The sequence below is a fragment of the Vreelandella piezotolerans genome, assembly GCF_012427705.1.
GTDB lineage: Bacteria > Pseudomonadota > Gammaproteobacteria > Pseudomonadales > Halomonadaceae > Vreelandella > Vreelandella piezotolerans.
On the sequence record NZ_CP048602.1, the window covers coordinates 2298916 to 2414258 of the forward strand.

The 115343-nt window shown below is 58.9% G+C and carries 110 protein-coding genes, 1 other RNA gene and 1 riboswitch (1 of these 112 running past the window's edge); of the genes, 46 read left to right on the top strand and 65 right to left on the bottom strand.

The annotated features are described in order from the left end of the window. Positions 1–248: 248 nt before the first annotated feature. From GYM47_RS10575 to rsmI, 14 genes are all read right to left on the bottom strand, one after another. Complete coding sequence (locus GYM47_RS10575; RefSeq protein ID WP_139527199.1) at positions 249–977, bottom strand: cell division protein FtsQ/DivIB; 729 nt, start codon at positions 975–977, stop codon at positions 249–251. Positions 978–999: 22 nt separating this feature from the next. Further along, positions 1000–1938: a D-alanine--D-alanine ligase gene (locus GYM47_RS10580; RefSeq protein WP_153842881.1), complete on the bottom strand. Its 939-nt coding sequence runs from the start codon at positions 1936–1938 to the stop codon at positions 1000–1002. Beyond that, a complete protein-coding gene (gene murC / locus GYM47_RS10585) occupies positions 1935–3383 on the bottom strand; it encodes a UDP-N-acetylmuramate--L-alanine ligase (RefSeq protein ID WP_153842919.1) in 1449 nt (482 codons plus the stop codon). Before murC ends, GYM47_RS10580 begins: the two co-directional genes overlap by 4 nt. A gap of 17 nt (positions 3384–3400) precedes the next feature. Next, the gene (murG, locus tag GYM47_RS10590; RefSeq protein WP_153842880.1) at positions 3401–4495 is read right to left on the bottom strand and encodes an undecaprenyldiphospho-muramoylpentapeptide beta-N-acetylglucosaminyltransferase; all 1095 of its coding nucleotides are present in this window, start codon (positions 4493–4495) and stop codon (positions 3401–3403) included. A gap of 21 nt (positions 4496–4516) precedes the next feature. After that, on the bottom strand, positions 4517–5713 hold the full coding sequence (ftsW, locus tag GYM47_RS10595; protein WP_139527196.1) for a putative lipid II flippase FtsW: 1197 nt from the start codon (positions 5711–5713) through the stop codon (positions 4517–4519). Beyond that, positions 5710–7089: a UDP-N-acetylmuramoyl-L-alanine--D-glutamate ligase gene (murD, locus tag GYM47_RS10600; protein ID WP_153842879.1), complete on the bottom strand. Its 1380-nt coding sequence runs from the start codon at positions 7087–7089 to the stop codon at positions 5710–5712. Before murD ends, ftsW begins: the two co-directional genes overlap by 4 nt. A gap of 57 nt (positions 7090–7146) precedes the next feature. Then, positions 7147–8229 (bottom strand): phospho-N-acetylmuramoyl-pentapeptide-transferase, encoded by a 1083-nt coding sequence (gene mraY / locus GYM47_RS10605; RefSeq protein ID WP_139527194.1) that lies wholly within the window; start codon positions 8227–8229, stop codon positions 7147–7149. A 9-nt stretch (positions 8230–8238) separates the two neighbouring features. After that, complete coding sequence (locus GYM47_RS10610; protein ID WP_153842878.1) at positions 8239–9597, bottom strand: UDP-N-acetylmuramoyl-tripeptide--D-alanyl-D-alanine ligase; 1359 nt, start codon at positions 9595–9597, stop codon at positions 8239–8241. Then, positions 9594–11084: a UDP-N-acetylmuramoyl-L-alanyl-D-glutamate--2,6-diaminopimelate ligase gene (locus tag GYM47_RS10615; RefSeq protein ID WP_153842877.1), complete on the bottom strand. Its 1491-nt coding sequence runs from the start codon at positions 11082–11084 to the stop codon at positions 9594–9596. The genes GYM47_RS10610 and GYM47_RS10615 overlap by 4 nt, the downstream gene beginning before the upstream one ends. Before the next feature lie 16 nt (positions 11085–11100). After that, complete coding sequence (locus tag GYM47_RS10620) at positions 11101–12807, bottom strand: peptidoglycan D,D-transpeptidase FtsI family protein (RefSeq protein ID WP_139527191.1); 1707 nt, start codon at positions 12805–12807, stop codon at positions 11101–11103. Then, positions 12804–13139, bottom strand: coding sequence for a cell division protein FtsL (gene ftsL / locus GYM47_RS10625; protein WP_139527190.1), 336 nt, complete (start codon positions 13137–13139; stop codon positions 12804–12806). The genes GYM47_RS10620 and ftsL overlap by 4 nt, the downstream gene beginning before the upstream one ends. Before the next feature lie 2 nt (positions 13140–13141). Continuing rightward, positions 13142–14095 carry a 16S rRNA (cytosine(1402)-N(4))-methyltransferase RsmH gene (gene rsmH, locus GYM47_RS10630; protein ID WP_168444454.1) on the bottom strand — a complete coding sequence of 318 codons (954 nt, stop codon included), beginning with the start codon at positions 14093–14095 and terminating at the stop codon, positions 13142–13144. A 52-nt stretch (positions 14096–14147) separates the two neighbouring features. Then, positions 14148–14519, bottom strand: an RNA gene (gene rnpB, locus GYM47_RS10635) — RNase P RNA component class A. Between the two features lie 32 nt (positions 14520–14551). Continuing rightward, entirely contained in the window at positions 14552–15409 is an 858-nt protein-coding gene (gene rsmI, locus GYM47_RS10640) for a 16S rRNA (cytidine(1402)-2'-O)-methyltransferase (RefSeq protein ID WP_139527188.1), read from the bottom strand. Positions 15410–15522: 113 nt separating this feature from the next. On the opposite strand from rsmI, the gene GYM47_RS10645 reads away from it, so the two are divergent. Genes GYM47_RS10645 through GYM47_RS10660 form a run of 4 tightly spaced genes read left to right on the top strand, consistent with a single transcriptional unit; the run spans position 15523 to position 18625 of the window. After that, complete coding sequence (locus GYM47_RS10645; protein ID WP_139527187.1) at positions 15523–17031, top strand: penicillin-binding protein activator; 1509 nt, start codon at positions 15523–15525, stop codon at positions 17029–17031. Then, positions 17021–17392 (top strand): YraN family protein, encoded by a 372-nt coding sequence (locus tag GYM47_RS10650; RefSeq protein ID WP_153842876.1) that lies wholly within the window; start codon positions 17021–17023, stop codon positions 17390–17392. Before GYM47_RS10645 ends, GYM47_RS10650 begins: the two co-directional genes overlap by 11 nt. Before the next feature lie 22 nt (positions 17393–17414). After that, positions 17415–18008, top strand: coding sequence for a phosphoheptose isomerase (locus GYM47_RS10655; RefSeq protein ID WP_139527185.1), 594 nt, complete (start codon positions 17415–17417; stop codon positions 18006–18008). Positions 18009–18052: 44 nt separating this feature from the next. Beyond that, the gene (locus tag GYM47_RS10660) at positions 18053–18625 is read left to right on the top strand and encodes a BON domain-containing protein (RefSeq protein WP_139527184.1); all 573 of its coding nucleotides are present in this window, start codon (positions 18053–18055) and stop codon (positions 18623–18625) included. A 65-nt stretch (positions 18626–18690) separates the two neighbouring features. Here the strand turns inward: GYM47_RS10660 and GYM47_RS10665 are convergent, their stop codons facing one another. From GYM47_RS10665 to zapE, 8 genes are all read right to left on the bottom strand, one after another. Beyond that, on the bottom strand, positions 18691–19191 hold the full coding sequence (locus GYM47_RS10665) for a ClpXP protease specificity-enhancing factor (RefSeq protein ID WP_153842875.1): 501 nt from the start codon (positions 19189–19191) through the stop codon (positions 18691–18693). 54 nt (positions 19192–19245) lie between these two features. Beyond that, positions 19246–19872 carry a stringent starvation protein SspA gene (gene sspA, locus GYM47_RS10670; RefSeq protein ID WP_139527182.1) on the bottom strand — a complete coding sequence of 209 codons (627 nt, stop codon included), beginning with the start codon at positions 19870–19872 and terminating at the stop codon, positions 19246–19248. A gap of 150 nt (positions 19873–20022) precedes the next feature. Further along, complete coding sequence (locus GYM47_RS10675) at positions 20023–20790, bottom strand: cytochrome c1 (RefSeq protein WP_153842874.1); 768 nt, start codon at positions 20788–20790, stop codon at positions 20023–20025. Further along, positions 20790–22049 carry a cytochrome b gene (locus GYM47_RS10680; RefSeq protein WP_153842873.1) on the bottom strand — a complete coding sequence of 420 codons (1260 nt, stop codon included), beginning with the start codon at positions 22047–22049 and terminating at the stop codon, positions 20790–20792. The genes GYM47_RS10675 and GYM47_RS10680 overlap by 1 nt, the downstream gene beginning before the upstream one ends. After that, positions 22049–22648, bottom strand: coding sequence for a ubiquinol-cytochrome c reductase iron-sulfur subunit (petA, locus tag GYM47_RS10685; protein WP_044629967.1), 600 nt, complete (start codon positions 22646–22648; stop codon positions 22049–22051). The genes GYM47_RS10680 and petA overlap by 1 nt, the downstream gene beginning before the upstream one ends. 208 nt (positions 22649–22856) lie before the next feature. Then, positions 22857–23246, bottom strand: coding sequence for a 30S ribosomal protein S9 (gene rpsI, locus GYM47_RS10690; RefSeq protein ID WP_139527179.1), 390 nt, complete (start codon positions 23244–23246; stop codon positions 22857–22859). Positions 23247–23259: 13 nt separating this feature from the next. Continuing rightward, the gene (gene rplM, locus GYM47_RS10695) at positions 23260–23688 is read right to left on the bottom strand and encodes a 50S ribosomal protein L13 (protein ID WP_139527178.1); all 429 of its coding nucleotides are present in this window, start codon (positions 23686–23688) and stop codon (positions 23260–23262) included. Positions 23689–23860: 172 nt separating this feature from the next. After that, positions 23861–25042: a cell division protein ZapE gene (gene zapE, locus GYM47_RS10700; protein WP_153842872.1), complete on the bottom strand. Its 1182-nt coding sequence runs from the start codon at positions 25040–25042 to the stop codon at positions 23861–23863. 216 nt (positions 25043–25258) lie between these two features. Between zapE and GYM47_RS10705 the strand changes: the two genes are divergently transcribed. Next, positions 25259–25696, top strand: coding sequence for a ZapG family protein (locus GYM47_RS10705; protein ID WP_139527176.1), 438 nt, complete (start codon positions 25259–25261; stop codon positions 25694–25696). Positions 25697–25793: 97 nt separating this feature from the next. On the opposite strand, the gene GYM47_RS10710 is transcribed toward GYM47_RS10705, so the two are convergent. Then, the gene (locus tag GYM47_RS10710; protein ID WP_153842871.1) at positions 25794–26555 is read right to left on the bottom strand and encodes a Nif3-like dinuclear metal center hexameric protein; all 762 of its coding nucleotides are present in this window, start codon (positions 26553–26555) and stop codon (positions 25794–25796) included. A 140-nt stretch (positions 26556–26695) separates the two neighbouring features. On the opposite strand from GYM47_RS10710, the gene GYM47_RS10715 reads away from it, so the two are divergent. Next, entirely contained in the window at positions 26696–27961 is a 1266-nt protein-coding gene (locus tag GYM47_RS10715; protein WP_153842870.1) for a Do family serine endopeptidase, read from the top strand. Between the two features lie 24 nt (positions 27962–27985). Here the strand turns inward: GYM47_RS10715 and hisD are convergent, their stop codons facing one another. The 9 genes from hisD to GYM47_RS10760 form a co-directional block, all read right to left on the bottom strand. Further along, a complete protein-coding gene (gene hisD, locus GYM47_RS10720; protein ID WP_139527173.1) occupies positions 27986–29305 on the bottom strand; it encodes a histidinol dehydrogenase in 1320 nt (439 codons plus the stop codon). A gap of 13 nt (positions 29306–29318) precedes the next feature. Further along, positions 29319–29972 (bottom strand): ATP phosphoribosyltransferase, encoded by a 654-nt coding sequence (gene hisG / locus GYM47_RS10725; RefSeq protein WP_139527172.1) that lies wholly within the window; start codon positions 29970–29972, stop codon positions 29319–29321. Between the two features lie 28 nt (positions 29973–30000). Beyond that, a complete protein-coding gene (gene murA, locus GYM47_RS10730) occupies positions 30001–31263 on the bottom strand; it encodes a UDP-N-acetylglucosamine 1-carboxyvinyltransferase (RefSeq protein WP_153842869.1) in 1263 nt (420 codons plus the stop codon). An 11-nt stretch (positions 31264–31274) separates the two neighbouring features. Beyond that, entirely contained in the window at positions 31275–31526 is a 252-nt protein-coding gene (locus GYM47_RS10735; protein ID WP_139527170.1) for a BolA family protein, read from the bottom strand. Between the two features lie 130 nt (positions 31527–31656). Next, the gene (locus GYM47_RS10740) at positions 31657–31995 is read right to left on the bottom strand and encodes an STAS domain-containing protein (RefSeq protein WP_139527169.1); all 339 of its coding nucleotides are present in this window, start codon (positions 31993–31995) and stop codon (positions 31657–31659) included. Then, positions 31992–32651, bottom strand: a complete 660-nt coding sequence (locus tag GYM47_RS10745) for an MlaC/ttg2D family ABC transporter substrate-binding protein (RefSeq protein ID WP_139527168.1) — start codon at positions 32649–32651, stop codon at positions 31992–31994. Before GYM47_RS10745 ends, GYM47_RS10740 begins: the two co-directional genes overlap by 4 nt. Positions 32652–32694: 43 nt before the next feature. Next, positions 32695–33162, bottom strand: a complete 468-nt coding sequence (mlaD, locus tag GYM47_RS10750) for an outer membrane lipid asymmetry maintenance protein MlaD (protein WP_139527167.1) — start codon at positions 33160–33162, stop codon at positions 32695–32697. Between the two features lie 15 nt (positions 33163–33177). Next, positions 33178–33978, bottom strand: coding sequence for a lipid asymmetry maintenance ABC transporter permease subunit MlaE (mlaE, locus tag GYM47_RS10755; protein ID WP_139527166.1), 801 nt, complete (start codon positions 33976–33978; stop codon positions 33178–33180). Next, a complete protein-coding gene (locus GYM47_RS10760; protein WP_153842868.1) occupies positions 33979–34800 on the bottom strand; it encodes an ATP-binding cassette domain-containing protein in 822 nt (273 codons plus the stop codon). Positions 34801–35070: 270 nt separating this feature from the next. On the opposite strand from GYM47_RS10760, the gene GYM47_RS10765 reads away from it, so the two are divergent. From GYM47_RS10765 to GYM47_RS10810, 10 genes are all read left to right on the top strand, one after another. Beyond that, positions 35071–36057: a KpsF/GutQ family sugar-phosphate isomerase gene (locus tag GYM47_RS10765; RefSeq protein ID WP_139527164.1), complete on the top strand. Its 987-nt coding sequence runs from the start codon at positions 35071–35073 to the stop codon at positions 36055–36057. A 42-nt stretch (positions 36058–36099) separates the two neighbouring features. After that, the gene (locus tag GYM47_RS10770; protein WP_139527163.1) at positions 36100–36642 is read left to right on the top strand and encodes a KdsC family phosphatase; all 543 of its coding nucleotides are present in this window, start codon (positions 36100–36102) and stop codon (positions 36640–36642) included. After that, the gene (gene lptC, locus GYM47_RS10775; protein WP_139527162.1) at positions 36642–37214 is read left to right on the top strand and encodes an LPS export ABC transporter periplasmic protein LptC; all 573 of its coding nucleotides are present in this window, start codon (positions 36642–36644) and stop codon (positions 37212–37214) included. Before GYM47_RS10770 ends, lptC begins: the two co-directional genes overlap by 1 nt. Positions 37215–37222: 8 nt before the next feature. Further along, positions 37223–37717 (top strand): lipopolysaccharide transport periplasmic protein LptA, encoded by a 495-nt coding sequence (gene lptA, locus GYM47_RS10780; RefSeq protein WP_139527161.1) that lies wholly within the window; start codon positions 37223–37225, stop codon positions 37715–37717. Positions 37718–37728: 11 nt separating this feature from the next. Continuing rightward, entirely contained in the window at positions 37729–38487 is a 759-nt protein-coding gene (gene lptB, locus GYM47_RS10785; protein WP_139527160.1) for an LPS export ABC transporter ATP-binding protein, read from the top strand. A gap of 105 nt (positions 38488–38592) precedes the next feature. Beyond that, complete coding sequence (locus tag GYM47_RS10790) at positions 38593–40008, top strand: RNA polymerase factor sigma-54 (RefSeq protein WP_139527159.1); 1416 nt, start codon at positions 38593–38595, stop codon at positions 40006–40008. Positions 40009–40105: 97 nt separating this feature from the next. Beyond that, entirely contained in the window at positions 40106–40414 is a 309-nt protein-coding gene (gene hpf, locus GYM47_RS10795) for a ribosome hibernation-promoting factor, HPF/YfiA family (protein ID WP_027335376.1), read from the top strand. A 4-nt stretch (positions 40415–40418) separates the two neighbouring features. Beyond that, entirely contained in the window at positions 40419–40886 is a 468-nt protein-coding gene (gene ptsN / locus GYM47_RS10800; RefSeq protein WP_139527158.1) for a PTS IIA-like nitrogen regulatory protein PtsN, read from the top strand. Positions 40887–40944: 58 nt separating this feature from the next. Then, positions 40945–41862, top strand: a complete 918-nt coding sequence (gene rapZ / locus GYM47_RS10805) for an RNase adapter RapZ (RefSeq protein ID WP_139527157.1) — start codon at positions 40945–40947, stop codon at positions 41860–41862. A gap of 38 nt (positions 41863–41900) precedes the next feature. Next, positions 41901–42170, top strand: a complete 270-nt coding sequence (locus GYM47_RS10810) for an HPr family phosphocarrier protein (RefSeq protein ID WP_139527156.1) — start codon at positions 41901–41903, stop codon at positions 42168–42170. A gap of 18 nt (positions 42171–42188) precedes the next feature. Here GYM47_RS10810 and pmbA read toward each other — a convergent pair whose 3' ends face one another. Next, positions 42189–43529 (bottom strand): metalloprotease PmbA, encoded by a 1341-nt coding sequence (gene pmbA, locus GYM47_RS10815; RefSeq protein ID WP_153842867.1) that lies wholly within the window; start codon positions 43527–43529, stop codon positions 42189–42191. Between the two features lie 95 nt (positions 43530–43624). Between pmbA and yjgA the strand changes: the two genes are divergently transcribed. Then, positions 43625–44146 (top strand): ribosome biogenesis factor YjgA, encoded by a 522-nt coding sequence (gene yjgA, locus GYM47_RS10820; protein WP_153842866.1) that lies wholly within the window; start codon positions 43625–43627, stop codon positions 44144–44146. 5 nt (positions 44147–44151) lie between these two features. Here yjgA and tldD read toward each other — a convergent pair whose 3' ends face one another. The 7 genes from tldD to GYM47_RS10855 are packed head-to-tail and all read right to left on the bottom strand — an operon-like array spanning position 44152 to position 54065. Continuing rightward, positions 44152–45606 (bottom strand): metalloprotease TldD, encoded by a 1455-nt coding sequence (gene tldD / locus GYM47_RS10825; RefSeq protein ID WP_153842865.1) that lies wholly within the window; start codon positions 45604–45606, stop codon positions 44152–44154. Beyond that, positions 45603–49454 (bottom strand): YhdP family phospholipid transporter, encoded by a 3852-nt coding sequence (locus GYM47_RS10830; protein ID WP_153842864.1) that lies wholly within the window; start codon positions 49452–49454, stop codon positions 45603–45605. Before GYM47_RS10830 ends, tldD begins: the two co-directional genes overlap by 4 nt. Positions 49455–49456: 2 nt before the next feature. Then, positions 49457–50920, bottom strand: coding sequence for a ribonuclease G (gene rng, locus GYM47_RS10835; protein ID WP_139527151.1), 1464 nt, complete (start codon positions 50918–50920; stop codon positions 49457–49459). 59 nt (positions 50921–50979) lie between these two features. Continuing rightward, positions 50980–51582 (bottom strand): Maf family protein, encoded by a 603-nt coding sequence (locus tag GYM47_RS10840; protein ID WP_153842863.1) that lies wholly within the window; start codon positions 51580–51582, stop codon positions 50980–50982. Next, positions 51575–52063: a rod shape-determining protein MreD gene (mreD, locus tag GYM47_RS10845; RefSeq protein ID WP_139527149.1), complete on the bottom strand. Its 489-nt coding sequence runs from the start codon at positions 52061–52063 to the stop codon at positions 51575–51577. The genes GYM47_RS10840 and mreD overlap by 8 nt, the downstream gene beginning before the upstream one ends. Next, positions 52063–53004: a rod shape-determining protein MreC gene (mreC, locus tag GYM47_RS10850; RefSeq protein ID WP_153842862.1), complete on the bottom strand. Its 942-nt coding sequence runs from the start codon at positions 53002–53004 to the stop codon at positions 52063–52065. The genes mreD and mreC overlap by 1 nt, the downstream gene beginning before the upstream one ends. Before the next feature lie 23 nt (positions 53005–53027). Continuing rightward, positions 53028–54065, bottom strand: a complete 1038-nt coding sequence (locus GYM47_RS10855) for a rod shape-determining protein (RefSeq protein WP_018915723.1) — start codon at positions 54063–54065, stop codon at positions 53028–53030. Positions 54066–54294: 229 nt separating this feature from the next. Between GYM47_RS10855 and gatC the strand changes: the two genes are divergently transcribed. From gatC to gatB, 3 genes are read left to right on the top strand one after another with little or no spacing between them, the layout of a single operon-like run. Beyond that, complete coding sequence (gene gatC / locus GYM47_RS10860; RefSeq protein ID WP_139527147.1) at positions 54295–54582, top strand: Asp-tRNA(Asn)/Glu-tRNA(Gln) amidotransferase subunit GatC; 288 nt, start codon at positions 54295–54297, stop codon at positions 54580–54582. 59 nt (positions 54583–54641) lie between these two features. Then, positions 54642–56102 carry an Asp-tRNA(Asn)/Glu-tRNA(Gln) amidotransferase subunit GatA gene (gatA, locus tag GYM47_RS10865; RefSeq protein WP_153842861.1) on the top strand — a complete coding sequence of 487 codons (1461 nt, stop codon included), beginning with the start codon at positions 54642–54644 and terminating at the stop codon, positions 56100–56102. After that, complete coding sequence (gatB, locus tag GYM47_RS10870) at positions 56102–57556, top strand: Asp-tRNA(Asn)/Glu-tRNA(Gln) amidotransferase subunit GatB (protein WP_153842860.1); 1455 nt, start codon at positions 56102–56104, stop codon at positions 57554–57556. Before gatA ends, gatB begins: the two co-directional genes overlap by 1 nt. Before the next feature lie 74 nt (positions 57557–57630). On the opposite strand, the gene sixA is transcribed toward gatB, so the two are convergent. From sixA to GYM47_RS10890, 4 genes are all read right to left on the bottom strand, one after another. Continuing rightward, on the bottom strand, positions 57631–58137 hold the full coding sequence (gene sixA / locus GYM47_RS10875; RefSeq protein ID WP_139527144.1) for a phosphohistidine phosphatase SixA: 507 nt from the start codon (positions 58135–58137) through the stop codon (positions 57631–57633). Further along, positions 58130–59221, bottom strand: coding sequence for an NAD(P)H-dependent glycerol-3-phosphate dehydrogenase (locus GYM47_RS10880; RefSeq protein ID WP_153842859.1), 1092 nt, complete (start codon positions 59219–59221; stop codon positions 58130–58132). The genes sixA and GYM47_RS10880 overlap by 8 nt, the downstream gene beginning before the upstream one ends. 127 nt (positions 59222–59348) lie before the next feature. Beyond that, positions 59349–61253, bottom strand: coding sequence for a molecular chaperone HtpG (gene htpG / locus GYM47_RS10885; protein WP_153842858.1), 1905 nt, complete (start codon positions 61251–61253; stop codon positions 59349–59351). Positions 61254–61351: 98 nt separating this feature from the next. Beyond that, entirely contained in the window at positions 61352–61699 is a 348-nt protein-coding gene (locus GYM47_RS10890; RefSeq protein WP_139527141.1) for a YkvA family protein, read from the bottom strand. Positions 61700–61816: 117 nt separating this feature from the next. On the opposite strand from GYM47_RS10890, the gene GYM47_RS10895 reads away from it, so the two are divergent. Further along, positions 61817–63766, top strand: coding sequence for a transglycosylase SLT domain-containing protein (locus tag GYM47_RS10895; RefSeq protein WP_153842857.1), 1950 nt, complete (start codon positions 61817–61819; stop codon positions 63764–63766). Positions 63767–63805: 39 nt separating this feature from the next. Here GYM47_RS10895 and GYM47_RS10900 read toward each other — a convergent pair whose 3' ends face one another. Further along, positions 63806–64462 (bottom strand): LysE family translocator, encoded by a 657-nt coding sequence (locus GYM47_RS10900; RefSeq protein WP_153842856.1) that lies wholly within the window; start codon positions 64460–64462, stop codon positions 63806–63808. Positions 64463–64595: 133 nt separating this feature from the next. On the opposite strand from GYM47_RS10900, the gene GYM47_RS10905 reads away from it, so the two are divergent. Then, on the top strand, positions 64596–64799 hold the full coding sequence (locus GYM47_RS10905) for a cold-shock protein (RefSeq protein ID WP_044630763.1): 204 nt from the start codon (positions 64596–64598) through the stop codon (positions 64797–64799). Positions 64800–64861: 62 nt separating this feature from the next. On the opposite strand, the gene GYM47_RS10910 is transcribed toward GYM47_RS10905, so the two are convergent. From GYM47_RS10910 to GYM47_RS10925, 4 genes are all read right to left on the bottom strand, one after another. Further along, the gene (locus GYM47_RS10910) at positions 64862–65662 is read right to left on the bottom strand and encodes a hypothetical protein (RefSeq protein ID WP_153842855.1); all 801 of its coding nucleotides are present in this window, start codon (positions 65660–65662) and stop codon (positions 64862–64864) included. Positions 65663–65692: 30 nt separating this feature from the next. Then, on the bottom strand, positions 65693–66652 hold the full coding sequence (gene yegS, locus GYM47_RS10915; RefSeq protein WP_153842854.1) for a lipid kinase YegS: 960 nt from the start codon (positions 66650–66652) through the stop codon (positions 65693–65695). Positions 66653–66692: 40 nt separating this feature from the next. Then, complete coding sequence (gene pepN / locus GYM47_RS10920; protein ID WP_153842853.1) at positions 66693–69323, bottom strand: aminopeptidase N; 2631 nt, start codon at positions 69321–69323, stop codon at positions 66693–66695. Positions 69324–69402: 79 nt separating this feature from the next. Continuing rightward, positions 69403–69888, bottom strand: a complete 486-nt coding sequence (locus GYM47_RS10925) for a YajQ family cyclic di-GMP-binding protein (RefSeq protein ID WP_139527135.1) — start codon at positions 69886–69888, stop codon at positions 69403–69405. Positions 69889–70097: 209 nt separating this feature from the next. On the opposite strand from GYM47_RS10925, the gene cobO reads away from it, so the two are divergent. After that, positions 70098–70697, top strand: a complete 600-nt coding sequence (cobO, locus tag GYM47_RS10930) for a cob(I)yrinic acid a,c-diamide adenosyltransferase (protein WP_153842852.1) — start codon at positions 70098–70100, stop codon at positions 70695–70697. A gap of 54 nt (positions 70698–70751) precedes the next feature. Here the strand turns inward: cobO and GYM47_RS10935 are convergent, their stop codons facing one another. The 11 genes from GYM47_RS10935 to GYM47_RS10985 all read right to left on the bottom strand — a co-directional run bounded on the left by GYM47_RS10935 (position 70752) and on the right by GYM47_RS10985 (position 83874). Further along, positions 70752–72047 carry an adenylosuccinate synthase gene (locus GYM47_RS10935; RefSeq protein WP_139527133.1) on the bottom strand — a complete coding sequence of 432 codons (1296 nt, stop codon included), beginning with the start codon at positions 72045–72047 and terminating at the stop codon, positions 70752–70754. Then, positions 72047–73240, bottom strand: a complete 1194-nt coding sequence (locus GYM47_RS10940) for an ATP phosphoribosyltransferase regulatory subunit (RefSeq protein WP_153842851.1) — start codon at positions 73238–73240, stop codon at positions 72047–72049. The genes GYM47_RS10935 and GYM47_RS10940 overlap by 1 nt, the downstream gene beginning before the upstream one ends. 187 nt (positions 73241–73427) lie before the next feature. Beyond that, the gene (hflC, locus tag GYM47_RS10945; protein WP_139527131.1) at positions 73428–74312 is read right to left on the bottom strand and encodes a protease modulator HflC; all 885 of its coding nucleotides are present in this window, start codon (positions 74310–74312) and stop codon (positions 73428–73430) included. Then, positions 74313–75578, bottom strand: coding sequence for an FtsH protease activity modulator HflK (hflK, locus tag GYM47_RS10950; protein ID WP_139527130.1), 1266 nt, complete (start codon positions 75576–75578; stop codon positions 74313–74315). Positions 75579–75716: 138 nt separating this feature from the next. Further along, complete coding sequence (hflX, locus tag GYM47_RS10955) at positions 75717–77027, bottom strand: ribosome rescue GTPase HflX (RefSeq protein WP_139527129.1); 1311 nt, start codon at positions 77025–77027, stop codon at positions 75717–75719. A 36-nt stretch (positions 77028–77063) separates the two neighbouring features. Further along, complete coding sequence (gene hfq / locus GYM47_RS10960) at positions 77064–77312, bottom strand: RNA chaperone Hfq (RefSeq protein WP_139527128.1); 249 nt, start codon at positions 77310–77312, stop codon at positions 77064–77066. 151 nt (positions 77313–77463) lie between these two features. Further along, positions 77464–78402, bottom strand: coding sequence for a tRNA (adenosine(37)-N6)-dimethylallyltransferase MiaA (gene miaA / locus GYM47_RS10965; RefSeq protein ID WP_153842850.1), 939 nt, complete (start codon positions 78400–78402; stop codon positions 77464–77466). 33 nt (positions 78403–78435) lie between these two features. Next, a complete protein-coding gene (gene mutL, locus GYM47_RS10970; RefSeq protein WP_231128591.1) occupies positions 78436–80352 on the bottom strand; it encodes a DNA mismatch repair endonuclease MutL in 1917 nt (638 codons plus the stop codon). Positions 80353–80399: 47 nt separating this feature from the next. After that, complete coding sequence (locus tag GYM47_RS10975) at positions 80400–81881, bottom strand: N-acetylmuramoyl-L-alanine amidase (RefSeq protein ID WP_153842848.1); 1482 nt, start codon at positions 81879–81881, stop codon at positions 80400–80402. Next, complete coding sequence (gene tsaE, locus GYM47_RS10980; RefSeq protein WP_153842847.1) at positions 81872–82369, bottom strand: tRNA (adenosine(37)-N6)-threonylcarbamoyltransferase complex ATPase subunit type 1 TsaE; 498 nt, start codon at positions 82367–82369, stop codon at positions 81872–81874. Before tsaE ends, GYM47_RS10975 begins: the two co-directional genes overlap by 10 nt. 11 nt (positions 82370–82380) lie before the next feature. Then, on the bottom strand, positions 82381–83874 hold the full coding sequence (locus GYM47_RS10985; RefSeq protein WP_153842846.1) for an NAD(P)H-hydrate dehydratase: 1494 nt from the start codon (positions 83872–83874) through the stop codon (positions 82381–82383). A gap of 129 nt (positions 83875–84003) precedes the next feature. On the opposite strand from GYM47_RS10985, the gene queG reads away from it, so the two are divergent. Beyond that, entirely contained in the window at positions 84004–85128 is a 1125-nt protein-coding gene (gene queG, locus GYM47_RS10990; protein ID WP_153842845.1) for a tRNA epoxyqueuosine(34) reductase QueG, read from the top strand. Positions 85129–85131: 3 nt separating this feature from the next. Here the strand turns inward: queG and orn are convergent, their stop codons facing one another. Then, entirely contained in the window at positions 85132–85716 is a 585-nt protein-coding gene (gene orn / locus GYM47_RS10995) for an oligoribonuclease (protein WP_153842844.1), read from the bottom strand. A gap of 146 nt (positions 85717–85862) precedes the next feature. On the opposite strand from orn, the gene rsgA reads away from it, so the two are divergent. From rsgA to asd, 3 genes are all read left to right on the top strand, one after another. Then, positions 85863–86882: a small ribosomal subunit biogenesis GTPase RsgA gene (gene rsgA, locus GYM47_RS11000; protein WP_153842843.1), complete on the top strand. Its 1020-nt coding sequence runs from the start codon at positions 85863–85865 to the stop codon at positions 86880–86882. 77 nt (positions 86883–86959) lie between these two features. Beyond that, positions 86960–87802, top strand: coding sequence for a sulfurtransferase (locus GYM47_RS11005; RefSeq protein WP_153842842.1), 843 nt, complete (start codon positions 86960–86962; stop codon positions 87800–87802). Between the two features lie 10 nt (positions 87803–87812). Then, on the top strand, positions 87813–88655 hold the full coding sequence (gene asd, locus GYM47_RS11010) for an archaetidylserine decarboxylase (protein WP_153842841.1): 843 nt from the start codon (positions 87813–87815) through the stop codon (positions 88653–88655). A gap of 23 nt (positions 88656–88678) precedes the next feature. Here asd and epmA read toward each other — a convergent pair whose 3' ends face one another. Next, a complete protein-coding gene (gene epmA, locus GYM47_RS11015) occupies positions 88679–89659 on the bottom strand; it encodes an EF-P lysine aminoacylase EpmA (protein WP_153842840.1) in 981 nt (326 codons plus the stop codon). A gap of 99 nt (positions 89660–89758) precedes the next feature. Then, positions 89759–90325, bottom strand: a complete 567-nt coding sequence (efp, locus tag GYM47_RS11020) for an elongation factor P (RefSeq protein ID WP_139527117.1) — start codon at positions 90323–90325, stop codon at positions 89759–89761. A 116-nt stretch (positions 90326–90441) separates the two neighbouring features. Between efp and epmB the strand changes: the two genes are divergently transcribed. The 12 genes from epmB to GYM47_RS11080 all read left to right on the top strand — a co-directional run bounded on the left by epmB (position 90442) and on the right by GYM47_RS11080 (position 106049). Further along, positions 90442–91476, top strand: coding sequence for an EF-P beta-lysylation protein EpmB (epmB, locus tag GYM47_RS11025; protein ID WP_231125574.1), 1035 nt, complete (start codon positions 90442–90444; stop codon positions 91474–91476). A 211-nt stretch (positions 91477–91687) separates the two neighbouring features. Next, a riboswitch (guanidine-I (ykkC/yxkD leader) is annotated at positions 91688–91810 on the top strand. Between the two features lie 58 nt (positions 91811–91868). Beyond that, on the top strand, positions 91869–92945 hold the full coding sequence (locus GYM47_RS11030; protein WP_153842838.1) for a putative urea ABC transporter substrate-binding protein: 1077 nt from the start codon (positions 91869–91871) through the stop codon (positions 92943–92945). A 62-nt stretch (positions 92946–93007) separates the two neighbouring features. Further along, positions 93008–93835: an ABC transporter permease gene (locus GYM47_RS11035; RefSeq protein ID WP_153842837.1), complete on the top strand. Its 828-nt coding sequence runs from the start codon at positions 93008–93010 to the stop codon at positions 93833–93835. Then, complete coding sequence (locus tag GYM47_RS11040) at positions 93832–94638, top strand: ABC transporter ATP-binding protein (RefSeq protein WP_153842836.1); 807 nt, start codon at positions 93832–93834, stop codon at positions 94636–94638. The genes GYM47_RS11035 and GYM47_RS11040 overlap by 4 nt, the downstream gene beginning before the upstream one ends. A 12-nt stretch (positions 94639–94650) precedes the next feature. After that, positions 94651–95373, top strand: a complete 723-nt coding sequence (locus GYM47_RS11045) for an urea amidolyase associated protein UAAP1 (RefSeq protein WP_153842835.1) — start codon at positions 94651–94653, stop codon at positions 95371–95373. A gap of 11 nt (positions 95374–95384) precedes the next feature. After that, positions 95385–96023: an urea amidolyase associated protein UAAP2 gene (locus GYM47_RS11050; RefSeq protein ID WP_153842834.1), complete on the top strand. Its 639-nt coding sequence runs from the start codon at positions 95385–95387 to the stop codon at positions 96021–96023. A 75-nt stretch (positions 96024–96098) separates the two neighbouring features. Continuing rightward, positions 96099–99725: an urea carboxylase gene (gene uca / locus GYM47_RS11055; protein WP_153842833.1), complete on the top strand. Its 3627-nt coding sequence runs from the start codon at positions 96099–96101 to the stop codon at positions 99723–99725. Next, positions 99722–100801 (top strand): isopenicillin N synthase family dioxygenase, encoded by a 1080-nt coding sequence (locus tag GYM47_RS11060; protein ID WP_153842832.1) that lies wholly within the window; start codon positions 99722–99724, stop codon positions 100799–100801. The genes uca and GYM47_RS11060 overlap by 4 nt, the downstream gene beginning before the upstream one ends. Further along, the gene (locus tag GYM47_RS11065) at positions 100798–101523 is read left to right on the top strand and encodes a hypothetical protein (protein WP_194928573.1); all 726 of its coding nucleotides are present in this window, start codon (positions 100798–100800) and stop codon (positions 101521–101523) included. The genes GYM47_RS11060 and GYM47_RS11065 overlap by 4 nt, the downstream gene beginning before the upstream one ends. Beyond that, positions 101520–103340, top strand: a complete 1821-nt coding sequence (gene atzF / locus GYM47_RS11070; RefSeq protein ID WP_153842831.1) for an allophanate hydrolase — start codon at positions 101520–101522, stop codon at positions 103338–103340. The genes GYM47_RS11065 and atzF overlap by 4 nt, the downstream gene beginning before the upstream one ends. A gap of 296 nt (positions 103341–103636) precedes the next feature. Beyond that, entirely contained in the window at positions 103637–103993 is a 357-nt protein-coding gene (locus tag GYM47_RS11075; RefSeq protein ID WP_153842830.1) for a hypothetical protein, read from the top strand. 10 nt (positions 103994–104003) lie between these two features. Next, positions 104004–106049, top strand: coding sequence for a pyrroloquinoline quinone-dependent dehydrogenase (locus GYM47_RS11080; RefSeq protein WP_196781550.1), 2046 nt, complete (start codon positions 104004–104006; stop codon positions 106047–106049). Positions 106050–106160: 111 nt separating this feature from the next. Here GYM47_RS11080 and leuA read toward each other — a convergent pair whose 3' ends face one another. Together leuA and GYM47_RS11090 are read right to left on the bottom strand one after the other, a co-directional pair. Then, positions 106161–107867 (bottom strand): 2-isopropylmalate synthase, encoded by a 1707-nt coding sequence (leuA, locus tag GYM47_RS11085; RefSeq protein WP_153842829.1) that lies wholly within the window; start codon positions 107865–107867, stop codon positions 106161–106163. A 16-nt stretch (positions 107868–107883) separates the two neighbouring features. Continuing rightward, positions 107884–108756 (bottom strand): ion transporter, encoded by an 873-nt coding sequence (locus GYM47_RS11090; RefSeq protein WP_153842828.1) that lies wholly within the window; start codon positions 108754–108756, stop codon positions 107884–107886. A gap of 159 nt (positions 108757–108915) precedes the next feature. Here GYM47_RS11090 and GYM47_RS11095 point away from each other — a divergent pair, with 159 nt between their 5' ends. The 7 genes from GYM47_RS11095 to GYM47_RS11125 all read left to right on the top strand — a co-directional run. Then, positions 108916–111747, top strand: coding sequence for a monovalent cation/H+ antiporter subunit A (locus GYM47_RS11095; protein ID WP_153842827.1), 2832 nt, complete (start codon positions 108916–108918; stop codon positions 111745–111747). Next, the gene (locus GYM47_RS11100; RefSeq protein WP_139527099.1) at positions 111747–112079 is read left to right on the top strand and encodes a Na+/H+ antiporter subunit C; all 333 of its coding nucleotides are present in this window, start codon (positions 111747–111749) and stop codon (positions 112077–112079) included. The genes GYM47_RS11095 and GYM47_RS11100 overlap by 1 nt, the downstream gene beginning before the upstream one ends. Continuing rightward, entirely contained in the window at positions 112076–113587 is a 1512-nt protein-coding gene (locus tag GYM47_RS11105; protein WP_153842826.1) for a monovalent cation/H+ antiporter subunit D, read from the top strand. Before GYM47_RS11100 ends, GYM47_RS11105 begins: the two co-directional genes overlap by 4 nt. After that, a complete protein-coding gene (locus GYM47_RS11110; protein ID WP_153842825.1) occupies positions 113584–114081 on the top strand; it encodes a Na+/H+ antiporter subunit E in 498 nt (165 codons plus the stop codon). The genes GYM47_RS11105 and GYM47_RS11110 overlap by 4 nt, the downstream gene beginning before the upstream one ends. Next, entirely contained in the window at positions 114075–114344 is a 270-nt protein-coding gene (locus tag GYM47_RS11115) for a K+/H+ antiporter subunit F (protein WP_044629074.1), read from the top strand. Before GYM47_RS11110 ends, GYM47_RS11115 begins: the two co-directional genes overlap by 7 nt. Positions 114345–114366: 22 nt before the next feature. Continuing rightward, the gene (locus tag GYM47_RS11120) at positions 114367–114753 is read left to right on the top strand and encodes a Na+/H+ antiporter subunit G (RefSeq protein WP_139527096.1); all 387 of its coding nucleotides are present in this window, start codon (positions 114367–114369) and stop codon (positions 114751–114753) included. A gap of 225 nt (positions 114754–114978) precedes the next feature. Then, positions 114979–115343, top strand: the start of a protein-coding gene (locus tag GYM47_RS11125; protein ID WP_422822693.1) for a DUF6694 family lipoprotein. It continues 442 nt past the right edge of the window; 365 of the gene's 807 nt are visible here — the first part of the coding sequence; it begins with the start codon at positions 114979–114981; its stop codon lies off the right edge, out of view.

The window sequence follows — 115343 nt, forward strand, 5'->3', positions numbered from 1 at the left end:
AAGAGCTTCCGCCAAATTAAAATTAGTAACGTTAAACTTGAAACTCGCTGATGCGGGTTAACCGCTGACTGGATAATAAAAACAGACCCACAGCTCCGCTCGACACATAGTATAGAAACAATAGACGCTATACGACTAGTCCGTACCCACGATAATTGGCTTTAGCCGCAATTTAAACCCCATTTGCGGCTTTTTCAGCGTTGGCGATCACTCACCTTTACCCGCTTTTTGCACATTGTCATCGAACGTTACTCTGCACTGGGAGTGGACTCATTTTCCTGAAACTCTGTTTCTCCATGCCAAGCGACCGCTACTCCGTTAGGGTAACGCAAATCGATGTAACGAATATGATCACTGACATTCGCCAGCTCGCGCTGCCATGAGGCTGACAATCTCGCTAAACGCTCGCCGTGCTGGCGGCGACCCAGCATGACCCAGGCACCACTGGATAGCTGCAAACGCCAAGCTCCGCGCGGTTCTAACCGCAGCTGAGAGAGGGATAGCGATAACCCGGCAAAATGGGGTAACAAGCGCTGATAGTAAGCCAACACCTCTTCACTGCTGCCACTTGGTCCTGCCAAGTCGGGAAGCCCTGCCGGTACGGTTAGAGGCGCAAAAGCAAACGGCTCGCCTTCGGGATTCAAAAGAAAGTCATCGTTCCAGCGCGCCACTGGCGTCTGCTCTACCAGTTCGAACACCAACGCATTCGGCCACTCACGCGAGATTCGCACTTCATTGAGCCAGCCGATGGTGAGCGCACGGCGCCGAAGCTCCCCCAAGTCAGCCGATAGCCACGTTGCCTCTTGTACCAAGGGTGCTAACTGAGTGCGCAGATAGTCGGCGCTGACGTACTCCCATTCGCCTCGTATCGACACGCGCTCGATGGGGCGATCCAACCATAGCCATAGCGCTCGACCACCGGCACCCAGCAGCAGCGCCAATAGCACAACGCCCAACCATGCGTTGCGTTTTTTCATAACGTCCCTTTTACCGAGCCCATCATGATGCGCTGGCCGCTGAGAGGGCAGTCTGTAGGATCCGCAAGACCAACTCGTCGAAGCCAATACCTGCGTGGGCAGCCGCCTGCGGAACGAGACTATGATCGGTCATTCCCGGCACCGTATTGACCTCGATGAGCCAGAACTGACCTGACGTGTCACGCATGACGTCAATACGTCCCCACCCCTCGCCTCCTACAGCGGCAAACGCCTCTTTGCACAACGCTGCCAGGGACTGCTCATCCTCCCAGGATAGACCACAGGGTAAGTGATACTGCGTAGTGTTGGCGATGTACTTGGCTTCGTAGTCGTAGAAACCGCCTGGCACCTCGACGCGAATGGCAGGCAAGACATCATTTCCCAGCAGCGCTACGGTGTACTCATCGCCGACGACAAATCGTTCGGCCATTACACGCGCATCGAATTTGGCCGCCTCCGTATACGCCGCTCGAAGCTCTTCTTGGCTCTTGACGATACTGATGCCCAGGGTGGAGCCCTCATGCACCGGTTTGACCATCATCGGGAGCCCGAGCCGCTCGACCACAGCGACCCAGTCGGCGCGCTCGTCGAGCATGATGCACTCAGGCGTGGGCAGGCCTACGGCCTGCCACACCTGTTTGGTGCGCTGTTTATCCATTCCCAGCGCAGAGGCCAAGACGCCGCTTCCAGTGTAGGGTACGCCCAGCAGCTCTAGCGCCCCTTGAAAGGTACCATCCTCTCCACCGCGACCATGCAGCGCAACGAACACCGCGCTGGGATCCAAGCGCTCGAGCCCAGCGAGGCCGCCCTCTTTAGGGTCATAACCGATCGCGTCGACACCCTGTCGCCTCAGGGCAGCTAAAATCGCCGCGCCACTTTTGAGAGACACCTCTCGCTCGGCGGAAATGCCGCCATATACCACGACGACGCGCTCCAAGGAGCCGACTTGACTGCCGTTCATAACGCCACCTCATCCAACTCCAATCTGGCCTGCGCCAAACGTAGCGAAATACCGCCCACGTCCCCTGCCCCCTGAGTAATTAGGATATCTCCGGGACGTAACACGTTGGTCAGCAAAGCGGGCAGTTCATGCTTGTGCTCGACAAATAGCGGATCGACCTCGCCTCGCTGGCGAATAGAACCGGCTAGTGTGCGCCCTTCGGCTCCCGGCAGCACGGCTTCGCCCGCACTGTACACGTCCAAGAGCACCAGCGTATCTACTTGGGAAAGAACACGCACGAAGTCTTCGTAGAGATCCCGCGTTCGGCTGTAGCGATGGGGCTGGTAGAGCATCACCAACCGGCGGTCGGGCCAACCCGCTCGCACGGCTTGAATCACCATGTCGACCTCGCGGGGGTGGTGCCCGTAGTCGTCCACCAGCATGACCTCACCTCCCCCCGTGGGGGCAGGGAAGTGTCCATGCACTTGAAAACGACGTCCAACACCTGCAAACCCGGTAAGGCCCCGTTGAATCGCCTCATCGCTAACGCCTGCGTCCGTCGCCACTACGATCGCCGCCATAGCATTGAGCGCGTTATGCCGACCCGGCATGGCTAGTCGAATGGCCAACGGTGCAGCGCCACCTGGACGCAGCGCAGTGAACGACACTTCGCCACCTTGCTGTGCAAAATCGACGATACGGTAGTCGGCATCGTCATCGAAGCCATACGTCACGAACTGCCGTTTTACTTGCTCACATAAACCGCGCACATGCGGGTCATCTATGCACAGCACGGCCAATCCATAAAAAGGCAGATTATGTAGAAATTCGATGAAGGTGCTTTTGAGCCGCTCGAAGTCACCGCCATACGTCGCCATATGGTCGGCATCGATGTTGGTCACGATCGATACCATGGGCTGCAGGTGCAAAAACGACGCGTCGGACTCGTCGGCCTCGGCCACCAGATAATCGCCCTCGCCCAAACGGGCATTGGCGCCTGCACTCGTCAGCTTGCCACCGATGACGAACGTTGGGTCCAACCCTCCTTCTGCGAGTAGCGTGGCCGTCAAGCTAGTCGTGGTGGTTTTACCATGGGTACCCGCCACGGCAATGCCGTGGCGAAAACGCATCAACTCTGCCAGCATCTCGGCACGACGCACCACCGGCACCCGGTGCTCATGGGCCCAGCGTATCTCAGGGTTGGTTTCATCGATGGCGCTGGAGACGACGACCACGTCAGCCCCTCGAACATTTGCTTCTGCATGGCCGATCGCCACCGTGACACCGCACTGGCGCAGCCGCTCTACTACGGGGGATGCTTTCATATCGCTACCGCTGACTTGGTAGCCTTGGTTCGCCAATACCTCGGCGATTCCGCACATGCCTGCCCCACCGATACCCACGAAATGCAGCCGCTGAATACGACGCATACCGGGGCCCGACGGACGGACCCCTTGCGGCGGCATGTTAGTCACTGAATCGGTCACGCAGTTTCTCCTTGCTTCGCCAAGCCCAAACAGCCTGCTGCAAGACGCTCTGTAGCGTCGAGGTGCGCGGCCTGTCGCGCCTTCGACGCCATGTCTGCCAGCCTGTCAGGGTCTAATAATTCATCGAGTAATCGAGTCAAACGCTCCGGCGTGAGGGCCGATTGCACCACGCACTGCGCCGCTCCCGCCTTGACCAACACATCGGCATTGACACGCTGATGGTCATCGACAGCAAAGGGAAAAGGCACCAACAGGGCAGGCTTGGCGGCAGCCGCCAGCTCGGCCACTGTCAACGCCCCCGCACGGCAGACCACTAGATCAGCCCATGCGTAGGCTGCTGCCATATCATCAATAAAAGGGCTAACGTCCGCGACAATGCCCCGTTCCGCATAGGCTTGAGCCGTGGCGACATCACGCTCTTTACCGGCTTGATGACGAACATCGGGACGCCGCTCTGGCGGTAGCGCAGCCAGCGCTGCGGGAAGCCGCTCATTGAGCGCAACGGCACCCAGAGAGCCACCGACTACCAATAGCCTCAGCGGACGGCCCTCCAGCTCGGTCGTCTGTCTGGGGCACTCTCCCAACGCCGCGATATCTTCGCGCACCGGGTTACCGATGACCTCGGCGCGGTGGCCGAACGCATCGTCGAAAGCCGCATAGGTTCGAGTCGCCAGCCGAGACAGCACCTTATTGGTGAGACCCGCGACGGCATTCTGTTCATGAATGACCAGCGGCACCCGTGACAACCACGCCGCTAACCCGCCAGGACCACTGGCAAACCCCCCCAGACCCACGACGACATCGGGCTTGAAACGCTGAATAACACGTCGGGCCTGCAACACCGCCTTGAAAAGATTGAGAGGGGCTTTGCACCAGCCAGCGAGCCCTTTACCGCGCAGCCCTCCGATGGCAATGGTGTGTAGTAGAATACCTGCCTTGGGCACCAACTGATTTTCGATGCCGCGCGGGCTTCCTAGCCATTCCACGTCGACACCCTTGGCCTGTAACGCATGCGCCAACGAGAGCGCAGGAATGACGTGCCCGCCGGTTCCCCCGGCCATGATCAATATCCGTCGACGTGAGTTGGTCACTACAAACGGCTCCTTGAATAATTACGATAAACGCGGCTCTCGGCGAGCGCGGTAGGGCGTCGGCGTACGACGCGGGCGATGACGGGTCTCGGCATCGACCCGAAGCAGCAGCCCAATCATCATACCGGTCACCAGTAGGCTCGAACCGCCATAACTAATCAGCGGCAACGTTAGCCCTTTGGTAGGGAGCAATCCTGAGCTCACCGCCATATTGATGAACGCCTGAGCGGCCACGATGAATCCAATGCCATAGCTGACGTAGGCACCGAATAGATGACCTGCCAGCTCTGCCCGGCGGCCTACCCACATCGCGCGTACAATGAATAGGGTAAACAGCAGGACCACGGCAATAGCGCCTAACATGCCCAACTCTTCGGCCACCACGGCAAAAATGAAGTCCGTATGCGCTTCCGGCAGGTAGTGAAGTTTTTGCACGCTATTGCCAAGGCCAGTGCCGGTGACATGGCCACGACCAAAGGCAATCAATGCCTGGGTCAACTGATAACCGGTGGCGAACTGATCGGCCCAAGGATCGAGAAAGCTGGTCCAGCGCGCCAAGCGATAAGGCTCCATGACGACCATCATGACCGCGCCAAACCCCAACACCCCGCCGCTGCCCAGTAGTAGCGTCAACGAGGCACCACTCATCATCAGCATGCCGATGACACACACGGTATAGACCACCATACCGCCGAAATCTGGGGCGAGAAACAATAGGCTAGCGGGCACGGCCAGTACGGCCAACGGCCGCCACATGGTAAATGCCCGTTGACGCAATTCGTAAGTGAAGCGGGACATGAACGCCGCCATGTAGAAAATCAGCCCCACTTTTGCCAGCTCCGAGACCTGCAGGCTCGGTAGTGGCCCCGGCAGAGAAATCCAGCGCTTACTGCCGTTCACTTCTTGACCGACGATCAGTACCACCACGAGCATGAAAATACTGACGAGCAGGATGAGCGCCGCGTTCTGACGCCATAGCTCCAGCGGCACGCACAGCATGAATAGGCAAGCCGTAATGGCCAGCACGAGAAAAATGCCGTGCTGCCGGGAATAGTGGTAGCTATTTTCTAGCAGTCCTATGGATGCAGAGCTGACCATGATCCAGCCCAGCCCAGCCAACGCTACGACGGCAAGAATCAACCAGATATCACAGGGAAGATGCTGGGTCGTCAGAGCAGCGCGCAGGCGCTGTAGCCGGCTAAGTGACTCGTCGCTCATATCGTCAACTCATTGCGTTTATGTATCACCCACTGACGAAAGGCATCACCACGGGCTTGATAGTTAGCAAATTGATCCAAGCTGGCACAGGCGGGAGACAGCAGCACACAATCACCGGGCTCGGCCATGGCAAAGGCGACTTCCATGGCCTGCGTCAAGTGCTCGACCCGCTCCACGGGCAGTGCCCCTGCCAGCGTTTCCATCAAACGAGGCGCATCGGTGCCAAACACGATCGCCGCACGGGCACACTCAGCAAGTGGAGCCGTTAGGGGCGTAAAGTCAGCGCCCTTGCCCACGCCCCCCGCCAGCAGGATGAGCTTTCCATCGAGAGTGGGACCAATACCGTTGATGGCCGCCAGCGTGGCCCCAACGTTGGTTCCTTTGGAATCATTGACCCAGCGGACCCCGTTAATATCGGCGATCCATTCGCTTCGATGGGGCAAACCCGCGAATGCTCGCAGAGCACGGCACATGTCCGCGCGGCCAAAGCCTAGCGCGTTTCCCATCGCCAGTGCAGCCAGCGCATTGGCATAATGATGCCGACCCGCCAACTGAAGCTCGTCAGCCGCCAACCAAGGCGTCTGCCCATGCATCAACCACCAGCGCCCCTGGCGCTCGTCGAGCCCCCAGGACTGGCCGATGGGTGGCTCACTGCTGAAATACTCGACATGGTTTAGCATCGACTCTGGCCACGTCTGGTCGTCGTCTGCGTTCACCACGGCGTGATCGGCCCCCAGGAAGATGCGCTGCTTGGCCTGACGGTAACCCGCCAGGTCGCCGTGCCGATCCAGATGGTCGTCGCAAAGATTCAAGAACGCTACCGACGCAGCGCCTAGCCACGGGGTCGTTTCTAGCTGAAAGCTGGATAGCTCCAAAATGAAGAGCTCAGCGTCCGGCTGCTCCGCCAACAGATCGAGCGCGGGTGTCCCTAAATTGCCCCCCACCGCGGCCTTGATTCCCGAGGCAGCGGCCATCTCGCCGAGCAGTGTGGTAACGGTGGATTTGGCATTTGACCCGGTAATCGCGGCGATGGGTGCCTTGACGGCACGCTTGAACAGCGCAATTTCCCCCACGAGCATAGGCTCTCCGGTGGTCGGGTTATGACGCTCTAACAACCCCTCCAAACCTGCCGTATAGGGATCGACACCGGGACTGACGACGACCTCGTACGCATCGCGCATATCCAACAGTGTCAAGGCACCGCAGTGTACGTGAACAGCAGGGTGCGCTTGCTGAAAGGCTTCGAGTCCCGGCGGGGTCTCGCGGGTATCCGCCACCATGAACGGCCTACCCAACTGGGTAAGATGACGGCAAATGGCCTGGCCAGAAACTCCTAGCCCGACGACCACCGTAAATCCGTTGGGTACCTGCACCATGTGGCTCCTTCTGCCTTGCGCTAAAGGCGGCCCTAACGCCGCCTATCGGGTCTAAACTTATCGCAGTTTCAGCGTGGCGAGGCCGAGTAGTACCAGCACCACCGTAATAATCCAAAAGCGCACGATGACCCGCGGCTCCGGCCACCCTTTCAACTCATAATGGTGGTGTAACGGGGCCATGCGGAAGATACGGCGACCGGTGAGTTTGTAGGAGCCCACCTGTAAGATCACGGAGACGGTTTCCAACACGAAAATACCGCCCATGATGAACAGCACGATCTCTTGACGAACGATGACCGCCACCACGCCGAGCGCCGCGCCCAGCGCCAGGGCACCGACATCCCCCATGAACACTTGGGCGGGGTACGTGTTGAACCACAGAAAGCCAAGACCGGCGCCCGCGATGGTGGCGCAGAAGACCGCCAGCTCACCGGTACCGTGAATGAAAGGAATATGGAGATAGTTCGCGAATACCGCGTTGCCGCTGGCGTAGGCAAAGACCGAGAGCCCCATGGCCACAAGCACAGTCGGCATGATCGCCAAACCATCCAAGCCATCAGTGAGGTTGACGGCATTCGAGCTACCCACGATCACAAAGTAACTCAGCACGATGTAAAAGACGCCCAGCGGAAGCGCGACGTCCTTGAACATGGGAATGAGCAGGCTGGTTTCTGCAGGCGTGGTGGCCGTTGCGTAGAGCACCACGGCCGCTCCAATACCCACGACCGACTGCCAGAAGTATTTCCAACGCGCTGGCAGGCCTCGGGGATTCTTCTCGACCACTTTACGGTAATCATCGACCCAACCAATCGCCCCAAACCCCAGTGTCACCAGTAGCACGACCCACACATAGTGGTTGGTCAAATCGCCCCAGACCAGCGTACTAATGGCAATTGCCAATAGAATCATCGCGCCCCCCATGGTCGGGGTGCCCGCTTTCGAGAGATGCGACTGGGGGCCATCATCTCTCACTGCTTGGCCAATTTGGCCTTCTACCAGTCGGCGAATGACCCACGGTCCTAACCAAAGACACAGCATCAATGCCGTTAGCGCTGCCAAAATCACGCGTAACGTCAAATAGTTAAAAACTTGAAACGTAGACTGATATTGGGCTAAGAAATTCGCCAAATGAAGTAACATGAACGGCGCTTACCTTGTTTCATCCGCGCGCAATGCCGTAATGACCATTTCCATGCCAGCACTACGCGACCCTTTCACCAGCAATGTGGCGTGGGGTGGAAGAGAATGAATAATATGACGCACAAGCGTCTCGTGATCGTCAAAATGCTGCCCACGACCAAAGGCATCCGAGGCCGCACGGGCTGCTTCGCCGTAGGTCACCAGCATATCGATGCCCAGCGACGCAGCGTAGCGACCCACCTCGGCGTGAAGGGCTTGCGACTCGCCGCCTAACTCCCCCATCGCCCCCAACGCGCACCAGCGTGGCGCTGGAAAGCTGGCTAGCGCGTCTAGCGCGGCTTTCACTGCGCCGGGGTTGGCATTGTAGGTGTCATCGAGCAGCGTAGAATGACGTAGACCAGCCACTAGGCTTAGGCGACCTGACAGTGACGTCAATCCGCCCAACCCGGCCACCACGTCTTGCGATGACACGCCGAGCGCCAGTGCCGCTGCCGATGCAGCGAGTGCGTTGCTGACGTTATGCTTCCCAATCAGTGGCAGATTGACGTCACCGAGGCGCTGGCCGTGCGCAACAAGCGTGAAAGCATACCGCCCCTGAGGGTCGCAGGAAAGTGCCTGGGCGTGAACGTCGGCATCCTCATGTAAGCCGTAGCTGACACAACGCCTAGGGGCGGCACAAGCTGACCAAAAATCGTGGTAGCGATCGTCTCGGTTGATGACGGCCGTGCCATCGGACCCAAGCCCAGATAAGATCTCACTTTTTGCCTGAGCAATCTGCCCCATGCCGCCAAATTCGCCAACATGCGCCCCGGTCACGTTGGTTATGATCGCTACTTGCGGTGCGGTGAGCTGGCTCGTCCAAGCGATCTCGCCCAGATGATTAGCCCCCAGCTCGATCACGCCCGCTTGATGCTCGTGAGATAAACGCAACAGCGTCAGCGGCGCACCGATATCGTTATTCAAATTGCCCGAGGTCGCTAGTACGTCACCGAGCGGTGACAGCAAGGCAGCGGTGATCTCTTTTACCGTGGTCTTACCGCTATTACCGGTGACGGCGATGAGCGGGAGGTCGAACCGACGACGCCAAGCCTTGGCCAACAACCCCAGCCCAAGCCGCGTATCCGAACACACCAACTGCGGCAGAGCGCTTTCCACCGGACGCTCCACCAACGCGGCGACAGCCCCCTGCTCCCTTGCTTGCTCGACGAACGCGTGGCCATCGAAACGCGGTCCTTTTAACGCGACAAACAGGCATCCAGGAATGATTTTCCGCGTGTCGGTCACGACAGACGACACCCATTGAGCGCCGTTGATGGGCGACACGCCGACACCCAGTGCAGCGGCCACTTCTGTTAACGTCCACATCAGACGACACCTCGAGTCGCTAATGCATCTCGAACCTGCTCGTCATCTTGAAACGCATGACGCACGCCATCGATCTCTTGATAGGCTTCGTGACCTTTACCTGCCACGAGAACCACATCTTCCGGCGAGGCCTGATGTACCGCGTGGAGAATAGCTTGGCCACGATCACCGACCTCGTCGACCGTCGCACGTTCGGTAAAGCCAGTGAGAATTTGCTCACGAATACGCGCCGCCGACTCCCCGCGAGGGTTATCATCGGTCACCACGATGTGGTCGGCTAGCTGCTCAGCGACGCTGGCCATTTCGGCGCGCTTTCCCGTATCGCGCTCTCCCCCACAGCCAAACACACACCACAACTTGCCCCGGCTACCCAGATGGGCGCGCAGCGCGCCTAGCGCACTCTGTAGCGCATCTGGCGTGTGGGCGTAATCTACTACCACGCTGGGTGCACGATCACCACCGAAGCACGCCATACGTCCCGGCACTGGGGAAAGGCTAGCCGCTGCCGCGAACAGCGACTCCAATGACTCGCCCAATCCATACAGCACGGCGATAGCCAGCAACACGTTGTCCAGATTGAACCGCCCCATGAGACCTAGCTGCAGCGCTTTCTCACCTTCCGGGGTCGCAATCAGCGCCTGCTGTCCAAGGGCATGCGGCTGCCAATCCAACACCCGTAGCGTGACGGCGTCATCGCTGCCAGTCGCCAACACGCGCACGCGCTGGTCACACCCGGCCAGCATCAAGCGAGCCAAGGGGTCGTCACCGTTCACAACGGCCAATGTCAACTCGGCTCGACGGAAGAGTTTTGCCTTTGCCGCTGCGTAAGCGGCCATACTGCCGTGATAATCCAAATGATCCCGGGTCAGATTGGTAAATACCCCGACGTTCACATCCACCGCGTCCAAGCGCTGCTGATCCAGCGCGTGGGAAGAGGCCTCCAGCGCAACCCGCTTGACGCCCTGGCGCGCCAACTCACCCAGCGTCGATTGCAGGGCAAGGGGACCAGGCGTCGTCAACCCGCTTTCTAACAGCTGACCCGGTCGTCCTACGCCCAAGGTCCCAATCACACCGGCAGGTGTCCCCAAGCGTTCGCTGAGCTCGGCAATGTAGTGGGTCACCGAGCTCTTGCCGTTGGTTCCCGTGACTGCAATGATCTCAAGCCCACTCGGCACGTCAAACAACGCCCGACCCAGCTCCCCCAGACGCAGCGACAAATGCGGCAAAAACAGCACGCGTTCGTCCAGGCTCACGTCACTCTCTTTGGTATGCGCCAGCACGAGGGCGGCTCCACTTGCCAACGCTTGTTCGATATACGCTCGGCCATCACTCTGGCTGCCGGGCACGGCAACGAACACATCGCCTGCCTGGAGCTTGCGAGAATCGGTGATCAGATGAAGCTGCTGAGGTAGGTCAGGCAGCGCTGGCAGTTCGGCGCTCGGCCATACCAAGCGTAACGCTTTCCGTAACTGGTCTGGGCATAGAGTCATGCCATCTCCTTAAACACTAATCGACCTCGTAATCCGGCGGCACATCCAACAGCCGCAGAGCGTTGCCGGTGACACTCGAAAACACCGGAGCGGCTACGGCGCCACCATAGAACTCGCCCGCTTTAGGGTGATCGATCATGACCACCGTCACGATACGCGGGTCCGAAATCGGAGCAATGCCAGCAAACACGCTGCGATACGCATCGGTGGCATACCCTTGCTGCCCCGTTTTACGCACGGTGCCGGTTTTACCGCCCACGCGATACCCCTCTACCCGAGCTCGTCGACCGCCGGTGTAAGCGCCCACCGACGTCTCCAAGATATCGAGTAGGTCGTTGGCAACGCTAGGCTCGATGGCAGGAATACCTGGCGGGGGCTCTGACAACCTCAACAACGAAGGAGGTAGACGCTGACCGTCATTGGCTAACGCCGTGTAGGCACTGGCCAATTGGACCGCCGTCACCGAGAGCCCATACCCATAAGAGAGCGCGGCTCGCTCGCTGCGTGACCACTGAATCCGCGCCGGTAACGTTCCCGTAGACTCTCCAGGAAACCCTGTACCTGGGCTTTGACCTAGGCCCAGTTGGTTGTATTTTTCCCAGATGGCCGTATCGCTGAGCTGAAGCGCCAAACGTGACATACCAATATTCGAGGACTTTTCGAGAATACCCGCCAGATCCAATTCGCCATAGTTACGGAAATCGCGAATCGTGAACTGGTCGAGCCGCATCCACCCCGGCGAGGTATCTACGACCGCATCGCGCCCAACGATGCCGCTTTCCAGCACAGCGGCCATAGCAAGCGGCTTCATCACCGATCCCGGTTCAAACACATCGACCAGCGCTTGATTGCGTAAGCCGCGAGGGTCTAACCCGGCGCGATTGTTGGGGTTATAAGAGGGAAAGTTGGCCATCGCCAGTACTTCACCGGTACGGGCATCCATCATCACAAGCACGCCACCGTCTGCTTGGTGCTCGGCAACGGCGGCACGCAGCTCCCGATAGGCCATGTACTGAATACGTTGATCGATCGCCAGGGTTAATTCTCCACCCGGCTGCGCTTCACGAATCACACCCAACTCTCGCACCAAGCGGCCGCGCCGGTCTTTGATGACGCGACGCTGCCCCGGGTGACCCGCTAGGTAGGGCTGATAAGCGAGCTCTAAGCCCTCCTGACCGACGTCGTCTACGTTGGTGACGCCGAGTATTTGGGCCGCCACCTCTCCAGCCGGGTAGTAGCGCTTGTATTCACGCTGGGGATAGACACCCGGCGTGCGCAGATCGAGGATGCGCTGCGCAGCGTCTGGGGTCATCTGTCGGCGCAAATACATGAATTCGCGGCTACTGTAGCGCGCCACTCGGGACTCGAAGTCATCCAGTGACATCCCCAGCGCCTGCGCCAGCATGACACGCTGGATGGCGTCTGTAGGCAACTCTTGAGGGTTCGCCCAAAGCGTCACGACCGGCGTCGAAATCGCCAGCGGCTCCCCGTTACGATCAGTGATCATCCCGCGGTGGGCGGGAATGGTTTCGTGGCGCAGCGTGCGGGCATCACCCTGGCTCTGCAAGAAGGGGCGGTCGATGACCTGAAGCAGCGTAATCCGTCCAATCAGAATCGCCGATGCCAAGCCAATGGCCAATAAGATGAAGAAAAAGCGCCCACCGGCAAGCGGCGGCGCGATGGGATATTGGCGGGACGTCCCTCCCCGACCTTCACGCCTCATGGCCGAATCACCTCGACATCGTTTACGTCAGGAATGCGCATCTCTAGCCGTTCCGTGGCAATTTGTTCAATGCGGGCCGGCGTTGACCAGGCCCCCTCCTCCAGCAATAACTGCCCCCACTCGGTTTGCAACTGATTCTTTTCCTGCTCCAACCGCTGCAACTCGGCAAACTGCGTGCGCGTCATGTGAGTCGTCGTGACCACGGCCAAACCGGTCAGCAAACAGGCCATAAACAGCCCGATCATCGTCATGGGCCACCAACGAAGACGTAGTTTGAATGGCCACTCTGCCCTTAGCGTGGAAGCCCAGAGCCCTAACCGCTCCATACTCATGATTAGCCTCGCTTACGCGCCGCCCGCATGACGGCACTTCGCGCGCGGGGGTTGGCATCGACTTCCTCGTCACTTGGACGACTGCCTTTACCCAGCGCTTCCAGACGGCGGTTCAACTGATCGTCACGGATGGGAACCCCTCGGGGTAGATGGGTATCTCCACGCACGTGATGTCGAATAAAACGCTTCACACGACGGTCTTCCAACGAATGGAAGCTGATCACCACCAAATGACCACCGGGGGCAAGCGCTTCGAGCGCTGCTTCTAAGGCGGCATCGAGCTGGTCGAGTTCCCCATTGAGATAAATGCGCAGCCCTTGGAATGCCTTGGTGGCCGGATGGCGTCCTTTTTCCCACGCAGGGTGCGCGGCTTTCAGCACCTCAGCCAAGTCCACCGTATGCGTAAAGGGCTTCTCTACTCGACGCTTTATCACGGCATTCGCTAGACGTTTGGCGTAGCGCTCTTCCCCGTAGGCTTTGAAGACATGGGCAATATCGGCTTCATTGGCGCGGGCCAAAAACTCGGCGGCGCTCTCCCCTTGGGTAGGGTCCATGCGCATATCCAGCGGACCGTTACGCATGAAGCTAAACCCGCGTTCGGGGTCATCGAGCTGGGGGGATGAGACGCCCACATCTAGCAGAATGCCGGAAAGCTTGCCATAGAGCCCTTGCTCTTTGGCAAACTCCGCCAGCTGGGCGAACTCGCGCTGAGTGATAAGAAACCGAGAATCATCTATGTCAGCGGCCGCTGCGATGGCCTGTGGGTCGCGATCCATGGCCAGCAAGCGACCTTGATGACTCAAACGGGAAAGAATCAACCGGGAGTGACCACCACGACCAAAGGTGCCATCTAGGTAAACGCCTTCTGGATCATGCACCAGGGCATCTACCGCTCCTTCCAATAAAACGCTGGTATGACGAAAACGGGTGACCTGATCAGCGTCAGCAGAAGGCATGGTACTCTCACACAAAATTTGGGAAGGCGCGCTGGGCACGCCTTTCATGGAAATGGGGAGTCGGCCGATAAGCCGGGTTCTGTCGTGGACAGTCATTCCTCTAGGCGCTGCGTCACCGCAGCGCTCAAGCAACCTACCCGGACCCAGCGCGGGCCACGCCGTTGGGTCCCTATTTGGTCTTGCTCCGAGTGGGGTTTACCATGCCACGCACTGTTGCCAGGCGCGCGGTGCGCTCTTACCGCACCCTTTCACCCTTACCGGCCCCTAAGGTTGATGTCAGAGACTTAGGCGGTCTGCTCTCTGCTGCACTTTCCGTCGGCTTACGCCGCCCAGGCGTTACCTGGCACTCTGCCCTATGGAGCCCGGACTTTCCTCCCCCGGCGGCCCTAACGGGCACACCAGCGGCGACTGTCTGGCCAACTCCGGCGGCAAGCATACCAGTGCCCCGCGTTCGCCTCAATGCTGACCTTTCATTGCCTGCAACCGGGCATACCACTCCTGCTTGCGCCCGCCTAGCATTCGTGCCGCAACCGACGCCCCCTGCTTGACGCCAATACCTTCGGCCAGCAAAGCAGCGAGCAGTTCGTCGGCCGACATCGTCTGCTCATCGCTTGGCTCCATCTTGGGTGCACCCGAAATCATGATCACGAATTCGCCACGACTCTGGTTAGGATCATCCGCGAGCCGATCGCGCAGCGATGCCGGAGAGCCCTGCAGAAACGTCTCGTACGTTTTGGTCAGCTCACGGGCCAACACCACGGATCGATCGGGCATCTGGTCGCACAACGCTTCCAGCGTGTGAACAATGCGGTGGGGCGATTCATAGAACACAAGCGTTTCCTCACGACACTGCCACTGCTCGAGCGTTTGGCGGCGAGCGCTTGGCTTGGCAGGTAAAAAACCGCCAAACGTAAAACGATCAGTAGGCAGGCCCGCAGCGGATAGCGCCGTAATCAGCGCACAGGGACCGGGCAATGGCACGACGCTTCGGCCTCTAGCGCGTAGCTCACGCACCAACACGAATCCTGGGTCGCAAATCAGCGGCGTGCCCGCATCACTAATCAACGCAATGTTTTCGCCCGCCAACAAATAGCCATCCAGGGTATCTACTCGCTGGGCTTCGTTATGTTCGTGCAACGACATCATCGGCGTATTCACACCAAGATGGCCGAGCAGGCGCGCACTATGCCGAGTATCCTCAGCCGCAATACGTGATACGTCGGCCAAGACGCGAGCGGCGCGCGGGGTCAAATCGTCCAAATTCCCAATTGGCGTGGCAACCACGTACAATGTGCCCGGATGTTGGTGTGTCATCATGACTCCCGATTTGTTGATGGCTTGCCCTGACGGTGCGCTATGCTTGTGAAAAAGCCACGCTAACCAGCTGATAGACCGCGACAGCGCAAATGGAAACTAAGGAAGGATACATGAAACAGTCACTTCGTGGCCTATTGGCCACTGCCTTCATGGCACTTCTCATCACCGGGTGCGCCATGCAGCCCCCCAGCGTGGTTGATCGAGTGCCTGATCAGGATGCAGGACGCTTGCTCAGTCAGGCCGAGCAGCAAGCGCCGGAGCAAGCTGCCCGCACCCGCTTGGAAGCGGCCAACATTCTGGCCCGCCAAGGCCAGCGTGAAAACGCCTTCGATGCCGCCAATAGCATCGACGAGGCGCAGCTCAACGATACCGACCGTGTTCGCTGGGCCATGCTGTTCTCGGAACTTGCCCGCGGCCTGAACGATCCGCGTGCCGTCCTTCGCGCCACACAGGTATTGGATGACGAGCTGCCCATGCAGGCGAACCAGCAGCAGACGCTGGCCGAGCGTCGTCAGTGGGCACAACAGGCTCTAGACCAGCAGCCGGGCTCTGTTCAAGTCGCGCTTCCTGAACTGGACGGCACCGAGGTTCGACGTATCATTGTTGCACTGCCAGAGTCCGGCCCACTGAGCAGCGTTGCCAACACTATAGCCAGCGCCATGCGCCGCCATCACGAGATTAGCGCTGACGGCGTTCAGCTAAGCTTCATCGACGCTGCGCAATTCTCCCTCGACGAGCTCTATAGCCGGGCGCAACAGATCAACGCGCAACTCATGATCGGGCCGCTCGATAAAGACCAAGTCACTCAGCTCGAACAGCGTGACAGCGTGCCACTACCTACGTTGGCACTTAACTACGGTAGCAGCGCAAACAACCAGGCCCAGCGTCTGCTGCAATATGGCTTGTCGGCGGAAGACGAGGCGCGCCAAGCGGCACGCCGCGCCTACCAGGATGGACAACGCCAAATGTCGCTCATGGTGCCCGATAACGACTGGGGCCGCCGAGTCGGTGAAGCCTTCTGGAACGAGTATCAGCGCTTAGGTGGCGAAGTCACGAATGCCGTGCGCTACAACCCCAGCAGCCCGGTATCGAATGCGGTGCAAACGGCACTCAATGTCAGCGGAGAACGCGCTCGCCTTGGCAACATTGATGCCCTTTTCCTACTGGCGCTCCCGGACTATGCACGCCAAGTGCCGCCCACGCTGGATTACTACTACGCGCCGGACCTGCCCATCTACGCCACGTCACATCTCCATGAAGGCCGCTTACAAACGCGCCTGGACCAAGATCTCAATGACGTCATGTTCATGGATATCCCGTGGCAAATTCCAGATGCCGCGGTAGGCGGTGAAGAAGTACTGCCGTTCTACCCCACTTACCAAGCGCTACGCGATGAGGCGGACGCCTCCATGTTCCGCTTGATGGCCATGGGCGTGGACGCCTACGAACTGGCTAAACGCATGTCGGATCTGTCTGACCTGAACGGTTTGAACGGCAGCACCGGCACGCTATCGCTCTCCAATGATGGGCGCATTCACCGCGAACTCCCCTGGGCCAAGTTCCAGAACGGTACGCCTTCCCCCATTTTGATCCCCGGTTTGCGGGATAATGAGCAGTAACCCACAGACCGCTCGTTCACGCGGCGCAGCCATTGAGCAAATAGCGGCTCAATGGCTGCAGCAGCGTGGCCTCAAGCTAGTGACCAGCAATCACCATGTAAAGGGCGGCGAATTGGACTTGGTGATGTACGACCGCGACACGCTGGTCTTTGTCGAAGTAAAACATCGCGCCACGACACGTCATGGGCATCCACTCGAAATGGTCAACGCGCAAAAGCGCCGCCGGTTGATTCGTGCGGCAACGCTCTATCTTGCACGACATGATCTCGCATGCCCCTGTCGCTTTGATATCCTAGCCATCACAGGCAGACCGCCCGCTCTCGAGTTCCAATGGGAGCAAGCGGCTTTCGACGCGTATTAATACTCTTAACTAGGAAGCCCTGATGGACTTTCAATCTCGTATACTCAGCCATTTCAATGCCAGCATCGATACCAAAACCTACGCCAGCGAAGTCTTGCCTCCGTTCATCGAGGTCGCCAGTCAAATGATGGTGCAGTGCTTGGTCAACGAAGGGAAAATTCTCGCTTGTGGCAACGGTGGTAGCGCTGGCGATAGCCAGCACTTTTCGTCTGAGTTACTGAATCGTTTCGAGCGCGAGCGCCCCAGCCTACCTGCCTTGGCTCTAACGACCGATACATCGACACTCACCTCCATTGCCAACGACTACAGCTACAACGAAGTCTTTTCCAAACAGATCCGCGCACTGGGCCAGCCTGGCGACGTCTTGCTGGCAATCTCCACCAGCGGCAACTCGGCTAACGTCGTTCAAGCCATCCAGGCTGCTCACGACCGTGACATGACCGTGGTGGCGCTCACCGGACGTGACGGTGGCAACATGGCCTCGCTGCTAGGCCAAGATGACTGCGAAATTCGCGTACCCGCCACCTCCACCGCGCGCATTCAAGAGGTGCATTTGCTCGTCATTCACTGTCTTTGTGATTTAATTGACGAACAACTGTTTGGCGGCGCTGACTAATCACGCGCGTTTTGCGAATCCCTACTGATCAAGGAGTCATTCTCATGGCCCTGCGCTTCTCCTCCAAAACCTTACTGGCTGCAACGCTTTGTGGTGCGATCGCACTCAGTGGTTGCGCCAACAATAGCGCCTCCAACCCGTCCAACTACGGCCAACGCAGCAATGACGTAGAAGCCGTCGATGCCACCATCGAGCGAGAAGTAGAGCGCGCCCTAGCCCGCGCAGATGCCCGCCTTGGCGATGCCCGCATCCGCGCTCACAGCTACAATGGTGCCCTACTACTCGTCGGACAAGTACCCAGCGAAGAACTAAAAAACATGGCCGGTAGCGTGGCCTCCAACCTGCGTGGCGTGCAAAAAGTCCACAACGAACTGACCGTGGCGGCCAATCTACCCGCGACTCAGCGACTGACGGACACTTGGCTCACCACCAATGTCATCAGCCAGCTCGCCACCAATGACCGCATTGACTCTTCAAAGCTGAAGGTCACCACGGAAAATGCCAGCGTCTATTTGATGGGCATGGTGACGCGTGAAGAGGCTGACCGCATCGTCAATGCTGCCTCATCGGTAGGGGGCGTTCAGCGCATCGTGAAGGTGTTCGATTACCTCGACTAGTCCCCATAAACGGAAAAACCTCGCCAGATGCCTGGCGAGGTTTTTATGTATGACGCCCCAAGAAGTTACTTAACGACACGCAACGTGGGCTTCTTCTTGGGCTTTGCAGCGCTAGTGTCAGCCTCGGAAGAGTCGCTGGACGGCGTGTCCGGCGTGGACTCCGTTAGGGTCAGCTCAGGTTTCGAAGCCTCCGAACCCGCGCTTTCCGACTCGTCAGACGAATCATCATGCTCATCGAAGCCTTCTGCATCTAGCTCAGGCTCATGACCAAACACCATACCCGCACCATTCTCACGGGCATAAATAGCAATCAGCGCAGGCGTTGGGATCATCACCTGCATGGGCTGACCGCCGAAACGCGCATTGAAACCAATCGCCTGATTTTCCATGAACAGGTCGCGAACAGCCGTCGGCGCCACGTTGAGTACGATTTGTCCGTTTTGTACGAACTGCCTCGGCACCTCGACACCAGGCTGAGTAGCGTCCACCACGAGGTACGGTGTCAGCTCATTATCCAACAGCCACTCGTAAAGAGCTCGGGCGAGATAGGGACGACTCGACTTCATAAGGCTCCCTCCTCCTAACGTGAATGGCCTCTAACAGGAAGAGGCCGAATGAATTCAAGCGCGCATCTCTTTTTCACGCTCGTTCAGAGATGCTTTAAACGCTTCACGCTCGAATACCCGAGACATGTAACCCAGCAGCGGTTTGACCTGTTTTTCGGGCAGTTCGATGTTCAGCTCCGGTAAACGCCATAAAATCGGCGCCAAACAGCAATCCACCAGCGTGAATTCTTCGCTCATGAAGTAAGGCATGTCTTCGAAGATCGGTGAAATACCGATCAGACTCTCGCGCAGCTCTTTACGCGCTTTCTCGGCCTCTTTTTTACCGCCAGTGCGAATCTGCTCGAGCATCGGACACCACTCCCGCTCGATGCGATGCATCCATAGTCGGCTTTGTGCACGCGCTACCGGATAGACCGGCAGCAGCGGCGGATGAGGAAAGCGCTCATCCAAGTACTCCATCATGACCTTGGACTCGTAAAGCACCAGATCACGATCCAGCAGCGTCGGGACGCTGTTGTACGGGTTGAGGTCTGCTAACTCTTCAGGCGGCTGCTCTTCGGTGACATCAACGATGTCGACCGCCACTCCTTTTTCAGCCAAAACAATGCGCACTCGATGACTGAAATGATCATCACTACCTGAGTAAAAGATCATTGACGACCGCTTGGCCACAACACCCATGAAAGCATCCTCGCATCAAAACAATTTTCGATAATAACATGCCAGCACCCTCTTATGGGAAGGTAGCCAGCGATACAAAGCGATACTACAGACAAGCAAAAGGCGCACGGCTCTCGCCGTGCGCCCGAACGACCTATCAGACTTTATCGATCAGTGGACGTCTCGCCAGTACTCACGCTTGAGCAGGTAAGCAATCACACCAAAAATAAAGATGAAGATGAGCACTTTAGGTGCCAGGGCTTGCGCCTGCAGCTTGGAGGGCTCACCCACGTAGGCCAGGAAGTTGGTCAAGTCATATACCGCTTCCTCGAACTCGGCTGGCTCCATCGCCCCTGGTTGAGTCACTTGCAGCACATCACAAGACTGATACTTACCTGATAGCGGGTCGGGAGACTGCCCCGCCACCGGCTGATCGGTTTCGGCACACACCAATTCCTGAACGCCTTGGAGAGGCTCCAACACGTTAGGCATCGCCACCAAATCAAAGACCGTATTGTTGACACCGGTTGGGCGGCTAGGGTCTTTGTAAAACCCTAACAGATAGGAGTAGATCCAGTCGGTGCCACGTAAACGCGCCTCCAGCGTCAAGTCAGGCGGCGGAGCGCCAAACCAAGACTCTGCATCCCCACGGTCCATGGCAATGTGCATTTGGTCATTGAATGCCAGGTCCGAGGAGAAGATCAGGTTCTCTTCCACTAGATCTTGCGGAATACCCAAATCATCCGCAGCACGTGCAAAGCGTTGATACTCTAGTGAGTGACAGCCCATGCAGTAGTTGACGTAGAGCTTCATACCGTTTTGCAACGACGCCTGGTCGTGCAGGTCAGGCTCCATGCTGTGGGGCACGCTTGCGCCACCAGCCGCCATCGCGGTGACTGGCACGATTGCGAAGAGCAGTGCTAATAGTTGCTTTTTCATTAGCCAGTCACCCTTTCCGGAACGGGTTTGGTCTTCTCCAGCTTGGTGTAGAACGGCATCAGCAGGAAGAAGGCGAAGTAAATGGCTGTACACACTTGCGCCAAGATGGTGCGACCTGTCGTTGACGGCAACACACCTAGAACGCCCAAAATCACAAAGCTAATGCAGAACAGCAGTAGCATGACTTTGGACATCCAGCCTTTGTAGCGCATCGAGCGCACCGGGCTACGGTCGAGCCACGGCAGCACGAACAACACCGCGATGGCCGCACCCATGCAGACGACACCCAAGAACTTAGCGTCAAGACCAAACAGCGAGAAGGTAATCGCACGCAGAATGGCGTAGAACGGCGTGAAGTACCAGACCGGTGCAATGTAGTCAGGCGTTTTCAGCGGGTTAGCCGGCTCGAAGTTAGGCCGCTCGATGAAGTAGCCCCCCCCTTCCGGGAAGTAGAACACCACGACACTGAAGACAAACAAGAACACCGCAATACCCACCAAGTCCTTCACGGTGTAGTACGGGTGGAAAGCGATGCCGTCGAGCGGCTTGCCGGTCTCGTCTTTCTTCTGCTTGATGTCGATACCATCAGGGTTGTTAGAACCCACTTCATGCAGAGCAATGATGTGAAGCACGACCAATGCCAAAATCACGATGGGCAACGCAACGACGTGAAGCGCAAAGAAACGGTTCAACGTGATGCCTGAAATCAGGAAGTCACCGCGCACCCACTGCGCTAGATCAGGGCCAATACCCGGGATGGCCGAGAACAGCGAGATAATGACCTGCGCCCCCCAGTAAGACATTTGACCCCATGGGAGCAGATAGCCCATAAAGGCTTCGGCCATCAGCAGAAGATAGATGGCCATACCAAAAATCCACACCAGCTCACGTGGCGCTTTGTAGGAACCATAAAGCAAGCCGCGGAACATATGCAGATAGATGACCACGAAGAAGGCGGATGCCCCCGTCGTATGCATGTAGCGAATCAACCAGCCCCATTCGACATCACGCATGATGTACTCGACGGAGGCAAACGCGCCTTCGGCAGAGGGATTGAAACTCATGGTCAACCAAACGCCAGTCAGGATTTGGTTGACCAGCACCAGCAGCGCCAGCACACCAAATATATAGAAGAAGTTGAAGTTCTTCGGCGCGTAGTACTTCGTCAGATGGTCTTGCATCATTTGCGTGGCGGGGAATCGGTCGTCCACCCAGCGCATGATGCCACTCTCGGCCTTCGCCTTATTTGGATTAGCCATTAGGCACTCTCCTCATCTTCGCCGACCACGATGATGTCATCGCTTTCAAAGCGGTAGGGCGGCACTTCAAGGTTCGTCGGCGCAGGAACGTTGCTAAAGACGCGACCGGCCAAGTCAAAACGAGAGCCGTGGCATGGGCAGAAGAAACCACCCGGCCAGTTATCGACGCCCACCCCTTCCGCATCCGGCTCGGGCCGATACAAGGGAGAACAGCCCAAATGGGTACAGATGCCGATCAAGACACCAATCTCAGGCTTGATCGAGCGCAGACCACCCTGGATATAGGCAGGCTGCTGTGGCACTTCGGACTCTGGGTCCGCCAAGCTGTCAGCCCCTAGCGCTTCGGTCCGTTCGATCATCTCAGGCGTACGATTAATGATCCAAATCGGGCGACCACGCCACTCGACGGTCATACGCTGACCTGGCTCAAGCTTGGAAATATCCGCTTGAACCGGCGCGCCTGCCGCTCTTGCCTTGGCACTAGGCTGCCAAGATGCCACAAAGGGGACCGCAACCCCGACAGCGCCCACCGCCCCCACAACGGAGGTGGCGCCCACGAGGAAACGGCGCCGACCTTTGTTTACGCCGTTATCTGCCATTTCTGGTTTCTCCCATCAGCTTACCCGTTCCGTCGCAAAGGCGTCTTGCGACGACGAATATCAAATACAGTCTATGTTAAAAAAACAAAACGCTCTGCACAAGAACAACCGCCCCGGACCATGGTGGTAGGAGCGTTATAATTTTTTGATATTCCAATAAAAAACGCCCAGGTCTTTGACCTGGGCGTTTTTGCCGCATAGCGTAGAATTAACGCTTGGAGAACTGCGGACGACGACGTGCTTTACGCAGACCGACTTTCTTACGCTCGACCTGACGAGCATCACGGGTGACATAACCCGCTGCGCGCAGCGTAGGACGCAAGTCCTCGTTGTAATCCATCAGGGCACGTGTAATGCCGTGACGAATAGCGCCGGCTTGTGAAGAGCCGCCACCGCCTTCAACGGTGACGTACACATCGAACTGGTTCAGCGTCTCGGTCAGCTCGAGCGGCTGACGCACAACCATACGACCCGTCACACGACCGAAGTACTGGTCGAGTTCGCGGTTGTTGACGGTAATTTTGCCGGAACCCGGCTTCAGAAACACGCGAGCGGTGGAAGTCTTGCGGCGCCCGGTACCGTAATACTGCTGTGTCATGGCGAAGATTTCCTCAGATGTTCAGTTCAAGCGGCTGCTGGGCAGCGTGCGGATGCTCGGCACCGGCGTACACTTTCAACTTGGAGTACATGGCGCGACCCAGCGGACCTTTCGGCAGCATGCCTTTGACGGCAGACTCGATGATACGCTCGGGAGCGTGATCGATCATTTTGTCGAATGTCATGGAGCGCAGACCGCCCGGGTAACCTGTGTGGCGGTAGTAAGTCTTGGCTTTTGCCTTGTTACCCGTCACTTGGACTTTCTCTGCGTTAACGACAACAATGTAATCGCCGGTATCAACGTGCGGGGTAAACTCGGGCTTATGCTTGCCACGCAGGCGGCGAGCAATCTCGGTTGCCAGACGACCGAGCGTTTTGTCCGTAGCGTCGACAATGTACCAGTCGCGCTGGACGGACTGCGGCTTAGCACTGAACGTCTTCATGGATGAAATCACCAGATTAAGTGTGTTGGGTAACTCACACCGCCAAGCGGTGAAGCACCATCCCTATTTTTTTTGGTTGCCGACTAATGCCAGCAACGTGCAGCGAGGCGGCATTCTACAGCAACCATCTGCTCAAGTTAAGTGTCCCATGACTTTTTTTACATCCCCCACGCTAGGGCTTGTGCGCCAGCGCCAAGTATTCGCGCGACTGCATTTCCTGCAGCCGAGATAGCGTGCGCTGGAATTCGAAGGTCAGCTTCCCGTCACTATAGAGGGATTCCACCGGCACCTCTGCCGACATCAACAGCTTTACGCCACGATCATAAAACTCGTCCACCATATTGATGAAGCGTCGTGCTTGATCGTCTGTCTTGCCGTCCATACGCGGCACGTTGGCTACCAAAACGGTATGGAACTCGCGGGCTAGTTCGATATAGTCATTTTGGCTACGCGGCCCGTCACACAGCTCAGCAAACTCAAACCACACGACATCCTCATGCAAGCGACGCGTTTTAAGCACCCGGTGATTGACCTCCAATGGCGCGTTCTCCTCACCTGACTGACCAGCAATCTCTCGAAAGCTGCGCGCCAGCTCTCTTTCGGCAGCAGCGTCGAGAGGCGCATGAAAAATTTCAGCACGCTCCAGCGCCCGCAGACGATAATCGATACCCGAGTCGACATTGACCACCTCACAATGACGATTCAGCAATTCAATGGCAGGCACGAATCTCGCACGCTGCAATCCATCTTTATACAGCTCGTCGGGAACGATATTCGAGGTCGCCACTAACACCACGCCACGCTCGAAAAGCGCTTCAAGCAAGTTGGCGAGAATCATGGCGTCGGTGATGTCCTTGACGAAGAACTCATCGAAACAAATGACACGCGCTTCGGCGGCAAACTTACCCGCAATAAGTGTGAGTGGGTTTTTCTCGCCTTTATAATGGGTCAGCTCATTGTGAACTCGCTGCATGAAGCGATGAAAGTGCGTGCGCATCTTTTCAGGAAACGGCAGCGCTTCATAAAAGGTATCGACCAAGTAGGTCTTACCACGCCCCACGCCTCCCCAGAAGTAGAGCCCTTTTACTTGGGGCAACGGCGGTTTGGCAGGCGCATGCTTCTTACCCAGCAAACCTGCCATTTTGGCTTTGATTCCTTTGCTGGCCACCACAGCCTTGGGCACCGTCGTTGGCGTCGCCAACAGCTCATCATAGAGCCGCTGGAGATGCTTGACCGCCTGCTCTTGGGCCGGGTCATACTGAAAATCACTGCGCTGGAGGTCGTCTTGATAGCGCTCAAGCGGCGTGGGACGACGAGTGTGGCCGGAGGCCTGACGCTCAGATACTGATGGCATGAAGGTGCTCCCGCAACGCATGGCCCTTACCTTTTTGCAGGCACCGCTAGGGGCGCCTAACAAAACGGACTCGACAAAAATGGGAGTGATTATACGTCGCTTGAAGGCTAAGCGCATGAGCGGATTGACCCAACCGACTGAGACGCGCCTATAATGGGGCGGTTTTTAAAGTCACGCCCTGTACACAGCGGCGCGCATTACTTAGGGAGAAGGACTGTGGAAGCAAGCTCGCCATTTACTTTTGCACTTATCGGCTTGGCCGTAGGGTTCGTCATCGGCTTGGTATGCTATCGGCTCTTTAGCAAAGGTGCGCGAGACGTCGCTTCACTCAAGCAGACACTGCTTGAACGTGAACACCAGATCGCCGACTTGAAGAAAAACATGAGCAGCCACCTCACGGGCATACAGCAGCGCCTTGAGAACATTCGCCATGAGGCTGATCACCTCGAACAGCACATCGAAGACGAGGCCAAGCAGTGGAAATTACCCAGCGTCAAAACGCCTTCTGAGCCCATTGCGATGCCAGACAGCGACTCAAGCGTTGCCATGCCAAGAGATTACGCCGCTGGCAAAAACGGTACGCTATCGGAAGATTTCGGCTTGAAAGAGAGCAAAGCAACCGACGTCGACTCTCCTCAGCCGCCACGCTACTAACCTATTCATGAGCGCACTTTTGCGTAACTCAGACGCGACCAGGGCAACGTGTCAGTATCACCCTGGTCTGCACCTGTGCGACAGCTGAAGCCTTTCGCTAGGCGGGGTTATCAATGTCGACGAAGCGATGCTCAACATCGAACTCACTGGCCAGCCACTCGCCGAGCGCCTGCACACCGTAGCGCTCGGTCGCGTGATGGCCTGCTGCCAAGTAATGAATTCCCATTTCACGCGCTAAATGGGTCGTCCGTTCAGAGACCTCTCCTGAAACGAACACCTGCGCACCGGCCTCATAGGCTTCCGTAATCATGTCTTGCGCACCACCGGTACACCATGCGACTCGCTCGATTGGCTTCTGACACGGCGCCTCGACCAGCAGCGGCTCGCGGGCGAGAACACCCGCTACTTGGCGGGCCAACTCGCCAATTGATTGTGGAACCACCAACCGGCCCGACCAGAGCAGCCCCTCTCCCAACTCACCGTCTAGGCATCCCTCGACTTTCCAGCCCATTCGCTTGGCCAACTGCGCGTTATTGCCCATCTCTGTATGAGCATCAAGCGGCAAATGGTAAGCCAGCAAGCTGATATCGTTGGCCAGCAACGTTTTGATCCGACGCTGCTTCATACCGGTGATGGCAACAGGCTCGTTCTTCCAGAAATAGCCATGATGAACGAGCACCATATCGGCCTGCCATGCGACGGCCTCGTCGAGCAGCGCTTGGCAGGCCGTTACCCCCGACATGACGCGACGCACTTGCTCTCGTCCCTCGATTTGCAGGCCATTGACCGTGAAATCTTTGAATTGAGCAGAGCGTAACTGGTGGTCACAGGCAGCGACCAGTTGATCACGATGATTCACGTTCCCTCCTTTTCACAATTAAGTACAGCCCCGTGAGGCGCAGCGTCATTCGGTGTTACCATAGCGCCATTGTAAAACTCGCTTTACGTTATCGCGAACCTCGCGACCGTTTAGACTGCCACACGCTGAGGAACTTTCGCATGCACCGTTCAGTGCTGCCTTATCTCTGGCCCGTACTTACGGGGCTTCTGCTAGCGGCCGTTATCCTGCTCGCCTTTCCGGAGCAGCTACCCAACCCGTTCCGCCACACGCCCCCCGTGTCGGAGGCTCCGCCTGCTAACGTCGAGACTCCGCCCGCATTGGTGCCCACCACTAGCAGTGAATCAAGCGCGAATCGCCCGGCACCGGATATCAGGCAAGCGGCTCCGCTGACCCGACATCAAGGCCCAGCCAGTTACTCCAATGCCGTCAACCAAGCCGCTCCCGCCGTGGTGAACATTTACTCTTCACGCATCGTCGAGCGCGACCAGCACCCGCTAATGTCCGACCCGTTCTTCAACCAGTTTTTTAGCGGCGACGACGCCACCACCCACCAGCGTATGCTGTCGAGCCTCGGATCGGGCGTCATCGTTAGCAATGATGGCTATGTACTGACCAACCATCACGTCATCAACGGCGCCGACCAAATCCAGGTCGCGCTTCGCGACGGTCGCGAAACCCTGGCAGAGGTCATCGGCACCGATCCAGAGAGCGATTTGGCCGTGCTGCGGATCGGTCTAGAAGACTTGCCGGTCATCGAGCTTGCTGACTCGGAGGAGGTCGCCGTCGGCGATGTGGCGCTGGCCATTGGCAACCCCTTTGGCGTGGGGCAGACCGTCACCATGGGCATCATCAGCGCCACTGGACGAAGCCATTTGGGCCTGAACGCTTACGAAGACTTCATTCAGACCGATGCAGCCATTAACCCCGGTAATTCGGGCGGGGCACTGGTCAATCCAGAGGGCGCTCTGGTGGGTATCAATACCGCCATTTTCTCTCGCTCCGGGGGCTCTCAGGGAATTGGTTTTGCGATTCCCGCCAACCTCGCACACAGCATATTGGATGAGTTGGTGACGCGCGGAAGAGTCATTCGGGGATGGCTGGGCATCGAGGCCCAAGCGCTTTCGCGCGAGCTGGCCGCGTCGTTTGGGTTGCGTACGCCCCAGGGCGTCATCGTCGCAGGCGTGGTGAGTGGCGGACCTGCCGCCCAGGCAGGCTTACAGCCAGGCGACGTACTGCTCTCCATCGATGGACAGGTCATTCTGGATGCTAGGGCGACCATGAGCGATATCGCGTCGATCCCACCAGGGACGTCGCTGCCGCTGACGATCGTACGCGGCGGCGAACGCATGGAAATGACCGTTGAGGTAGGCGAGCGTCCCGTGCCGACCAATGCCACATCGGCCGACCGGCAGAGCGGCTCCTAGCACCGCCCTGCCCGACCGAACTGCTCATCGATTGCGAATGCGATACTCCGCTGAACGGGCATGAGCCGTAAGGTATTCGCCACGCGCCAGTACGGAGGCCACCTTACCCAGCTCGGATGCCCCTTCAGGTGAGCAATGGATGATCGAGGAGCGCTTCTGAAAGTCGTACACGCCTAGCGGGGAGGAGAACCGCGCAGTTCCCGACGTCGGCAGAACGTGGTTCGGGCCTGCACAGTAGTCGCCCAACGCTTCTGACGTGTGTCGCCCCATGAAGATCGCCCCTGCATGGCGAATATCATCCAGCCATGCGCCGGGCTCGGCCACTGACAGCTCGAGATGCTCTGGCGCAATACGATTGATCATCTCGACGGCTTCTGCCTGATCGCGACACAGAATCAATGCACCGCGGCGATTCAGCGACGCGCGTGCAATTGGCTCCCGCTCTAGCGTCGGCAGCAATCGTTCGATGGAACTCGCCACAGCATCCAAATGCTCGGCGTCCCAGCTCACGAGAATGGCTTGCGCATCTTCATCATGCTCTGCCTGAGAAAAGAGATCCATGGCGATCCAATCCGGGTCGGTTTTCCCGTCCGACACCACCATGATTTCCGAAGGCCCCGCAATCATATCGATACCGACCTGCCCAAATACGGCCCGTTTAGCCGTGGCGACGTAGATGTTACCCGGCCCCACGATCTTATCGACACGTGGAACGCTTTGTGTCCCGTAAGCCAGCGCGGCGACGGCTTGAGCGCCGCCAATGGTGAACACGTAGTCCACGCCCGCCAGATGCGCTGCCGCTAATACTAGATCATTCAACACGCCATCGGGCGTAGGTACCACCATGACGATTTCACGCACGCCCGCCACGTGGGCAGGGATGGCATTCATCAATACGGAGGACGGATAGGCAGCCTTCCCACCCGGCACATAAATACCGGCCCGATCGAGCGGCGTGACTTTCTGGCCGAGCACCGTCCCGTCAGCCTCTTCGTATTGCCAGGAGGTCGGTTTTTGCCGCTCGTGGTAGCGCTTGATGCGCTCGGCGGCAATCGCTAGCGCATCCCGTTGCTCGGCAGGCAATCCGTCATACGCTTTTTTTAACTGGTCAGGCGTGAGGCATAGCTGCTCCATGGCGTCGACGGACAAACGGTCAAAACGATTCGTTGCCTCGATGACCGCCTGATCGCCACGCTGTTTGACGTCTGCCAAGATTTCCTCAACACGAGCCTGCACCGCTTTATCAGACACGCCCTCCCAATCCAACAGCGCATCTAGGCGCTGATGAAAAGCCGCATCACGGGTCGATAGGCGGGCAATGGTGGCTGTGGTTGTATCGCTCATGATGAACCTCTTGTCATTCAATAGGCTGCGCCTGACGCGATTTTACGGCGCTTTCCAGACGCGCTAGCAGCGGCTTGATACGGTCGTGCTTCATGGTCATAGCGGCTTTGTTGACCACCAAACGCGTGCTGATGTGGGCAATGAGCTCGCGCGGCTCCATACCATTGGCGCGCAGCGTGTTACCGGTATCGACGATATCGACGATCTCATCGGCCAAATTCATCAGCGGTGCGAGCTCCATGGCACCATAAAGCTTGATGACTTCTGCTTGGATACCCTGCTCTGCGTAGTAGCGACGTGCCACGTTGACGAATTTGGTCGCTACTCGGCGTCGCGCTTTGGCGGGCGGCTGCCCCGTCACGCCTGCCGTCATCAGCTTGCACCGCGCAATATCCAGGTCGAGCGGCTCGTAAAGACCTTCCGCGCCGTGCTCCAGCAGCACGTCTTTACCGGCGATACCTACATCCGCCGCGCCTAGCTGCACGTAGGTTGGCACGTCAGTGGCACGAATAATCACCAGTTTGACGTCCGGCAAGTTGGTATCGAACAAAAGCTTGCGGCTTTTACTCAGATCCTCGGCAGGTGTAATGCCCGCATCTGCCAGTAGCGGAAGGGTTTCTTCCAAGATACGCCCTTTCGAAAGGGCCAAAATCAGTTGCTTACTCATGGTCAAAGGCCAGTGTTGTCCGCGTGGCTTAGCCGGGGATACGGCGAATCTTCGCCCCCAGCAGCTGTAATTTTTCCTCGATACACTCATAGCCGCGATCGATGTGATAGATCCGATCGACCAAGGTTTCCCCTTCGGCCATCATGGCAGCAATGACGAGAGACGCTGACGCACGAAGATCCGTCGCCATGACGGGAGCGCCCGAGAGTTTATCAACGCCATTGATCAACGCGGCGTTACCCTCCAGGACGATGTTGGCGCCCATGCGGTTCAGCTCTTGAACATGCATGAAGCGATTCTCGAAGATGGTCTCCACGACCCTTGAATGCCCCTCGGCAACGGCATTCATGGCAACGAACTGGGCCTGCATGTCAGTAGGAAATGCGGGATACGGCGCCGTACGAATATTGACGGCCTTCGGGCGTTTACCGTGCATATCCAATGATATCCAATCGTCGCCACTCTCGATCGTCGCGCCCGCCTCTTCCAATTTGGCAAGCACGGCTTCCAGGATATCGGCTCGCGTACGCTTCACTTTGACTCGCCCACCCGTCATGGCGGCGGCCACTAAAAACGTGCCAGTCTCGATACGATCGGGCATGACATCGTGCTCGCAGCCATGCAGCGACGCAACACCGTCGATGACGATGGTGTCGGTGCCGTGACCTCGAATCTGCGCGCCCATTTTGATCAGGCACTCGGCGAGATCGACGACCTCGGGCTCTCGGGCGGCGTTCTCGAGAACGGTCCGCCCGTCTGCCAGGGTCGCTGCCATCAGCAGGTTTTCCGTGCCGGTCACGGTCACGGTGTCGAAAAAGATCGTAGCGCCTTTTAAACGCCCATCAACACGGGCACGGATATAGCCTGCTTCGACATGGATCTCCGCCCCCATGGCCTCCAGGCCACGCAGGTGCAGATCCACCGGGCGCGAACCAATGGCGCAACCACCAGGCAGCGACACGTCCGCCTTACCGAAGTGCGCCAGCAGCGGCCCTAACACCAAAATGGAGGCGCGCATTTTTTTCACTAGCTCGTAGGGCGCATGGCACTGGGACACTTGGGAGCCATCAAGCTGAATGCTCAACTTCTCACCCATGATCGGCTCGACGCCCATCCGCCCAAGCAGCTCTAGCGTGGTCGTAATATCTTGAAGATGCGGCAAATTACCGATGACTACCGGCCCATCTGCCAAAAGGCTCGCACATAAAATGGGCAGCGCCGCGTTTTTGGCACCGCTTGCCCACACTTCTCCATCGACCGAGCCATTACCCGTAATAATGAGTTTATCCATGGGGGCGACCGTTACTGAGCGTTTTCCGACGCAGTTTGCCACTGCGTCGGTGTAAACGTTTTGATGCTGATCGCGTGTAGGGCACCCGATGCGATTTCGTCGCTGAGCGCGGCGTAAACGAGCTGCTGGCGCTTAACGGGAGAAAGACCTTCAAAGGCTTCACCAACCGCAATCACCTGAAAATTGCAGCCTTCACCCTGGATGTGAAACTCACACCCATCGATGCGGGATTCAAGCAGTGCTTTTACCTCGTTGGGTTGCATGAGACAGGAAACTCCTTTGGGGTCGTTGAAATAGTGAGTAATGGGCGAACATGATAAAGAAAAGCGGCTCACTTGGCGATGCCGAGCCGTGCCCACCATAAAGAGAGCAGCCCGGGGGCTGCTCTAGAGATCACGCGATGTCTGCAAAAACGTCTTGTGAAACCAAGGTATCGAGTTCTGCCAAAGACGCCAAACGCTGCAGCGGCGGCGACAGCACGATGGATCGCACCTTGACCTGGAGCGCCTGGCAGGCACGTAGCCACTCAAACAGCACGCTCAGCGCTGCGCTGCTCGCTTTATTGATTTTCGCAAAATCCAGACAGACCTCAGAATGATCGGACTGACGCAGCCACTGAACGCCGCGAGCGGCCACGTCGGCGGCGACACTCATGGTCAAGTCGCCTGCGACCATCAGCGAATCGCCCTGTGCTGACAGCGTCACCTCTGAGCGAGAGAGGAGCGATGTCACGCATCGCCTCCCTGCTCCAGCTCATCGACACCGATTTCAGGCGCCCAACCACGTATGACTGCATCGTAATCGCGGTTATTGTCACGCATGGCTTGATCGAACTGATTACGGAAAGTCAGCCCCAGGTTGATGCCGTTGACGATGACGTTCACTACACGCCACTCACCATCCGACAGACGAAGGCTATAGCTCACTGGGTAGACCTGACCATTGTTTGCCACGACTTCCATATCCACGCTGGCCTGGTCTTCGTAGCGCTGGCCGCGCTGCTGGTTCAGCACACGTAGCTCGTTGTAATCAAACGTCACCAACCCACGCGTGTAAGTATCGATCAGCGTTTGGCGGAACACGTCGGCAAACCGGCTCCGCTGCTCGGGCGTTGCATTGCGGAAATAGCTACCCATGACGCTAGCGCCGATGTAACGAAAATCCGCCACGTCATCGAGGCTCTCGTCGACCAATGCTTTTAGCTCATCGAGGTTATCGGCATAGTACGCTTTCTTACCATCGAGTTGGCTCATAAAGGATTCGACATTGTCACGAACCACTTCTTCGGGGGACTGCGTTTGCGCTTGCGCCATTAGCGGCGCCAGCATCAGCACAGCAGCCAACGCGAAGCGCTGAATAAAAGCAGAATAAAGGTTGAACATCTTCATGACCTCTTGCAGGAAAAAACCGATGGCAATGAGTGACTGACCATCATCCGTTGCTGACCATATTGGATACGAATTGCTGAATAAGTTCTTCCAACACTAGAGCGGACTGTGTGTCGCGAATCACGTCGCCCTCTTCCAACACCTCTGGCGCTCCGCCAACACTCAACCCAATGTACTGTTCACCCAGTAAGCCAGCCGTCAAGATGGCAGCCGTGGTGTCTTGAGACAGCTGCCCTTCGAGCGCACTATCCAGCGTCATCGTTACACGGGCGTCGTACCACTGGGTATCGAGTTCGATGGCCTCTACTCGGCCTACGGTCACACCCGCCATAGTGACCCGAGCACGCGGCTTCAACCCGCCGATGTTGGCAAAATTGGCCTCAAGGCGGAACGTATCGGAGGGAGCCGACAGCGTTAAGCCGCTGACCCGCAAGCCGAGAAATACCAGCCCGACGATGCCAGCCAACATAAATAGGCCAACACCGAACTCCATGGTTTTGCTGCGTTTCATGACATTACTCCACCCTTAAAGACCGCCGAACATCACGGCAGTTAAAACGAAATCCAATCCAAGCACGGCCAGCGAGGAATATACCACCGTGCGGGTGGTGGCTCGGGAGATCCCTTCGGAAGTCGGCACGAGGTCATAGCCTTGAAACACGGCGATCCAGGTTACGACGAGGGCAAACACCACGCTTTTGATCATACCGTTACCAACATCGTCGAGAAACGACACGCTGGCCTGCATGTTGCTCCAGTACGAGCCCTCGAACACGCCCAGCCACTCGACACCGACCAAGTAGCCGCCCCAAATGCCCACGACACTGAAGCCCACGGTCAACATCGGTAACGCCACGAAACCCGCCCACAGCCTAGGCGCCACCACACGCCGCAGCGGGTCGACGCCAATCATCTCCATACTAGTGAGCTGCTCGGTGGCTTTCATCAGTCCGATTTCGGCGGTCAAAGCAGACCCGGCTCGCCCCGCAAACAGCAGCGCAGCCACCACAGGGGCAAGCTCACGCAGCAGTGAGAGCGCCACCATTTGGCCCAGCGCCTGTTCGGCACCAAAATCCACCAAAATGGTATATCCCTGTAGCGCCAGCACCATGCCAATGAACAGCCCCGACACGAGGACGATGGCCAGCGACAGCACTCCGACGAAGTGCATTTGGCGCATCCAAAGCGACCACCCTTCCCGTGACGGCACGCCTATCGCCGACTGCGCTAGAAACACCGTCGCGCGCCCCAGCGCCTCGACGACATCGCAGCTTTTTCGCCCCAGACGGGCCACGCGCGACGCATATTGTGTCAATTTGCCCTGCATCTACCCTGCCTTTGTGACTGAATCGTGACCGAAGATATCCCGGTGAAGTGGGTCTGCGGGATAGTGAAACGGCACGGGACCGTCTGGCTTGCCGTGCATGAATTGGTTGACGCGAGGATCCTGGTTCGTTTCCAGCGTGCTGGGGGTCCCGTGAGCAACGACTTGACCATCGGCGATCAAGTAGAGGTAATCCGCGATGCTCAGCGTCTCTTTGATGTCATGCGACACTACCACCGAGGTGAGTGACAGCGCCTGATTGAGCCGTTTGATCAGTTGCACCAGCACGCCCATGGAAATAGGGTCCTGGCCGACGAATGGCTCGTCGTAGAGTATTAGCTCAGGGTCGAGTGCCACGGCACGCGCCAACGCCACCCGACGCGCCATCCCACCGGACAGCTCGGCGGGCGTTAGGTGCTTCGCGCCGCGCAGCCCTACCGCCTGAAGCTTCAATAGCACCAGATCGCGAATCATTGCGTCCGGCAGGTCCGTATGAACGCGCAGCGGAAACGCAACGTTTTCAAAAACGTCCAAATCCGAAAACAGGGCACCGCTTTGAAACAGCATGCCCATGCGTTTGCGCAGCGCGAATAGCGCTTTACGTGAGAGCCGATGCACGTCCTGCCCATCGATGAGGATACGTCCACGGTCGGGTGTGAGCTGGCCACCGATGAGCTTCAACAACGTCGTCTTACCGGTACCGCTTGGCCCCATGATGGCCGTCACTTGCCCGCGAGGTATGGTCATGCTGACACCGCGAAAAATTTCGCTCTCACCACGGGAAAAGTAGATGTCTTCGACCTGTATGAAGGATACATCCGTCATATGATGTTTGACCTTCCTCGTTGATGCCAGAACGCGTCAGTATAAACCGACAAGCCACAGGGCAGTTTAAAAAACAGTGTTTTCGAAATAGTATCGAACATCATGATCCAACGCTACTCTCAACAGCAGCGACGCTAACAGTGAGCGCACCATCGTTCATGCAATGGAGCCCTCCATACCATCGACGACCTTGTCGTGATTTAGCTAAATAGCGCCGCAAGATGTTATTCTTACCAGCTACCCATTCACATCATGAAAACGAGACATGCCATGGGCCAGCCACTCTCTACACCCAGCCAACTGCGTGAAAGTGCGCTGCGCACGCTGCAAATCGAGCAAGCAGCCATCGGCGGCCTCCAAGCCAAGCTAGACGACCAATTCGACCATGCCTGCCAGCTCATTCTCGCCTGCCAAGGCCGCGTGGTGGTGACCGGCATGGGCAAGTCGGGTCATATTGCAGGCAAACTGGCTGCCACGCTGGCAAGCACCGGTACGCCCGCCTTTTTCGTACACCCAGGTGAAGCCAGCCACGGCGATCTCGGTATGATCACCCGTACCGACGTAGTGTTGGCGCTCTCTAACTCCGGCGAAACAGCTGAAGTCACGGCGCTACTCCCTCTACTTAAAAGGCTTGGCACCCCGCTGGTGAGCATGACTGGACGTCCAGGCTCTACCCTGGCACGCCACGCCGATGCCCATTTGGACAGCGGCGTCGAGCGTGAAGCCTGCCCGCTGGATCTTGCCCCGACAAGCTCGACCACCGCCGCGCTAGCACTGGGGGACGCCCTTGCCGTGGCCTTGCTTGAAGCACGTGGCTTTACAGCGGAAGATTTTGCGCTCTCTCATCCGGGAGGAAGCCTCGGCAAGCGGCTGCTGCTGCGAGTTCGCGATCTCATGCACGACGGCACGCGGCTGCCTCAGGTTGCATTGGGTAGCCCGCTACGCGATGCGCTTTTAGAGATCACACGCCAAGGGCTTGGGTTCACCTGCGTCATCGATAGCGAAGGCCGTTTGGCAGGTGTATATACCGACGGTGACCTGAGACGCACATTGGACCAATTTCATGACTTGCGCGATGTGCGAGTCGACGACGTCATGACGCGCCCAGGCAAACGCATCGGTCCTGACGTGCTAGCAGCCGAAGCGGTACGTATTATGGAAGATAGCCGGATAACCGCGCTGGCCGTCGTCGACGAGCAACAGCGTCCCATCGGCGCGCTACATATGCATGACTTACTGGCCAGCGGTGTGATTTAACTGCGTGATAACGCTTTTTGCCATGGATGTTAAGGAGGCTATATGGCCCTACCCGATGCACTACTCGACCGGCTCCGCCGCGTAAAACTACTTGCGCTAGACGTAGATGGCGTTTTGACGGACGGCCGACTCTACTTTCAAGCCGACGGCATCGAGATCAAAGCGTTTCACACTCAGGATGGGCATGGCTTGAAACTGCTCAAACGCGTTGGCATTCATGTGGCGCTCATCACCGGCCGCGATTCGCCGATGGTCAGCCAGCGCGCTGCGGCACTAGGTATCAGCCATGTGCATCAAGGCTGCGAAGACAAACTCACGACCCTGAGAGCCCTCTGCCAGCGGCTGGATATTACGCTCGAACAAGTCGCTTACTGCGGGGACGACCTGCCAGACTTGGCACCCATCAAGCGCGCAGGCGTTGGCATCACGGTCCCCAATGCACCCGATTATATGCATACCCACGCCGATTGGATCACCGAACGGCTGGGCGGGCACGGCGCGGTGCGTGAAATTTGCGATACGCTGCTCACCTCCCAAGGGCATTGGGATGCCGTACTCGACACCTATCTTCACAGGCACTCATGATGGGCGTAAAGCTCAGAAAACGAGTTTGGGTAACGGCACTGGTCGTCGTCCTGGGCATGCTTTTGGTTTGGCTCGACCCGCGCAGCGCCCAAGAGCGAGATATCGACGAGCAAGCGCGCGCTCAGGAGCCAGGTCATGTATTAGAGAATGCCGAAATCACCCTATTTGGGGAATCGGGGGCGATTCAGCAGTCGCTGGTCACTCCCCGGCTAGTGCATACACCTCAAACGGCCATGACAGATGTCGTGTCGCCACGTGCTACGCTGTTCGATAGCGAACAGCGGGAGTGGTTGGCGACCGCGGATACCGGCACCCTGAATACCGATACTCAGGCCTTGACGCTGCGCGGGTCTGCCCGGCTGCTCGCGCCTGAAGAGGGTTGGCAGCTCGATACACAGCAACTCAACTACGATGGCGTGACCCGCCACGCCTGGAGCACTACGCCCGTGCTGTTGCAGCAGCCCCCTCAGCGTATGGAAGCTTCCCGCATGGACGTTTGGCTGGATGACAGCCAGGTCCGCCTGACCAACAACGTGCGCGGCGTGCATCCGCCGGCCACTCGTACCCCCTAGGAGTCGCGATGAATGCCTCTCTCCGCACCACCCTCTTTGCTTTAACGCTACCGCTGGCGACGGCTGCCATGGCGCAAAGCCAAGCACCCATCGAAGTAGAAGCCGACCGCCTGGACCTCGACCAGCGCGCGGGCACCGCAGTTTACTCAGGTAACGTGGATATTCGTCAAGGCGAAATGCAATTGCGCGGCGAACGCGTAGAGATTCAGCGCAATGATGCAGGGGAACTTTCTCAAGCCATTGCCACGGGTGAGCGTGCCTACTTGCGCAATCGTCTCGACGACCAGGAGACCCCCATGGAAGGTTGGGCGCGGCGCATCATCTATCACGTCGCCGAACGCCGCGTGGAGCTGATCGACCAAGCCGAACTGACCCAGCAAGGCGACCGCTTTCAAGGGGGCCGCCTGGAGTACTTCATCGACCAGGAAGTGGTGCAAGCTCGCTCCGACGTGAACGGTAGCGACAACCAGCGCATTCGCATGACCCTTCAGCCGGAACAATAGGGAGCGCCCACGTGGCAGCATCAACGTCTGCAGATTCCGCACCTGTCAAAACGCTCTACGCCCACCACCTAGCAAAGAGCTACAAACGCCGCCGCGTCGTCAAGGACATCAACCTGGAAATCGCCCAGGGCAGTGTCGTTGGACTGTTGGGCCCCAATGGAGCCGGTAAAACCACCTCGTTTTACATGATCGTCGGACTGGTCAAATCCGATGCGGGCAATGTGGGTATCGACGATCTGGATTTGACCCACGCGCCCATGCACGAACGCGCCATGGCAGGCATTGGGTATCTTCCCCAAGAGGCCTCGATTTTTCGCAAGCTCTCGGTAGCCGATAACATCATGGCCATCCTCGAGACGCGCAAAACGCTCGATCGCAGCGCCAGAGAAGCTCGCCTGGAGTCACTGCTCGAAGATTTTCATATCACCCATATTCGTGACAACCTAGGCATGAGCCTCTCAGGAGGCGAGCGCCGTCGAGTAGAGATCGCGCGGTCGCTGGCCACCGAGCCCGCGTTCATTCTACTCGACGAACCCTTTGCCGGGGTCGACCCTATTTCGGTCGGCGAAATCAAAACCATTATCCGTGCACTCAAAAAACGCCACATCGGCGTCTTGATCACCGACCACAACGTGCGTGAAACCCTGGATATTTGCGATATCGCCTACATCGTTGGCGATGGCCACATCATCGCCAGTGGGAACGCCCAGGAGATTCTCAATAACCAAAAGGTCCGCGACGTCTATCTGGGCGCTGATTTCCGGCTCTAAACCGAGGCCTGACCAAACTTTTCTTTTAGTGGCATGCTTATTGCACTTGCACGTAGCCATAACTCGCTCTAGGGTGGAGCTTTCTGATTAACGAGTGGTTCTCAGATGGTCATGAAAGCTTCTCTCCAATTGCGTATCGGCACACAGCTGACCATGACACCCCAGCTGCAACAGGCCATTGCCCTGCTGCAGCTCTCTACGCTGGACCTCCGTCAAGAAATTCAGCAAGCGCTTGACGCCAACCCTATGCTCGAGCAAGAGGACGAGTTTGGAGAGCAGGCAGTCAGCGAGCCGCAAGAGGCCGAGTGGTCTGACAGCATTCCCAACGAACTCTCCGTCGACAGCGACTGGTCGGACACCTACCAAGACATGGGCAGTCTGAGCGGTGGTAGCGAAGGACCCGACTTCGAGCGCCAAGCCGCTGGCCAAAGCCTTCATGGCCATTTGCTGTGGCAACTGGCCATGACCGATGTCAGCTCACGGGAATATGCAATTGCGGAGAGCCTGATCGATGCGCTGGACGCCAATGGTTATCTTACCCAGCCGCTCAACGACATTCGTGAAGGGCTCAAAGCACAAGGTCATGACGGCTTGAGCCAACGGGAAGTGGAAAATACCCTACTGCGCTTGCAGCAGTTCGAGCCGACCGGCGTATTCGCTCGCGACCTGCGCGAATGTCTGATGCTTCAACTTGCTGCGTTGCCGGAAGACACCCCGCTATTGATGCCAGCCAAACGGCTGGTACGACAGTTTTTGGAGGCGCTAGGCAAAGACGATATGCGCCTCCTCAAGCGCCGTTTGAGCCTGGACGATGAGCAGCTGGATGACGTCATTCGATTAATTCGCAGCCTCGATCCCCGACCCGGCAGCGCCTACGGCGTGACCGACGATAGCTACATCACTCCCGATCTGGTCGTGCGCCATGACAACGAAGGCTGGCATTTAGAGCTCAACCCGGACGCTCTTCCACGGCTACGCATCCAACCCGACTACGCCAGCTTGATCAAACGCGCCGACAAGAGCCAGGACAACCAGTTCTTGAAAGAGCACCTTCAAGAAGCGCGCTGGCTGATCAAAAGCCTCTCTAGCCGCAATGACACCTTGCTGCGCGTGGGGCGTGAAATCATCGCTCGCCAAATTGGCTTTCTAGAGCACGGCGAAGAGGCCATGAAGCCGCTGATCTTGGCCGACATCGCCGAAGCCGTAGAGATGCATGAGTCGACCATCTCACGCGTGACGACACAGAAGTTCATTCATACACCGCGTGGCGTGTTCGAGTTGAAATACTTTTTCTCCAGTCAAGTCAGTGGCCAAGACGGCGGCGACAGCCACTCGAGCACGGCCATTCGCGCACGTATCAAAAAGCTCATTCAAGAGGAGCCCTCAGGCAAACCGCTCTCCGATAGTCGCTTGGTGACGCTTCTCGAAGAGGGCGGAATAAGCGTGGCACGACGTACCGTCGCGAAATATCGCGAGTCGATGGGCATTCCCTCTTCGAGCGAGCGCCGCCGTTTACGCTAGTTAAACGCTTGGTCGTGACAAACTCACCGCAAGGGCTTTGCAATAGCGTAAAAAGGGTTACAATCGAAGTACAGCCCGATGGATAAGGAGCACGTCAATGCAAGTAAACATCACTGGTCATCACGTTGAACTGACTGACGCCTTGCGTGACTACGTTAACGAAAAGCTGGAACGCGTCGAACGACACTACGACAATATCACCACGGTACAAGTGACCTTATCTGTCGAAAAGGAGCGCCAGCAGGCAGCGTGCACGCTACATGCCGCTGGTGCTGACCTTCATGCCGAGGCACTCGATAACGATATGTATGCCGCCATCGATGCCCTTGCGGACAAAATCGATCGTCAACTCGTCAAACACAAGGAAAAAGCACAAGCTCGCGCTCAAGGCGCAGGTGTGCGTTAACTCAATGACGTTGGAAACCATTCTCCCCCCGGAGCGCGTGCTTTATGACGTACCCGGGGGCAGCAAAAAGCGGGTGCTGGAGTTTTTCAGCACCTTCATCGCCCAAAACACGCCCAGCCTTGACAGCCAAGAAGTGTTCAGTCGTTTGATTGGGCGCGAGCGTCTTGGCAGCACGGGGATTGGCAACGGTGTTGCCATTCCCCACGCAAGAAGCCCGCACTGCAGTGCCCCCATTGCTGGCTTTTTGAAACTGGCGGAACCCGTCGATTTCGATGCCATCGATGGGGACCCGGTCGATCTCGTGTTCGTTTTGCTGGTGCCTGAAGAAGCCGATGACACGCACCTTGCTTTGCTCGGACAAGTCGCGACGATCATGAACGACGCCGATACTCGCCAACAGCTGCGCAAAGCAGGCAGTCAAAAAGAACTGTTGACGCTGATAACGGCCAAGATACGCGAACAAGCTGCGTAACAGATCTACTCCTTCAATTTGTCTTTACTTCTTACGCTCAAACGCCAAGAGAGACGCTATGCAACTGGTGATCATTAGCGGCCGTTCAGGTTCCGGTAAGTCTATCGCCTTACAAGCGCTGGAAGATCTTGGCTATTACGCGATCGATAACTTGCCTGCCATGCTGTTGGGCTCGCTTATCGACGAGTTGCGCGCCCAGGGTGAGCGCACACGGATTGCCGTCAGTATCGACGCACGCAACTTACCTACTGCGCTGGAGCGTCTGCCAGCGCTACTTGAAGAATTGCGCCACCGGGAAATTCGTTTTCAGGTGATCTACCTGACAACCGATGCGCGTATTTTGCTGGAGCGTTACTCGGCCACTCGCCGTCGTCATCCCCTCACCCGTGATAGCGACATGACGCTGGAAGAAGCGATCAACAAAGAAGAAGAGACGCTGAATGACATTCGCGACCTCGCCGATTTATTGATCGATACGTCTCGACTCTCCGTACACGATCTGCGACGCCGCATTACCGACCAAGTAGCTCATCAGCGCCAGCATCAACTGACGCTCACCTTCGAGTCCTTTGGCTACAAACGCGGCGTTCCGCTGGATGCCGACCTCGTGTTCGACGTACGCTGCTTGCCCAATCCTTATTGGGACCCTACTCTGCGCCAATATACCGGTCGCGACGCCAACATCATCGACTTCTTGAGCGGCTACCCCGTGGTAGAGGCCATGGCAAGCGATATTGAAACGTGGCTGGAGAAGTGGCTACCGGCCTATCAAAATAGCCATCGCAGCTATATGACCGTGGCCATTGGCTGCACGGGCGGCCAACACCGGTCCGTTTATATGATCGAGCAGCTTGCACAGCGGCTGGTCAAACAAACAGGGGAAGTGCAGTTGAGGCATCGCGAGCTAGGGCTGCAGTACACGCTCAGCGAAACGCCGACAACCCAACATACGGCGGCGACGCCCAGTACTCCCTGAGCCCTCCCTAAAACCCCACTCGGCAAAAAGGAACCAGAGTGCCCGAAAGAACGTTGACCCTTACCAATCAGCGCGGCCTTCACGCCCGCGCAGCCACCAAACTGGTTCAGTGTGGCCAGCAGTTCTCTGCCCAGATTCATGTGTACAAGAAGCAGCAAAAAGCGGATGCTGCCAATATCATGTCACTGCTCATGCTCGCCGCGCCCTGCGGGACCGAGCTCACCGTCATTGCAGAAGGGGAAGACGCCGAACGAGCGCTCGATGCTATCGAGGCGCTATTCGACGCTCGGTTTGAAGAAGATCAGTAATCGATGCAGCGTGAACGCTTAGCTGCCCGCCACGGTCATCGCATCCACCAGCCAGCTCCCCGTGTGAATGCTGCCCCGTGTATCCGTGTCATCCCCTACGCCGCTCAGCCCGGCAAACATCTTGTCCAGGTTACTGGCGATCGTGAACTCCTCGATTGGGTACTGAACTTCACCGTTTTCAATCCAAAAGCCTGCCGCTCCCCGCGAGTAATCACCGGTCACACCGTTCACCCCCTGCCCCATGAGTTCGGTGACCCAAATACCTTGCCCCATCTGACTCAACAGCTCGGCTCGTGGCGTTAACGGAGCCAGCAGGCGTAAATTGCGCGCGCCACCTGCATTTCCAGTCGAGTGCATACCTAAACGCCGTGCGCTATAAGCAGAAAGCATGTAGCTGGCAACCTGCCCCCGATCGATGAATCGATTATTACGGGTTTGCACCCCCTCGGCATCGAACGGCGAGCTCGCCGTCGCCCCCACTTCCATGGGTCGCTCTTCCAAGCCAAACCACTCGGGGAAAAGCGGCGTTCCCAGACGGTCACACAGAAAAGAGGCTTCTCGGTATAGCGCACCGCCTGCCAAGGCGCTCATTAGATGACCGATCAGGCCGCTGGCTAGCGTAGGGTCGAACAGCACCGGAAAGGTACCGGTCGGTGGCCGACGCGCACCCAGTCGGCGAAGCGTGCGAGTTGCCGCTTCTCGACCGACCTCTTCCGGGCTGCGTAAATGGTGTGGATTACGTGCGGCGGTGTAATCATAGTCGCGCTGCATACCCTGATCGTCCTGGGCGATCAGCATGCATGAGAGCGAGTGATTGCTGCCTTTTTGAGTGCCCAAAAATCCGTGGCTGTTGGCATAAACACGGACACCCTCGCCGCTGGAGAGTGACGCACCCTCCGACTGATGAATCCCCTCCGCGCTGCGTCCAGCCTGCTCGCAGCGAAGGGCCAGGTCGATGGCCTCATCCGTGGTGAGCGTCCACGGGTGGTGGACTTTCAAATCGGGTAGCTCAGTGGCCATCAGCGACGCGTCTGCCAAACCGGCGGCAGGATCTTCTCCGGTATAGCGCGCGATCGCGAGCGCTTTCTCGACCGTTGCGCGAATCGACGCGCTGCTGGCATCGGTAGACGAGGCGCTCCCCTTTCTCTTGCCCACGTATAGCGTTACCGCAATTCCCTGATCGCGCGACAGCTCAACGGTTTCCACATCGCCTAAACGAACGCTGACGCCCATGCCTTGATCGACGCTGGCACCCACTTCAGCAGCATCTGCTCCTAGCTGCTTTGCTAGGGCAAGCGCTTCTTCAGCGCGCTGTGTCAGTAATGCCTGCTGCGCCGATGCATCAAATGCCTGTGCCATGTGGCCTCCTTTTCGCCTGAAACGCGTTGGCGGATCAATGTTGTGGTCACAGCCTGATATAATGCTGCGAACGAATCTAATCTGTGAGTAGCTATATGCCCAAGCAACGTCCCGAGCCAATTGACATCGACGAACAGGTAGAACGCCCCAGTAAATCGCAGCTAAAGCGAGAAATGCACGCCTTACAGGCGCTTGGCGAAACCCTGATTGCCATGAACCCCACCGAACGCTCACGCTTTCCGCTGTCTGACGATATGCTGCGCGCCATCGATGAAACCGCTCGCATTCGCTCCCATGAGGGCCGCCGACGTCATATGCAGTACGTTGGCAAGCTCATCCGCAAAGAGGATCTAACGGCCATTCAAGGCGTTTTCGACGCCATCGAACAAGAAAAAGAGCAGCGCGATCATGCTTTTCATCGCCTGGAAAAGTGGCGAGACCGCATGATCGACGAGGGCGACGATGCCGTCGATCTCTTCATGGTCGATTATCCCAATGCGGATCGGCAAGCGCTGCGCCAACTCGTGCGCAACACGCGTAAAGAACGCGAACAGGGCAAGCCCCCCACCAGCTCGCGCAAGCTGTTCAAACACCTGCGTGAGACGCTAGCGCTGTAAGCCAGTCATGAAGACTGCGTACCGCCGACGGTCAGCTCATCCAGCTTAAGCGTGGGCTGACCGACACCGACGGGCACGCCCTGCCCCTCTTTACCACACACGCCAATGCCGGTATCCATCGCCATGTCATGGCCAATCATCGACACTCTGCCCATGGCTTCGGGCCCGTTGCCTATCAGCGTCGCGCCCTTGACCGGCGCTGTGATCTTGCCATCTTCGATCATGTAAGCTTCGCTGGCCGAAAAGACGAACTTACCCGAGGTAATGTCTACTTGACCGCCGCCAAAGCTGACGGCATAGATACCCCGCTTGACGCTTTTGATGATGTCGTCAGGATCATCCTGCCCCGCCAGCATGACCGTGTTGGTCATACGTGGCATTGGCAAATGCGCAAACGACTCGCGACGCGCATTACCGGTGGGCGCCATTTTCATCAAGCGCGCATTCAGCTTATCCTGCATATAGCCTGTCAAAATACCGTCTTCGATCAACGGCGTGTACTGACCGGGCGTGCCTTCGTCGTCCACACTGAGCGCGCCACGGCTATCGGCCACCGTGGCATCGTCGACCACCGTGACGCCCTTGGCGGCGACCTGCTGTCCCATCCGCCCGGCAAACGCCGAGCTGCCTTTGCGGTTGAAATCGCCTTCCAATCCGTGCCCAACGGCTTCGTGCAGAAGAATACCAGGCCAACCCGCCCCTAACACCACCGGCATCTGCCCGGCCGGTGCGTCGACAGCCTCCAGGTTGACCAGCGCTTGACGCACCGCTTCTTTTGCGTAGCGCTCGGCCACGCCTTCATCACGCAGACGCGACATCGAGTAACGACCACCGCCGCCCGCGCCACCGCGCTCCCGGCGGCCGTTTTTGGCCGCAATCACACTGACGTTGAAACGCACGAGGGGGCGAATATCGGCGGCAAGGGTGCCGTCGCTGGCGCGTACCAACACGACTTCGTAGGTGCCAGAGAGCGACGCGCTCACTTGGCTGATACTGGGATCTGCGGCTCGCGCTATGCGATCGGCCTCTTTCAACATCGCGACCTTTTCTTCCGCTGATAACCCGGCAAGCGGATCGATTCCTGAATAACGCGCGGCGGCGCTGACCGGCGTTACTTTCTGACCGGGTAACTGTTTTCCGCTGCGAACGATACCAGCCGCCGTTCGCCCGGTGTCCATCAACGCATCGGCGGTGATTTGATTGGAGTACGCAAACCCCGTTTTCTCACCCGCCAGCGAGCGCACGCCCACGCCACCATCAATGTTATAGCTGGCCTCTTTGACCTCGCCATCCTCCAGCACCCACCCTTCTTGCCAAGTTCGCTGAAAATAGAGATCGGCATAATCGATGCCCGCTCCCAGGGCATAACCAAGGCCAGTATCCAGGGCGTCAAGATCGAGACCACCAGGGGTAAGCAAAATGGAAACGGCAGACTCGATATCGCTTGTTTGTGGGGTCATTGGGGGCCTTCTAAAGTCACTTGCGGCGAGGTCCAAGGACCTCGCACGCGATAATAGAGAGTGGTTGCTTGATCCAACGCATCGCCGAATAGCTGGTCGGCAATGAATAGCGCGCCGCCAACGATGGGCGCGCCGACCGCAATGGCGGCGATGGGTAAACTTTGGCTCACAGGCAGTGTGACGCCGAGACGCTGATCGAGTTCACGCTGTAAGAGGTTAACACTTCCTGTCAGCGTCAGCGTGGTCGCAGGGGCATCAATTTGTAGGGGGCCGCGCAGCAGCAGCTGCCCCTGGGCCACGTCAGCGGTACCGTGCACACGATCGAAGGCGGTGCCTTGACCCGTCAAATCGGAAAAATCGAAGCGCAAGCGGCGCAGAATGTTATCGAAATTGAGCAGTCCAACCAGGCGGGCTGGCGTCGATTCGAGCGTCACGAAACGCCCATCACGAAGATCCGCGCTCATCTCTCCACCGGCTCGGCTCAAATCCACCTGCCAGGGTGCGCCGGGCCACGTGAGGTTGGCGGATACATCCGTCGTACGGCTTCGCATGGCCACCGGCTGCCCTAGCCGCTCTAGCGCCGTACCGACATCGCCTCCCTGAATAGAAATATCGGCGCGGGTTCGACTGTTCACCGCATTGCCCTCCCACACCAGTTCGCCTCGCGCAGAGAGCTGACCGAGTGTCAGCCCCACCGGCGCAAGCGTAAAACGACGCTCATCGGCTTGCCAAAACGCGGTAAGCGGTCCGTAGCGGCGATTACCCACACTCACTTCCGCCAGTCGCAACCGGCCATTAGGCAGCGCCGCCAAGCCGTCTGGGATTGGCACGGGATCTGCGTACTGGGTATCGACCGCCTCGATCCAGGAGTCGGGAGCTGCGACGCTGGCATCGTGGGTGTTGGCGGGGAGATCGAACAATGGATCCAGCGTCAGCGTGGTGATGGCGATGTCCAGCGGACGCTCGCTGGCAGGTTGGTAGTCGACCCGGCCGTTCAGCACATCACCATTGAGGTTTAAGGCTGCACGCCGAGGTTCGATCGTTCCTGAGGCCGTCATCGCGCCCAGACAGGTCTCACGATACATCAGACACTCAGTGCGCAGCCGCACGTCGAAAGGCGAACGGTCACCACGGCTGGAAGCGTTTTCCAGATTTCCTGACATCAGCGGAGCAAGGGCTGCTTGCCACGCCAACGGGTCCAGTGTGTCAAGACCTGCATCCAAGCGCCAGCCCGGCTGTCGGGACCAGCCGGAGCGCGATACCGCGCTGCCTAGCGCTACTTGCCCTGCCTGTGCGCCACCCTCTAAAGAGTGTACCTTGGCCACGAGCTTATCGGCCAACTCAACGGAAGTACGCCCAGAGGCCAACTCAGCGCGTAACTGTAACGGCCAGGCCTCTTCGCTGCGCTTGGCAAACGGCTCGGGCAGCTCGCTCGTCACGCCGAGAAGGCGACTTTGCAACGTCACCACGGGGCTAGGCGTCAGCGTGACCTCCCCTTGCCACGGCGTGCTACCGTCGATGATTTGACGAGCTTGTTCGGCAGGCACGCTCGCCAGCGACCAGAGCGCTGAGGTCGCTACGCTCCCTTCAAGGGCGATGCGCTCATCGGCCAAGAATGTCGCCCGCAGATCCCCTCCCTGCCACTGACTACTCAAGTCGCCGGTCAGGGCATGCGCCTGCCCCACTTGTTGCCAGTGAAGTTCCCCCCCCAGTTCACGCAGCGTAATAGGCAGCGGCGCATAGCCGACAGCCGATAGCACCGGGCGGACATTGATCTCGAGCTGAAGCGTCTCTGGGGATTCGAGTGGCAGCTCCAGCGCGACGTCACCGTCAAGATGTCCCTGCGCCGACAGCGCGTCGAGGGGTAGCGTATCCATGTCGGGCATGGCGCGAAGGAAACTCAGCAACGCAGCGCCATGACTATGTACGTCTGCCGACAGCGTCAGTGGCTGCTTCTCTTCCATACGTACCACACCATTGGCGACTTCCACACCCTGACTCTGCGCATGCGCCACTTCGGCTTGCAATACGCCTCCTTGCCAGAGCAAGCGCCCCTCAAGATCCTCTAGTAGGGGCCAATCAGGCGCTATCGGTAGATAGCCCTGCTCGATCGCCAGTGCCAGCGTTGCCGATAGCTGATCCGATGACGCGCGCGGCCCCAGCGGCTGGCTGAGCTTCAAAGAGCCCTGAGGCACCATGCCCCCTATATCGCTGGCCAACCAATCGCGCAGCGCTGGGTCGAACGCTTTCATCGGCAGCCACTGCGAGAGCGGACGAGCGCGCGCATCCACGTCGGCAAAGGCGATGTCGAGACCGAACTGGCCGTTTTGCTGCCCAGTGATCAGGCCAAAGCCACCGCTGACACGAGCTCCCTCCCAATCGACGTTCAGATCGCGACCGCTGATCATGGTATTGGGGCCGTCGTAAACCCACTCGACGACCCCTTCTGCATGGCGAAGCTGCATCGGCGCATCAAACAGTTCAGGGAAGTAAAGCGCGCTATCGCCCGCGCTATTAAAGGTCACACGCCCACGCAAATCGCGCGCCTGAACCCAGGCATCCAGCGGCCCGCCGCCCGGTGCCTGCTGCCATGGCAAAACGGCAACGTTGGTCAGGGCTGCATCGACCCCCCAACGGCCGTCACGCTGGCCTAGACGTAAGCCCTGCACCTGCCCGCGGGGTGAAAGTGTTTGCAGAACCCGCGTCACCGACTCAGGCAATAGTGCATACTCACGCCACGCCGCCAAAGAGGCGAGCTCGAATGCGCTGGTGCGCAATTCCCACTGTCCGGGTTGATGCGATAGATACCAGTGACGTGGTAGTGCCGGGCCAGCGCTGCCCCCCTCGGGTTGTGCCCACTCGACGGTCTCGGCACTGCCGCTGAGCCATGCCTCCCCCCCATCGCCATCACGCAGCCACTGTCCGCTGGCCTGAATATTGCGAAGCACGGCGTATTCGACATCCTGACGCAGGGTGAGCTCAGGAACATCCAGTGCCAGCCGCGCATCGGCCAAGGCACCCTCTTGCCAACGACCCCAAAGCTGTACCTGGCCACCCACCTGCTCCAAAAAGGGCATCCAATCCGGACGAAACAGGGCGGCCAGTACCACCAAGTGGTCAAGCTGCATGTCCAGCTGAAGAGCCGCCGAAAAGTCGCTAAACCCCTGCTTTCCTGGCTGCATTTCGGCACGAAGGGTCATAGCCGGAAGCTCGGCATTCGCCGCATCAGGCGTATCGACGATGGTCAGTGCGCCCTCTAGACGCGTCCGTCGCCGATCACCGCTCAACAAGAGCGTGGGCGCGTGTAGCATCACGGTTTGCTCCTCGCCATGCAGGGTGACACGACTATCATCCACCCAGACGCGCTGGCGCAGTAACAGGCCCGCCCAAGCATCTAAGGCGTCGAGGTCGACGTCGGGCTGGGGCGTCACGCCCAGGGGGAGTTCGGCCGGAGAGGGCCACCCCCATCCGCTATCCTGCTGTTGGTAAAGATGAAAGCGCAGCCCAAACATACGCGCATCGCTGAAGATGGGTGCCAACCGACGCAAGCTCTCCCAGACATCGAGACGTAGCGACAGGCGGTCGACCTCCACCAAGGCCTGTCCCTCAGGGGTTTGCGCCTTAAGTTCATCGAGCGCTAGGTGCAGAACATTACGTTCTAACGAGAGTGCTAGCCGGTCGACGTGTACCGGCACCCCGATGCGCGCTTCGAGCATGGCTTCGATACGTGGGGTCAAGGCATCCGCCTGGCTGGCCAATAGACGAAACGCCAGCATCACCACAGCCAGCGTCGCCAGCACGGCAGCGACGCTGATCCAACAGCCACGAACGAGAGAGCGTGATGACATCATTACATCAGTACGATGTCGTACTGCTCTTGAGAGTAGTGCTGCTCGACCTGGAAACGGATCGTTTTATTGATGAAGGTCTCCAGATCGGCGACAGCGGCAGACTCTTCATCCAGCAGGCGATCCACCACCGGCTGCGACGCCAGCACCATATAGGTCTCTGCGCTATAGGCACGCTCTTCGCGGAGGATCTCCCGGAAGATTTCGTAACAGATGGTTTCTGGAGTTTTAAGGGTCCCGCGGCCGCCACAGGTCGGACATGCTTCGCAGAGAGTCTGCTCTAAGCTTTCCCGAGTACGCTTACGCGTTAACTGCACCAGTCCAAGCTCGGTAACACCGGTGCATTTGGTTTTGGCGTGATCACGCTCTAACGCTTTCTCTAACACGCGCAACACTTGACGCTGGTGCTCGACATCCACCATATCGATGAAGTCGATGATGATGATACCGCCAAGATTGCGTAAACGAAGCTGGCGCGCAATGGCAGTGGCGGCTTCCAAATTGGTCTTGAAAATCGTCTCTTCGAGATTGCGATGCCCCACGTAGCCACCGGTATTCACATCGATGGTCGTCATGGCCTCGGTCGGGTCGATGACCAAATACCCGCCCGATTTGAGTTGCACCTTGCGCCCCAGCGCTTTCTGAATCTCGTCTTCGACACTATAGAGATCGAAGATCGGACGCTCACCGGGATAGTACTCTATACGGTCGACCGCATCGGGCATGAACTCTTCTGCGAACTCCACGAGCTTGACGAAGTTTTCCCGGGAATCGATGCGCACCTTCTCGATGTCATCGCGCATCACGTCTCGGAGCGTGCGCATGAACAGCGGCAGGTCGTCATAAATGACGCTGGGCGGTGCAGCAGTGATTTTGCGCTCGCTGACTTTTCGCCAAATGCGCAACAGGAAGTACATATCGCTGGCCAGTTCTTCATCGCCCACGCCCTCTGCGGCAGTCCGCACGATGAAGCCGCCTGTCACCTCGAGGGTTTGCTCCTCGATGCTCTTGTCTAGCAGCATCTTCAAGCGTTCACGCTCACGCTCGTCCTCGATGCGCTGCGACACGCCGTGGTGTGGCGAGTCAGGCATGTAAACCAAGTACCGCGAGGGGATCGATAAGTGCGTGGTTAGACGTGCCCCTTTGGTGCCGATGGGATCTTTGGTGACCTGAACGACCAGGGCTTGGCCTTCGTGGAGCAGTTGCCCAATGGTTTGCTGCTCCTCGCTAGGAGTGCCGGGCGGCATGACTTCGTGTGCATGGATGAACGCCGCACGCTCCAAGCCAATATCGACAAAAGCAGCCTGCATGCCAGGCAGTACGCGAACGACTTTGCCTTTGTAGATATTGCCTACGATACCGCGCCTGCGAGAGCGCTCGATGAGCGCCTCTTGCAATACGCCGTTTTCTACCAGCGCAACGCGGGTCTCCATGGGCGTTAAATTGATGAGGACTTCACCGCTCATGCAAAATTCCTTATTGGGTGTCCAATTCCTTGCCAGCGCAGCGGGCGATGAGTCGGTGGTTACGTAAGATAACGGCCCGCCCAAATGGGAACCCCTTGCTGGCGAAGCAAGCGCGTGGTTTCAAAAAGAGGCAGTCCTACCACGGCGGAATGACTGCCCTGAATTCGTTCGATAAAAATAGCGGCTAGCCCCTGGATGGCATACCCGCCCGCTTTATCGACAGGTTCACCGGTATGCCAATAGCATTCGATCTCGTCTGCCGTTAACGCGCGCATGATGACCTCGGTGGTCACACAGCAGGAGAGTATACCCCGCGACCCGCTGACCGCTACTGCCGTGAGTACTCGGTGCGACCGCCCTGCTAACAGCGATAACATATCAGCCGCGTGCTGCTGGTCGCGCGGCTTGCCCAGAATCGTATCGTCGACGACCACCGCCGTGTCCGACCCTAGCACGGGCAGCGTGGTTTTCCCCGTCGCTGCCTCTGCCTTGGCAATGGCCAGCCGCTCTACATAAGCGGCGGGGGATTCTCCCTCGATGGGCGTTTCATCGACGTTACTGGGCATGACGGTGACGGGCACGCCGATCGACGCGAGCAGCGCCTGGCGTCGCGGTGAAGCAGAGGCCAAGCAGAGCACGGGAGTCGTGGCAACGTCACGCATTGGCCATGCGCCGTTCGATGGCGTGGAACATCGTCGCCAGCCAAGGCCACAGCAGCGCGCTCACCAGCGAAGGAATCAAGAAAGAGAGGTGGATCGAGAAGTCGCCGGTCAACGTGCGCAGCCACTGCTCGATGAGCTGAACCAACCCCAGCAGCACCAGCACCAGCACCGATTGCTGTACCAACGAGTAAGCGCGAAAACGGGGATAGACCAGCGCCGCTAAAAACGCCAGTAACGACAGGATGAGCGCGTGCTGCCCTAGTGCCGTCCCCTCGATGAGATCCATCAATAGGCCAAATACGAAGCCATGAAAGACACCAACCCTATCAGGGGCACGCATGCACCAGTAGATGAGCATGAGCCCCACCCATTCGGGGCGAAACACTTGCCAACCATCAGCAAGTGGCATGACCTGCAGGCACAGCGCCAATACGAGACTGAGCCAGACCACCACGAGCGGTACCATCGGCGCACGTGCCATTAGCGCGCCTCCTCTTCGGACGGGGGGGCTGGTTGCCCAAGCCGCTGAGCAGCATGGAGCGCGTCGGCTGAAATCTCCATGGACTCATCCCAAATAGACGGATCCAACTCTTCGCGGGGAGGTGGAAAAAGCAGCAAAAAATGTCGCGAACGCTGGAGCTGGGCAGATGGTTCAGCGACCACACGAGCAAACGGCTGGCCAGGATCGTGATAAACCTCAGTTACCCTCGCCACGGGGTAGCCCGGCGGAAAGCGCCCCGCCAATCCGGACGTGGTCAGCAGATCACCTTCACGGATATCGGCCGTATCCGGTACGTGAAGCACGTTCACACTGCCGTAGCGGCCAGTGCCCTGAACGATGAAGCGCAGACCGTTGCGATTGACCTGGACCGGCAGCGCGTGGCTGGCATCGGCCAGCAACAAGACCCGACTCGAGTATGCCGAGACGGCCGTCACCTGGCCGACGAGTCCTGATGCATCGATCACCGGCTGCCCCACGTAGGCACCGTTACGATGCCCACGGTCGACCACCATCTGATGGCTAAAAGGGTCGTTGTCCAACGACAGCAGTTCCGCCGTCATATAGGGAATGTCCCGCCGCTCGGCGGCGCCCAGCAGTTGGCGCAGCTCCGCGTTCTCAGCAGTCAAATTCGCCAAGCGTTGACCACGGTGGGAAAGTGTCAATATTTGCTCGCGCAAGCGTCGATTTTCATCCACCAGCGCCTGCTGGTCGGAGAGCGCCAGCGCCCCCCAGTTCAGCAGGTCGCTGGGCACACTAACCGCCCACTGAATGGGTGCAACGATCGTGGTCATTTGGGCGCGCAGATCTTCCATGCGAGTGAAACGGTGGTCGACAAACATCAATGCGCTTGCCGCCACAACACAGAAGAATAGCCGGTAACCGGGTAGCGGCCCGTGTGAAAACAGCGGTTTGATAGGCAATCCCCCGCGATAAACCGCTGCGATCAGTCGCTCGACAGCAACTCAAACGTGTGCTGATCGATCATCTCCAATGCCTTGCCGCCACCACGTGCAACGCAGGTCAGCGGATCTTCCGCCACGATCACCGGCAAGCCGGTCTCTTCGGCGATCAACTTATCCAGGTCACGCAGCAGCGCGCCACCGCCGGTCAGCACCAAGCCGCGCTCGGCGATATCCGAGGCCAGCTCGGGTGGAGACTGCTCCAGCGCGCTCTTGACGGCGGCTACGATAGAGCCCAGCGTCTCTTGCAGTGCTTCGAGAATTTCGTGGGAGTTCAAGGTAAAGCTGCGTGGAATACCCTCGGCAAGGTTACGGCCACGCACATCGATCTCGCGCAGCTCGCCACCTGGATAAGCACAGCCAATCTCTTCTTTGATACGCTCGGCCGTCGCTTCACCAATCAGGCTGCCATAGTGACGGCGCACGTACGCGGTGATCGCCTCATCAAAACGGTCACCGCCTACGCGGATCGATTCTGAATATACGACCCCGTTGAGCGATATGATCGCAATTTCCGTGGTGCCCCCACCGATATCCACGACCATCGAGCCCTGCGCTTCTTCCACCGGCAAGCCAGCACCGATCGCTGCCGCCATGGGCTCTTCGATCAGGAACACTTCACGCGCGCCGGCGCCTTCTGCCGATTCACGAATGGCGCGTCGCTCCACCTGCGTCGACATGCAGGGCACGCAGACTAGAACGCGCGGACTGGGGGTGAGGAACGTACTTTGATGCACTTTACGAATGAAGTGCTGAAGCATCTGCTCGGTAACGGTGAAGTCGGCGATGACACCGTCTTTCATCGGACGAATGGCCGTAATATTGCCAGGCGTGCGACCAAGCATGCGCTTGGCATCGGCACCCACCGAGGCGACGCTGCGCATGTTGCCAGACTGGCGAATGGCGACTACGGACGGTTCATCGAGCACGATGCCACGACCGCGTACATAAATCAGTGTGTTGGCCGTACCCAAGTCGATCGACAGATCGCTGGAAAACAGCCCCCTCAAACGTTTGAACATGGATGTTGTTACCTAGTGCAGACCGGGAACCCTGTGCGGATGCAAACGGTATCACCGCAACCCCTTGGCAGCAAGCACGAGTCGTCCCGAACACTGCCCGCCAAGGCCAATATGTGGTACCTTTTGCGGCTATTTTCCACGTCTGCTCCGTCAGACGAATTTAAGATGACCGTACGTATACCGCTCAAAGCGAAATATGTTCCATCACCATTGCGAGGAAACCTCGATCATGGCGCTTGAAGAATCTCATGTGCGCCGGGCCGCACACTTGGCCCGACTCGCCGTTAGCGACGACCAAGCCAGCGGCTTCGTCGACGATCTTAGCCGCATTCTGGACATGGTCGACCAGCTCCAGAGCCTGAACACCGAAGGCGTCGCGCCGCTGTCCCATCCGCTCGATGCGACCCAGCGCCTTCGCGCCGACGAGGTCACCGAAACGAATCAGCGCGATACGTTCCAACACTGCGCCCCGGCAGTGGAAAACGGCCTTTATCTGGTCCCGCGCGTGGTCGAATAAGCCGCGCTCATCGTTCGTTTCCACTCCTTCCATCCGCCTCTGAACGGAGCTTCCGGGTCATGCATGACAAAACCGTAACGCAGCTCGCCGCCGCCTTAGACAGTGGTGAACTCTCCTGCCGAGAGCTGACGTCTCATTTTTTACAGCGCATCGAGAAAACCGACGACCAGCTGAATAGCTTCATTACCGTGACCGCCGAGCAGGCGCTCATAAAAGCCGACGCCGCTGATAAAGCACGAGCCAGCGGTAAAGCAGGCAAGCTCACCGGAATTCCTCTAGCGCTAAAAGATATTTTTTGTACCCAAGGCGTGAAAACTAGCTGCGGCTCCAAAATGCTCGATAACTTTATCGCGCCTTACGATGCCACCGTGGTCGAAAAACTGAGCGCTGCAGGCACCATTAGCCTGGGTAAAACCAATATGGATGAGTTCGCCATGGGCTCTTCCAACGAAAACAGCCACTACGGTGCCGTCAAAAATCCTTGGGATCTCTCAGCCGTGCCCGGTGGAAGCTCGGGCGGTAGCGCTGCTGCCGTGGCTGCCGGGCTCATACCCGCGGCTATGGGCACCGACACCGGCGGCTCCATACGCCAGCCAGCAGCATTTTGTGGCATTACCGGTCTGAAGCCCACTTACGGACGTGTCTCTCGTTACGGCATGATCGCCTACGCCTCCAGTCTCGACCAGGCAGGCCCCATGGCACGCACTGCCGAAGATTGTGCGCACCTGATGAACGTGATTGCCGGTCACGATGTACGCGACTCCACCAGCGTCGCCCGTGGCGTGCCGGACTACACCGAGACGCTCAACGCTCCGCTCTCTGGCCTCAAAATCGGCCTACCGACGGAGTATTTTGGTGACGGCCTGGACCCCGAGGTCGAGAAGGCCGTTCGTGACGCGGTGAAAGTGTATGAATCGCTGGGCGCTTCGGTGCGCGACGTCAGCTTGCCGCACACCCACTACGCGATTCCGGCTTACTACGTCATCGCCCCTGCCGAGGCCTCGTCGAACCTATCGCGCTTCGACGGCGTGCGTTTTGGTCATCGCTGCGATGCGCCTGCGGATCTCGTCGACCTCTACACCCGCTCACGGGCGGAAGGGTTCGGTGAAGAGGTGAAACGCCGCATTCTCATTGGCACACACACGCTATCGGAGGGCTTCTTCGACGCCTACTACACCAAAGCGCAGCAGGTTCGTCGCTTGATTCGTCAAGATTTTCTCGATGCTTTCGAGGATGTCGACGTGCTCATGGGCCCCGCCTCACCGACGCCTGCCTTCGACCTGGGTGCCAAGAAAGACCCGGTTTCCATGTATTTGCAAGACATCTACACCATCGCCGTCAACCTGGCAGGCATCCCAGGTATCAGCGTTCCCGCTGGCTTTGCCGGTGGCCGCCCGGTAGGCCTTCAGATTCTGGGCACCCACTTTGCCGAAGCGCAGCTGCTCAACGTTGCTCACCAGTTCCAGCAAGCGACCGGCTGGCACCTTCAACTGCCTGCCTTTGCCGAGGAGAACGCCTAATGCAATGGGAAACCGTGATCGGGCTCGAGGTCCACGTTCAGCTCGCAACGCGCTCTAAGATCTTTTCCGGCGCCTCCACTGCGTTTGGCGCCGAGCCGAACACCCAGGCCTGCGCCGTCGACTTGGGCCTGCCGGGCGTGCTGCCGGTGCTCAATGAGCAGGCCGTCGCCATGGCCGTGCAGTTTGGCCTCGCCGTCCACGCCGAGATCCCTGAAGTCTCGGTGTTCGACCGTAAGAATTACTTCTATCCAGATTTGCCGAAGGGCTACCAAACCAGTCAGATGTACCACCCCATCGTGGGCGCGGGTGAAGTCGAGATCACGCTGGATGACGACACCACCAAACGGATTCGTATTCACCACGCCCACCTGGAAGAGGACGCCGGCAAATCGCTGCACGAAGACTTCCACGGCATGACCGGGATCGACCTGAACCGGGCGGGCACGCCGCTTTTAGAGATCGTCTCCGAGCCGGACATGCGCAGCGCCAAAGAAGCCGCCGCCTATCTAAAAGCGATTCACTCCATCGTGACCTACCTGGGTATTTCCGATGGCAACATGGCCGAGGGCTCGATGCGCTGCGACGTCAACGTGTCGGTACGTCCAAAAGGCCAAGACGCGTTTGGCACCCGGGCGGAGATCAAGAACGTCAACTCCTTCCGCTTCGTCGAGCGTGCCATTGCGTTCGAAGTCGAGCGGCAGATCGAGCTCATCGAAGATGGCGGTAAAGTCGTCCAAGAGACTCGCCTGTTCGATCCAGAGCGTGACGAGACCCGCAGCATGCGGACCAAGGAAGAAGCCAACGACTACCGCTACTTCCCCTGCCCCGACCTGCTACCGGTGGTGTTGGATCAGGCCTATCTGGACCACCTGCGCAGCCAACTGCCGGAACTGCCCGCCGACAAGCGCGCCCGTTTCCAGAGCAAACTAGGCCTCTCGGCGTACGACGCCAACGTGCTGTCGGCCAGCCGTGACATGGCGGAGTTCTTCGAAGAAGTGCATCGCGTCTGTGGCGACGCCAAGCAGGCAGCCAATTGGGTACAGGGCGAGCTCTCTGGTGCATTGAACCGGGAGAACCTGAGCATTCAACACAGTCCGGTATCCGCCCAACAGCTGGGTGAGTTGATCAGCCGCGTGCTGGACGACACCATCAACGGTAAGGCAGCGAAGCAGGTCTTCCAGGCGCTGTGGAACGGCCAGGGCGAGAGCGCAGATGCCGTCATCGAGGCCAAAGGCCTAAAACAGGTGACCGACACCGGCGCCATCGAAGCAATGATCGACCAAGTCATTGCCGAAAGCCCGGCACAGGTGGCGCAGTACCGTGATTCCGAGCCCGAGAAGCGTGGCAAGATGATTGGCTACTTCGTGGGCCAGGTGATGAAAGCCTCACGCGGCACCGCCAACCCCCAGCAGGTCAACGGCTTGTTGAAAGAGAAGTTGGATGCGCTGCTCTAGCCACGGCTAGTCGGCACGGCCATCAACCAAAAGCGGCTGCCTCGGCAGCCGCTTTTTTGGTCTCGAGCGTCTCGTTAAGCCAGTTGACTCGGCTGAGTAAAACGCTTGAGCTGCGCGCAGCCTGCCGCCCAGACGTCAGCCTCTAGCTCGGCAATGGCCGCCGTGGGGAAGCCAACGCCCTGGCTTGGCGCGCCTTCGACCAACAGCCCAGCCAAGTCGCCCACCAGCGGCATGTGGCTAACCAGCATGATCGGCGAGTCAACGGGATGCCTGAGCAACCAGTCGCTGACATCGCCGGGCGGATCTTCCGGGGTAATGAAGGACAGCGTATTGAGGGGGGCGCCCAGGGCATCGCTGATTCGCTGGGCGGTTTGCTGAGCACGGACGTAAGGGCTGGCGTAGAGCGTTGGCCTAGACAGCTCGCCTTGATCGATACGCGTCGCCAGCCAGCGAGCCATGGTCTCGGCCTCGTGCTCCCCCCTGGGCGTCAGCGGCCGGGCGTGGTCTGGAAAACCTGGCGCGGCTTCGCCATGACGCATGATCAATACGCTGCAACTACCTTGCTGTCGGTGGCTATTCATGGGAACCTCCGCTGCCTTGCTGATCCTGATGAGCCTGCTCGCGATGCGCCTGCTGAACCGCTTCGCGGGGCAGAATGAACTCCACGTCGCTACTCTGCTCGCCCATCATGAGCGTTCCCGCCATGTCCTCGGCAGGCACGCCTTCGAAGAGCACACGATTCAACCCTTCGGCCAACGGCATATAAACCCCCATCTCGCGCGCTTTTGCGCAGACCAGCTTGACGGTATTGACGCCTTCCGCCACTTGGCCAAGCGCAGCCACCGCTTCCTCTAACGACAGCCCCGTACCCAGTGCATGGCCCACGCGGTAATTGCGCGACAAGTTAGACGAGCAAGTGACGATCAGGTCGCCCACGCCTGCCAAACCAAGAAACGTCATGGGGTTGGCCCCCTGGGCAACGGCGAAACGGCTCATCTCGGCCAGCGCTCGGGTCATCAGCATGCTGCGTGTGTTCTCCCCCATCCCCAGCGCCGCGGCCATGCCCGCTGCAATGGCGTAAATATTCTTTAATGCGCCCCCCAGCTCCACGCCGTGACGATCATTACTGGCGTAAACGCGGAAATAGCGACAGCCCAGCACTTGCTGTACTCGAGTGCGCGTTAGCGCATCCGCACTGGCGATCACCGTGGCGGTCAACTGCTTGTCAGCAATCTCGGAGGCCAAATTAGGCCCTGCAATGACGCCAATATGGGGGAAGCCGGTCTCTTGCTCCAGCACTTGGCTCATCAGTAAAAAGCCATCTTGCTCAATCCCTTTGGTGGTGCTGACCAGGATTTGTTCGGGCGAGAGCCAAGGCTTGGCCGCTTGCACCACGCTGCGAAACGCTTTCGACGGGATGGCAATCAGCACCAGTTCGGCACCCGTCAGCACCGTTTTCAAGTCGGTCGATGCGGTGACGGCAGGGTTGATCGCATAGTCGGGAAGATAGCGGCCGTTGCGGTGCTCTCGGTTGATCTGCGCGACCAGCGCCTCGTCGCGCAACCATTGACGCACGTTAGCGCCATTGTCGGCAGCGATACTGGCCAGCGCGGTACCAAAACTCCCGCCCCCCAGCACCGCGACGTTACTTTGCTGCTCTGCCATAGCCATGTCCTGAGTTCTTTTACGTAACGGTGGGCCTCAACACCCCCCATTTTGATAAGTACTACCTTAACAAAACAAGCGGCCCGCTTGGTTGACCAAGCGGGCCGCGACTAGCGAGCTTAGGGCATTAAGCCGTCAACACACTATTGAGACGCTTCACGTAGGCAGCCGGGTCGTCCAGATGACCGCCCTCGGCAATGATCGCCTGATCCAGAAGGATGTGGGCTAACTGGCCAAATAGATCACCCTCTGCATTTTCCAAACGGGCCACTAGGGCATGGTTGGGGTTGAGCTCGAGGATGGGTTTCACATCCGGGAGTTTTTGCCCGGCCGCTTCCATGATACGGCGCATCTGATAGCCCATTTCGTGCTCGGGCAACACCACGCAAGCGGGCGAATCGGTCAGACGATGGGTGATTTTGACCTCTTGAACGCCATCGCTCAGCGCTTCTTTGACGCGCTTTACGAGATCTTCCTTCGCCTTGGCCGTCTCTTCCTGGGCTTTTTTCTCGGCTTCGTCCTCTACGTCCCCAAGATCCAGCTCACCTTTTGCCACATCGGCAAAGGGCTTGCCGTCAAATTCTGTCAGATGGCTCATCAGCCACTCGTCGATCCGGTCAGAGAGCAGCAGCACTTCGATGCCTTTCTTGCGGAAAATCTCCAGGTGCGGGCTGTTCTTCGCTGCATTGAAGCTATCCGCCACCACGTAGTAGATCTTCTTCTGGCCCTCTTTCATACGTTCGACGTAATCCGCCAGAGAGTGTTCTTGCGTGGCGGTATCGGTATGGGTAGAGGCGAAACGCAGGAGGCCAGCGACTTTTTCGCGGTTAGCGAAGTCTTCACCTGGGCCCTCTTTCAGCACACTGCCAAAGGTGTTCCAGAACGTTTGATACTGCTCGCTATCTTTGGACAGTTTCTTGAGCATGTCCAGCGCACGCTTGGTGAGCGCCCCTTTGATCTTGTCGACCTTGGGATCTTGCTGCAGCAACTCACGGGAGACGTTCAATGAGAGATCGCGCGTATCCAGCACACCCTTGATGAAACGCAGGTAGAGGGGCAGGAACTGCTCGGCATCATCCATGATGAAGACACGTTGCACGTAAAGCTTCACACCGCGCGAGCCGTCACGGTCGAACATGTCGAACGGTGCGCGGCCCGGCACGTAGAGCAAGCTGGTGTACTCGAGCTTACCCTCGACTTTATTGTGACTCCAGGTAAGCGGGTCACTGAAGTCGTGGGCAACGTGCTTGTAGAACGCCTTATACTCGTCGTCGCTGACATCGCTCTTCGGGCGCGCCCACAGCGCGGTAGCTTCGTTGACGGTTTCCCACGTCGTCACTTCGCTACCTTCGATCTCGTTACCGTCGTCATCCTTGGCGGTTTCGACCTTGGGCATACGCACCGGCACTTCGATGTGATCAGAGTACTTGCGCACCAAGCTTTGCAGGCGGTAGTCGTCGGCGAACTCTTTTGCATCGTCTTTTAAATGCAGAGTGATTTCCGTGCCGTGAGCGTCACGCTCGATGTCGGCAACGGTAAACTCGCCTTCGCCTTTGGAGCGCCACTCGACGCCTTCCGATGCAGCGGTGCCTGCTTTACGAGTACGTACGGCCACTTCGTCGGCCACGATGAAGCCCGAATAGAAACCAACCCCGAACTGACCGATCAGCTTGGCGTCTTTTTGCTGCTCGCCGGAGAGCTGCTTCAAAAACTCTGCCGTACCGGAACGCGCGATGGTGCCCAAGTTGGCAATCACATCTTCGCGGTTCATGCCGATACCATTATCGCGCAGCGTGATGGTGTTGGCGTCGCGGTCGTGCTCGATCTCGATACGCAGCTCGCTATCGCCTTCGTACAGAGCGTCGTTATCGAGTGCGGCATAGCGCAACTTGTCACAGGCATCGGCGGCGTTGGAAATCAGCTCGCGTAGAAAAATCTCCCGATTCGAGTACAGAGAGTGGATCATCAGATTCAGGAGCTGTTTGACTTCCGTCTGAAAGCCAAGAGTTTCTTCATGGGTCGCAGTGGTCATGCGCTTAGCCCTCATTGATCACGTGTTGCTTGACGCCTCTGCCCATAGGCAGAGGCGGAAAAGGTAGTGAACTCAATATGGGGATAAGCGAAGGGATTTCAAGAAGGTGTGTGTGAAGAAGCGGTGGCTGCCTCAGTAGCCGATTTCCAAGCGCGATAGTCGGCCAACTGCGTATCGACGCGATTTAGTAACCAGCCCACGATCAATACGTCATCGACCACACCTAGCAGCACCAAAAAGTCGGGGATCAGATCGAATGGCATGACCAGGTAGGCCAACGCCAGCGCCATGGTGCCAAACGCAGACCAGGGAATCGGCCTGAAATCTCCTTTCAGCACATCGCGGGTCATGGGTAAAAATAGCTTGAGCGCACGGGCGATACGTTTAACGGCCCATACGCGTGTTTTCAATCGACGAAACAATCCCCAAACGGATAATCGTGCCATCGTTATCGAATCCTCTTAGTGTCACGATTGTCAGAACCTTATCTGTGCGTATAGTTCACTTGTCCGTATAGTTCACTATTGCGCCTTTGACCCTACCAGCGAGCAAGAGGGAGTGCCATGCCGGCTACGCCATTACGTTCTACCCTTCGCACTCTGTGTGCAGCAGCCATCATCGGCCTACCGACGGGGAGTTGGGCAGCCACTGATGACGCTATGCGTGATGCGCTCAACGCCGCACGCCAGCAGCAGTGGCAACACATCGATGAGCGCGCCATCGAAGGACACATACTCAGCGGTTATGTCACCTATCACCGCTTACGCAACCAGTTGCCCAACGTGGCCGCCAGTCAAGTGCTGCAGTTCATCGAACAGCATGCCGACTCTCCGCTATCGGAATGGATGCGCGGCCAAGCCATTGCCAAATATGGTCATGCAGGACGTTACGGCGATCTACTCACCGTCGCCGATGGCGAGCCTGCTGGAACGGCACGTCAGTGTTACTACTACATGGCGCTCATCGACCGTGCCCCAGAAGAGTCGCGCCGCGCGGGCTTGGCGCTTTGGCGAGTAGGCAGCTCACAGCCCGATGCCTGTGACCCCCTTTTCAACCGCCTACGGGCCGATGGCACTATCGATGCGACCGCCATCTGGGAACGCAAGATGCTAGCTTGGCAAGCGGGCGAATCGCGCCTGAGTAACTACCTAGGCGGACTGCTGAGCAGCGAGTGGCAAACGGCCCTCGACACGTTGGACGCGGTCAGCAACAACGCCAGGGCCATCACCAGCGCCCCCACCTGCCTAGGCCCGGAGTGCAGGGCCACGGCGGCTTTCTACCAAGCCGCCATGCAGCGCCTGACCCGAGATGACACGCCTACCGCTTTCGCCGCTTGGCAGCAGCTCTCGCCTCGCTTGAACTTGACGGCGCAAGAGCGCCAAGTCATCGAGGAAGAGCTAGCGTTTTACACCCTCGTTCGGGAGGTGCCCGGCACGCTCGGCTGGGTCGATAGCGTGCTGCCCTCGCTAGCCAGCGAGCGCGTACTGGAGCTGCGCGTGCGTCGCGCGCTGGCCGACCGCCAGTGGACCGACGTCGTACACTGGATTGCCGAAATGCCCGCGAGCCAGCAAGCGAGCAGTCGCTGGCAGTATTGGCTGGGGCGCGCCAACGAGCAGCTTGGCAACCCCGAGGCGGCCATGGCACGTTATCAGCAAGCAGCCACTGACCGCAGCTTCTACGGCTTCGCCGCCGCCGATAGAATCGACCAGCCTTACCGACTCAACAACGAGCGCCATCACTTCGACGAGGCTACCCGCGAGCAGACGGCACGACTACCGGTCGTGCAGCGCACCGAGGCGCTGCTGCGTATCGGTGAAGACGGTTTAGCCAACAGCGAGTGGCTTTACGCCATCGAGCACGGCACGCCCCAGCAAGCCCGCGCGCTGGCCGACTATGCCGCCCAGCAGCAGTGGCACGCACGGCTAGTACAAACCACCATTGCAGGCAAAATGTGGGACGCGCTGGAGTGGCGCTTTCCTCCCGCCTACCGCGAGAGCTTTCTTCAATGGGGCGCTCAAACAGGGGTAGACCCTTACCTATTAATGGCAATTACCCGCCGAGAAAGTGCGTACAACCCGGTGGCGCTCTCACCCGCAGGCGCTAGGGGCTTGATGCAGTTGATGCCCGGCACGGCCGCCCAAGTGAGCCGTCAACTGGGGCTGAACGACCCCGGTCCCTACGGCGTGCTGGATCCTGAGCTGAACATTCGCCTTGGAAGTACCTACTTGCGCGACAAGCTCGCGCGCTACCGAGGCAATCGTCTTGCGGCCACAGCTGCCTACAATGCAGGACCTGGACGCGTCGATCAGTGGTTAGGCACTCAGAGCATGGAGTCGTTCGATCTCTTCGTGGAGAGTATTCCATTTCGCGAGACACGCGATTACGTACAGGCAGTGCTGAGCTACCGGGTGATTTTTGAGAGCTTAGCCAACGGCGGTAGCAGCGATGGGGTCTCGCTACTCAACGAAAGCGAGCAGGCCGTGCGCTACGACCGCGCCCTCGTACAGCGCTAGTCCCAGCGACGCGTATCGCGATCCCCCCACAACGCCCGGTTACACCGGGCGTTGCTCCAGCGCCAGCCGCACGCCGAAAACGACCAACACCGCGCCAGTGGCAGCATTCAAGGTTTGCGCAAAGCGTGCGCTGGCCAGCCATTTACTCGCCCCACCAACCATCAACACGACGCTAATCTGCCAAATATTGGCAATCACGAAGTGCACGCCCGCCAACCAGAGGGATTTGACGAGTGCGGGGTCAGTGGGCGCGATGAACTGGGGTAAAAACGCCATGTAGAACACCACGGTTTTGGGGTTGAGCACGTTGGATAGCAGCCCTTCTTTGACTGGCTGCCACAGCGGAACGGGCGCCGCCTCCTTCAGGACGCCCTTCACCGGCAGCGGCGTTCCTCGGCGGGCTGCCAGCAGGCTCGTGCCCCCCAGCCAAATCAAATACGCCGCCCCTGCCAACTTCAGCATGTTGAACGCCCAGGCCGACTGCAGCAAAATGAACGAGATACCCAACGCCGAAACGGTGGCATGAACGAACAAACCACAGCAAATGGCTACGCTCGTGGCTATGCCGTCTCGGATACCGCCTCGCGCGGTGTTGCGAATCACCAGAAGCGTGTCGACTCCTGGGCTTATCGACAGCAGCGTGATGGCCACTAAAAAGGGAATGAACTGCGCATCGATGAGGTTGAGTTCCATCATGTACTTGGCTCGCTGAGTGATAAAGAATCTTAATCACGTGACTGGACGTGCTGATTATTTGCTTCTAAAGTGAATTTGGCAGGTTGACAGAGCGTCGCCTGCTCAATCATTAAGCACGTTAAGGATATGAACGATGGCAACTGGCACTGTCAAGTGGTTCAACGACACCAAAGGTTACGGCTTCATCTCTCCCGATGACGGCGGTGACGATCTCTTTGCCCACTTCTCTGAAATTCAAGCTGAAGGTTTTAAGACCCTGCAAGATGGTCAGAAAGTCAGCTTCGAGGTGACTCAGGGTAAAAAAGGCCTTCAGGCTTCCAACATTCGCGTTGCTTGAACCGCACCGAATGGATAAAGGCCCGCGAATGCGGGCCTTTTTTATAGGTTGGGGTTTCCTTCTTAAGACGATGTATCCAACGTGTCGTCCGAGGAGCTTTCGGCCTCTTGCGCTTCGCTATCGTCATTGGTAGAGCGCTCTTCAACAGGGTGGTCGTCACCAACGTCGCGGTCTTGGAGTTCGTCAGACGCCAGGGGTGCACCATTGGTGGGGCGCTCACTCTCCAAGGCTTGGAACTGCTCTTCTAGGCGCTGCTGGGCCTCTTCGAATTGACGTTCGGTATCTTCGATGAGCGCATCCACATCTTGCGCTTCTAACCCTCCTTCCACGGAAGTGCCTTCGGGTAAGCTGCTTTCGCGCTCCCAGCTTGGCTCGATGGGGTCGTTCTCCATGGGCGCCAGTTCGGGCGACTGCTGCTCGATTTCTTGAAACTGTTGCTCCAACTGACGCTGTGCCTCTTCGAAACGACGCTCGGTCTCGGCAATCACGTCATCGACATCAGAACGCGTGGTTTCACCCGGCATTGCGCTAGCTTCGTCAAGGGCTTCGTCGGGGTCGGCGGCCAGCGTCTCTTCGTCCGCCTGCAGGGGCTCCGAGGTTGGCTCACTGGCGGTGGAAGACAGGTCTTCCTGAGCATTGGAAGGCTCGGACGCCTCGGACGCCTGACGTTCAATGTCGTCTTCCACCTGGGAGGGCGAAGGAACATCGTCACTACCGGTGTCAGGTGCAGCGGCTGGCGTCTCACTGGGCTGCTCGGCCGCGCTCTCTTCCGGTACGACGTTTGCCTCTTCTTGACTGTCGCCGCAGGCACTCAGCAGTAGGGCCAAACTGGCCAGTAGCGGCATCCATACATGGTAGCTCATCGAGTCATGCTCCTTAATGGTTCGAATTCATTAGTGGCGGTCGTTGGCAGACAACAGCGAACAGCCTTCTGGTAAGCGTACCTTCAACGCTAGCGGGACGACTTCAGCGGTAAATCGTTGATAGCGTTTTGCCTCACCATCCAGGGTCAGCGGCCAAGGTTCATCATCGGACCGAGTGGTAACGGTCAACTGGCTGGCAGTGAAGTAGCGCACATAACGCCCTTCTGCGGGGAACTGCTGTAGCTCGCCGAGCAGCGCAGGAAGCTCCGTCACCGAATGAAAATCTTTGACTAGCAGAACGTCCAATCGCCCATCATCGAGCTTGGCACGAGGGGCCAGCACCTGCCCCCCACCCGATTGACGCCCATTGCCCAGTGCCAGCAGCAGCAGTGACGCGGCCTGCTCATGATCGCCCCAGTGCAACGTGCCGCGATAACTGCGATGACGCCACGCCTTGAGCGCACCCATCAGTGAGTAGGCTCCTCCCCCTAACATGCGTTTTAACGTTTTGGGGGTAGAGGAGGTAATTTCTGCGCCGAAACCACCGGTGGTCATATTGATGTAATAGCATACCGACGGTTCGCCTCTGGCTTCCGCCGTCATACGAATCACATCGATGGGCGCAGACGGCAAGCGAACGGCATCCGCCAGTGCGCGATCCAGCTCCAAAGGTAACCCCACCGAAGTGGCAAAATCATTCGCGCTGCCCATCGGCACCACGCCCAAGCTCGGACGATGGTCATGGGGCAGCCGCATGAGTCCATTGACGACTTCGTTGACGGTGCCATCACCACCGCATGCGATGACGCATGTCGCGCCCAAATCGAGCGCTTGGGCTGCAAAATCAGCGGCATCGCCACCTTCCCACGTCGCGCGAACAATGATGGGCGTCCCTGCCTTGCGCTGCGCTTCGACGGCGTCGCGCAGCGCCGGATTCCCGGCCGACTTACCGTTGATAATCAATAAATAACGCTGTTGTGGGTCTGTCACCGGTGTCTTCCCTCTCCATGGTTAATTCACTGGATGCACGTTATGCCAGCGCTTTCTCGACCACCTCGAACACGTTGGACGACAGCGGCTCGCGTTTGATTCTTTCGAGTTCTGCTCGCATCAACTGCTGTCGTGTCTCATCGAACCGCTGCCAGCGCGTCAATGGGGTAATCAGCCGCGCGGCAATTTCAGGGTTGAGGCGGTTGAGCTCGATCACCGCATCCGCCAACAGGGCATACCCTTTGCCATCCAGGCGGTGGAAATTGATACGGTTTTGCGCAAAAGCGCCAATCAACGCACGCACTTTGTTGGGGTTCTTCATCGAGAACGCAGGGTGCTGCATTAAGTACTCCACGCGCTCCAGTACATCGGGCTGAGGGCGCGTTACCTGAATCGTAAACCACTGATCCATCACGAGTGGATCGTGAGCCCAGGCTTCCCCAAAGGCTTTCAAAGCCGGTGCCGACACGTCGTCACGATCACTGTGCACGAGCAGTGTCAGCGCGTGGCGAACGTCGGTCATGTTGTGATCCGTCGCAAACTGCGCTTCACACAGCGCGACGCTCTCGTCGTCCTCAATGGACATCAAATAAGCGAGCGCTACGTTTTTGAGGCTGCGCTGAGCCATTTGTTCAGGCGTAGGCGCGTATGGGGCGTCACTGACGTTCGCCTTATAGACGGCCAAGAACTCATCACGCAGTGCCAGCGCCAGGGATTGGCGCACGAACTCGCGGGCAGCGTGAATGGCATCCACGTCGACGATTGGCTGCTGTTCGGCGATATAGGCTTCCGAGGGCAGTGTCAGCATCTCGGCCAGCACCGCTTTATCGTCCATGGAAGAGGTCAAGAGCAAGCGGAATGCCTCGATCACTCGGTTGTCCATCACTTTTTCGACGCCGTTTCGATGGGCAGCAATCAGGTCGTCCAGCGCCAGTAGCGCCAATCGCTGACCGGCATCCCAGCGGTTGAAACCATCGCTATCGTGGGTCAATAGAAAGGCCAAATCTTCGCGGGAATAAGGGAAGTGCAGCTTGACCGGTGCGGAAAAATCGCGCAGTAGCGACGGCACGGGTGCCTCGGCCACTTCCGTGAAGATGAAGGTCTGCTCATCGTCGGTCAGGTGAATGACCGCGTCTTTCCCAATCTTGTTGCCGTCGAGCGTGAGCGTTAAATCCTGACCGGATTTGGTGCCCACCAGGCCCATGCGTACCGGAATGTGCAGCGGCTGCTTGTCCGGCTGTCCGGGCGTGGCTGGCGTGCGCTGGCGAAGCGTCAAATGGTACTCGGCGTTGGCGTAGTCGTACTCACCGTGGGCATCGATTTCCGGCGTGCCCGCCTGGGAGTACCAGCGCATGAACTGGCTTAAATCGATGTCCGATACCTCGGCCATGCAGCCCACGAAGTCTTCGATCGTCACGGCCTGCCCGTCAAAGCGCTCGAAATAGAGATCCGAGCCACGGCGGAAGGCCTCCCAGCCCAGCAGGTTGCGCAGCATGCGCACCACTTCTGCCCCTTTTTCATAGATAGTCAGCGTGTAGAAGTTGGTGATCTCGATATAGTGATCCGGACGAATCGGATGCGCCGTGGGACCTGCGTCTTCGGCAAATTGCGCGGTGCGGAAAAACGAGACGTCTTGAATGCGCTTGACGGGGGCTGAATTGGTATCCGCAGAAAAACACTGATCGCGGAATACCGTAAAACCTTCCTTTAGCGAGAGCTGGAACCAATCGCGGCACGTCACGCGATTCCCCGACCAGTTGTGGAAATACTCGTGGGCAACGATCCCTTCGACATTTTGAAACGCCGCATCGGTGGCGGTCTTGGGGTGCGTGAGCACCGCCGCGGAGTTGAAGATGTTGAGGCCTTTGTTCTCCATTGCGCCCATATTGAAGTCGTTGACCGCCACGATCATGAACAGATCCAGATCGTACTCGCGCCCGTAAGTCTCTTCATCCCAGCGCATGGCGCGCTTGAGTGAGGCCATGGCATGGTCGGTTTTATCGAGATTCTCCTTCTCTACCCACAGCTGCAGCGTCACGTCGCGGCCGCTCATGGTCGTAAAGTGATCTTCGACTTTTTGCAAATCCCCAGCCACCAGCGCAAAGAGGTAGCAGGGCTTGGGATGCGGATCTTCCCAGGTCACGAAGTGACGGCCGTCCTCTCGCGTTCCCTGCTCGACCGGATTGCCGTTGGCGAGGAGCACCGGCTCCTTTTGCGCATCACCGATGACCGTGACCTTGAACGTGGCCATGACATCGGGGCGATCCGGATAATAGGTAATACGTCGAAAGCCCTCTGCTTCACACTGCGTGCAGTACATGCCATTTGATTGATAAAGCCCTTCCAAAGCCGTATTACTACTGGGCGAGATCGCCACGTCGCTTTCTAACGTAAAGGCAGCAGGTACACGGGTAATCGTCAGCGTTTCATCAGTGAGCTGGTAATCGGCATCGCTCAACGCTTGACCATCGATGGCAAGCGCGCGCAGCGATAGATGCTCACCATCGAGCACCAGCGGCGCAGCCGCGTCAGCGCTTGGGTGGCGCTGCATGGTCAGACGTGCTTTCACACGGGTCTCGGTGGGGTCAAGATCAAACGTCAGCTCGGTATGAATTACGTGGTAGGCGGGTGGCTGGTAGTCGCTTAAATAAACCGGCTGCGGATCAGACATAGCGCGAAACTCCTGTAAGCTTTTCAGTAGTCGAGTAGCGCCTATACGGCGCTACTCAATGAATATTTTTTTGTGATCGTCAATCGCGAAAGTTGTCGAACTGTAATGGCAAGTCAGGCCCCTCTTCGCCACGCAGTAGCGCCATGACACTCTGCAGGTCATCTCGCTTTTTGCCCGTTACGCGCACTTTTTCACCCTGAATTTGAGCCTGCACTTTTAACTTACTGCCTTTGATGCGCTTGACCACATCCTTGGCTTCAGCTTGATCGAGCCCCTGCTTGAGTACCACCTCTTGACGCGCCTTGACACCGGACAGCACGGCATCTTTGACATCCATGCAACGTGCGTCGATACCGCGGGCAATCAGTCGGTTACGCAACACGTCCAGCATTTGCTTGAGCTGGAAATCTACTTCGGCCTCGAGCAGCACCTTATCGCCTTCCAACGTGAAGCTGGCATCGACGCCTTTAAAGTCGAAGCGTGACTGGACTTCACGATTGGCCTGGTCCACCGCATTGGCGGCTTCGTGCTGATCGAATTCTGACACGATATCAAATGAGGGCATGACACTATTCCTAACAAGACATGACCCACCATTCTAGAGCAGCAAGCCCCCAACCGGCCAATTCTCTTAGAAAAATCTGGACAAAAACTCTGCAAGCCGGTCACATCAAGCTTAAAAGCTATACAAACACCTCTCAGGGCGATGTTAAATTGTGCGCCTCTGTCGTAACCTGCTGACATAGCCTTGTACTCTTTCAACGAGGAGAGACCATGAGTGATCGCGATACCCGCCATAAAGCATCGATGGAAAAACTCAAAGCGCGAGTGGACGAAAAAGTTGCCAATGCCACCGAGCAGCGCGGACTGCTGCTCATCAACACGGGTAACGGAAAAGGCAAAACCACCGCCGCCTGGGGCACCGTCACGCGCGCGCTGGGTTATGGCTACAAAGTAGGCGTGGTGCAGTTCATCAAGGGGTTATGGGAGTGTGGCGAGCGCAATCGGCTGGAAGACGATCCTCATTTGAGCGTCGCTATCATGGCAACCGGCTTTACCTGGGATACGCAAAATCGCGAAGCGGACACCGCCGCCTGTCTGGAGGTCTGGCAAGAAGCGCAGAAAATGCTGGCAGACCCCGAGACGTATCTCGTGGTGTTGGACGAACTCACCTACATGCTGAAGTTTGGCTATCTCGATATCGCCACCGTCAAACAGGCGCTACTGGACCGTCCGCAGGAACAAACCGTGATCATTACCGGGCGAAATGCCCACCGTGAGCTAGTGGCCATGGCGGACACCGTGACCGACATGCAGGAGGTGCGACACGCTTTCAACAACGGCCTTCAGGCCCGGCGAGGCATCGATTTCTAAGCACGATAAAGGGCGGCCAAGCCGCCCTTTGGGTATCACCTGAGGGTGTGCGACCTAGCCTTCGAACGGGTTGCGCAGCACGATGGTTTCAATACGATCGGGACCGGTAGAAATGATATCGATGCTGGTGCCTACCTGCTCTTCGAGGAAGCTGATGTATGCACGGGCATTAGCCGGTAAGTCTTCCACCTTCTTAGCGCCCAGCGTGGACTCTTTCCAGCCCGGCAGATCGTGATAGACCGGCTCTACCGCTTCGTAGCCCTCTGAATCCACCGGGTTATCCAGCACGTCACCATCCTTGCTGCGGTAGCCAACACACACACGGATGTTTTCCAAACCGTCCAGCACGTCCAGTTTGGTCAGGCAGATACCGGAAACCGAGTTGATTTGCACCGCATGACGCAGCGCCACCGCATCGAACCAGCCGCAGCGACGTGGACGCCCGGTGGTCGCGCCAAACTCGTGCCCACGCTCGGCTAAGTGACGGCCATGATCGTCGAACAGCTCGGTGGGGAACGGACCCGAGCCAACACGCGTGGTGTAAGCTTTGGTGATACCCAGCACGTAGTCCAAATAGAGCGGGCCGACGCCAGAGCCGGTTGCCGTGCCGCCAGCCGTGGTGTTGGAGCTGGTGACGAACGGGTAAGTACCGTGGTCGATATCCAACAGCGAGCCTTGGGCGCCTTCGAATAGAATGTTCTCACCGGCCTTGCGCAGGTCGTGCACCATGCTGACGGTATCGCTGACCATGGGGCGCAGCTCTTCGGCCATCTGCATGGCGCTATCGAGCACTTCCTGGAAATCCACCGCCGGTTCGCCGTGATAATTCACTAGCACGAAGTTATGGTAGTCGAGCACCTCACCGAGTTTGGAGGCAAAACGCTCACGGTGGAGCATGTCACCCAACCGTAGACCACGGCGCGCCACCTTGTCTTCGTATGCCGGGCCAATGCCGCGACCGGTGGTGCCGATCTTAGCCACGCCACGGGCCTTCTCACGTGCCTGGTCGAGACGCACGTGGTAAGGCAAGATCAGCGGACACGCCGGGGAAAGACGCAAACGCTCACGAACGGGAACGCCCTTCGCTTCCAGTTCGCGGATCTCTTTGATCAGCGCTTCCGGTGACAATACGACCCCGTTACCGATCACACAGGTTTTACCTGGACGTAGCACACCCGAGGGGATCAGGTGTAGGACGGTTTTCTCACCGTCGATGACCAGCGTGTGACCGGCATTATGCCCCCCTTGGAAGCGCACCACAGCAGCAGCGGATTCGGTGAGCAGGTCAACGATCTTGCCTTTGCCTTCATCGCCCCATTGGGTACCCAGGACTACGACATTCTTACCCATTATGCACTCGTCTCTTGTGTCAGGGCCGTTGTCTGCCAACGACCATCGATAAACTCAAGACGGCGGTCACAGCTGTGCTCCGCCGGCCCAGTACGCTGCCCAGGCAGCGCTTGAATTACGCGTTCACCCTGCTCACGCAGCGCGACGATGGCAGCGTTGAGCGACTCTTCTTCTTGGGCTGGCGCCCAAATGGCCCCCTGGCTGGGTGACGCCAATGCCAGCGATGCCAACTGCTTCAGGTCCATGGAGAAGCCGGTAGCGGGTCGGGCTCGGCCAAACGCGCGCCCAGTATCATCATAGCGCCCACCTTTGGCCAGCGCATGACCATAGCCGGGCACGTACGCCGCGAACATCATACCCGTGTGATACTGATAACCGCGCAGCTCCGCTAGATCAAAATAGAGCGATACGTCAAAGCGCGCCAAAACGCCTTTGTAAAGCGCCTCGAGCTGATCTAGCGCCGCCGTCACGGGGGTAGGCGCGCCAGCAAAACGCTCGCGCGCCTCGCTCAGAACGCTGGCATCCCCATGCAGCTCGCCTAGCGCCACTAGCATATCTGCCAACACAGGGTCGCTAACGCTGGCACTGACCTGCTCAACCAGTTGCCCCGGCGATTTAAGCGCCAACGCTTCGAACAGCGCGCGCTCTTGCTCATCGTTAAGGGCAGCGGCTTCCACCAGGCTACGGTAGATCCCGATGTGCCCTAATGCCAAATGTATCTCGTCAGCGCCTGCCGCATGAAGACTGGCAAGCGCCAGATGAATAATCTCACTGTCGGCTTCGAGGCCAGCATGGCCAAACAGCTCGACTCCGACCTGCACTGGGCTGCGTCCCCCTTGATGCTGGTCGGCTTTGGCACGCAGCACATTGGTGCAGTAACACAGCCGAACTGGCCCCTGGCGTTTTAGGGAGTGGGCGTCCATCCGCGCCACCTGCGGTGTGACGTCTGCCGAGGCGCCCATCATGCGACCCGTCAGTTGGTCGGTCAGCTTGAACGTTTGAAGATCGAGGTCCGTGCCGGTACCGGTCAGCAAGGAGTCCAAAAACTCCACCGGGGGCGGCATGACCTGGTCGTAGCCCCAGCAATGGTAAAGATCGAGCAGCGCACGGCGCAGCTCTTCCATGCGGCTTGCCTGAGGCGGCAGCACCTCATCCATGCCGTCGGGCAGTAGCCAGCGGTCAGCGATGGTCATGTGAACAATCCTGCGAGACGATGAAGGCCCTTTCTAACGACACCACTCGCTGCCTCACGAGGCGCTGTGTGGAACGTTCACGAAACGAGGGCCACAAAAAAACCGGGCGACGCCCGGTAGGTAAAGTCTATCACGTTTATGCGCTATATGAACCCCGCCAAGCGCAGTGCTTGGCGGGATGGGCGCATCACTCGGCGCTGTCGGGAACGGCGCTGCGTAGATAACGGAAGAAGTCGCTATCCGGTTCTAGCACCAGCAGATTACCATCGCCAGAGAAGCTTTCACGGTAAGCGTTCAGGCTGCGCCAGAAAGCGAAGAACTCTTGGTCCTGGCTATAAGCCTGCGAGAAGATAGCGGCTGCTTCGGCATCCCCCTCACCGCGCAGCGTCTCGGCACGCTCGTTGGCTTGAGCAAGCAGCACCTGACGGCGACGGTCGGCATTAGCGCGAATCCGCTCGGCCTCTTCCTGACCCTGTGCGCGCCACTCGCGAGCCTCACGCTCACGCTCTGAGCGCATGCGCTCGAAGACGGCTGCCGAGACATCTTCAGGCAGGTCGATGCGCTTGATACGAATATCGCGAATCGCCACGCCGAGTTCTTCACGCATGAGCTGATCGAGCTCTTCGGTGGGGCCTGTCATCAGGTCATCACGGCGCTCGGCAATGATTTCCTGAAGATTCAAACGACCGAATTCATTACGCAGACTCTCATCCACTCGCGGCTGAATGAGGCGGATCGCCATCAGTTCATCGCCTGCGGTAGCCTCGTAGTAGCGGGTCGGGTTGACGACTTGCCACTTGACATAAGAGTCGACGATGACCGCTTTCTGCTCAAGAGTCAGATAGCGGCTAGTATCGGTATCCAGCGTCAGCAGCCGCACGTCGAACTTGCGGATGGTCTGCGCAATCGGAATTTTCACATGCAGACCCGGCTGAATATTCTCTTCGATGACTTCACCAAAGCGTAGCTTCACAGCGCGTTCGGTTTCATCCACGACATAAAGACTGTTGCTCGCTAGCCACGCGACGGCGGCCAAACCACCTACGATAAGCAGGGATCGATTATTAATCATTTAGCGGCCCTCCCTGCGAATGGGGTTATTGCTGGACGACGATGAGGAGCTACTTTGGCTGCCTCGCAGCGACTCTAACACGCGCGGATCGACCGTATCGCTGCTGTTAGCACCGCTATCATTGCTCGCCGAACGACTGTCGTTACTGCTACCGCCGCGCATTTGATCGAGCGGCAAATACATCAGCGGCGCATTGTCGCTCACGTCTAGCAGAACTTTCGGCGTCCCACCAAAGACTTCTTCGATGGCATCCAGGTACATACGTTCGCGCATCACTTCCGGCGCGTTGCGATACTCGGTCAGCAGCGCGTTGAAACGGTTAGCTTGACCCTGTGCTTCTGCCACCACCGACTCACGGTATCCTTGGCCCTGCTCGACGATACGCTGAGCCTGACCCTGTGCGGCCGGAATGATCGCATTGGCGTACGCCATACCTTCGTTGATCGTTCTCTGACGATCTTCACGGGCACGGATAACGTCATCAAAAGCATCGATGACGGGCGCAGGTGCCGACGTGGATTCGATGTTGATAGTTTGCAGGCGAATACCGGCGCCGTAGGCATCCAGATACGTTTGCAGACGGCTCGCGACGGAGCTACCGAGTATCTCACGACCAGAGGTCAGGATATCGATCATGTCCGTGCCACCGACCACGTGCCGCAGCGCAGAGTCCAGTGCGTTCTCGATGGAGAGCGCCGGATCACGAACGTTCAGCACGAAATCGCGCGGATTCGCGACCTGGTACTGAGCAGAAATTTCCACTTCGACGATGTTTTCATCACGCGTCAGCATGGACTGAGTTTGAGAGACAGAGCGTACGCGCGTCACGTTGACCATGCGCACGTCATCGATGAGCGGCGGGTTCCACTGGAGGCCCGGCTCGACGATGCCCTGGTACTCACCAAAACGCAGCACGACGCCCCGCTCCGATTGGTCCACCAGATAGAAGCCCGAGGCTCCCCAGATGGCAAGCGCCACGATGAGCAGAAGGCCTGGCAGAGCAAACGAGTTACGAGGCTTACCGCCACCACTCTTGCCGCCACCACCGCCGCTCTTCTTGCCGCTGCCGCCTAGCATACCGTTGAGCTTGTCTTGGAACTTTTTCAGCGCTTCATCCAAGTCAGGCGGCCCCTGGTTATTGCCGCCATTATTGCCGCCGTTGTTTCCACCACCATTGTTCCCACCGCGATCGCCGCCATTACCGCGTCGGCCGCCACCGCTCCAGGGGTCGTGCTGGTTGCCACCACCGGGCTCATTCCAGGCCATACTTCGTCTCCACTAAGGTGTTCACCTGCACTTTGCCTTGATACTGAATGCAAGGCCGGGTGCTTTTGATATTATTGCTATATCAATCTTGTACCATACCTTTACAGCCGATGACTATGGGGGTAGGTACTCGATGGGCTACCATTCGTCAGATTCGCGTAATGCTTCTGGTAAATAGGTATTGGCACGCTCTCCCAACTGAGCCATCAACTGGTTGAAGTCGCGCCTCGGCAAGCGCACATCCAATACGGAGCGCCCCTGCTCGTCAAAACTCTCTTCGCGCACGGCATTGAGTTCATGCAGGCCTGCGCGCAGCTTACCTTGCTCTGGCGACAGGGTGAGCGAAAAACCAATCACGTCGTTGGCGAGCCGCTCGGTCAACGCTTCATGTAACAGCTCAAGCCCTTGGCCCTGCTGAGCCGATAGCCAGACCACCTCAGGTACGCCGTGACCATCTCGCTCGATACGTGGCGCACTATCGAGTTTGTCGATCTTGTTCATCACTTTGAGTACCGGAACGCTATCCGCCCCAATCTCTTTCAGTACGCTATCGACCTGCTCAACGTTGAGATCGCGGTCAGGGTCGGCCGCATCGATGACATGCACCAACAGCGTCGCTTCCGCCGCTTCTTGCAGCGTCGCCTGAAAAGCTTCCACCAACTTATGCGGCAAGTGGCGGATAAAACCGACGGTATCGGCCATGACGACAGGCCCTACGTCTTCGATTTCCAAACGACGGAGTGTCGGATCTAGGGTCGCAAAGAGCTGATCCGCTGCGTAGACCTCAGCGCTGGTCAGCGCATTGAATAGCGTCGACTTACCCGCGTTGGTATAGCCCACTAGCGACACGCTATGAATTTCTGCACGGGCTCGAGCACGCCGGTTCTGCTCACGCTGGCTGCGCACTTTATCCAAGCGCTTATGAATCGATTTGATACGGCCGCGTAGCAAACGACGGTCGGTCTCTAGCTGTGTTTCGCCGGGACCGCGCAGGCCGATACCGCCTTTTTGACGCTCGAGGTGCGTCCAGCCGCGAATCAAGCGCGTGGACATGTACTCGAGTTGAGCAAGCTCTACTTGCAACTTACCTTCATGCGTTCGTGCCCGCTGCGCAAAAATATCGAGTATCAGACCGGTACGGTCCAACACGCGGCACTTGAGCTCTTGCTCCAGGTTGCGCTGCTGGGAAGGACTTAAACTGTGGTTGAAGATGACCAGTTCAGCGTCATGAGCTGCGAGCATTGCCCGCAGCTCGTCCAACTTACCTGACCCTATGAAGGTGCGGGAATCAGGCCGCTGTCGACTCGCTGTGAGCAATGTCGCGGGCTCTGCGCCAGCAGAGCGCACGAGCTCCAAGAACTCACCCGGGTCTTCACGTGCCTGCTCATCGTAGAAATCTACGTGAACAAGTACTGCCGTTTCACCGGCGTCTGGGCGTTCAAAAAACAATCAATACCTCATGGACTCTTTTGCTATCCAGCGGTGTTAGATGTCAGCGTCGGGTGCTGACGGATCCTGTGCCGGCAAACGCACGTTGCGCGAGGGCACCACCGTGGAAATAGCGTGTTTATAAACCATCTGACTGACGGTATTGCGCAACAAGATGACAAACTGGTCAAACGATTCAATCTGGCCCTGCAATTTAATGCCGTTTACCAGGAAAATAGAGACCGGAATGCGCTCCTTGCGCAAAATGTTCAGGTACGGGTCTTGAAGGGACTGCCCTTTGGACATGTTGCTCTCCCTAAAACTGTCGTTGGGGTTGGTTATCAAATGGCGTGCCCTACTGGTGCTACGCCGCAATCTTGTTGCCCGAAAGGCCTAATGTGTCAAACGCGTTAGCCGGCCACTCGAAAACACTTGCTTACGAAATCACTATCTTACGCTAAGCACCGCTTTCACGCACGAATTTCAGAAGCTTATCCAGCGCATCTGGCTGCTGCGAATCGACCCATGTCAAGGACGGCCAGCTTCTCAGCCACGTCAATTGACGCTTGGCAAGCTGACGAGTGGCAATGATACCTCGTGCCACGAGTTCATCGCGATCATAAGCACCGTCTAGATACTCCCATACCTGACGGTAGCCAACGCTCTTCATGGATGGCAAGTTAATATGAAGATCACTACGCTTTTTGAGGGCAGCGACCTCGTCTATCAAGCCCTCTGCCAACATCATTTCGAAACGCCGGGCAATACGCTGATGAAGCACCTGTCGTTCGTTGGGTGCTAGGGCTATCGACAGCACCCGCCATGGAAAGGTTTCCGGCTGCTGCTCTGCCCATAGCTCGCTCATCGGCCGACCGCTCGCATAGTACACTTCCAACGCGCGCATCAGCCGTTGAGGATCATTGGGGTGTATACGTGCCGCTGAGGATGGGTCGACTTCGGCCAGCGTGCGATGCAGGCCAGCCAATCCCTCATGCTGACGCTGTGCCTCCAGGCGTTCGCGAATGGCAACGTCTGCTCCTGGCAAATTATCCACGCCTTCGACCAAGCGCTTGTAGTAAAGCATCGTGCCACCCACTAATAGCGGCACTCGACCGGCTGCGCTGATTTGACGCATTTCACGCAGGGCGTCTTCACGAAAATCTGCCGCTGAATAGGGGGCTGCAGGATCACGAATATCGATCAAACGGTGGGGCGCCCGCGCCAGTTCTGCCGCGCTGGGCTTGGCGCTACCCACATCCATGCCTTGGTAGACCATGGCAGAATCGACGCTGATCAGTTCATGGCCTAGCTGCTCATGGAGCGCTATCGCAGCGTCGGTTTTGCCAGCAGCCGTCGGCCCCATTAGAAATATCGCCCAGGGGCGTGTATCAGCCATATGCTCGACGCACTCCGTTAGTCGTTTTCATCGTCACTGGCCGCGCAAAAATAGGCGGTCGAGCGCTTTCATGCTCATTTGCGTCCAAGTGGGACGGCCATGATTACATTGATCGCTGCGCTCAGTGCGCTCCATGTCACGTAGCAACGAGTTCATTTCATCGAGCGTCAAACGCCGGTTAGCCCGCACGCTGCCGTGACACGCCATGGTAGAGAGCAGTTCATGAATACGCGCCTCGACCTGATGCGTGCGACCATAGCGTGACAGCTCTTCGAGCATTTCACGCACCAGCTCCTCGGGGTCGGCCTGGGCCAGCAGCGCGGGCAGCTGGCGTACTAGCAGCGTTTCCGGTCCAGCCACATCCAGCTCGACGCCTAGCTGAGCAATGGCGTCACGCTCGCTCTCTGCGATGGCCACTTCGCTGCGGTTGGCCGCCAGCGACACGGGCACCAGCAGCGGCTGGGTATCGATCCCCTTTGCCGCTGCCAGCTGGTTTTTCATACGCTCGTAGACGATCCGCTCGTGGGCTGCATGCATATCCACCAGAACGAGTCCCTGTGCGTTCTGTGCCAAGATGTACACGCCATGCAGCTGGCCCAGCGCAAAGCCAAGCGGCGGCGCTGTCGTGGCATCATGCTCCGGCATGACAGGTGGCGGCGCCTCACGCACTTCCGATGCGGTTGTGTGTGGGTGGGGCGGGCTAGGTTGTGGCGTTAACAGCGTCTCTTCGTGATCGGGATGCAGCGCCTGATACCCCTGCATGAAGCGGCGCACCCGCTCAGCGCCGGGGTGTCGCTCGGACGCTTCCGGCAGCGGCATACCCTGCTGCTGCCAGCGGGGAGTCTCTGGCGCAGCGCCCACGCTAGAGACGGTTTCGACCTGACCCGTCGGAGCGGCCACCTCATTTTGCTCCTCATCGGTGGGTTTGGAGGCCGCCAAGCAGTGGTGCAAACTGGAATACAGGAAATCATGCACCATACGCCCATCACGAAAACGTACTTCATGCTTGGTTGGGTGGACGTTGACATCCACCACGTCGGGATCGAGCTCAAGATAAAGCACGAACACCGGGTGGCGACCGTTGTAGAGCACGTCGCGATACGCCTGACGAACCGCATGCGCAACGAGGCGATCGCGGACCACGCGGCCATTGACGAAGAAGTACTGCTGATCGGCCTGTGAGCGCGAGTGAGTTGGCAATCCCACCCAGCCACTGAGCCGCAGGCCACCCGCTTCGCGTTCGATGTAGCGGGCGTGTTCGATAAAATTCTTGCCCAACAGCGATGCAATACGCCGCTCACGAGAGGCGGGTGAATCTCCCTGGGGAAGCTGATGCACCACTTTCTGATTGTGCTTCAACACCCATGCAATGTCATAACGCGATAGCGCCTGACGACGAAAGGCCTCCTCCACATGGGCAAATTCGGTCTTTTCAGTGCGTAAGAACTTGCGCCGCGCGGGCGTGTTGAAAAACAGGTCGCGCACCGAGACACTGGTGCCCCGGGGGTGCGGTGCAGGTGTCACCCGGGCCTCCATACCGCGCCCTTCGGCGACGACCCGCCACCCCAGGCGGGGATCTTCCTCCGCGTTGGAGACCAGCTCCAAGCGCGACACAGAACTGATCGACGCCAGCGCTTCTCCACGAAAGCCCAGTGAACTAACCCCTTCCAGATCCTCGAGGCTACTGATCTTACTCGTGGCATGGCGCGCTAATGCCAGCGGCAGGTCCGCCTCGCCGATACCGATGCCGTCATCGCGCACTTTGATCAGCCTTGCGCCGCCCTGTTCGATCTCTACTTCGATCCGCTGACTGCCCGCATCGATGGCATTCTCGATCAGCTCTTTTGTGACTGACGAGGGGCGTTCGACCACCTCGCCTGCGGCAATTTGGTTGGCCAGGCGAGGGTCGAGCACATGGATACGACCAGAGAACGAGTTCAATTCAGTCAACCAACACCTCAACATTCAGTATCTAAGTGGTTTATTAAGCATGCGTGTCACGAACTGGGGATACGTAGCACCTGCCCCACACGAATGATGTCGCCATTCAAATCGTTGGCCTGTTTCAGCTGGTTTACCGGGACACCGTGGCGAACGGCAATCGAGGAGAGCGTGTCGCCTGATTGGATGCGATATTCGTCGCCCGTGGGGCTGCGCTGATGATCCCGCTGCCACGCCAGCAGGCTGGCTGGCGGTGGATTACGCTGAAAATGGTCGCGCAGGCCGCTGAAAATGGCCGTCGAAAGCCCCTGTTGGTGCACTGGGTCGCGCAGGCGACGCTCTTCGTCGGGATTCGATATAAAGCCCACCTCAATCAGCAGCGATGGAATATCCGGTGATTTCAGCACCATAAAGCCCGCCTGCTCGACCCGGGATTTATGCAACCGGTTGACTCGCCCAAGCTGTTCGAGTACCTGCCCGCCAATCGACAGCGAGTCGTTGAGCGTCGCGGTCATGGTAAGGTCCAGCAGCACCCCGCGCAGCACTTGGTCTTTGTCACGCAGCGACAAACTGCCATCGACACCGCCGATCAGATCCGAGCGATTTTCACTATCGGCCAGCCACTGTGCCGTTTCTGATGTCGCCCCACGCTGTGACAGCGCATACACCGAGCTACCCTGAGGGCGGGGACTAGTGAAGGCATCGGCGTGAATCGAGACGAAGAAATCGGCCTTCTGCTCACGAGCCAGTTGGGTGCGCTGGCGTAAACCGAGGTAGTAGTCGCCATCGCGAATCAGCACGGCTTTGAACCCCTGCGTGCGATTGACGTCGGAGGCGAGCCGACGGGCAATTTCCAGCACGACATCTTTTTCACGGGTGCCCGCCGGGCCAATGGCACCCGGGTCCTCGCCACCGTGCCCGGCGTCGATGGCAATGATAATGTCCCGCTGTGGGTGCGGCTGAGCGGGCTGCACTTCTACCGGCGGCTGATCTGGCGCTGGAGATGGCACGTCGGCCTCTACGCCGGGTAGCCGCGCCTGGGCCGAGCGCTGTGCCATCATCTCCTGGTCACGAATCATCGCTTCGATGGGATCGATGGGATTTTCCACTGCACTCTCGCCGGGATACTCCAGATCGACCACCAGACGATGCCCATACTGGTCGTTAGGCGGAAGCGTAAAATGACGAGGCTCGATAGCACGGTTAAGCTCGAGCACCACCCTCAAGCCGCCCTGGTCTCGCACCCCCGTGCGAACGGCTGAAATGGCGCTGCCTTCCAGTGGCAGCGTGGAGGCATCGGTATTGAGCTGACTGTCGTCTAGATCGATCACCAGACGTGACGGATTGTCCAACGTAAATACGTTGGCTTGCGTGGCCCCCGTGAGATCGAACACCAAACGCGCGTGATCGGGTGCCGCCCAAAGCCGCATGCTCTCGACGTTGGCCGCCTGCGCGGTGGTCGCACTGGCGGTCAATAAGAACGCACATCCTACCGCGCAGCGGATGAATAGCCGAACGAGGGGTCGTTTCATATCCATTGAATCCCACCACTCTCCCGCGAATTATCGATGATCCTTGCCTCCAACGGCGCTAAGACACGCTGGCCAAAGGCGGTTTCGGCCGTCAAACGCGCCGTTCGACCCTGCGCCGCTACGCAGAGCTGAATGCGCACATCGGGTGCGGGTAACCAACCCTCGCCTCTGCTGGGCCATTCGATCAGACAGAGAGCATCATCGGCGAGAACGTCTCGTCCGCCCATGAATTCAAGCTCTTCTGGGTCTGCCAAACGATACAAATCCAGATGGTAAATGCGTTGATCGCCCAGCTCGTAAGGCTCCACCAACGTATAGGTTGGGCTCTTAACGGCTCCCTGATAGCCGTATGCTCTCAAAATGCCGCGCGTCAGGGTGGTTTTACCTGCCCCTAAATCGCCTTCCAAATAAACGCGCCCGCGACCGCTTAGCGCTCGACCCAGCGCCTCACCAAAGGCAACGTGGGCCACTTCATCGTTCAATTGCACCTGCATGTTGGCCGCCTTCACGGGTTAATGAGCACTCGTGCATAGGATGCCAGATCACTGGCTAACAGGCCACGCTCTCCGGCGGCTTTGGCCGCCTCGTCGCCTGCCAGAGCATGCAGCATCGTACCCAGCCAAGCGCTCTGCTCCAAGCCGCCCAGTTGAGCCATCAAGGCGCCCAACATGCCGCTCAGCACATCGCCCATACCGCCGCTCGCCATGCCGGGATTCCCGTAAGGGCAGACGACCAGTCCGCTGGGACCCGCCACCAGGCTGCCAGCCCCTTTCAGAATCACGACGCCCCCACGGGCGCGCTGCAACGCCCGGGCGGCCGCCGGACGATCCGCCTGGACATCGGCCACACTGCAGCCCAGCAGTCTGGCCGCTTCGCCAGGGTGAGGCGTCAATACCCAGTCGTCCCGACGAAGCGTTGGCCAGCGGCTGGCCAGCAGGTTGAGCGCATCGGCATCGATGACGAGCGGTGTCGATGCCTGTAGCGCACTTTGCAGCACTGCCTGGCCCCAGGCCTCTTGCCCCATCCCTGGCCCAACCACCACGACATCCGCATTGGCGGGCAACTCGGCCACGTCGGCCCCGCTACGCACTGCACGCGCCATGACTTCTGGGCAGCGCACGAGGCTGGCAGTCAGGTGTTCCTGTGCGGTAGCGAGCGTCACCTTACCTGCTCCTAAGCGCGCTGCCGCCTGAGAGGCTAGCAGCGCCGCACCACCAAACCCCGGCGCGCCGCCCATCACCAGTACGTGCCCTAGGCTCCCCTTATGACTGGTGCGCGAACGAGGTGGCAATGCCTCGCTGAGCATTGCCTCATCCAACCGCCAAGCGGTCGGCGGAATATCGAAAAACGCCTGCGCTTTGACGCCCAGGGGGCGAAAATCGATGTCACCGGCGTAGGCAGGCGCCTCGCCAGTATGTAGGCCGATTTTGTCGCCAATGAACGTTACCGTGCAGGTGGCCTCGACCGCCGTACCCAGCATCGCGCCGGTATCGGCCGACACTCCCGAAGGGATATCCAGCGCCAGCACGGGCTGAGACGCGGTGTTAATGGCCGTAATGGCCTGCTTGACGCTGCCTTCGACCTCACCGGTCAATCCCGTACCCAGCAGCGCATCGACGATGACCTCGCCAGACAGCGTCGTGCTTGGCTGCCACTCTTCGAAGCTGACGCCTGCAGCCGTGGCCAGCTCGGCGGCGCGCGCCACGTCACCAGAAAGCGTATCTAGCGGCTTCAGAGAAAGACGCTGCACTTTGAGGCCCGACTGCATGGCCAGCGCTGCCAGCACGTGACCGTCACCGCCGTTGTGACCGCCGCCACACAGCACGGTCACGCTGCGCGCCTGGGGCCAGCGCGAGCGAAAACTGTGCCAAGCGCTGGAGGCCGCTCGCTGCATCAAGGCAAAGCTGTCGATCCCCCCGGCAATGGTACGCCTATCCAACTCACGGACCTGTGATGCGGTGTAGAGAGGACGAAGTGAAGAGGTGTTCAACGTAGACACAATGACTCCTTGTAAAGGCCTTAAATCAACCCTCATGCGCATACCTTACCCGCGTCGTCATACGCGGCATGTCGTGCCAGCGGCTAATGCGTTAGCATAGCGCGCTTAACGCATCACCGTTGACTGACCATGCCAAGTTCCATCACATTTCCACCCTCCAGCGACGCTCTGACCCATGACCACCTGCATCGGCTGGCCGAGCAGATCAAGCAGTGGGGACGCGAGTTGGGCTTTCAACAGGTCGGCATCGCCGACACGGACCTAGCTGCCCACGAGGCGCACTTGAACCGCTGGCTGGAGAGTGGCTATCACGGCGAGATGGCTTTCATGGCCAAGCACGGCACCAAGCGCACGCGCCCCGAGGAGCTGGAACCCGGCACGCAGCGGGTGATCAGCGTGCGCATGGACTATCTGCCCGCCGAAGTAGAGAGTGCCAAAGTATTGGGGCAGCCGCACCGCGCCTACGTATCTCGCTATGCATTGGGGCGTGATTATCACAAATTGATGCGCAAACGTTTGGCGCAGCTAGCCAAGCAAATCGAGCGGGAAGTAGGAAAATTTGGCTTCCGCGCCTTCGTGGACTCGGCGCCGGTGATGGAGCGCGCGCTTGCCCAGAAGGCGGGGTTGGGGTGGTTCGGCAAAAACGCTATGCTACTGAACCCCAAAGCAGGCTCGCTGTTTTTTCTTGGCGAGCTGTATACCGACCTCCCACTGCCCGTCGATGCGCCCTTCGAGCAGGAGCACTGCGGTAGCTGTAGCGCCTGCCGCACTGCCTGCCCCACCGGGGCCATCGTGGACGATAAGGTCGTCGATTCGCGCAAGTGCATCTCATATCTCACCATCGAGCTACCCGGCGCCATACCCGAAGAGTATCGGCGCGCCATGGGCAATCGCGTGTATGGCTGCGACGATTGCCAGCTCGTTTGCCCGTTCACACGCTTCACGAAAATCACCCAAGAAGCAGACTTCACGCCACGCCACGATCTCGATCGCGCCTCGCTTATTGCGCTGTTCAGTTGGGGCGAAGAGGAGTTTCTCGACAAGACCGCCGGTAGCCCCATTCGCCGCATCGGTTACGAGCGCTGGCTGCGCAATCTCGCCGTTGGCCTGGGCAACGCCCCGTGGAGCGATGCCGTCGAGGCCGCGCTATGGGCCAGACGGGCCTACCCAAGCGACCTAGTGCGTGAACATGTTGCCTGGGCACTCGCGGAGCAGCGCCGCAAGCGTGATGCGCGTATCGCCACGCGCGCCTGAACGCTACTCCTCTTCGTCGCTGCCCTCTTCCACGCGTAAAAACGTGCGGCGATAGTGGGCCAGTTCCGCGATCGACTCCTTGATGTCGTCCATGGCCAAGTGGGCGTTTTGCTTCTTGAAGCCCGCCAGCGCACCAGGGTTCCAGCGCTTGGCCAGCTCTTTGACGGTCGAGACATCCAGGTTGCGGTAGTGGAAAAACGCCCACAGTTCGGGCATTTCCCGCTCCAAAAAGCGGCGGTCCTGGTGAATACTGTTGCCGCACATCGGCGAAGAGCCTGCAACGACGTACTGGCGTAAAAAATCGAGTGTCTGACGCTCTGCTTCTTGCGTCTCGACGGTGCTCGCTTTCACGCGCGCCACCAATCCAGACTCACCGTGAGTTTTCTGGTTCCAATCGTCCATATTGGCCAGCAAGCGATCGGGCTGCTTGACGGCGATCACCGGCCCTTCTGCCACGACCTTCAAACGAGCATCGGTGATCAGTGTCGCCACCTCGATAATACGCTCTTTATCCGGTTCCAGACCGGTCATTTCCAAATCGATCCACACCAACAGGTCACTACGCGGTGCGCCGTTTTGCTCGCTCATTACATTCATTCCTTGGTCAGGGTCGCCCTTGTTTCGGCGCAGTGAACAAAAGTGTCGCTTATCTTGCGCCAACCCGCACCCCATACAGGACAGTGGGCCGCCTAGATGGGTACAATGCCCTCTATTGTAACGATCATCGGGTGGTCATGAGCAAACGTAAATTAAGCCGTCAGCAGCAGTGGCGCGTCGAGAAAATCCAAGCCGAACGCGCCCAGCGTGCCGAAAAACGTGATGCCAAGGACGCCGAAAAGCTCTCCGCGGGCGAATATGGCCCCGAACAGCCGGGCCGCGTCATGGCCCATTTTGGCCGCACGCTGGAAGTTCGTGACGCCGACGGGACGCCCATACGCTGCCACCTGCGCGCCAACCTCGAGGGTTTGGTGACCGGTGACCGAGTCATCTGGCGGGCAGGCCAGGACGGCTCGGGGGTGGTCGTTGCCCGCGAAGAGCGCGACAGCATCTTAAAGCGTCCCGACCCCCGCGGTCAGCTCAAGCCGGTCGCGGCCAACATCGACCAGCTGCTGATCGTGTTTGCCGTCGAGCCCGCGCCGCACCCCAACTTGATCGACCGTTATCTGGTCGCTGCCGAAGCGACGGGCATCGCGCCGGTACTGGTGCTCAACAAAACGGACCTGCTGCCCGACGATGGCGGCGAGCTGGGCACGCTCTTGGAGCGCTACCGTGCGCTGGGCTACCCAGTGGTGCGCACCACCACGGCCAATCCCCACGGTTTGGATGCGCTGCGCCAGCAGTTAGAGGGGCGCACGTCGGTCTTCGTCGGCCAAAGCGGGGTGGGCAAGTCCTCGCTGATCGACCTGCTACTCCCCGATGAAACCCTGCGCATTGGCGCGCTCTCGGAAGATTCGCGTAAGGGCACGCACACGACCACCACCGCACGGCTCTACGCCATGCGCCGCGACGAGGTCAGCAATGGCGAGCTGATCGACTCACCAGGGATTCGGGAATTTGGTCTGATCCATCTGGACGAGCAGGACGTAACCGAGGGCTTCATCGAGTTTCATCCCTATTTGGGCCTGTGCCGTTTTCGCGACTGCCGCCACCGCAATGAGCCAGGCTGTGCTTTACTAGAGGCCGTCGAGGCAGGCAAGATTCATCCAGAGCGCTTTGCCAGCTACCGACGCATACTCGATAGCTTGAACCCGTAGTAACGAATTCTCCATGATGGGGTGGCATCGCTACACCCTGTCGTGTTCGTTTTACCATCCAGGACAGGGAACCGGACATGAGCACTGCCAGCCACTCATCAGAGCACAACCTACTCCCGCTCATCGTCGAGCCGGAGCAGCTACACGCGCACCTGCAGGCGCCCCAACTGCTCATCATCGACGTGCCCGTCAACGGCGACAGCTACCGCCAAGGCCACGTTCCTGGCGCCGTCTATCTCGATTTCCGCTACCTGATGCGCGGGGAAGGTCCAGTCCCCAATGACGTGCCATCGGTCGCATTTCTCTCTAGGCTGTTTAGCGCGCTGGGATTGACCCGCGACACCCATGTGGTGGCCTACGATGACGAAGGCGGCGGCTGGGCGGCACGGCTGCTCTGGACGCTGGAGCTGATTGGCCACACCCGCTACTCCTACCTGAACGGCGGCATTCACGCCTGGCGTGACGCAGGGCTGGAAGAGAGCACCGAGCTGACCGCCCCGACACCCAGCGACTACCACGCCGAGATTCTCAACCCCAACGTCGCCATCACCTGCGACGAGATCAAAGAGAAGCTCGGCGACAAGCGGTTTGCCATCTGGGACGCCCGCTCCAAGGCGGAGTACGACGGCGAACGCGGTAATAACAAACACTTAGGACACATTCCTGGTGCAGTGAACATGGATTGGCTGGACGCCATGGATCGCAGCCGCGCGCTGAGAATCCGCGACTACGCCGAGCTGATGACCGAACTCAATGCGCTTGGACTCACTCCCGACATGGAAATTGCCACTCACTGCCAAAGCCATCACCGCAGCAGCTTTACTTGGCTAGTCGGCAAGGCGCTTGGCTTCAACATGCGCGGCTATGCGGGATCTTGGGGCGAGTGGGGCAATCGCGACGACACACCTATCGAGACATGAAGACATTACTGTGACTCTTTCCCAAAAAGCCTTTTCACTGCTGCAGTACCCGCTGCCTCAGCACGCCCTATCACGCCTAACGGGTAAGTTTGGCCAGTGCGATCACCCTTGGGTAAAAAACACTCTGATCAATGCGTTCATCAAGCGCTTCAACGTGGATATGAGCCAGGCACTCGAGCCAGACCCGACCGCCTACTCCACGTTCAACGACTTCTTCACCCGGGCGCTAAGAGCCGATGCGCGCCCACTGGGTGACGGTGTGCTGAGCCCTGCTGACGGCACGCTCTCTCAGTTTGGCCGCCTCACCACGGCGGGCATGCTAGTGCAGGCAAAGGGGCACACGTTTTCCGCTCAAACGTTGCTGGGCGGCGACAAAAGGTTGGCCGATGAGTTTTTGAACGGCAGCTTTGCGACGGTCTATCTCTCGCCAAGCGATTATCACCGCGTGCACATGCCGGTAACCGGCACGCTCCGGGAAATGATCTACGTGCCTGGGCGTCTCTTCTCGGTCAATCAAGCTACCGCTAACCATGTGCCCGGCTTGTTCGCCCGTAATGAACGCTTAGTCTGTATCTTCGATACCGAACACGGCCCGATGGCCATGGTGCTGGTGGGCGCCATGATCGTGGCGGCCATCGAGACGGTTTGGTCTGGTCAGGTCACGCCGCTGTCGGGCCACCCGCAGCGTATGCGCTTCGGGCAGCCCATCGTGCTGGAAAAAGGCGCGGAGATGGGCCGCTTCAAGCTGGGTTCCACCGTGGTCATGTGCTTTGCCAACCCCATTATGTTCGGCAACCATGCGCTAGGGACGAAAATCCAGATGGGCCAGTCCCTAGCGACAGCCACGCCTTAATGCAAGATGGCCAACGCTATTGGTCAGCAGTTGGCCGTCGAAAACGCCAAGACCTCTTCCAAACGTGCTTTGCCCAGCGCCAGCTGAATCAAACGATCCAGCCCTAGCGCTACGCCGGAAGAGGCGGGCAGCCCCTGCTCTAGCGCTGCCAGCAAATGAGCATCGACCTCCACTTCCGTCAGCCCTAACCGGCGGCGCTCGGCATTATCCGCATCGAAACGCTGGCGCTGCTCTTCGGCATCGGTCAGCTCATCGTAGCCGTTGGCCAGCTCGATGCCGTTCATGTATAGCTCGAAGCGCGACGCCACCCACTCACCATCGGCATCTCGATGGCGGCGCGCCAGCGCCGCCTGGCTCGCCGGGTAATCCACTACCACGCTCAGCTCCTGCTGCCCAAGCGTGGGCTCGATGACCATGCCCATCAATAGATCCAGACACGTATCGCGCCCCTCTTCGGCTAGCGCTTGGGCCGACATATTGCCCCGCTGCGCCGCTAGCGTTCGCAGCGTTTCCAGCGACGTGGTGAACGGGTCGACTTCCAAGTGACGGTGGAAAAGTTCACGATAACGGTAGTGCACCACCGGGCCCGGTGACTGCGGCAGCACGTGCGCCACCAACGCCGTCGTTTCCTCGATCAGCTGTGCGAGTGTGAATCCAGGGCGATACCACTCCAGCATGGTGAATTCGATATTGTGTCGTGCCCCCACTTCACCATCACGAAAGCTTTTGGCCAGTTGAAAGATGGGGCCGCTGTCGGCTGCCAGCAGCCGCTTCATATGAAACTCGGGCGAGGTTTGCAGCCATAGTTTGCGCTGACCTTTATCCGTGCGGGCAAGCGTCGCTAGCGACACCAAATGCACATCGGTACTCCCCCCCTGGCCGAGCACTGGCGTCTCCACTTCCCATATGTCCCGCGCGGCAAAAAAGGCGCGCACCGTAGCGATCAAGCGAGCGCGCTCGCGCAAGGTGTCCACCGTTGCCGTTGGCTGCCAGTTCAGTGTCATTCCCTTCTCCCTAACAGCATAAAGCCACGCAATAGTATCGCGTGGCTTTATCAATGAAATGCTCGAGCGACTACGTCTGCCGCTTTGGTTATCGCGCGATCAAGCGCGTGATACGTACTCACCAGAACGGGTGTCGATTTTCAGGACTTCCCCCTGGTTAATGAACAGCGGAACGCGAACCACGGCACCTGACGATAGTGTGGCTGGCTTCGAGCCGCCCTGGGCCGTATCGCCCTTCAAGCCGGGATCGGTTTCGACTACTTCCAGCTCGATAAAGTTGGGCGGCGTGACCGAGATCGCCTTGTCGTTCCAAAGGGTCAGCGTATACGGCACCTGCTCTTTGAGCCATTTTTCAGTATCGCCGAGCGCTTTTTTCTCGACGGCATACTGCTCGAAAGAGCCGTCGGTCTTCATGAAGTGCCACATATCACCGTCGGTGTAGAGGTACTCCATTTCCAGGTCCATGACGTCGGCACCTTCCAGTGAGTCGCCGGATTTGAACGTACGCTCACCGACACGACCCGTCATCAAGTTGCGCAGCTTGACGCGGTTGAACGCTTGGCCTTTACCCGGCTTGACCAGCTCGTTCTCGACGATCGAGCAAGGGTCGCCGTCGAGCATTACTTTCAGACCGGCCTTGAATTCGTTGGTAGAATAGTTCGCCATAATGTTTCTCAATCATCCATTTCAGTTATTGGCTTCGACAGGTGATGCGCGATGCCATACGTTGCCTATGGCGTCGCTCAATAAGTGCGCGCATGATAACCCGAAGGAGGGCTTTTTTGCAGGAGAACATCATTATTGCCGCGTCTGAAGCGCAAAGCCATCGTGACGCACGGGTGCCTTCCACTTGGCAGCAGCAGCTTACTCACGCCATTCGCGACCCACAAATACTGTGTGAACGGCTGGGTTTGAGCCGTGACTGGCTAGCGGTCGCTCGAATAGGGCATGACCTTTTCGACGTGTGCGTGCCGGAAGCGTACCTCACACGAATCGCCCATGCCGACATCAACGACCCCTTGTTGCGCCAAGTGATGCCGCTTGGCGATGAGGCGCTGACGCCTCAAGGCTACGTCGTCGATCCTCTGGAAGAGGCCGACCATCGGCCAGCGAAAGGGTTGATCCATAAGTATGCGGGCCGGGTGCTGCTGATCGCCAGCCCTAACTGTGCGATCAACTGTCGTTACTGCTTTCGCCGCCATTTCCCCTACAGCGACAACTCCCCCTCCCGAGCGCAGTGGCAGGAAGCACTCGACTACCTACGTAGCGACACGACCCTACACGAGGCAATTTTGTCGGGTGGTGACCCGTTGGCGGCCAATGACCGCCAACTGGCCTGGCTGGTCGAACAGTTAGAAAGCATTGCTCACCTCAAGCGACTGCGCATTCATACCCGTCTACCGGTGGTGATTCCTGACCGAGTAGATGACGCTTTACTCGGCTGGCTCACATCGACACGCCTGCAAACGGTCGTGGTATTGCATATCAACCACGCCAACGAGATCGATCAGGCGGTCGTCGATGCCTGCGCGCGACTCAAACGAGCGGGCGCAACGCTCCTCAACCAGAGCGTGCTGCTGCGCGGCATCAACGATGACGTCGCCACCTTGGCAGCGCTGTCGGAGCGGCTGTTCGAGGCAGCCATTCTGCCCTACTACCTGCATGTACTCGATCCTGTACAGGGCGCTGCCCATTTCGATGTGCCCGACGACGAAGCCCGCGACTTGGTGGCTGCACTGCGCGATCATTTGCCCGGTTTTTTGATGCCGCGCTTGGTGCGGGAGATCCCCGGAAAAGGGAGTAAAACGCCGCTATGAGGCTGACTAAGCGATGCATATGAGTGCATTCGCTGCCTTTTTGCACCGTCAAGAGGCATGAAACAAACGAGCCGCGCCGCCTTTTTTGGCAACGAAAGCGCTTTAACACCATGAAATATAAAGAGTTAACGATGATCGGCAGCGATCTTGCTCAGTTTCTAAGCGTAACAAGCGGGGTATCGGCGGCTAGCGCTGCCCAACAATAGAGTTTCCAATAGATCGCTAGGGTTCCGACGCCATCAATGATAGGCCCCTGATGGACGTGGCTGGTCCGAGAGCAATCGACCTAATGCCTTGACGTTAGGTTACACGGCGGGACAAAAGCCCGGGAGGATAAGGTGCAGTGATGCGCCGATGCCCCCGAGTTTTTTTCCTAGACCCTGGAGGCTGACATGACCCGTGCCATCCGTATCTCCCCCCAATGTTTCTCGCTCGCTCCCCTCTCTGCCGCACTGCTAGCGTCGACCCTAGCGATCACCCCTGCCCAGGCCCAAGAACGCGACGATTTCAGCGTCTGCTGGTCGATTTACGCGGGCTGGATGCCCTGGGCCTACGCCGATGTCGAAGGCATCGTCGATAAGTGGGCCGACGAGTACGGCATCAGCATCGACGTGGTGCAGGTCAACGACTACGTCGAGTCCATCAACCAGTTCACCTCCGGCAACGTCGACGGCTGCGCCATGACCAACATGGATGCCCTGACGATTCCTGCCGCCAGCGGCGTCGACTCTACCGCATTGATCATCAACGACTACTCCAACGGTAACGACGGCATCGTGCTCAAAGGCAGCGACGATCTTGCCGACATTGCAGGCCGTCGCGTTAATCTCGTTCAGTTTAGTGTCTCCCACTACTTCCTGGCACGCGCCCTCGAGAGCGTTGGCTTGACCGAACGTGACATCGAAACCGTCAACACCTCCGATGCAGACATCGTCGGTCTCTTCTCCAGCGACACCACCGAAGCAGTGGTCGCCTGGAACCCCCAGCTAGGCGCCATCACGGACATGCCCGACAGCAACGTGGTGTATACCTCTGCGGAGATCCCCGGCGAAATTCTCGACATGATGGTGGTCAATACCCAAACCCTGGCGGACAACCCTGCGCTCGGCCACGCCTTGGTCGGCGCTTGGTATGAAGTCATGGATCTGGTCGCCGCCGACGACGAGCAGGCGCTGACGATCATGGCCGATGCTGCGGGCACCGACCTGGAGGGCTACAAGCGTCAGTTGGACGCCACCTATCTCTATACCGACCCAGCAGAAGCCATCGCCTTGATGGAGAGCCCCGAGTTGCTCGACACCATGGGGCGGGTCGCCGAGTTCAGCTTCCAGCACGGACTGCTGGGCGACATGGCGCCTAATGCCGAAGTCGTCGGTATCGAAACGCCCAGCGGCGTGTTCGGCGACGAGAGCAACGTGCAGCTGCGTTTCGACCCTAGCTTTACCCAAGCGTACCTCGACGCCCAGTAACTCGCGCCATGGGAGTGGCCATGGGCCGCTCCCTCTGCTTCTCCTCTCGATGGACACTCGCCATGAAGCGACTCATTAATCTAGCCCCTTCGCGGGGGAGCCGATGGCTGCTCGGACTGCTGCCCTTCGTCGTGTTGGCCATGCTCTACCTGAGCCTCTCCAATGCCCGGCTGGCCGAGAACCCCAACGACCGGCTGCTGCCGACACCGGCTACCATGGCAGGCTCGTTTTACCATTTGGCCACCGCCGAGAACGTGCGGACGGGGCAAATCGTGCTCTGGACCGATACCTTCGCCAGCCTAGAGCGCATTCTCATTGGCGTGGCGATCAGCGCCTTCATCGGTCTGGTCGTGGGCATTTTGAACGGCGGTCTTCCCCTCATCCGCGCCAAGCTCTCACCGCTGGTCACCGTGGCGTCGCTCATTCCGCCCATGGCGATACTGCCCATCCTGTTCATCGCCTTTGGCACCGGCGAGGCCGCCAAGATCGCGCTGATCGTCATCGGAGTCACGCCGTTTCTGATTCGCGACCTCCAGGGCCACGCCTTGCGGCTGCCCGACGAGCAGTTGATCAAAGCGCAAACCCTGGGGGCCAGCTCCTGGCAGGTGCTGCTCCGGGTGCTGCTGCCCCAGCTTACCCCACGCCTGCTCAATGCCACGCGCTTGGCGCTGGGCAGCGCCTGGCTGTTTTTGATCGCCGCCGAGGCGATTGCCGCCCAAGAGGGGCTTGGCTATCGCATCTTCCTGGTGCGTCGCTACCTGTCGATGGACGTCATTCTGCCCTACGTGGCGTGGATCACGCTGCTGGCGTTTCTGCTCGACCAACTGCTCGCCTGGACGTCGCGCCTCGCCTTTCCCTGGTACCACGCTGGCGAAGGAGACAAGTCATGAGCCTGCTGTCCGCCAAACGCTTGGAAAAGCACTACGGCCACCACATCGTGCTGGAGAATCTGAACTTCAGCGTCGAGCAAGGGGAGTTCGTCACGCTGGTGGGCGCCTCGGGCTGCGGTAAAACGACGTTTTTGAAAATGTTGCTGGGCACCCAAGCCATTTCCAAAGGCACCCTGCTGCTGGATGGCCAGCCCATTCCCAACGAGCCCGGCCCCGACCGCGGCGTGGTCTTTCAAAAGTATTCGGTCTTCCCCCATCTGACGGTGCTGGGCAACGTGATGATGGCCGATGAGCTGCACAGCGCCAAACTGCTCGGCAAGACCTTTGGCGCTACCCGGCGTCGCGCCATCGAGAACGCCAACGCGCGCATCGACGAAGTGGGCCTGGGCCATGCGCTGCACAAGTACCCCCATGAGCTTTCCGGCGGCATGCAGCAACGCCTCGCCATCGCCCAAGCGCTGATGATGCGCCCGCGCATCCTGCTGCTGGACGAACCCTTTGGCGCCCTCGACCCAGGGATTCGTCAGGACATGCACGCCTTGATCACGCGCCTTTGGCAGGAGCAGCAGCTCACCATCTTCATGATTACCCACGACCTAAAAGAGGCCTTCGCGCTGGGCACGCGGCTCTGGGTGTTCGATAAAACCCGCCACGACCCGCAAGCCCCCAACGCCTATGGCGCCACCATTACCTACGACCTGCCCCTGGGCCAGCACACCGACGAAGCGCTGAGTGCCCAAGCGTTCAGCCAGCAGCTTGCCGAACGGGGCGTCGCGACACATACCCAGGAAACGCTGCTGTAAGGAGACGTTTTGATGACCCACGATGCACACTACACCACCCACCTGCCCGGCGGGCACCACTGGTCGCTGCGCCTGCGCCGTGGCACGACGCTGACGCTGACCGCCAAACAGGCCGATAGCAACGTCGGGCTTTTGTGCTACAACCCCGAAAACCTGCTGGAACGCTTGAACCTGCCGGACACCTTGAAGGCCCAGCACACCTTCAAGCTCACCCAGGGTCACTGCCTCTACTCGGACATGGGGCGCATCTTCGCCTCGATCACCCACGATGACCTTGGCTGGCACGACAGCGTGGGCGGCAACCTGATGCCCCACCATCTGCTGGCCAAAGGCTGGCAACCGGTGAGCTATCAGCAGGCGCACAACGACTGGACGCGCACCGGCTTCGACGCCTTCCTGGTCGAACTGGCCAAGTATGGCCTAGGGCGCCGCGACATGGCGGCCAACCTCAACCTGTTCTCCCGGGTCGAGAGCGATGACGCAGGCAAGCTGAGCTACGTCAGCGACCACTGCCAGCCAGGCAACCGCGTCACGCTGCGCTTCGAGATGGATACCCTGGTGCTGCTGCACACCTGCCCCCACCCGCTGGATCCCGCCGCCGACTATCCACGGCGCGGCGTCGATATCGCGCTGGGCATCGCCGAGGCGCCCAACGAAGACGACCCCTGCTACCGCTCGCGGCCCGAAAACGCCCGCGGATTTGCCAACAACCGCCTTTACCACCTCGGCCTGTAAGGGAGAACCGCATGATCATCGAAAGCACCCTACGCCCCGAAAATGCCGTCAGCCGAACCACGGTGAACGCGGGCGACCACTACATCGGCGTCGTCAAGCGTGGCCAAACCCTGCGCATTCTCGACTTAGAGGGCAACCAGGCCGCCGACACCCTGTTCTTCAGCGCCGCTGACACCGCCGAGCACTACAGCGCCATGGATACCGTTCGCGAACAGGGAGCCGTCTACCTGACCGCGGGCTCCAAGCTGATCTCCAGCGAAGGCCGCACGATGCTGACGCTCACCGCCGACACCTGCGGCCGCCACGACACCTTGGGCGGTGCCTGCGCCAGCGAAAGCAACACCGTGCGTTACGACCTGGAGAAGCGCCATATGCACTCCTGCCGTGACAACTGGATGCAGGCCATTGTCAACCATCCAGAGTACGGCCTGACCAAGCGCGACATCACCCACAACATCAACTTCTTCATGAACGTGCCGGTCACCGCCGACGGCGGGCTGACCTTCGAGGATGGCATCTCCGCGCCGGGCAAATACGTGGAGATGGTCGCCGAGATGGACGTGATCGTGCTGGTCTCCAACTGCCCCCAGCTCAACAACCCCTGTAACGGCTACGACCCCACGCCCATCGAGCTGTTGGTTTGGGAATGACCCGTTCGCCCTAGGGACGACCCTAGAAGGCAAAGCAACCTGCGGGACGACCCGCCTTTGTTTGCAGGCAGAGCCATGTCCACCCAGAAAACGTTTAGCAAAGTCCTGATTGCCAACCGCGGCGCCATTGCCGCGCGAATCTTACGCACGCTCAATGCGCTAGGCGTGGGCAGTGTCGTGGTGTATGCCGATGCCGACCGCGATGCCCCCTACGTGCATCGAGCCGATGAGGCGTATGCCCTTGGCGAGGGCGGCGCCAGCGACACCTATCTCGACATCGACAAGCTGATTGCCATCGCCCAGCAGAGTGGCGCCCAGGCGATCCACCCCGGCTACGGATTTCTCTCGGAGAATACCCGCTTCATCACCGCCTGCGATGCCGCTGGGCTGACGTTTCTCGGCCCCACCGCCGAACAGATACGCCAGTTCGGCCTCAAGCACGAAGCCCGCGCGCTCGCCGAACGGGCGGGCGTACCGCTGGTACCCGGCTCGGCGCTGCTCGACAGCCTCGACGACGCCAGGCAGGCCGCCGAGCGGATCGGCTATCCGGTGATGCTCAAATCCACGGCGGGCGGCGGCGGCATCGGCATGCAGGTGTGCCGCACCCCGGCAGAACTCGAGCGCGCCTTCGAATCGGTGAAAGGCCTGGGCGAGCGCAATTTCGGCGATGGCGGCGTCTTTCTGGAAGCCTATATCGCCCGCGCCCGCCACCTGGAAGTGCAGCTATTTGGCGACGGCCAGGGCAGCGTCATCGCCCTCGGTGAGCGCGACTGTTCCACCCAGCGCCGCCACCAAAAAGTGCTGGAGGAGTGCCCGGCGCCGAACCTCCCCGACGCCGTTCGCCAAGCGCTGCACGCCACGGCGGTGCAGCTAGGCAAAGCGGTCAACTACCGCAGCGCGGGCACCGTCGAGTTCATCTACGATGCCGAGCGCGAAGCCTTCTACTTCCTGGAGGTCAATACCCGCCTTCAAGTGGAGCACGGCGTTACAGAGCTGGTCTACGGCGTGGACATCGTCGAGTGGATGATCCGACTCGGCGCCGGTGCGCTGCCCGACCTGGAAGGCCTGGCCCAAGGCCTCGCCCCCCACGGCCACGCCGTGCAGGCGCGCCTCTACGCCGAAGACCCCGCCCACGACTTTCGCCCCAGCGCCGGTCTGCTGACGGACGTTCGCTTTCCCGAGGCCAGCGGCCTGCGCATCGACCACGCCATCGAGGCGGGCCTGGAGGTCTCACCGCTGTTCGACCCCATGCTGGCCAAGGTGATGGTGCATGCCGCCAGCCGCGGGCAGGCCACCGCCGAGCTGGCAGATGCCCTGGACAGCGCCAGCGTCTACGGCATTACCACCAACTGCCGCTGGCTGGCTCACGTGCTGCGCGCCGAGCGCTTTCAGCAGGCGGATATCGACACCCACTGGCTCACGACACTGGATTGGGCACCGCCCGCCATCGAAGTGCTCACACCAGGCACGCTGACCACGATTCAAGACTTCCCCGGCCGCCAGGGCCACTGGGACGTGGGCGTGCCGCCTTCCGGCCCGTTCGACGACTGGTCGTTTCGGCTGGGCAACCGCCTGCTCGACAACCCACCAGAGGCCGCGGGCCTGGAGATCACTCTCCAAGGCCCCACGCTGCGCTTTCATCGGGCCACCCAGATCGTGCTCGCCGGGGCTGAACTCTCCGCCTCGCTGGAGGGTCGCGCCATCGACCGCTGGGCCGTCATCGACGTGCCCGCCGGTGCCACGCTGACGCTGGGCAAGGCCACCGCAGGCGCCCGCGCCTATCTGCTGGTGCGTCACGGTATCGAGTGCCCGCGCTACCTGGGCTCTCGCAGTACCTTTACGCTCGGCCAATTTGGCGGCCACGGGGGCCGCGCCCTGCGCAGCGGCGACATGCTCACCCTGCCTGCGCTGACCCCGGCTCCCCAGCGCACCCTCGATAGCGCGCTGGTGCCCGCCATCGGTCGCGCAGCGTCCGACGTCACGGAGATTGCCGTACTGTATGGCCCCCACGGCGCGCCGGATTTTTTTACCGACGCCGATATCGACCGCTTTTTCGACCACGAGTGGGCGGTGCACTACAACTCCAGCCGCACCGGCGTGCGCCTGATCGGCCCGCGGCCGGAGTGGGCTCGGGCAGACGGCGGCGAGGCAGGGCTACACCCCTCGAACATCCACGATAACGCCTACGCCTTTGGCACCATCGACTTTACCGGCGACATGCCGGTCATTCTGGGCCCGGACGGCCCGTCATTGGGGGGGTTCGTCTGCCCCGCCACCGTGGTGCGCGCCGAACGCTGGAAGCTTGGCCAGCTCACCGCCGGTGACAAAGTACGCTTCTTTCCGGTCACCTTGGCCACCGCCCGGGCGCTGGAGGAGCGCCAGCTCGCCCAATTGGCGTCGCTGACACCAGCACCCGACGTGACGCTCGACTGGGAGCAGAGCACCCCGGTGCTGCGCGACGTTCCTGCCGAAGAGGCGGGTGAGCGCATCGTTTACCGCCGGGCTGGGGACGACTTCCTACTGATCGAATTCGGCGCCATGGAGTTGGACATCGCCCTACGCTTTCGCGTCCACGCCTGGATGCTGTGGCTGCAAGAACACTCCATTGCGGGCCTGCGAGAGCTCACCCCCGGCATCCGCTCGCTGCAGGTGCATTTCGAACCGCGGGAGCTGACCCTTGACGCGCTGCTTGACCACCTGCGCGAAGCCGAACAGGCGCTGGTGGACGTCGAGTCGCTGGAAGTGGCGTCTCGGGTCGTGCACCTGCCCCTCTCTTGGGACGATCCCGCCTGCCAGGAAGCCATCGACAAGTATCAGCGCAGCGTACGTCCCGACGCCCCCTGGTGCCCCAGCAACCTGGATTTCATACGCCGAATCAACGCCCTCGAGAGCGAACGGCAAGTGCGCGACATCGTCTTCAACGCCCGCTACTTGGTGATGGGGCTGGGCGATGTCTACCTAGGAGCGCCGGTCGCCACTCCCCTCGATCCGCGCCAACGCCTGGTCACCACCAAATACAACCCGGCGCGTACCTGGACGGCGGAAAACTCGGTGGGGATTGGCGGCGCGTATCTCTGCGTGTATGGCATGGAGGGCCCCGGCGGCTACCAGTTCGTGGGCCGCACGCTGCAGATGTGGAACCGCTACCGCACGACTCGGCACTTCGACAACCCGTGGCTGCTGCGCTTTTTCGATCAGCTGCGCTTTTATGAAGTGAGTCACGACGAGCTGCAGCACATCCGCCGCGACTTCCCCCACGGGCGCTTCGATCTCTCCATCGAGACGACCCGTTTCACACTGGCCGACTACCAAGCCGAGATCGAGGCTAACGCCGAGGCCATCGAGGCGTTTCGCACCCGGCGTGAGCAGGCCTTTCAAGCGGAAATGGCCGCTTGGCGTGCCAATGGCCAGTTCACCTTCGAAGATCAAGCCCCGGCAAGCGCCGACGTCGACGCGCTCGACGAAGACGAGTTGGGGATCGAAAGCCCAGTCACCGGCAGCCTATGGAAACTGCTGGTCAAGGAGGGCGAGCAGGTCAGCGCGGGTCAACCCGTGGCGCTGGTGGAGTCGATGAAAATGGAGGTCGAGGTCACCGCCCACTGCGCCGGACGGGTCGTCCGGCTGCCGCTCGCCGAAGGCGCGGCCCTCGGCCCCGGCCAGCCGCTGGTGGTACTTATCCAGGAAGAGGAGGCCAACGCATGAGCACACCCACTGGCAACCAGCGCTTGGCGGGCTTTCAGGCGATTCCTGTCATCGACATTCACCCCCTGCTACATGGGGACGATCAGGCAAAGCGTGAGGTGGCCGCAGAACTGGGGCGCGCCGCCCGTGACGTGGGTTTCTTCCAAATGGTGGGCCACGGCATCGATGACTCGCTGCGCGACGGGCTGATTCACCAGGCCAAACGCTTCTTTGCCCAGCCCGAAGCGACCAAAATGGAGCGCTACATCGGCCTCTATCACCACCATCGCGGCTATGTGCCGCCCGGCGAAGAGTCGCCAGACCCGGCCAAGCCCGATATGAAAGAGGCCTTCGACCTCGCGTTCGAGCTACCCAGCGATGACCCTGCAGTGCTAGCCGGAACGCCGCTGCTCGGTCCCAATCCCTGGCCCGACCTAGAGGGCTTCAAGGAACCCGTAGCCACTTACTATGACGCGGCCTACCACGTCGGGCGCGCACTAATGGGCGGCTTTGCCATGGCATTGGGGCTTGCGCCCGAGCAGCTGCTGCAGTTCGTCAACAAGCCGCCCAGCCAGCTACGCCTGATCCACTACCCCTACAACCCCGATGCCGAGGACGCACAAGGCATCGGCGCCCACACGGACTACGAATGCTTTACCCTGCTGCTGCCCACCGCCCCCGGGCTCGAGGTGATGAATGGCAACGGCGAGTGGATCGACGTGCCGTTCAAGGAGGGCGCCTTGGTCGTCAACATTGGCGATATGCTGGAGATCTGGAGCAACGGCGAATTCGTCGCCACCTCTCACCGGGTACGCAAAGTGAAGGAGGAGCGCTACTCGTTTCCGCTGTTTTTCGCCTGCGATTACCCCACCAGGGTCGCCCCGCTCCCCGAACTCGTCGCTCGCCATGGGCAGGCCCACTACGGCGCTCTGACCGCAGGCGACCACCTCTATGCCCAAACCATCCAAACCTTTCGCTACCTACGCGAGCGCTTGGCAGCGGGCGAGATTACGCTCCCAGAGGACGCCAGAGAAGTTGGTACCCTGGGCCAGCACGGCAAGCAAAAAGCGCCGGGCAGCACGGGAGCGACGTCATGACGATGCCACTTCCCAGCGTGCATCCAGCGTACCAAGGGGCGTGGCAGCGCACGCTCTATGCCGAGCCCCACACACCGCCGTACCGGGCAACCGATACCACCACCCGGGTGGTGTGGCTACAGGGCCAGCAGTGGCATGCCGACTTGCGCATCCCCCTCGAATCACCTGACTTCAGCCACGTTCAAAGCCTCGCAGCGTGCAACCGAGCGCAGCTCGAGTGGTTGGCCAGCCTGACGGCCTTTGCAGGGCTGACCCAAATAGATGGCGGTGTATGCACCTGGCATCGCCTGCAGGATCTCTGCCCTAGCCTGGAGAAAGACGTGGGCCTGCTGCGCTGGCAGGCGGATACGCTGGAAGAGCGGCACCCGGTCGGACACTACGTCGAGCATTGGCAGCGGCTCACGGCACCCAGCGCGGCGGAGACGGTACGCGTCGATGGGCAGGGCCGGCTGCGCTGGCTGGCGCTCGGCGATCACGCCATGGCCATCACCCCCCGCCCACCCATCGCCGATCAATCCGACCCCTTCGCGCTACCCCGCCACGCCAGCCTCGACGATCTGCGCCGGCGAGCCAGCCTGTGCATCGACTACTGCCAACGCGGCCCAAACGGGTGGCACATCGAGCTCTCCACACAGCCCTGGAGGCAGGATCATGTCTTGAACGACGCCACCTGCTCTTCAACCAATGCTATGACGCCCGCCTTCCCAAGGAGCCCATCATGACACGCTCTATTTCCCTGGATATCGCCAGCCTCCATACCGCCTATCAACAAGGTGCCCTGACCCCCCCTCAGCTCATCGACGAGCTGCTGGCTCAAGCTGAACGCCACGGCGCCGAGCCGGCTTGGATAACGCGTTTGGATCGCGCGCAGTTGGCCCCTTACCTGCAGCGTCTGGAGGGTGAGTCGCCGGAGACGCTGCCGCTCTACGGTATTCCCTTTGCCATCAAAGACAACATCGATCTGGCGGGGATGCCGACCACTGCTGGCAGCCCGGCCTACGCCTATACGCCCCGAGAGAGCGCCTTCGTGGTACAACGGCTGATCGATGCGGGCGCGATACCCATGGGGAAAACCAACCTCGATCAGTTTGCCACTGGGCTGGTGGGTGAGCGTGCCCTGGATGTGTACGGCACGCCGGCCAACGCTTTCGACCCAGAGCGGGTGCCGGGGGGCTCCAGTAGCGGCTCGGCGGTCGTCACAGCCGCAGGCATGGTGAGCTTCGCGCTAGGCACCGATACCGCCGGTTCCGGCCGCGTGCCCGCCTGCTTCCACAATTTATACGGCGTCAAACCTAGCCTTGGCCTGCTCAGCACCCGCGGCGTCGTGCCCGCCTGCGCCACGCTGGACACCATTAGCCTCTTTACCCTCACCGCCGACGATGCCGCCAAGGTGCTCGGTGTGACGGCGGTCTATGACGATCAGTGCGCCTGGTCGCGAAAGCATGACTTTGCCGTGTACGGTCAACGCTATGGACAGGCGCCTGCGACCTTCCGGTTTGGGGTGCCGCTGGCGTCTCAATGGCACACCGATGCGGCCTATACTCAGGGGATGCAACAGGCGATTGCCGAGCTGGAGGCTCTTGGCGGGGAAAAAGTCGAGCTGGACTGTACGCCGCTACTGGCCGCCGCACGCTTGCTGTACGAAGGGCCCTGGGTGGCCGAGCGCTACCATGTCATCCGCGAGTTGATGCAGCGTGACCCGCAGGCGGTGCACCCTGTCACCTTCGATATCACGCAAGGCGGCGCGACTCCGCTGGCGGTGGATGCCTTCGATGCACGCTACAAGCTCGCCGAATTCAAACGCCAGGCCGATGCCCTGATTGGCCAGGTGGACGTGATGCTCTCGCCCACCACGGTGACCCACCCCACCAAGGCAGACGTGGCCGCCGACCCGATTGGCGTGAACTCGCGCCTGGGCACCTGGACCAACTTCATGAACCTGCTCGACTACAGCGCGCTGGCAGTGCCCATCGGATTTACGGACGACAATCTGCCGGTAGGCATCACGCTATTTGGGCCCGTGTTCGATGACTTGTCACTGCTCTCTCTGGGCCGAGCCCTCGAAGCACGCTCGATGCTGCCGTTAGGCGCCTCGGGTATCGCCCGCTCGGCGTTGGCTGCCCATGCCACCACTGCTCAAGACGGCACGCTAGAGCTGGTGGTATGCGGCGCGCACCTGCAAGGCCTGCCGCTCAATCACCAGTTGACCGAACGGGGCGGCCAACTGATCAGCACCACCCATAGCGCGCCCCGCTACAAGCTCTTCGCACTAGCGGGTGGGCCGCCCAAACGCCCGGCCATGCTGCGCGACGAGCATGGCCAAGCCATCGAAGTGGAAGTATGGCGCTTACCCATCGCCACCATTGGCAGCTTGTTAGCCGGTATTCCTGCACCGCTCGGCTTGGGCCAAGTGGAGCTTGCCGACGGAAGCTGGAAATGTGGCTTCATCTGCACCGCCGGTGCGCTCAATGAAGGGGGTAAGGCAGAGGACATCACCGCATTTGGCGGTTGGCGCGGATGGCTAGCGAGTCATTCATAGCTCCCACCTATAAGGCTCATCTCGTGGATGAGCCTTTTAAACCAGACACCCGGATACCAGCATGTTTGCGGTGCCTCCTACTTTATGCGAACCAAGTCATTGAGCCCTTTATTTGAGATAGGTCATTTAGCTTTGCCCCATCTCTGCTTACGAAAACGGGATAGGCGACTTTGGAGCCTTTGCATGTTTCCAAATCGTAAGGATGAGGTTTTCTGCTAGGTTTATAAGTCTAACTCTGCTTGATGCGGCGTTAGATTTCAGATCAGGAACCACCCACGGCAGGAGGCCAACTCGTCATGTCGTCATCTTTTCCCTCAAAATCGGGCGCGATCGTCCTGCTAATCGCGTCGCTTACGGGGCTTGCCATCGCGCTGTATGCCTATTTCACTCCACTGACCGGCGTCACTGGAACACTCGGTGCATTGGTAGCCATCTTGGCCTGTCTCGCGCTTGCCATATTGGCCCTGCTACTGGCGTCTACTCAAGGTCCCGGCACTGCCATTTTCCTACGGATACTCATTCTGCTGGGTCTCGGCGGCACGGGATTCGCCGCTGTGCTACTTCATCAATGGTGGATAGGCGTAGCCATGGTAGTAGGCCTAATAGGCCTGATACTCGACCTGATGCGCCCGGCGCGCCTTGTGCATTCTTAAGGAGCTGCTCATGACGACCCGTTTATCCCTCTCCAGCGCTCCACTGATGTCCTTTAAGCCTGGTTTAAGCGCGATGACCGCTTTGACCCTCGGCCTAACCCCGTTGCCGCTCATGGCTCAGGAGGTCTCAGTCGAGAACGAACCATCAACAGCGCAAGACAATGCTTCATTGGAAACAGCTTCTAGCGCCGCACCCATCCCATTGGTACCTGGAGAGCCCATCTGGGATAGCTTCCACGGCCAGCTCAACGCCCAGAAGTACAGCCCGCTCGATCAGATCACTGCAGATAACGTCGCCGATTTGGAAAAAGTCTGGGAGTTGCATACGGGCGATGTGGCCGATGGCTCAGGCGATTTGCCCGCGACGGTTTGGTCAGCCACGCCGGTGTTTGCCAATGACACGCTGTACATCGGCACGCCGTTTTACCGGATCCTGGCACTTGACCCTGCAAGTGGTGAAGAGAAATGGAGTTTCGATACACAATCCTCCTTGGAAGCTCTCACCCAGCCCGCCTTGAAGAATCGCGGTGTCGCCTATTGGGAGGCGACTGATTCAGAAGCAGGCGAGCCCTGCCAAAAAATAATCTACATGGGCACCATGGATGCCCAGCTGTTTGCAGTCGACGCCGATACCGGCGAACAGTGCGCAGACTTTGCCGAGAACGGCGTGCTCGACGTCAATCAATGGAACGACACCCACGATAAATGGCCCTTGTCATTACTGCAGCCACCCACCGTTGTGGGCGACCACTTGATTCTTGGCTGGGCAGGCAATGATTGGGCCTATGAGCAGGCGCCCCCTGGCACGGTCTTCTCCATCAATGCGCGCACCGGCGAGCGCGAATGGACATTCCAGGCGCTCTCTGATGAGGTGCGAGAGCAGAGCGGAACGGCTAACGTGTGGACACATATGTCCGCTGATGAAGAGCTAGGGTTAGTATATTTACCCGTGTCTTCGCCATCGCCCAACTACTGGGGCGGCAATCGCACCGAGGAAGTGCCCTTAGGAACATCCACCACCGCCGTGGATATCGAGACAGGCGAGGTGGTGTGGTCACGCCAATGGGTTCACCACGATATCTGGGATTACGATACCGTTGCGGCCCCGACGTTGATGGACATTACCGTCGATGGTGAAGAGATCCCGGCGCTGCTTCAGGCGACCAAAATGGGCTTTCTCTTCGTGGTGAATCGCGAAACCGGCGAGGACGTGTGGCCTATCGAAGAGCGGCCAGTGCCGAGCGGCGACGGTAGCGTCGAAGGTGAGGTTTACGCGCCCACCCAGCCATTCCCGACCAAACCGGTACCGCTGTTGGATCAATCCGAGAAACCCAACGTTTGGGCGCTTGCCGACGCAGTCAGCTTTGGCGAATGCTCGGCGCTCTGGGATGAACTCCGCTACGAAGGCATGTACACCCCACCGACGACTCAAGGTGAAGGCACGCTGGGCTATCCCATTAGCGCCGGCGGCGTGCAGTGGGGTGGAGTGGCCTTCGAGCCTGACAGCCAGACCGCTATCGTCAATACCTCGCACATCGTGCAGTACATCAAGCTATATGAGCGCGAGGCCTATGAAAAAGCAGATAGCGGATCAGGCAACGAAAGCGGCTTCGCCCCTCAGGAAGGAGCGCCCTACGGTATGCGTTTGGAAGTCGCGCTCAATCGCTGGGGCATGCCTTGCTGGGAGCCGCCCTTCGGCGAACTCGTTGCCATCGATATGACCACGGGAGACATCAAATGGCGCCGCCCAATGGGCGTTTCTCAACAGTATGGCTTCTTCATGCCCGAACGTTGGGGCTCGCCTACCATTGGCGGTCCAGCCGTCACCGCTGGTAACGTCATTTTCATCGGCGCCTCGATGGATGCCAAGGTACGTGCCTACTCGCTGGAAACCGGTGAGGAGCTATGGTCGGACCAAACCGAAGCCCCTTCCGTCTCCAACCCCGCGGTCTATGAGTACGAGGGCCGGCAATACGTCGCCTTCGTCTCTGGTGGCAATACCATTCTGAAAAATCAGGTAGGTGATCAGATCGCCGTTTACGCCCTGCCAGAATAGCGTCGGCGGTTGAGGCATCCATTAACGGAGCGGCCTATAGGGGCAGCTCCGTTTTGATTAACGCCCCCTTTCAGTGCGCAGATATCCTTTTTGGAGGGATCGTCTGAGCACTTATCCCAATGTCGCTGCCGTCACGTTTGCCGCTGCGGGCTGAGTGGAGTAGTGGCGATTAATGGCGCTCAGCACTCCCTTCATGGAGGCGCTGGTGATGCTCTCATCGGTGCCTACGCCGAACACCGCTTTGCCATCGATACGCACCTCGACGTAGGCGATGGCCTCGGCATCGGCTCCCTGGCCACGGGAGTGCTCGTGGTAGTCGATGATTTCCACCTCTTGCCCGCTTGCCACCAGCGCTTTGATGAACGCGGCCAGCGGGCCGTTGCCTTCGCCGGTCAGAGTTTGCCGCTGACCACCATTCTCGACCGTCGCTTCCAGCGCCACATTAGGGCTATCTGGCTCGGACGAGAGGCGATGGTTGACCAGTGCCAGGGGTGAGCGCTGTTCCAAGTATTCGTCGGCGAAGGCTTGGTAGATCATCTGCGAGGTGATCTCTTTACCCGTGCGGTCGGCGACTTCCTGGACCACTTGGCTGAACTCGATAGAGAGTCTGCGCGGCAGTTCGATCCCGTACTCCTGCTCTAGTAAGTAGGAGATACCGCCCTTGCCCGACTGGCTATTCACGCGAATGACCGCTTCGTAGCTACGGCCAACGTCTAGGGGGTCGATGGGCAAGTAGGGAACATCCCACGGCGCTTCAGGGTGAACGCGACGGTCGGCCATGCCCTTTTTGATGGCATCCTGGTGAGAGCCCGAGAATGCGGTGAAGACCAGATCGCCCACATAGGGGTGACGTGGGTGAACGGGCAGCTGGTTACAATACTCGGCCTCACGCATGATGGGAGTGATGTTGGAGAAGTCGAGCTGCGGATGAACGCCTTGGGTATACATGTTCATCGCCAGCGTGACGATATCCACGTTACCCGTACGCTCGCCGTTGCCAAACAGCGTGCCCTCGACGCGATCCGCTCCCGCCATCAGCGTTAGCTCGGCGGCCGCCACGCCAGTGCCACGGTCGTTGTGCGGGTGAACGCTGACGATCAGGGTATCGCGCTTTTTCACATGGCGGCAGAACAACTCGATCTGGTCGGCGTAGTTGTTCGGCGTGGCGACTTCCACCGTGGCCGGCAGGTTGACGATCATTTTATTGTCGACGCTAGGGCCAAAGGTATCCATCACCGCCTCGACGATCTCGACGGCGAAGTCCATCTCGGTGGTGGTGAATAGCTCGGGGGAGTACTGAAAAGTCCAGTTCGTCTCCGGGTTGGCCGCCATCAAGTCACGAATCTGCGCCGTCGCTTCGACAGCAATCTGCACGCACTCGGTTTTATCCACGTTGAACACCACCCGACGAAACATCGGGTCGGTGGCATTGTAGACGTGAACGATGGCGTTCTTGACGCCCTTCAACGCCTCGAAGGTGCGCTCGATCAAGTGTGGACGCGCTTGGGTCAGGACCTGAATGGTCACGTCCTCAGGAATTTTGTCTTGCTCGATCAGCGAACGTACGAAGTCGAAGTCGGTTTGCGAGGCGGAAGGGAAACCCACTTCGATCTCTTTGAAACCGATTTTCAAGAGCATGTCGAACAGGCGCTGTTTACGCTCTTGATCCATCGGATCGATTAGCGACTGGTTGCCATCGCGCAGGTCCACGCTGCACCAGATGGGCGGTGTGTCGATACGCTGGCTTGGCCACTGGCGGTCAGGCAAGTCCACGGCCACGAAGGGGCGATACTTTTTAGAGGGGTCGGACAGCATCATAGTGGCGCTCCTGTCGTTAATCGGTTGTCGCAGAGTCTGAAGGGCGATGTGGAGGCGTCGTAGCTGCATGACGCTCTGCCATGGCGGCTTCCATACGATCGAGCTGCATTTTCAGCGAGTGGACGTCATCACGCAGCGCCTGCAGCTGTGCCGGATCGCCTTCCTCATGGTCGGCATCGAGTTGCGCGCTCTCTTTTTGCATCACGTCCAGCACGATACCTATCATCATATTAAGAAAAATAAACGCCGTAAGAAAAATGAACGTCAAGTAGTAAATCCAGCTCCAAACGTAAACTTCCTGAGTGGCGTACATCACGTCCGTCCAGTCCTCGAACGTCGCAATGCGAAACAGCGTCAACATGGCAATGGAGATGTTGCCCCATAAAAACTCATCCACGTCGTGAAAAAGAAAGCTTCCCAGCGCCGCATAGATATAAAAGATGATGAACATGAGCAGCACGACGTAGCCCATGCGGGGAATCGACTTGACCAGCGCCGCGAGCAGCATCTGTAGCTCGGGAATCATCGATACCAAGCGCAGTACACGGAAGATCCGTAGCAGTCTCGCTAGCAGCACCATCTCCGAATCGTCCATAGGAATCAGGCTGGCGGTGACGATCAAAAAATCAAAAACGTTCCAGCCTTTCTTAAAAAAGCTGACTAAGTTGCGCTCGGCTGCCATTCTGATCAGAATCTCGACCAGGAAGAACACCGTGACGGCAACATCCAGATAGAGCAACCACTGCTCTATTCGGGATGTTTCTTCGTAGGTTTTCGCGCCAATCACCAGCGCAGAGATCACGATAATGGAAATGACCAACCCTTCAAAAAACTTGTTGCTACGCAGCTTTTCAAAGCGGGCTTGCCAGGTATTAAAGGGTTCACTCATGGAACAAGGAGTCTCTTAACGATTAACGTCGACACTTTATACTAAAATCACGCACCTTCCATACAAGTGATATCCTGTTGTTTCACTTGATGTATCTTCGCCTCCTGGGCAACGCTCGTTGCTTGGGTGACTTTTTGATTTTTTGCGCTGGATGACCTCATGACACTGCTGTGGATCGCCTTACTGCCGTTACTGGGCGTACTGGTGCCGGCACTGACTGCCCAACGCGGCCGCACTTGGTGCTCGCTTGCCACGGGCATACTGCCAGCAACGGCGCTACTACTCACGCTGCTGCAAATTCCGGCCCTGCTGGAGGGCGAAGCGCTGCGTTTTGCAGCCGACTGGATGCCCGCCCTTGGCCTGGAGCTGGCGTTTCGCCTTGATGGCCTGTCGCTGCTTTTCAACCTGCTCATACTGGGCATAGGACTGCTAATTCTATTGTATGCCCACTTTTATTTGGCAAGCGATGAGCCTTTTGGACGTTTTTACGCCTTCTTGATGCTGTTCATGGCATCGATGGTCGGCATTTCCATGTCCGACAATTTGATCCTACTTTGGCTGTTCTGGGAGCTGACCAGCCTATCGTCGTTTCTGCTGATTGGTTTTTGGTCCTACCGAAGCGATGCTCGTAAAGGGGCACGCATGGCACTGACCGTGACCGGTGCAGGCGGACTGGCTCTGCTGGCGGGCCTGCTTCTGCTGGGCGATATGGCGGGCAGCTACCGCATGGATGTCGTACTGACTAGCGGCGCTGCCATCGTCGAGGATGCGCGCTACCCGCTGATGCTGGTGCTAGTATTATTGGGGGCGTTCACCAAGTCCGCACAGTTTCCTTTTCAGTTCTGGCTTCCCCACGCCATGGCGGCTCCTACGCCGGTATCGGCTTACCTGCACTCGGCCACCATGGTGAAAGCGGGCATTTTTCTCATGGCGCGTTTGCATCCGGCCATTGCCGATAGCGCGCTGTGGAGCGTGATCGTGCCACTGGTGGGTACCATCACGCTGCTCTATGGCGCGTGGTTTGCGCTGTTCAAAACCGACTTGAAAGGCATTTTGGCGTTTTCGACCGTCAGCCACTTGGGCTTGATCACCGTACTGCTGGGGATTGGCAGCCCCATGGCCGTGCTGGCGGCGCTGTTCCATATCCTGAACCACGCTACCTTCAAAGCAGCGCTGTTCATGAGTGCGGGTATCATCGACCATGAAACCGGCACCCGGGAGCTGAAGCAGCTTGGCGGGCTAAAAAAAGCGATGCCGGTCACCGCCCTGCTCACCACCTTGGCCGCCGCCGCCATGGCGGGGGTACCGCTGTTCAACGGCTTTTTATCGAAAGAGATGTTTTTTACCGAGACACTCGCCACTCCCGTGCTGGGCGGCTTGAGCTGGGTACTGCCCGCGTTGGCGGCGCTGGGCGGCATTCTCTCGGTGGCATACTCACTGCGACTGGTCCATGCGGTCTTCTACAAGCCCGCCCGCGAGAAGACGCCCAAAGCCCCTCACGAGCCGCCTCACCTCATGCGTTTGCCCGTGGAGCTTTTGGTTGCGCTATGTGTCTTGGTGGGCCTATTCCCTGCTTTTTTTGCGACCGGTATTTTGGAGCTAGCCACCCACGCCGTGTTGGGTGAGCCGTTATCGTTCTATCTCGCCATCTGGCACGGCGTGAATTTGCCATTGATGATGAGCTTGCTCGCCTTTGCAGCGGGCATTGCCATGTACTGGCGCCATGCCGATCTGCGTCGTTTCATGCAGCCCTTCGACAGCGTCGATGCCCGTCGCGTTTTCGAGCGTTTGATCCTTTCCACCGGCTATCGCGCCGAACAGGTCATGACCAAGCTGGAAGGCAATTCGCTACAGCGCTACATGGGCTGGTTACTGGGGGCCGCTCTACTCATGGGGGTGATCGGTCTTGCCAGCATCCAAGAACTGACGGGGAGCCAAGGCAATCAGCCCATCGATGGCGTCGTACTGCTCGGCGCAGGCATGCTGATGTTTGGAGGTGTCGCTACTGCAGCCACCCACCGCTACCGTTTGATATCACTATTGATGCTGTCGGTAGTGGGCCTGTTCGTCGCCCTGACCTTTGCCCGCTTCTCCGCACCGGATCTCGCGTTGACCCAGCTGTCGGTAGAGGTCGTGACGATGATTTTGCTAATGCTGGCACTCTTCTTTCTGCCGCAAAAAACACCAACCGAATCGAGTCCGATGCGCAACGTACGCGACATCCTGCTAGCCGGTGCGCTGGGCCTCGTGGTGGCCAGTTTGAACTACGCGGTGATGACTCGCGAGACGCTTTCGATTTCCAACTTCTTCGTGGAGAACAGCAAGCCTGGCGGCGGCGGCTACAACGTGGTCAACGTCATCCTGGTCGACTTCAGGGGCTTCGATACGCTGGGCGAAATTACCGTATTGGCGATTGCCGGCCTGGCCATTTTCAAACTGCTCAACCGCCTGCGCCTGTTCATGCCACACAGCGATGGCGAGGGGCGCGTCTGGTCACCGGATCGCTACCCGGCCATTTTGACCTCGATCTCCATGGCACTGCTGCCGTTGGCACTGCTGGTATCGGCCTTCATCTTCTTACGCGGCCATAACCAGCCCGGCGGCGGCTTCATTGCCGGTTTGATCACCGCGGTTGCGTTGATCCTGCTGTACATGGCGCGGGGCGTCGAGTGGGCACAGGAGCGCCTGAACTTTCCCTTCCAGCCCGTCGCCGTGGTCGGTGTGGCCATTGCCACCCTCACCGGGCTGGGTAGTTGGCTGCTGGGTTACCCCTTCCTAACCTCGTCGTTTGGCTATTTCAGTCTACCGCTGATTGGCACGTTCGAGCTTGCCACGGCGCTGCTGTTCGACTTGGGTGTGTATCTCGCGGTGGTGGGCGCCACACTGATGATTTTGGCCAATTTGGGCAAGGTGACGACACCGCACCGACCGGTGACCGATCCGAAGATGTCCGACCACCACGACACGCCGAACGAAAAGGAGTCCCACTAATGGAAATGCTCTACGCCATTACCACGGGCGTTTTGACTGCCTGCGGGCTGTATCTGACGCTGCGTGGAAGGACGTTCCCGGTCGTGGTGGGCCTTACGCTGCTCTCTTATGCAGTCAATCTGTTCTTGTTCTCCATGGGCGGGCTGACCACGGATGGCGCCGCGTTAGTCAATGAGGGCTCTCAGTTCGCCGACCCGCTTCCTCAAGCACTGGTCCTCACCGCCATCGTCATCGGCTTTGCCATGACGGCGTTCGTCGTCATTCTCGCCATGCGGGCGCGTAGCGAAGTCGGTAACGACCATGTGGATGGTAAAAAGGAAGACCGCGAATGATTCAGCATCTGATTGTATTGCCCGTGGTACTGCCGCTGGTCGCAGGTATTTTGTTGCTTTACCAACGCCAGGGGCTCGTGCATTACAAGCGCGCCGTCAGTGTCGTTGCCACGTTTCTATTGCTGCTAGCTTCGATTGCCCTGCTGCACCAAGCCGCCAGCGGCGATATCACCTACTACGCGTTGGGCGACTGGCAACCCCCGTTTGGCGTCGTACTGGTGCTCGACCGCCTCTCCGCGCTGATGGTGCTCCTGACGTCTCTGTTAGCCGTGGGTGCTGTGGTGTTTGCCTGCGGTGGCGACGACGAGAAAGGCAGTAACTTCCACGGCTTGTTCCAGTGGCAGTTGCTGGGTATCAACGGCGCGTTCTTGACCGGCGATCTGTTCAACTTGTTCGTTTTCTTCGAAGTGCTGCTGTTGGCTTCCTACGCACTGCTGCTACACGGCGGCGGCAAAGCGCGCATTCAGGCCAGCGTTCACTATGTGGTGCTCAACCTGGCAGGCTCGTCGCTGTTCTTGATTGCGGTTGGCATTCTGTACGGGGCCACCGGCACGCTCAATATGGCGGATATGGGCTATAAAATCGCCAGCCTGCCCGCCGAGCGTGAAGGGCTTGTAACGGCCGGTGCGCTGATGCTGCTGGTGGTATTTGGCCTGAAAGCGGCCATTTTGCCGCTCTATTTCTGGCTCCCCCGCGCCTACGCAGCGGCACCTGCCCCGGTGGCAGCCCTGTTTGCCATCATGACCAAGGTGGGTATCTACGCCATTCTTCGGGTCTATTCGCTGATGTTTGGCGAGCAGGCAGGCGGGCTCGTCGCGCTGGAACAGCCGTGGGTATGGTGGCTAGCCCTTGCCACCTTGGCAGCGGCTGGCGTAGGCGTGATGGCCGCCCGTGACCTACGCCTGTTGGTGGCTTACTTGGTGTTGATTTCGGTTGGCACGCTGCTGGCGGGTGTAGGCATGCGCTCCGCCGAGGCCACGTCTGCCCTGCTCTACTACCTCATCCACACGACCCTGGTGACCGGTGGCCTGTTCCTACTGGCGGAAATGATTGGCTTACAGCGCGGCAAGGCCGGCACGCGGATCGTCAAAGGGCGCCCACTGGTACAAGGCAATGCGCTGGCGATCGCCTTTTTCATCGGTGCGATTGCCGTGGTGGGAATGCCACCGCTGTCGGGTGCTTTGGGGAAAGCGATGGTCCTGGTAGCGGCCGAGGGCACCCAGCGCGTGTGGCTATGGCCGCTGCTGCTGCTGGCCAGTCTCGCCTCGCTCATCGCCCTCTCCCGGGCGGGCTCGACGCTGTTTTGGCGCAGCCACCGGGGCAGCCCTAGCGGCAGTCCGCTATCCCGCTATAAGTGGATGGGCATGCTGTGGCTACTCAGCGCTGCGCCGCTGCTGGTGGCCTTTGCCGGGCCGGTAAGCAGCTACACCCAAGCCACGGGTGAGCAGCTTGCCAACCCTCAGCGATTGATCGAAACGCTGCTGCCCGACGCAGGAGAAACACCATGATTATCCCACGCAAATGGCTACCCACACCGGTGCTATCGTTACTGCTGCTTCTGGTATGGCTGCTCCTGGTACGCAGCTACGCTTTTGGTCAGCTGGTATTGGGGGGCGCGCTGGCCATAGTGATTCCTTTGTTGACCCATCGCTTTTGGGATGCCCGGCCACGTATCAACAAACCCATACTGCTACTGCGCTTTGGATTGCGAGTATTAGGCGATATCGTGACCGCCAATTTCGAGGTGGCGTACCTGATCGCGAACCCGTGGCGCAAACTCAAACCCCACTTCATCGAGTACCCCCTGATGCTGGAGGAGCGTTTTACCATCACGCTGCTCGCCAGCACGATCAGCCTGACGCCGGGAACCGTATCGGCCAACCTGCGTATGGATGGCAAATCCCTGCTGATCCATGCGTTGAATGTGGACGATGAAGAGGCGCTCATCGAGCAAATTCGCGAACGCTACGAACGGCCGCTCAAGGAGATTTACGAATGCTGAGTATTGCGCTCTATATCACCTTAGCGCTGGTGGTGATGGCTCTACTAATGAACCTTTACCGACTGACGGTGGGCCCCGACCTCCCTGATCGGGTGCTGGCGCTGGACACCATGTACGTCAACTCCATCGCCTTGATCGTGCTACTCGGGTTATGGCTCAACAGTAAGACCTATTTCGAGTCGGCCCTGCTGATCGCCATGCTCGGCTTTATTAGCACCGTGGCCGTGTGCAAATACATTCTGCGCGGAGATATTATCGAATGAACCTGATCGATGGGGTGCAGTGATGCCATTTTTCGTTGAAGCGATCATTTCTTTGCTGCTGTTAGCGGGCGGTGTATTCGTATTCATCGGCTCGTTAGGTATGGCACACCTGCGCGATTTCTACATGCGCTTACATGGCCCTACCAAAGCCACCACGCTCGGCATCGGCTGCATGCTGATTGCCTCCATGGGCTATTTCTGGAGCGTCGATGGTAAACCGGATATCCAGGAGCTGCTGATCACGCTCTTCCTCTTCATCACCGCACCGGTCAGCGCCCATCTGCTGGCCAAAACCGGCCTTCATATGCAGTTGAAGCATACTCAAAAGACCCAGGGCAAACCGATTGAGTTACGTTCAGAAGAAGTCGGTGAAAAGCCGGTGCCCCACCCGGACAAAGGGCACGGCTAGGCATCGCCTCTCTCTGCGAGCGTTGGCGTCTCGCCAGCGCTTTTTTTTGGTCGGCTGCTAAACCGCTGACCAAGCAGCAAAAGACTTGGCGATCAGCCTGAGAAGTACTCGACAGAAAGTAGTGGCAAATGCCACTTTCCGGTAAGCTCTTGCCGATCGATTTTATGAGGTAACGTAACTATGTGGCGCCTACTCAGGCTATCTGCACTTTCTTTGTCTGCCCTGATGTTTGCGGGCTGCTCCGACCCCAAGGTGGATACGAGCTCCATGCCTGCCGCGGTGGTATCGATCGAAAAAGTGCGCGAGTCGCTGCCCACTTACAAGCGCGACGAGTTCGATACCGCGGTCAAAATCATTGCCATGTCATCGTTTAGCGGTATCGATCCCTTCAATCCCCAGCGCATGAACGCGGCTGAAATTGCCGAATCGGCCAATGCGTACATGCATGGGCTGACAGGAGATGAAATCATCGAGCGCGCCGACAGCATGCTACGCGAACGACGCGCGCGTGAACGCGAGCAAGCGTTGCGCACGCTCAATCGTCTCGAAGCCAAACAGGCTAACGCTCAGCGTGACCAGGAGCGCTTGGC

Excerpts from the sequence above, each read along its gene's own strand:
- GYM47_RS10575 (WP_139527199.1), bottom strand. The coding sequence starts at position 977 with ATGAAAAAACGCAACGCATGGTTGGGCGTTGTGCTATTGGCGCTGCTG.
- GYM47_RS10580 (WP_153842881.1), bottom strand. The coding sequence starts at position 1,938 with ATGAACGGCAGTCAAGTCGGCTCCTTGGAGCGCGTCGTCGTGGTATAT.
- murC (WP_153842919.1), bottom strand. The coding sequence starts at position 3,383 with ATGCCGCCGCAAGGGGTCCGTCCGTCGGGCCCCGGTATGCGTCGTATT.
- ftsW (WP_139527196.1), bottom strand. The coding sequence starts at position 5,713 with ATGAGCGACGAGTCACTTAGCCGGCTACAGCGCCTGCGCGCTGCTCTG.
- murD (WP_153842879.1), bottom strand. The coding sequence starts at position 7,089 with ATGGTGCAGGTACCCAACGGATTTACGGTGGTCGTCGGGCTAGGAGTT.
- mraY (WP_139527194.1), bottom strand. The coding sequence starts at position 8,229 with ATGTTACTTCATTTGGCGAATTTCTTAGCCCAATATCAGTCTACGTTT.
- GYM47_RS10615 (WP_153842877.1), bottom strand. The coding sequence starts at position 11,084 with ATGACTCTATGCCCAGACCAGTTACGGAAAGCGTTACGCTTGGTATGG.
- GYM47_RS10620 (WP_139527191.1), bottom strand. The coding sequence starts at position 12,807 with ATGAGGCGTGAAGGTCGGGGAGGGACGTCCCGCCAATATCCCATCGCG.
- ftsL (WP_139527190.1), bottom strand. The coding sequence starts at position 13,139 with ATGAGTATGGAGCGGTTAGGGCTCTGGGCTTCCACGCTAAGGGCAGAG.
- rsmH (WP_168444454.1), bottom strand. The coding sequence starts at position 14,095 with ATGCCTTCTGCTGACGCTGATCAGGTCACCCGTTTTCGTCATACCAGC.
- rsmI (WP_139527188.1), bottom strand. The coding sequence starts at position 15,409 with ATGACACACCAACATCCGGGCACATTGTACGTGGTTGCCACGCCAATT.
- GYM47_RS10645 (WP_139527187.1), top strand. The coding sequence starts at position 15,523 with ATGAAACAGTCACTTCGTGGCCTATTGGCCACTGCCTTCATGGCACTT.
- GYM47_RS10650 (WP_153842876.1), top strand. The coding sequence starts at position 17,021 with ATGAGCAGTAACCCACAGACCGCTCGTTCACGCGGCGCAGCCATTGAG.
- GYM47_RS10655 (WP_139527185.1), top strand. The coding sequence starts at position 17,415 with ATGGACTTTCAATCTCGTATACTCAGCCATTTCAATGCCAGCATCGAT.
- GYM47_RS10660 (WP_139527184.1), top strand. The coding sequence starts at position 18,053 with ATGGCCCTGCGCTTCTCCTCCAAAACCTTACTGGCTGCAACGCTTTGT.
- GYM47_RS10665 (WP_153842875.1), bottom strand. The coding sequence starts at position 19,191 with ATGAAGTCGAGTCGTCCCTATCTCGCCCGAGCTCTTTACGAGTGGCTG.
- sspA (WP_139527182.1), bottom strand. The coding sequence starts at position 19,872 with ATGGGTGTTGTGGCCAAGCGGTCGTCAATGATCTTTTACTCAGGTAGT.
- GYM47_RS10675 (WP_153842874.1), bottom strand. The coding sequence starts at position 20,790 with ATGAAAAAGCAACTATTAGCACTGCTCTTCGCAATCGTGCCAGTCACC.
- GYM47_RS10680 (WP_153842873.1), bottom strand. The coding sequence starts at position 22,049 with ATGGCTAATCCAAATAAGGCGAAGGCCGAGAGTGGCATCATGCGCTGG.
- petA (WP_044629967.1), bottom strand. The coding sequence starts at position 22,648 with ATGGCAGATAACGGCGTAAACAAAGGTCGGCGCCGTTTCCTCGTGGGC.
- rpsI (WP_139527179.1), bottom strand. The coding sequence starts at position 23,246 with ATGACACAGCAGTATTACGGTACCGGGCGCCGCAAGACTTCCACCGCT.
- rplM (WP_139527178.1), bottom strand. The coding sequence starts at position 23,688 with ATGAAGACGTTCAGTGCTAAGCCGCAGTCCGTCCAGCGCGACTGGTAC.
- zapE (WP_153842872.1), bottom strand. The coding sequence starts at position 25,042 with ATGCCATCAGTATCTGAGCGTCAGGCCTCCGGCCACACTCGTCGTCCC.
- GYM47_RS10715 (WP_153842870.1), top strand. The coding sequence starts at position 26,696 with ATGCACCGTTCAGTGCTGCCTTATCTCTGGCCCGTACTTACGGGGCTT.
- hisD (WP_139527173.1), bottom strand. The coding sequence starts at position 29,305 with ATGAGCGATACAACCACAGCCACCATTGCCCGCCTATCGACCCGTGAT.
- hisG (WP_139527172.1), bottom strand. The coding sequence starts at position 29,972 with ATGAGTAAGCAACTGATTTTGGCCCTTTCGAAAGGGCGTATCTTGGAA.
- murA (WP_153842869.1), bottom strand. The coding sequence starts at position 31,263 with ATGGATAAACTCATTATTACGGGTAATGGCTCGGTCGATGGAGAAGTG.
- GYM47_RS10735 (WP_139527170.1), bottom strand. The coding sequence starts at position 31,526 with ATGCAACCCAACGAGGTAAAAGCACTGCTTGAATCCCGCATCGATGGG.
- GYM47_RS10745 (WP_139527168.1), bottom strand. The coding sequence starts at position 32,651 with ATGAAGATGTTCAACCTTTATTCTGCTTTTATTCAGCGCTTCGCGTTG.
- mlaD (WP_139527167.1), bottom strand. The coding sequence starts at position 33,162 with ATGAAACGCAGCAAAACCATGGAGTTCGGTGTTGGCCTATTTATGTTG.
- mlaE (WP_139527166.1), bottom strand. The coding sequence starts at position 33,978 with ATGCAGGGCAAATTGACACAATATGCGTCGCGCGTGGCCCGTCTGGGG.
- GYM47_RS10760 (WP_153842868.1), bottom strand. The coding sequence starts at position 34,800 with ATGACGGATGTATCCTTCATACAGGTCGAAGACATCTACTTTTCCCGT.
- GYM47_RS10765 (WP_139527164.1), top strand. The coding sequence starts at position 35,071 with ATGGGCCAGCCACTCTCTACACCCAGCCAACTGCGTGAAAGTGCGCTG.
- GYM47_RS10770 (WP_139527163.1), top strand. The coding sequence starts at position 36,100 with ATGGCCCTACCCGATGCACTACTCGACCGGCTCCGCCGCGTAAAACTA.
- lptC (WP_139527162.1), top strand. The coding sequence starts at position 36,642 with ATGGGCGTAAAGCTCAGAAAACGAGTTTGGGTAACGGCACTGGTCGTC.
- lptA (WP_139527161.1), top strand. The coding sequence starts at position 37,223 with ATGAATGCCTCTCTCCGCACCACCCTCTTTGCTTTAACGCTACCGCTG.
- GYM47_RS10790 (WP_139527159.1), top strand. The coding sequence starts at position 38,593 with ATGGTCATGAAAGCTTCTCTCCAATTGCGTATCGGCACACAGCTGACC.
- hpf (WP_027335376.1), top strand. The coding sequence starts at position 40,106 with ATGCAAGTAAACATCACTGGTCATCACGTTGAACTGACTGACGCCTTG.
- ptsN (WP_139527158.1), top strand. The coding sequence starts at position 40,419 with ATGACGTTGGAAACCATTCTCCCCCCGGAGCGCGTGCTTTATGACGTA.
- rapZ (WP_139527157.1), top strand. The coding sequence starts at position 40,945 with ATGCAACTGGTGATCATTAGCGGCCGTTCAGGTTCCGGTAAGTCTATC.
- pmbA (WP_153842867.1), bottom strand. The coding sequence starts at position 43,529 with ATGGCACAGGCATTTGATGCATCGGCGCAGCAGGCATTACTGACACAG.
- yjgA (WP_153842866.1), top strand. The coding sequence starts at position 43,625 with ATGCCCAAGCAACGTCCCGAGCCAATTGACATCGACGAACAGGTAGAA.
- tldD (WP_153842865.1), bottom strand. The coding sequence starts at position 45,606 with ATGACCCCACAAACAAGCGATATCGAGTCTGCCGTTTCCATTTTGCTT.
- GYM47_RS10830 (WP_153842864.1), bottom strand. The coding sequence starts at position 49,454 with ATGTCATCACGCTCTCTCGTTCGTGGCTGTTGGATCAGCGTCGCTGCC.
- rng (WP_139527151.1), bottom strand. The coding sequence starts at position 50,920 with ATGAGCGGTGAAGTCCTCATCAATTTAACGCCCATGGAGACCCGCGTT.
- GYM47_RS10840 (WP_153842863.1), bottom strand. The coding sequence starts at position 51,582 with ATGCGTGACGTTGCCACGACTCCCGTGCTCTGCTTGGCCTCTGCTTCA.
- mreD (WP_139527149.1), bottom strand. The coding sequence starts at position 52,063 with ATGGCACGTGCGCCGATGGTACCGCTCGTGGTGGTCTGGCTCAGTCTC.
- GYM47_RS10855 (WP_018915723.1), bottom strand. The coding sequence starts at position 54,065 with ATGTTCAAACGTTTGAGGGGGCTGTTTTCCAGCGATCTGTCGATCGAC.
- gatC (WP_139527147.1), top strand. The coding sequence starts at position 54,295 with ATGGCGCTTGAAGAATCTCATGTGCGCCGGGCCGCACACTTGGCCCGA.
- gatA (WP_153842861.1), top strand. The coding sequence starts at position 54,642 with ATGCATGACAAAACCGTAACGCAGCTCGCCGCCGCCTTAGACAGTGGT.
- gatB (WP_153842860.1), top strand. The coding sequence starts at position 56,102 with ATGCAATGGGAAACCGTGATCGGGCTCGAGGTCCACGTTCAGCTCGCA.
- sixA (WP_139527144.1), bottom strand. The coding sequence starts at position 58,137 with ATGAATAGCCACCGACAGCAAGGTAGTTGCAGCGTATTGATCATGCGT.
- GYM47_RS10880 (WP_153842859.1), bottom strand. The coding sequence starts at position 59,221 with ATGGCAGAGCAGCAAAGTAACGTCGCGGTGCTGGGGGGCGGGAGTTTT.
- htpG (WP_153842858.1), bottom strand. The coding sequence starts at position 61,253 with ATGACCACTGCGACCCATGAAGAAACTCTTGGCTTTCAGACGGAAGTC.
- GYM47_RS10890 (WP_139527141.1), bottom strand. The coding sequence starts at position 61,699 with ATGGCACGATTATCCGTTTGGGGATTGTTTCGTCGATTGAAAACACGC.
- GYM47_RS10895 (WP_153842857.1), top strand. The coding sequence starts at position 61,817 with ATGCCGGCTACGCCATTACGTTCTACCCTTCGCACTCTGTGTGCAGCA.
- GYM47_RS10900 (WP_153842856.1), bottom strand. The coding sequence starts at position 64,462 with ATGATGGAACTCAACCTCATCGATGCGCAGTTCATTCCCTTTTTAGTG.
- GYM47_RS10905 (WP_044630763.1), top strand. The coding sequence starts at position 64,596 with ATGGCAACTGGCACTGTCAAGTGGTTCAACGACACCAAAGGTTACGGC.
- GYM47_RS10910 (WP_153842855.1), bottom strand. The coding sequence starts at position 65,662 with ATGAGCTACCATGTATGGATGCCGCTACTGGCCAGTTTGGCCCTACTG.
- pepN (WP_153842853.1), bottom strand. The coding sequence starts at position 69,323 with ATGTCTGATCCGCAGCCGGTTTATTTAAGCGACTACCAGCCACCCGCC.
- GYM47_RS10925 (WP_139527135.1), bottom strand. The coding sequence starts at position 69,888 with ATGCCCTCATTTGATATCGTGTCAGAATTCGATCAGCACGAAGCCGCC.
- cobO (WP_153842852.1), top strand. The coding sequence starts at position 70,098 with ATGAGTGATCGCGATACCCGCCATAAAGCATCGATGGAAAAACTCAAA.
- GYM47_RS10935 (WP_139527133.1), bottom strand. The coding sequence starts at position 72,047 with ATGGGTAAGAATGTCGTAGTCCTGGGTACCCAATGGGGCGATGAAGGC.
- GYM47_RS10940 (WP_153842851.1), bottom strand. The coding sequence starts at position 73,240 with ATGACCATCGCTGACCGCTGGCTACTGCCCGACGGCATGGATGAGGTG.
- hflC (WP_139527131.1), bottom strand. The coding sequence starts at position 74,312 with ATGATTAATAATCGATCCCTGCTTATCGTAGGTGGTTTGGCCGCCGTC.
- hflK (WP_139527130.1), bottom strand. The coding sequence starts at position 75,578 with ATGGCCTGGAATGAGCCCGGTGGTGGCAACCAGCACGACCCCTGGAGC.
- hfq (WP_139527128.1), bottom strand. The coding sequence starts at position 77,312 with ATGTCCAAAGGGCAGTCCCTTCAAGACCCGTACCTGAACATTTTGCGC.
- miaA (WP_153842850.1), bottom strand. The coding sequence starts at position 78,402 with ATGGCTGATACACGCCCCTGGGCGATATTTCTAATGGGGCCGACGGCT.
- GYM47_RS10975 (WP_153842848.1), bottom strand. The coding sequence starts at position 81,881 with ATGGATATGAAACGACCCCTCGTTCGGCTATTCATCCGCTGCGCGGTA.
- tsaE (WP_153842847.1), bottom strand. The coding sequence starts at position 82,369 with ATGCAGGTGCAATTGAACGATGAAGTGGCCCACGTTGCCTTTGGTGAG.
- queG (WP_153842845.1), top strand. The coding sequence starts at position 84,004 with ATGCCAAGTTCCATCACATTTCCACCCTCCAGCGACGCTCTGACCCAT.
- orn (WP_153842844.1), bottom strand. The coding sequence starts at position 85,716 with ATGAGCGAGCAAAACGGCGCACCGCGTAGTGACCTGTTGGTGTGGATC.
- rsgA (WP_153842843.1), top strand. The coding sequence starts at position 85,863 with ATGAGCAAACGTAAATTAAGCCGTCAGCAGCAGTGGCGCGTCGAGAAA.
- GYM47_RS11005 (WP_153842842.1), top strand. The coding sequence starts at position 86,960 with ATGAGCACTGCCAGCCACTCATCAGAGCACAACCTACTCCCGCTCATC.
- epmA (WP_153842840.1), bottom strand. The coding sequence starts at position 89,659 with ATGACACTGAACTGGCAGCCAACGGCAACGGTGGACACCTTGCGCGAG.
- efp (WP_139527117.1), bottom strand. The coding sequence starts at position 90,325 with ATGGCGAACTATTCTACCAACGAATTCAAGGCCGGTCTGAAAGTAATG.
- GYM47_RS11030 (WP_153842838.1), top strand. The coding sequence starts at position 91,869 with ATGACCCGTGCCATCCGTATCTCCCCCCAATGTTTCTCGCTCGCTCCC.
- GYM47_RS11035 (WP_153842837.1), top strand. The coding sequence starts at position 93,008 with ATGAAGCGACTCATTAATCTAGCCCCTTCGCGGGGGAGCCGATGGCTG.
- GYM47_RS11040 (WP_153842836.1), top strand. The coding sequence starts at position 93,832 with ATGAGCCTGCTGTCCGCCAAACGCTTGGAAAAGCACTACGGCCACCAC.
- GYM47_RS11045 (WP_153842835.1), top strand. The coding sequence starts at position 94,651 with ATGACCCACGATGCACACTACACCACCCACCTGCCCGGCGGGCACCAC.
- GYM47_RS11050 (WP_153842834.1), top strand. The coding sequence starts at position 95,385 with ATGATCATCGAAAGCACCCTACGCCCCGAAAATGCCGTCAGCCGAACC.
- uca (WP_153842833.1), top strand. The coding sequence starts at position 96,099 with ATGTCCACCCAGAAAACGTTTAGCAAAGTCCTGATTGCCAACCGCGGC.
- GYM47_RS11060 (WP_153842832.1), top strand. The coding sequence starts at position 99,722 with ATGAGCACACCCACTGGCAACCAGCGCTTGGCGGGCTTTCAGGCGATT.
- GYM47_RS11065 (WP_194928573.1), top strand. The coding sequence starts at position 100,798 with ATGACGATGCCACTTCCCAGCGTGCATCCAGCGTACCAAGGGGCGTGG.
- atzF (WP_153842831.1), top strand. The coding sequence starts at position 101,520 with ATGACACGCTCTATTTCCCTGGATATCGCCAGCCTCCATACCGCCTAT.
- GYM47_RS11075 (WP_153842830.1), top strand. The coding sequence starts at position 103,637 with ATGTCGTCATCTTTTCCCTCAAAATCGGGCGCGATCGTCCTGCTAATC.
- GYM47_RS11080 (WP_196781550.1), top strand. The coding sequence starts at position 104,004 with ATGACGACCCGTTTATCCCTCTCCAGCGCTCCACTGATGTCCTTTAAG.
- leuA (WP_153842829.1), bottom strand. The coding sequence starts at position 107,867 with ATGATGCTGTCCGACCCCTCTAAAAAGTATCGCCCCTTCGTGGCCGTG.
- GYM47_RS11090 (WP_153842828.1), bottom strand. The coding sequence starts at position 108,756 with ATGAGTGAACCCTTTAATACCTGGCAAGCCCGCTTTGAAAAGCTGCGT.
- GYM47_RS11095 (WP_153842827.1), top strand. The coding sequence starts at position 108,916 with ATGACACTGCTGTGGATCGCCTTACTGCCGTTACTGGGCGTACTGGTG.
- GYM47_RS11100 (WP_139527099.1), top strand. The coding sequence starts at position 111,747 with ATGGAAATGCTCTACGCCATTACCACGGGCGTTTTGACTGCCTGCGGG.
- GYM47_RS11105 (WP_153842826.1), top strand. The coding sequence starts at position 112,076 with ATGATTCAGCATCTGATTGTATTGCCCGTGGTACTGCCGCTGGTCGCA.
- GYM47_RS11110 (WP_153842825.1), top strand. The coding sequence starts at position 113,584 with ATGATTATCCCACGCAAATGGCTACCCACACCGGTGCTATCGTTACTG.
- GYM47_RS11115 (WP_044629074.1), top strand. The coding sequence starts at position 114,075 with ATGCTGAGTATTGCGCTCTATATCACCTTAGCGCTGGTGGTGATGGCT.
- GYM47_RS11120 (WP_139527096.1), top strand. The coding sequence starts at position 114,367 with ATGCCATTTTTCGTTGAAGCGATCATTTCTTTGCTGCTGTTAGCGGGC.